Source organism: Streptomyces sp. NPDC049915, from assembly GCF_040656475.1.
GTDB lineage: Bacteria > Actinomycetota > Actinomycetes > Streptomycetales > Streptomycetaceae > Streptomyces.
The window spans coordinates 1-115,043 of the sequence record NZ_JBFAMH010000019.1 but is presented as its reverse complement, the minus strand read 5'-3'; the positions used below and the strand labels follow the sequence as shown (position 1 = coordinate 115,043).

The 115,043-nt window shown below is 71.6% G+C and carries 100 protein-coding genes, 3 pseudogenes and 2 riboswitches (1 of these 105 running past the window's edge); of the genes and pseudogenes, 34 read left to right on the top strand and 69 right to left on the bottom strand.

Annotated elements, in window-relative coordinates; translation table 11 throughout:
- From AB0J12_RS27875 to AB0J12_RS27865, 3 genes are all read left to right on the top strand, one after another.
- Positions 1-261, top strand: the 3' end of a protein-coding gene (locus tag AB0J12_RS27875) for a thioredoxin domain-containing protein (protein ID WP_363267202.1). 564 nt of this gene lie to the left of the window's left edge; only the last 261 of its 825 coding nucleotides appear in the window; its start codon lies off the left edge, out of view; it ends in the stop codon at positions 259-261.
- A gap of 118 nt (positions 262-379) precedes the next feature.
- Positions 380-2,053, top strand: coding sequence for an alkaline phosphatase D family protein (locus AB0J12_RS27870; RefSeq protein ID WP_363267200.1), 1,674 nt, complete (start codon positions 380-382; stop codon positions 2,051-2,053).
- A 259-nt stretch (positions 2,054-2,312) separates the two neighbouring features.
- Positions 2,313-3,296 (top strand): zinc metalloprotease, encoded by a 984-nt coding sequence (locus AB0J12_RS27865; protein ID WP_363267198.1) that lies wholly within the window; start codon positions 2,313-2,315, stop codon positions 3,294-3,296.
- 31 nt (positions 3,297-3,327) lie between these two features.
- Here AB0J12_RS27865 and AB0J12_RS27860 read toward each other — a convergent pair whose 3' ends face one another.
- Positions 3,328-3,897 carry a dienelactone hydrolase family protein gene (locus AB0J12_RS27860; protein ID WP_363267197.1) on the bottom strand — a complete coding sequence of 190 codons (570 nt, stop codon included), beginning with the start codon at positions 3,895-3,897 and terminating at the stop codon, positions 3,328-3,330.
- Positions 3,898-3,974: 77 nt separating this feature from the next.
- Between AB0J12_RS27860 and AB0J12_RS27855 the strand changes: the two genes are divergently transcribed.
- Complete coding sequence (locus tag AB0J12_RS27855) at positions 3,975-5,087, top strand: mechanosensitive ion channel domain-containing protein (RefSeq protein ID WP_363267195.1); 1,113 nt, start codon at positions 3,975-3,977, stop codon at positions 5,085-5,087.
- Between the two features lie 90 nt (positions 5,088-5,177).
- Here AB0J12_RS27855 and AB0J12_RS27850 read toward each other — a convergent pair whose 3' ends face one another.
- The 6 genes from AB0J12_RS27850 to AB0J12_RS27825 all read right to left on the bottom strand — a co-directional run bounded on the left by AB0J12_RS27850 (position 5,178) and on the right by AB0J12_RS27825 (position 11,165).
- On the bottom strand, positions 5,178-5,918 hold the full coding sequence (locus AB0J12_RS27850) for an SDR family oxidoreductase (protein WP_363267194.1): 741 nt from the start codon (positions 5,916-5,918) through the stop codon (positions 5,178-5,180).
- A 36-nt stretch (positions 5,919-5,954) separates the two neighbouring features.
- Positions 5,955-7,541 (bottom strand): Na+/H+ antiporter, encoded by a 1,587-nt coding sequence (locus AB0J12_RS27845; protein WP_363267193.1) that lies wholly within the window; start codon positions 7,539-7,541, stop codon positions 5,955-5,957.
- A gap of 142 nt (positions 7,542-7,683) precedes the next feature.
- Positions 7,684-8,154, bottom strand: a complete 471-nt coding sequence (locus AB0J12_RS27840) for a GNAT family N-acetyltransferase (RefSeq protein ID WP_363267192.1) — start codon at positions 8,152-8,154, stop codon at positions 7,684-7,686.
- Positions 8,151-9,095 carry an RluA family pseudouridine synthase gene (locus tag AB0J12_RS27835; RefSeq protein WP_363267191.1) on the bottom strand — a complete coding sequence of 315 codons (945 nt, stop codon included), beginning with the start codon at positions 9,093-9,095 and terminating at the stop codon, positions 8,151-8,153. The genes AB0J12_RS27840 and AB0J12_RS27835 overlap by 4 nt, the downstream gene beginning before the upstream one ends.
- Before the next feature lie 52 nt (positions 9,096-9,147).
- Complete coding sequence (lspA, locus tag AB0J12_RS27830; protein ID WP_363267190.1) at positions 9,148-9,747, bottom strand: signal peptidase II; 600 nt, start codon at positions 9,745-9,747, stop codon at positions 9,148-9,150.
- Positions 9,748-9,827: 80 nt separating this feature from the next.
- The gene (locus AB0J12_RS27825; protein ID WP_363267189.1) at positions 9,828-11,165 is read right to left on the bottom strand and encodes a TraR/DksA family transcriptional regulator; all 1,338 of its coding nucleotides are present in this window, start codon (positions 11,163-11,165) and stop codon (positions 9,828-9,830) included.
- A gap of 611 nt (positions 11,166-11,776) precedes the next feature.
- On the opposite strand from AB0J12_RS27825, the gene ileS reads away from it, so the two are divergent.
- Complete coding sequence (gene ileS / locus AB0J12_RS27820) at positions 11,777-14,920, top strand: isoleucine--tRNA ligase (RefSeq protein WP_363267188.1); 3,144 nt, start codon at positions 11,777-11,779, stop codon at positions 14,918-14,920.
- Positions 14,921-15,179: 259 nt separating this feature from the next.
- Here the strand turns inward: ileS and AB0J12_RS27815 are convergent, their stop codons facing one another.
- The 16 genes from AB0J12_RS27815 to rsmH all read right to left on the bottom strand — a co-directional run bounded on the left by AB0J12_RS27815 (position 15,180) and on the right by rsmH (position 33,346).
- Positions 15,180-16,304, bottom strand: a complete 1,125-nt coding sequence (locus AB0J12_RS27815) for a DivIVA domain-containing protein (RefSeq protein ID WP_363267187.1) — start codon at positions 16,302-16,304, stop codon at positions 15,180-15,182.
- 52 nt (positions 16,305-16,356) lie between these two features.
- Positions 16,357-16,647 carry a YggT family protein gene (locus tag AB0J12_RS27810; RefSeq protein WP_363267186.1) on the bottom strand — a complete coding sequence of 97 codons (291 nt, stop codon included), beginning with the start codon at positions 16,645-16,647 and terminating at the stop codon, positions 16,357-16,359.
- A 51-nt stretch (positions 16,648-16,698) separates the two neighbouring features.
- Positions 16,699-17,340, bottom strand: coding sequence for a cell division protein SepF (sepF, locus tag AB0J12_RS27805; protein ID WP_103782991.1), 642 nt, complete (start codon positions 17,338-17,340; stop codon positions 16,699-16,701).
- Between the two features lie 129 nt (positions 17,341-17,469).
- On the bottom strand, positions 17,470-18,189 hold the full coding sequence (locus AB0J12_RS27800) for a YggS family pyridoxal phosphate-dependent enzyme (protein WP_363267185.1): 720 nt from the start codon (positions 18,187-18,189) through the stop codon (positions 17,470-17,472).
- Positions 18,190-18,194: 5 nt separating this feature from the next.
- Positions 18,195-18,923 carry a peptidoglycan editing factor PgeF gene (gene pgeF / locus AB0J12_RS27795; RefSeq protein ID WP_363267184.1) on the bottom strand — a complete coding sequence of 243 codons (729 nt, stop codon included), beginning with the start codon at positions 18,921-18,923 and terminating at the stop codon, positions 18,195-18,197.
- Entirely contained in the window at positions 18,920-20,119 is a 1,200-nt protein-coding gene (gene ftsZ / locus AB0J12_RS27790) for a cell division protein FtsZ (protein ID WP_363267183.1), read from the bottom strand. Before ftsZ ends, pgeF begins: the two co-directional genes overlap by 4 nt.
- A 278-nt stretch (positions 20,120-20,397) precedes the next feature.
- On the bottom strand, positions 20,398-21,192 hold the full coding sequence (locus AB0J12_RS27785) for an FtsQ-type POTRA domain-containing protein (protein WP_363267223.1): 795 nt from the start codon (positions 21,190-21,192) through the stop codon (positions 20,398-20,400).
- 24 nt (positions 21,193-21,216) lie between these two features.
- Positions 21,217-22,314, bottom strand: a complete 1,098-nt coding sequence (gene murG / locus AB0J12_RS27780) for an undecaprenyldiphospho-muramoylpentapeptide beta-N-acetylglucosaminyltransferase (protein WP_363267182.1) — start codon at positions 22,312-22,314, stop codon at positions 21,217-21,219.
- Between the two features lie 6 nt (positions 22,315-22,320).
- Positions 22,321-23,679: a putative lipid II flippase FtsW gene (ftsW, locus tag AB0J12_RS27775; RefSeq protein ID WP_363267181.1), complete on the bottom strand. Its 1,359-nt coding sequence runs from the start codon at positions 23,677-23,679 to the stop codon at positions 22,321-22,323.
- A 68-nt stretch (positions 23,680-23,747) separates the two neighbouring features.
- The gene (gene murD / locus AB0J12_RS27770) at positions 23,748-25,181 is read right to left on the bottom strand and encodes a UDP-N-acetylmuramoyl-L-alanine--D-glutamate ligase (protein WP_363267180.1); all 1,434 of its coding nucleotides are present in this window, start codon (positions 25,179-25,181) and stop codon (positions 23,748-23,750) included.
- Positions 25,163-26,233: a phospho-N-acetylmuramoyl-pentapeptide-transferase gene (gene mraY / locus AB0J12_RS27765; protein ID WP_361632849.1), complete on the bottom strand. Its 1,071-nt coding sequence runs from the start codon at positions 26,231-26,233 to the stop codon at positions 25,163-25,165. Before mraY ends, murD begins: the two co-directional genes overlap by 19 nt.
- Positions 26,233-27,648 (bottom strand): UDP-N-acetylmuramoyl-tripeptide--D-alanyl-D-alanine ligase, encoded by a 1,416-nt coding sequence (gene murF, locus AB0J12_RS27760; protein WP_363267179.1) that lies wholly within the window; start codon positions 27,646-27,648, stop codon positions 26,233-26,235. The genes mraY and murF overlap by 1 nt, the downstream gene beginning before the upstream one ends.
- Positions 27,649-27,652: 4 nt before the next feature.
- On the bottom strand, positions 27,653-29,308 hold the full coding sequence (locus AB0J12_RS27755) for a UDP-N-acetylmuramoyl-L-alanyl-D-glutamate--2,6-diaminopimelate ligase (protein ID WP_363267178.1): 1,656 nt from the start codon (positions 29,306-29,308) through the stop codon (positions 27,653-27,655).
- Positions 29,309-29,404: 96 nt separating this feature from the next.
- Entirely contained in the window at positions 29,405-31,387 is a 1,983-nt protein-coding gene (locus AB0J12_RS27750) for a penicillin-binding protein 2 (protein WP_363267177.1), read from the bottom strand.
- A 5-nt stretch (positions 31,388-31,392) separates the two neighbouring features.
- A complete protein-coding gene (locus AB0J12_RS27745; protein WP_363267176.1) occupies positions 31,393-31,950 on the bottom strand; it encodes a septum formation initiator family protein in 558 nt (185 codons plus the stop codon).
- A 439-nt stretch (positions 31,951-32,389) separates the two neighbouring features.
- The gene (gene rsmH / locus AB0J12_RS27740) at positions 32,390-33,346 is read right to left on the bottom strand and encodes a 16S rRNA (cytosine(1402)-N(4))-methyltransferase RsmH (RefSeq protein WP_363267175.1); all 957 of its coding nucleotides are present in this window, start codon (positions 33,344-33,346) and stop codon (positions 32,390-32,392) included.
- Positions 33,347-34,032: 686 nt separating this feature from the next.
- Between rsmH and AB0J12_RS27735 the strand changes: the two genes are divergently transcribed.
- From AB0J12_RS27735 to AB0J12_RS27725, 3 genes are read left to right on the top strand one after another with little or no spacing between them, the layout of a single operon-like run.
- Positions 34,033-35,070, top strand: coding sequence for a MoxR family ATPase (locus tag AB0J12_RS27735; protein ID WP_363267174.1), 1,038 nt, complete (start codon positions 34,033-34,035; stop codon positions 35,068-35,070).
- Positions 35,070-36,446, top strand: coding sequence for a DUF58 domain-containing protein (locus AB0J12_RS27730; protein WP_363267173.1), 1,377 nt, complete (start codon positions 35,070-35,072; stop codon positions 36,444-36,446). Before AB0J12_RS27735 ends, AB0J12_RS27730 begins: the two co-directional genes overlap by 1 nt.
- Positions 36,446-38,926, top strand: coding sequence for a DUF3488 and transglutaminase-like domain-containing protein (locus AB0J12_RS27725; protein WP_363267222.1), 2,481 nt, complete (start codon positions 36,446-36,448; stop codon positions 38,924-38,926). The genes AB0J12_RS27730 and AB0J12_RS27725 overlap by 1 nt, the downstream gene beginning before the upstream one ends.
- A 718-nt stretch (positions 38,927-39,644) precedes the next feature.
- Here the strand turns inward: AB0J12_RS27725 and AB0J12_RS27720 are convergent.
- The 3 genes from AB0J12_RS27720 to AB0J12_RS27710 all read right to left on the bottom strand — a co-directional run bounded on the left by AB0J12_RS27720 (position 39,645) and on the right by AB0J12_RS27710 (position 41,795).
- A complete protein-coding gene (locus AB0J12_RS27720) occupies positions 39,645-40,037 on the bottom strand; it encodes a DUF3040 domain-containing protein (protein ID WP_363267172.1) in 393 nt (130 codons plus the stop codon).
- Between the two features lie 287 nt (positions 40,038-40,324).
- Complete coding sequence (locus tag AB0J12_RS27715; RefSeq protein WP_363267171.1) at positions 40,325-41,095, bottom strand: methyltransferase; 771 nt, start codon at positions 41,093-41,095, stop codon at positions 40,325-40,327.
- Between the two features lie 136 nt (positions 41,096-41,231).
- The gene (locus AB0J12_RS27710; protein ID WP_363267170.1) at positions 41,232-41,795 is read right to left on the bottom strand and encodes an SAV_6107 family HEPN domain-containing protein; all 564 of its coding nucleotides are present in this window, start codon (positions 41,793-41,795) and stop codon (positions 41,232-41,234) included.
- A gap of 166 nt (positions 41,796-41,961) precedes the next feature.
- On the opposite strand from AB0J12_RS27710, the gene AB0J12_RS27705 reads away from it, so the two are divergent.
- The 4 genes from AB0J12_RS27705 to AB0J12_RS27690 all read left to right on the top strand — a co-directional run bounded on the left by AB0J12_RS27705 (position 41,962) and on the right by AB0J12_RS27690 (position 47,535).
- A complete protein-coding gene (locus AB0J12_RS27705) occupies positions 41,962-42,807 on the top strand; it encodes an ATP-binding cassette domain-containing protein (protein ID WP_363267169.1) in 846 nt (281 codons plus the stop codon).
- Positions 42,779-44,863 (top strand): YhgE/Pip domain-containing protein, encoded by a 2,085-nt coding sequence (locus AB0J12_RS27700; protein ID WP_363267168.1) that lies wholly within the window; start codon positions 42,779-42,781, stop codon positions 44,861-44,863. Before AB0J12_RS27705 ends, AB0J12_RS27700 begins: the two co-directional genes overlap by 29 nt.
- Before the next feature lie 71 nt (positions 44,864-44,934).
- Positions 44,935-45,561: a TetR/AcrR family transcriptional regulator gene (locus tag AB0J12_RS27695; RefSeq protein ID WP_363267167.1), complete on the top strand. Its 627-nt coding sequence runs from the start codon at positions 44,935-44,937 to the stop codon at positions 45,559-45,561.
- Positions 45,562-45,996: 435 nt separating this feature from the next.
- Positions 45,997-47,535 carry an NAD(P)/FAD-dependent oxidoreductase gene (locus AB0J12_RS27690; protein ID WP_363267166.1) on the top strand — a complete coding sequence of 513 codons (1,539 nt, stop codon included), beginning with the start codon at positions 45,997-45,999 and terminating at the stop codon, positions 47,533-47,535.
- Between the two features lie 16 nt (positions 47,536-47,551).
- On the opposite strand, the gene AB0J12_RS27685 is transcribed toward AB0J12_RS27690, so the two are convergent.
- The 6 genes from AB0J12_RS27685 to AB0J12_RS27660 form a co-directional block, all read right to left on the bottom strand.
- Positions 47,552-48,490 carry a hypothetical protein gene (locus tag AB0J12_RS27685; protein WP_363267165.1) on the bottom strand — a complete coding sequence of 313 codons (939 nt, stop codon included), beginning with the start codon at positions 48,488-48,490 and terminating at the stop codon, positions 47,552-47,554.
- Positions 48,491-48,546: 56 nt separating this feature from the next.
- A complete protein-coding gene (gene metF / locus AB0J12_RS27680) occupies positions 48,547-49,470 on the bottom strand; it encodes a methylenetetrahydrofolate reductase [NAD(P)H] (protein WP_363267164.1) in 924 nt (307 codons plus the stop codon).
- A gap of 150 nt (positions 49,471-49,620) precedes the next feature.
- The gene (gene thiE, locus AB0J12_RS27675) at positions 49,621-50,274 is read right to left on the bottom strand and encodes a thiamine phosphate synthase (RefSeq protein WP_363267162.1); all 654 of its coding nucleotides are present in this window, start codon (positions 50,272-50,274) and stop codon (positions 49,621-49,623) included.
- 445 nt (positions 50,275-50,719) lie between these two features.
- On the bottom strand, positions 50,720-51,085 hold the full coding sequence (locus AB0J12_RS27670) for an Rv2175c family DNA-binding protein (protein WP_073936587.1): 366 nt from the start codon (positions 51,083-51,085) through the stop codon (positions 50,720-50,722).
- 96 nt (positions 51,086-51,181) lie between these two features.
- Positions 51,182-52,426, bottom strand: coding sequence for an FAD-dependent oxidoreductase (locus tag AB0J12_RS27665; RefSeq protein WP_363267161.1), 1,245 nt, complete (start codon positions 52,424-52,426; stop codon positions 51,182-51,184).
- Positions 52,427-52,458: 32 nt separating this feature from the next.
- The gene (locus AB0J12_RS27660) at positions 52,459-52,830 is read right to left on the bottom strand and encodes a hypothetical protein (protein ID WP_363267160.1); all 372 of its coding nucleotides are present in this window, start codon (positions 52,828-52,830) and stop codon (positions 52,459-52,461) included.
- Between the two features lie 52 nt (positions 52,831-52,882).
- Positions 52,883-52,996: riboswitch (TPP riboswitch) on the top strand.
- Between AB0J12_RS27660 and thiO the strand changes: the two genes are divergently transcribed.
- The 6 genes from thiO to AB0J12_RS27630 all read left to right on the top strand — a co-directional run bounded on the left by thiO (position 52,994) and on the right by AB0J12_RS27630 (position 58,805).
- Positions 52,994-54,181, top strand: coding sequence for a glycine oxidase ThiO (thiO, locus tag AB0J12_RS27655; RefSeq protein WP_363267159.1), 1,188 nt, complete (start codon positions 52,994-52,996; stop codon positions 54,179-54,181). It overlaps the preceding riboswitch by 3 nt.
- The gene (gene thiS, locus AB0J12_RS27650) at positions 54,178-54,378 is read left to right on the top strand and encodes a sulfur carrier protein ThiS (RefSeq protein WP_363267158.1); all 201 of its coding nucleotides are present in this window, start codon (positions 54,178-54,180) and stop codon (positions 54,376-54,378) included. The genes thiO and thiS overlap by 4 nt, the downstream gene beginning before the upstream one ends.
- 3 nt (positions 54,379-54,381) lie before the next feature.
- Positions 54,382-55,176, top strand: a complete 795-nt coding sequence (locus AB0J12_RS27645) for a thiazole synthase (protein WP_363267157.1) — start codon at positions 54,382-54,384, stop codon at positions 55,174-55,176.
- Positions 55,177-55,292: 116 nt separating this feature from the next.
- Positions 55,293-57,227, top strand: coding sequence for a Stk1 family PASTA domain-containing Ser/Thr kinase (gene pknB, locus AB0J12_RS27640; RefSeq protein WP_363267156.1), 1,935 nt, complete (start codon positions 55,293-55,295; stop codon positions 57,225-57,227).
- 81 nt (positions 57,228-57,308) lie between these two features.
- Entirely contained in the window at positions 57,309-58,181 is an 873-nt protein-coding gene (locus tag AB0J12_RS27635; RefSeq protein ID WP_363267155.1) for a deoxyribonuclease IV, read from the top strand.
- A gap of 75 nt (positions 58,182-58,256) precedes the next feature.
- On the top strand, positions 58,257-58,805 hold the full coding sequence (locus tag AB0J12_RS27630) for a DUF4396 domain-containing protein (RefSeq protein WP_363267154.1): 549 nt from the start codon (positions 58,257-58,259) through the stop codon (positions 58,803-58,805).
- A 21-nt stretch (positions 58,806-58,826) separates the two neighbouring features.
- Here AB0J12_RS27630 and AB0J12_RS27625 read toward each other — a convergent pair whose 3' ends face one another.
- A complete protein-coding gene (locus tag AB0J12_RS27625; protein WP_363267153.1) occupies positions 58,827-59,459 on the bottom strand; it encodes a sulfite oxidase-like oxidoreductase in 633 nt (210 codons plus the stop codon).
- Between the two features lie 185 nt (positions 59,460-59,644).
- Here AB0J12_RS27625 and bfr point away from each other — a divergent pair, with 185 nt between their 5' ends.
- Positions 59,645-60,124, top strand: coding sequence for a bacterioferritin (gene bfr / locus AB0J12_RS27620; protein ID WP_363267152.1), 480 nt, complete (start codon positions 59,645-59,647; stop codon positions 60,122-60,124).
- 38 nt (positions 60,125-60,162) lie between these two features.
- Here bfr and AB0J12_RS27615 read toward each other — a convergent pair whose 3' ends face one another.
- The 3 genes from AB0J12_RS27615 to AB0J12_RS27605 all read right to left on the bottom strand — a co-directional run bounded on the left by AB0J12_RS27615 (position 60,163) and on the right by AB0J12_RS27605 (position 63,527).
- Positions 60,163-60,396 carry a (2Fe-2S)-binding protein gene (locus tag AB0J12_RS27615; protein ID WP_363267150.1) on the bottom strand — a complete coding sequence of 78 codons (234 nt, stop codon included), beginning with the start codon at positions 60,394-60,396 and terminating at the stop codon, positions 60,163-60,165.
- 191 nt (positions 60,397-60,587) lie between these two features.
- Complete coding sequence (locus AB0J12_RS27610; RefSeq protein ID WP_363267149.1) at positions 60,588-61,937, bottom strand: class II 3-deoxy-7-phosphoheptulonate synthase; 1,350 nt, start codon at positions 61,935-61,937, stop codon at positions 60,588-60,590.
- 117 nt (positions 61,938-62,054) lie between these two features.
- Entirely contained in the window at positions 62,055-63,527 is a 1,473-nt protein-coding gene (locus AB0J12_RS27605; RefSeq protein ID WP_363267148.1) for a hypothetical protein, read from the bottom strand.
- A 12-nt stretch (positions 63,528-63,539) separates the two neighbouring features.
- On the opposite strand from AB0J12_RS27605, the gene AB0J12_RS27600 reads away from it, so the two are divergent.
- Both AB0J12_RS27600 and AB0J12_RS27595 read left to right on the top strand, forming a co-directional pair.
- Positions 63,540-63,671: a trp operon leader peptide gene (locus AB0J12_RS27600; protein ID WP_363267147.1), complete on the top strand. Its 132-nt coding sequence runs from the start codon at positions 63,540-63,542 to the stop codon at positions 63,669-63,671.
- 97 nt (positions 63,672-63,768) lie between these two features.
- Positions 63,769-65,691, top strand: coding sequence for an anthranilate synthase family protein (locus AB0J12_RS27595; RefSeq protein WP_363267146.1), 1,923 nt, complete (start codon positions 63,769-63,771; stop codon positions 65,689-65,691).
- On the opposite strand, the pseudogene AB0J12_RS27590 reads toward AB0J12_RS27595, so the two are convergent.
- The 5 genes and pseudogenes from AB0J12_RS27590 to AB0J12_RS27570 form a co-directional block, all read right to left on the bottom strand.
- Positions 65,643-66,067 (bottom strand): annotated as a pseudogene (locus tag AB0J12_RS27590) (NAD(P)-dependent oxidoreductase); the annotation flags it as partial. The gene AB0J12_RS27595 and the pseudogene AB0J12_RS27590 overlap by 49 nt on opposite strands.
- Before the next feature lie 65 nt (positions 66,068-66,132).
- Positions 66,133-67,161, bottom strand: coding sequence for a 6-phosphofructokinase (locus AB0J12_RS27585; protein WP_363267145.1), 1,029 nt, complete (start codon positions 67,159-67,161; stop codon positions 66,133-66,135).
- Positions 67,162-67,250: 89 nt separating this feature from the next.
- Positions 67,251-67,928: a response regulator transcription factor gene (locus tag AB0J12_RS27580; RefSeq protein ID WP_363267144.1), complete on the bottom strand. Its 678-nt coding sequence runs from the start codon at positions 67,926-67,928 to the stop codon at positions 67,251-67,253.
- Positions 67,925-69,148 carry a DUF5931 domain-containing protein gene (locus AB0J12_RS27575; RefSeq protein ID WP_363267143.1) on the bottom strand — a complete coding sequence of 408 codons (1,224 nt, stop codon included), beginning with the start codon at positions 69,146-69,148 and terminating at the stop codon, positions 67,925-67,927. Before AB0J12_RS27575 ends, AB0J12_RS27580 begins: the two co-directional genes overlap by 4 nt.
- A gap of 31 nt (positions 69,149-69,179) precedes the next feature.
- Positions 69,180-69,926: a lysophospholipid acyltransferase family protein gene (locus tag AB0J12_RS27570; RefSeq protein ID WP_363267142.1), complete on the bottom strand. Its 747-nt coding sequence runs from the start codon at positions 69,924-69,926 to the stop codon at positions 69,180-69,182.
- 169 nt (positions 69,927-70,095) lie between these two features.
- On the opposite strand from AB0J12_RS27570, the gene AB0J12_RS27565 reads away from it, so the two are divergent.
- A complete protein-coding gene (locus AB0J12_RS27565) occupies positions 70,096-70,875 on the top strand; it encodes an alpha/beta fold hydrolase (protein ID WP_363267141.1) in 780 nt (259 codons plus the stop codon).
- Positions 70,868-71,458 (top strand): hypothetical protein, encoded by a 591-nt coding sequence (locus AB0J12_RS27560; protein ID WP_363267140.1) that lies wholly within the window; start codon positions 70,868-70,870, stop codon positions 71,456-71,458. The genes AB0J12_RS27565 and AB0J12_RS27560 overlap by 8 nt, the downstream gene beginning before the upstream one ends.
- Positions 71,459-71,464: 6 nt before the next feature.
- Here the strand turns inward: AB0J12_RS27560 and AB0J12_RS27555 are convergent, their stop codons facing one another.
- From AB0J12_RS27555 to AB0J12_RS27530, 6 genes are all read right to left on the bottom strand, one after another.
- On the bottom strand, positions 71,465-72,211 hold the full coding sequence (locus AB0J12_RS27555; RefSeq protein ID WP_363267139.1) for an endonuclease/exonuclease/phosphatase family protein: 747 nt from the start codon (positions 72,209-72,211) through the stop codon (positions 71,465-71,467).
- A 129-nt stretch (positions 72,212-72,340) separates the two neighbouring features.
- Positions 72,341-73,294 (bottom strand): ROK family glucokinase, encoded by a 954-nt coding sequence (locus AB0J12_RS27550; protein WP_363267138.1) that lies wholly within the window; start codon positions 73,292-73,294, stop codon positions 72,341-72,343.
- 108 nt (positions 73,295-73,402) lie between these two features.
- A complete protein-coding gene (locus AB0J12_RS27545) occupies positions 73,403-73,894 on the bottom strand; it encodes a DUF5304 domain-containing protein (protein WP_363267137.1) in 492 nt (163 codons plus the stop codon).
- 57 nt (positions 73,895-73,951) lie between these two features.
- Positions 73,952-75,124, bottom strand: coding sequence for an ArsA-related P-loop ATPase (locus AB0J12_RS27540; protein ID WP_363267136.1), 1,173 nt, complete (start codon positions 75,122-75,124; stop codon positions 73,952-73,954).
- Positions 75,125-75,264: 140 nt separating this feature from the next.
- A complete protein-coding gene (locus AB0J12_RS27535; RefSeq protein ID WP_363267135.1) occupies positions 75,265-75,705 on the bottom strand; it encodes an SRPBCC family protein in 441 nt (146 codons plus the stop codon).
- 93 nt (positions 75,706-75,798) lie between these two features.
- Positions 75,799-76,596, bottom strand: a complete 798-nt coding sequence (locus AB0J12_RS27530) for a metallophosphoesterase (protein WP_363267134.1) — start codon at positions 76,594-76,596, stop codon at positions 75,799-75,801.
- A 317-nt stretch (positions 76,597-76,913) separates the two neighbouring features.
- On the opposite strand from AB0J12_RS27530, the gene AB0J12_RS27525 reads away from it, so the two are divergent.
- Positions 76,914-78,710 carry an AMP-binding protein gene (locus tag AB0J12_RS27525; RefSeq protein ID WP_363267133.1) on the top strand — a complete coding sequence of 599 codons (1,797 nt, stop codon included), beginning with the start codon at positions 76,914-76,916 and terminating at the stop codon, positions 78,708-78,710.
- 112 nt (positions 78,711-78,822) lie between these two features.
- Here AB0J12_RS27525 and AB0J12_RS27520 read toward each other — a convergent pair whose 3' ends face one another.
- The gene (locus tag AB0J12_RS27520; protein ID WP_363267131.1) at positions 78,823-79,965 is read right to left on the bottom strand and encodes a glycosyltransferase family 4 protein; all 1,143 of its coding nucleotides are present in this window, start codon (positions 79,963-79,965) and stop codon (positions 78,823-78,825) included.
- Positions 79,966-80,061: 96 nt separating this feature from the next.
- Here AB0J12_RS27520 and AB0J12_RS27515 point away from each other — a divergent pair, with 96 nt between their 5' ends.
- Positions 80,062-81,306 carry a glycosyltransferase 87 family protein gene (locus AB0J12_RS27515; RefSeq protein WP_363267128.1) on the top strand — a complete coding sequence of 415 codons (1,245 nt, stop codon included), beginning with the start codon at positions 80,062-80,064 and terminating at the stop codon, positions 81,304-81,306.
- 74 nt (positions 81,307-81,380) lie between these two features.
- Here the strand turns inward: AB0J12_RS27515 and AB0J12_RS27510 are convergent.
- A pseudogene (locus tag AB0J12_RS27510) lies at positions 81,381-82,324 on the bottom strand (MATE family efflux transporter).
- 85 nt (positions 82,325-82,409) lie between these two features.
- Between AB0J12_RS27510 and AB0J12_RS27505 the strand changes: the two are divergent.
- The gene (locus tag AB0J12_RS27505) at positions 82,410-82,940 is read left to right on the top strand and encodes a PadR family transcriptional regulator (protein WP_363267126.1); all 531 of its coding nucleotides are present in this window, start codon (positions 82,410-82,412) and stop codon (positions 82,938-82,940) included.
- A gap of 56 nt (positions 82,941-82,996) precedes the next feature.
- Here AB0J12_RS27505 and AB0J12_RS27500 read toward each other — a convergent pair whose 3' ends face one another.
- From AB0J12_RS27500 to AB0J12_RS27480, 5 genes are all read right to left on the bottom strand, one after another.
- Positions 82,997-84,190, bottom strand: a complete 1,194-nt coding sequence (locus AB0J12_RS27500; protein ID WP_363267125.1) for a hypothetical protein — start codon at positions 84,188-84,190, stop codon at positions 82,997-82,999.
- Between the two features lie 29 nt (positions 84,191-84,219).
- A complete protein-coding gene (locus AB0J12_RS27495; protein WP_363267124.1) occupies positions 84,220-85,245 on the bottom strand; it encodes an NlpC/P60 family protein in 1,026 nt (341 codons plus the stop codon).
- A gap of 275 nt (positions 85,246-85,520) precedes the next feature.
- Entirely contained in the window at positions 85,521-86,555 is a 1,035-nt protein-coding gene (locus tag AB0J12_RS27490) for an NlpC/P60 family protein (protein WP_363267123.1), read from the bottom strand.
- A 211-nt stretch (positions 86,556-86,766) separates the two neighbouring features.
- Complete coding sequence (locus AB0J12_RS27485) at positions 86,767-88,110, bottom strand: NYN domain-containing protein (RefSeq protein WP_363267121.1); 1,344 nt, start codon at positions 88,108-88,110, stop codon at positions 86,767-86,769.
- A 56-nt stretch (positions 88,111-88,166) separates the two neighbouring features.
- Positions 88,167-88,406 carry a hypothetical protein gene (locus AB0J12_RS27480; RefSeq protein ID WP_363267120.1) on the bottom strand — a complete coding sequence of 80 codons (240 nt, stop codon included), beginning with the start codon at positions 88,404-88,406 and terminating at the stop codon, positions 88,167-88,169.
- A gap of 156 nt (positions 88,407-88,562) precedes the next feature.
- Here AB0J12_RS27480 and AB0J12_RS27475 point away from each other — a divergent pair, with 156 nt between their 5' ends.
- Together AB0J12_RS27475 and AB0J12_RS27470 are read left to right on the top strand one after the other, a co-directional pair.
- The gene (locus AB0J12_RS27475; RefSeq protein WP_363267119.1) at positions 88,563-89,306 is read left to right on the top strand and encodes a rhomboid family intramembrane serine protease; all 744 of its coding nucleotides are present in this window, start codon (positions 88,563-88,565) and stop codon (positions 89,304-89,306) included.
- A complete protein-coding gene (locus AB0J12_RS27470; protein WP_100572304.1) occupies positions 89,303-89,584 on the top strand; it encodes an Lrp/AsnC ligand binding domain-containing protein in 282 nt (93 codons plus the stop codon). The genes AB0J12_RS27475 and AB0J12_RS27470 overlap by 4 nt, the downstream gene beginning before the upstream one ends.
- A gap of 48 nt (positions 89,585-89,632) precedes the next feature.
- Here the strand turns inward: AB0J12_RS27470 and AB0J12_RS27465 are convergent, their stop codons facing one another.
- From AB0J12_RS27465 to AB0J12_RS27440, 6 genes are all read right to left on the bottom strand, one after another.
- Entirely contained in the window at positions 89,633-90,994 is a 1,362-nt protein-coding gene (locus AB0J12_RS27465; protein ID WP_363267118.1) for an aminotransferase class V-fold PLP-dependent enzyme, read from the bottom strand.
- Positions 90,995-91,133: 139 nt separating this feature from the next.
- Positions 91,134-91,250: riboswitch (SAM riboswitch) on the bottom strand.
- 75 nt (positions 91,251-91,325) lie between these two features.
- On the bottom strand, positions 91,326-92,390 hold the full coding sequence (gene trpD, locus AB0J12_RS27460; protein ID WP_363267117.1) for an anthranilate phosphoribosyltransferase: 1,065 nt from the start codon (positions 92,388-92,390) through the stop codon (positions 91,326-91,328).
- A 333-nt stretch (positions 92,391-92,723) separates the two neighbouring features.
- Positions 92,724-94,361: a cytochrome bc complex cytochrome b subunit gene (locus AB0J12_RS27455; RefSeq protein WP_363267116.1), complete on the bottom strand. Its 1,638-nt coding sequence runs from the start codon at positions 94,359-94,361 to the stop codon at positions 92,724-92,726.
- Positions 94,358-95,413 (bottom strand): Rieske 2Fe-2S domain-containing protein, encoded by a 1,056-nt coding sequence (locus tag AB0J12_RS27450; protein WP_363267115.1) that lies wholly within the window; start codon positions 95,411-95,413, stop codon positions 94,358-94,360. Before AB0J12_RS27450 ends, AB0J12_RS27455 begins: the two co-directional genes overlap by 4 nt.
- Positions 95,410-96,222 (bottom strand): c-type cytochrome, encoded by an 813-nt coding sequence (locus AB0J12_RS27445; protein WP_363267114.1) that lies wholly within the window; start codon positions 96,220-96,222, stop codon positions 95,410-95,412. The genes AB0J12_RS27450 and AB0J12_RS27445 overlap by 4 nt, the downstream gene beginning before the upstream one ends.
- Before the next feature lie 78 nt (positions 96,223-96,300).
- A complete protein-coding gene (locus AB0J12_RS27440) occupies positions 96,301-96,921 on the bottom strand; it encodes a heme-copper oxidase subunit III (protein ID WP_363267112.1) in 621 nt (206 codons plus the stop codon).
- A 178-nt stretch (positions 96,922-97,099) separates the two neighbouring features.
- On the opposite strand from AB0J12_RS27440, the gene AB0J12_RS27435 reads away from it, so the two are divergent.
- Entirely contained in the window at positions 97,100-97,501 is a 402-nt protein-coding gene (locus AB0J12_RS27435; protein WP_363267111.1) for a hypothetical protein, read from the top strand.
- A gap of 101 nt (positions 97,502-97,602) precedes the next feature.
- Complete coding sequence (locus tag AB0J12_RS27430) at positions 97,603-98,559, top strand: IS481 family transposase (RefSeq protein WP_363267110.1); 957 nt, start codon at positions 97,603-97,605, stop codon at positions 98,557-98,559.
- 103 nt (positions 98,560-98,662) lie between these two features.
- Here AB0J12_RS27430 and AB0J12_RS27425 read toward each other — a convergent pair whose 3' ends face one another.
- The 4 genes from AB0J12_RS27425 to coxB all read right to left on the bottom strand — a co-directional run bounded on the left by AB0J12_RS27425 (position 98,663) and on the right by coxB (position 103,165).
- Positions 98,663-99,922, bottom strand: a complete 1,260-nt coding sequence (locus AB0J12_RS27425) for an Ig-like domain-containing protein (protein WP_363267109.1) — start codon at positions 99,920-99,922, stop codon at positions 98,663-98,665.
- A gap of 152 nt (positions 99,923-100,074) precedes the next feature.
- Positions 100,075-100,473 (bottom strand): cytochrome c oxidase subunit 4, encoded by a 399-nt coding sequence (locus AB0J12_RS27420; protein ID WP_363267108.1) that lies wholly within the window; start codon positions 100,471-100,473, stop codon positions 100,075-100,077.
- Positions 100,470-102,209, bottom strand: coding sequence for a cytochrome c oxidase subunit I (ctaD, locus tag AB0J12_RS27415; protein ID WP_363267107.1), 1,740 nt, complete (start codon positions 102,207-102,209; stop codon positions 100,470-100,472). Before ctaD ends, AB0J12_RS27420 begins: the two co-directional genes overlap by 4 nt.
- The gene (coxB, locus tag AB0J12_RS27410) at positions 102,206-103,165 is read right to left on the bottom strand and encodes a cytochrome c oxidase subunit II (RefSeq protein WP_363267106.1); all 960 of its coding nucleotides are present in this window, start codon (positions 103,163-103,165) and stop codon (positions 102,206-102,208) included. Before coxB ends, ctaD begins: the two co-directional genes overlap by 4 nt.
- 259 nt (positions 103,166-103,424) lie before the next feature.
- Between coxB and AB0J12_RS27405 the strand changes: the two genes are divergently transcribed.
- Positions 103,425-104,804, top strand: a complete 1,380-nt coding sequence (locus AB0J12_RS27405) for an aminotransferase class V-fold PLP-dependent enzyme (RefSeq protein WP_363267105.1) — start codon at positions 103,425-103,427, stop codon at positions 104,802-104,804.
- Between the two features lie 138 nt (positions 104,805-104,942).
- On the opposite strand, the gene AB0J12_RS27400 is transcribed toward AB0J12_RS27405, so the two are convergent.
- Entirely contained in the window at positions 104,943-105,917 is a 975-nt protein-coding gene (locus AB0J12_RS27400) for a carbohydrate kinase family protein (RefSeq protein WP_363267104.1), read from the bottom strand.
- Positions 105,918-106,047: 130 nt separating this feature from the next.
- On the opposite strand from AB0J12_RS27400, the gene AB0J12_RS27395 reads away from it, so the two are divergent.
- Together AB0J12_RS27395 and AB0J12_RS27390 are read left to right on the top strand one after the other, a co-directional pair.
- On the top strand, positions 106,048-106,257 hold the full coding sequence (locus AB0J12_RS27395) for a hypothetical protein (RefSeq protein WP_363267103.1): 210 nt from the start codon (positions 106,048-106,050) through the stop codon (positions 106,255-106,257).
- 195 nt (positions 106,258-106,452) lie between these two features.
- Complete coding sequence (locus AB0J12_RS27390) at positions 106,453-108,015, top strand: hypothetical protein (protein WP_363267102.1); 1,563 nt, start codon at positions 106,453-106,455, stop codon at positions 108,013-108,015.
- 81 nt (positions 108,016-108,096) lie between these two features.
- Here AB0J12_RS27390 and erpA read toward each other — a convergent pair whose 3' ends face one another.
- Entirely contained in the window at positions 108,097-108,453 is a 357-nt protein-coding gene (erpA, locus tag AB0J12_RS27385; protein WP_019756460.1) for an iron-sulfur cluster insertion protein ErpA, read from the bottom strand.
- Between the two features lie 268 nt (positions 108,454-108,721).
- Between erpA and nadA the strand changes: the two genes are divergently transcribed.
- Positions 108,722-109,906, top strand: a complete 1,185-nt coding sequence (nadA, locus tag AB0J12_RS27380; RefSeq protein WP_363267100.1) for a quinolinate synthase NadA — start codon at positions 108,722-108,724, stop codon at positions 109,904-109,906.
- Between the two features lie 19 nt (positions 109,907-109,925).
- Here the strand turns inward: nadA and AB0J12_RS27375 are convergent.
- From AB0J12_RS27375 to AB0J12_RS27365, 3 genes and pseudogenes are all read right to left on the bottom strand, one after another.
- A pseudogene (locus AB0J12_RS27375) lies at positions 109,926-110,513 on the bottom strand (PQQ-binding-like beta-propeller repeat protein); the annotation flags it as partial.
- Positions 110,514-110,788: 275 nt separating this feature from the next.
- Positions 110,789-113,890: an efflux RND transporter permease subunit gene (locus tag AB0J12_RS27370; protein ID WP_363267099.1), complete on the bottom strand. Its 3,102-nt coding sequence runs from the start codon at positions 113,888-113,890 to the stop codon at positions 110,789-110,791.
- A 139-nt stretch (positions 113,891-114,029) separates the two neighbouring features.
- Complete coding sequence (locus AB0J12_RS27365; RefSeq protein ID WP_363267098.1) at positions 114,030-114,719, bottom strand: response regulator transcription factor; 690 nt, start codon at positions 114,717-114,719, stop codon at positions 114,030-114,032.
- Positions 114,720-115,043: the final 324 nt, after the last annotated feature.

Sequence of the window (115,043 nt, the reverse complement as noted above, 5' to 3'; positions counted from 1 at the left end):
GCCTACCTGCTGAAGGTGGCGGACACGGTCGGCGCGCTGAAGAACAACGCCGCGTTCGAGAAGGCCGTCAAGGACGGGACCTACGACAAGTGGGCCCTGGTGATGAGCGAGAAGTTCGACACGGACGGCCAGAAGTACGGCTTCCAGGGCACCCCGACCCTCGTCATGGACGGCAAGAAGGTCACCGGCGCGGACGGCAAGAACGCGCCCATGTCGGTGGACGAGTTCAACACGGCGATCGACAAGGCGATCAAGGGCTGACCCGGTTCCCCGGGCGGGTCCGACGCCCTGGGCGCTGATCCGACCGCGCACCCAACAGCGGGCGAACTTTTGCCGGTTCGCCCGCTGACGCGCATACCGATCAGTAACCTGATCGGTCGTGACCAGTCGATACAGAGCCGATTCCGATCTCGCCCCCGAGGCGACCTCCTTCACCCCTCGCCGCCGTACGGTCGTCAAGGCCGCGGCGGCGACGGCTGTCCTGGCCGGCCCGCTCACCGCCGCCCTGCCCGCCCGGGCCGCGTCCGCCGCCCCCGCCTTCCTGCACGGCGTGGCCTCCGGCGACCCGCTGCCCGACGGCATCCTGCTGTGGACCCGGGTGACGCCCGTCCCGGAGGCGATACCGGGCTCGGGCGTGGGCCCGGACACCGAAGTGGCGTGGGTCGTCGCCACGGACCGGGCGCTGACCAACGTCGTCGCCCAGGGCTCGCTCACCGCGACCGCCGCCAGTGACCACACCGTCAAGGCCGACGTCCGCGGCCTGAAGCCGGCCACCGACTACTGGTTCCGCTTCTCCGCCGGCGGCACGGACTCCCCCGTGGCCCGCACCCGCACCACGCCGGCCGCCGACACCGCCGTGGCCAACCTGCGCTTCGGCGTGGTCTCCTGCGCCAACTGGGAGGCCGGTCACTTCGCGGCGTACCGCCATCTCGCGGCCCGCTCCGACCTGGACGCCTGGCTGCACCTGGGCGACTACATCTACGAGTACAGGTCGGGCGAGTACGCGGCCCGCGGCACCGTCGTGCGGCCGCACGCGCCCGCGCACGAGATCCTCACCCTCGCCGACTACCGGATCCGGCACGCGACGTACAAGACCGACCCCGATCTGCAGGCGCTGCATCTGCGGGCGCCGGTCGTGGCGATCTGGGACGACCACGAGTTCGCCGACAACGCCTGGTCGGGCGGCGCGGTCAACCACACCGAGGGTGCCGAGGGCACCTGGGCCGCGCGCCAGGCCGCCGCCAAGCAGGCGTACTTCGAGTGGATGCCGGTGCGTCCGGCGCTGGCCGGCACCACCTACCGCAGGCTGCGCTTCGGCAAGCTCGCCGACCTGTCCCTGCTGGACCTGCGCTCCTTCCGCTCCCAGCAGGCGTCCACGGCCTCCGGTTCGGTGGACGACCCGGACCGCACGCTCACCGGCCGCGCGCAACTGGACTGGCTCAAGGCCGGATTGAAGTCCTCGGACACCACCTGGCGGCTGGTCGGCAACTCGGTCATGATCTCGCCGTTCGCGATCGGCTCGCTCTCCGCGGATCTGCTGAAGCCGCTGGCCAAGCTGCTTGGGCTCCCGCAGGAGGGCATCGCCCTCAACACCGACCAGTGGGACGGCTACACCGACGACCGCCGTGAGCTGCTGGCCCATCTGCGCGCCAACGCCATCCGCAACACCGTCTTCCTGACCGGCGACATCCACATGGCGTGGGCCAACGACGTGCCGGTGGACGCCGGTACGTACCCGCTCTCCCCGTCGGCCGCCACGGAGTTCGTGGTCACCTCGGTGACGTCCGACAACCTCGACGACATCGTCAAGGCGCCCGAGGGCACGATCTCCGCGATCACCTCGCCGGTGATCCGGGCCGCGAACCGGCACGTCCACTGGGTCGACACCGACCGGCACGGCTACGGCGTACTGGACCTCACCGCCGACCGGGCGCAGATGGACTACTACGTGCTGTCCGACCGCACCGATCCGGACGCGACCTCCACCTGGGTGCGCTCGTACCGCACCCGCAGCGGCACGCAGAAGGTCGAGCGGACCTACAACCCCGTGTGACAGCTGTGAGCTAAGGGCGATTTTCAGCCACCGCAGCGGCTTCGTTGAATGGCTGACTTCTCGTCACGCCACGCCGGCGGGTGGTGCGATCCGCAGTCGAATCCGGACACACCACCCGCCCCGGTACAGGGGTATCCCTATGAGCCGATGTGGCTTGATCACTGCTCTTCGCGCTTGGTCATGGGCACGTAATCTCCGGGCCACGACACAGGAAACCCCCCTGCGTCGCATACCCCACCGCCTCCACCAGGAGACACCCATGCGTGCGCTCGCCCGGATATCCCCCTCCACGCGCAGACGCCTGCTCGGCACCGCAGCCGTGGCCGGAACCCTGCTGCTCTCCCCGCTGTCGGCCCCCACCACCGTCGCCGCGGCCGCCCCGGCGGCCACCGCCTGCGCCGACAGCGGCAACGCCGCCGCCCGCGAGGCCCGCCCCGCGGCCGGACAGCACATCGCCGAGCCCAACGAGGTCACCGACGCCAAGGCCAAGGCCATGGACACCGACCTGCACAAGAAGCTCGACCAGCTGCGCGCGAGCGGCCGCGGCTCACTGGCGGCCACCTCCGCCACCATCCCGGTGTACTTCCACGTCGTCCACGACGGCGCCGCCGGCAACCTGAGCGCCACGGACATCAGCGCCCAGATGAACGTGCTGAACGCGGCGTACGCCGGGCAGGGCACCGGCAACAACGCCTCCGGCTTCCAGTTCACCCTGGCCGGCACCGACTACACGGACAACGCCGCCTGGTACAACCTGACCGACGGCTCGGCCGAGGAGAAGGCGATGAAGACCGCCCTGCGCAAGGGCGGCGCGAACGCGCTCAACATCTACACCGCCAACCTCGGCGGCGGGCTGCTCGGCTGGGCCACCTTCCCCAGCTCCTACAAGTCCAGCCCGTCCATGGACGGCGTGGTCATCCTGGACGCCTCGCTGCCGGGCGGCTCCGCCGCCAACTACGACGAGGGCGACACCGCGACCCACGAGGTCGGCCACTGGATGGGCCTGTACCACACCTTCCAGGGCGGCTGCAGCGGCAACGGCGACTACGTCGACGACACCCCGGCCGAGAAAAGCGCCGCGTACCAGTGCCCGACGGGCCGGGACACCTGCACCAACAAGCCGGGCGCCGACCCGATCCACAACTTCATGGACTACACGTACGACGCGTGCATGTACCAGTTCACCGCCGGCCAGGTGACGCGCATGCAGCAGAGCTGGGCGGCCTACCGCGCGGCCGGCTGAGCCTGATCCAGAGGCTCCGGATGAGCCTGGCCTAGAGGCTGTCGAGGAAGCCGAGCGCCACCCGCCAGGTGGCCTCGGCGGCCTCCGCGTCGTGGTCCGGCAGACCGGGGTCGGTGTAGAGATGGCCGGCCCCGGCGTACCGGTACACCTCGACGTCCGCACCGGTACGGCCCATCTGCAGATACCAGGCGCTCAGCCAGTCGTCCGTCTCGAACGGGTCAGGCTCCGCCACGTGCAGCTGCACCGGCAACTCGCCCACCTGCGCGTTCGGCGCGATGTCCGACGTGCCGTGCAGAAGGAGCAGCCCGCGCGCCTTGTCGTCGCCGAGGGCGAGGGTCTGGGCGATGGACGCGCCGAGCGAGAAACCGGCGTAGACCAGGCCCCGCTCCGAGTAGGGCGCGGCGGCCAGCACGGCCCGCTTGAGCAGCTCGTCCTTGCCGATCTCCTCCTTGTACGCCATGCCCTCCTCGACCGTGTCGAAGGTCCGTCCTTCGAAGAGGTCCGGGGTCCACACCTCGTGCCCGGCTTCCCGCAGCCGGTCCGCGGCCTCGCGCACCGCGGGGCGCAGGCCGTAGGTCGAGTGAAAGAGCATGATGTTCATGACCCCATGGTGCCGTACCCAGCCGGCCCCGGAACTCACATGTTCATGAGCGGCCGGGCCCGGTTAGGAGCCCAGGCATGGAAGACGTACTCCGCCCGCTGACCGTCATCGGCGGCTCAGTCGTCCTCACCCTGGCCATCGGCTGGGCCACGGACCGGCTGCTGCAGAAGGCCGACACCCGCACCCCGCACACCCCGCTGTGGGGTCTGCTGCGCCGGGGCCGCATCCCCTACCAGGTCGTGCTGGGCGCGGCCCTGCTCAGAGGGTGCTACGTCCAGGCCGGGGTGCTGCCCCACCACCGGGTCGGCGTCGGACAGACCCTGACCCTGGTGCTGATCGGCTCCACCGCCTGGCTGGTGATCCGGATCGCCGCCGCGGTCGTGGAGACCTCCTACACCCGCTACGCCAGCGCCCGTATGCACCGCGATCCCGCCCGGGTCCGCCGGGTGCGCACCCAGGTGACGCTGATCATGCGGGTGGTGTCGGCGCTGGTGGGTGTGGTGGCGGTCTCCGCGATGCTGCTGACGTTCCCCGAGATGCGTGCGGCCGGCGCCTCGCTGCTGGCCTCCGCCGGCATCATCGGCGTGGTCGCCGGTGTCGCCGCCCAGTCCACGCTGAGCAACATGTTCGCCGGCTTCCAGATCGCCTTCGGGGACATGGTGCGCATCGGGGACACCGTCGTGGTCGACGGCGAGTGGGGCACGGTGGAGGAGATCACGCTGACCTTCCTGACCGTGCGGACCTGGGACGAGCGCCGGATCACCATGCCGGTGTCGTACTTCACGTCCACGCCGTTCGAGAACTGGTCGCGCGGCACCCCGCAGATGACCGGCACCGTCTTCTGGCATCTCGACCACTCCGCGCCGGTCGAGGCGATGCGCCAGAAGCTGCGGGACATCCTGCGCGAGTGCCCGGCCTGGGACGGCCGCGACTACAGCCTGGTCGTCACCGACTCCACGCCCAACACCCTCCAGGTACGGGCCCTGGTCACGGCCAAGGACGCCGACGACATCTTCACCGTGCGGGTCACCGTGCGCGAGCAGATGATCGCCTGGCTCTGCGACCAGCATCCCTACGCCCTGCCCCGCGTCAACACGGCGGACGCCGTACGCCCACCGGGCATACCCCCGGCCCGCACCGCACACCGCGCCTACGAGACGACTCCCCCCTCGGGCCGCGGCCGCGGCTGACGCGGCACCAGGGGGCGCGGGGAACTGCGCGAGCAACCACAACGCACGCGCACCCGGCACCCGACCTTGCGCCGCAGGCACCCGCAGGTCTCAGTGGCCGCGCTCCGCGCCCCCATTGACCTGAATGATCTGCGAGGTGATGTGCGCGGCGCCGGGAGAGGCCAGCCAGTGCAGCGTGGCCGCCACATCGCCGGGCGTGCCCGCGCGGCCGTTCGACGTCTCCGCGATCCGCAGCGCCCGCCGCTCCTCGGTCATCGTGCCCCCGAAGAACTCGGTGTCCTCGATGTACCCGGGCGCGACGACGTTCACGGTGACCCCGCGCGGCCCCAGCTGCCGGGCCAGGTCGTGGGCGTACGGGTGCAGCGCGGCCTTGGCCGCCGCGTACGCCCCGCTGCCGGAACCGCGGTAGGCGGCAATGGAGCTGAGGAAGAGCAGCCGGCCGCCGGGGTCGGCGAGCCGGTTCTTGAGCGCCTCGGTGAGCAGCGCCGCGGTGAGCGTGTTCTGCCGGAAGTTGAGGTTCCAGTCGTAGGCGACCCGTTCCAGCGGATCGTCGCTCTCGCTGGCGGGCTCCAGATAGCCGGCCCCGCCCGCGCTGTGGATCAGCACGTCCACGGTGCCGAACTCGTCGGCGACGAACCGCTCCACCCGTCGCACCTCGGCCGGCTCGCCGAGATCGGCCGCGAACGTCAGCGCCCCTGGCACCCCGGCCTTGCCGAGCACCTCGGCCCGGCGCCCGAGCAGCAGCACCCGGTCCCCGTCCGCGGCGAACACCCGCGCCGCGGCGAGTCCGATGCCCGTTCCTCCACCACTGATCACGACGTTGCGAGTCATGATCCGATCATAGGCACCGGGCTCGCTGAGGGTATGTCAGCGAAGTGAACGTACGTCCAGGTGCCGCAGCACCCGGTCCACGATCTCCGGATCCGCCCCCGGTTCGCTGCGCGCCGCCAGCACCTCGTGCCGCGCCGCGCTCAGCATCTCCTGCTGGATCCTGCGCACCCGCTTCAGCCGCCGCACCCGCTGCTCGTGCGCCTCGCGCCGCTCCTCCTCGCCGATGTCCGGGCTGATCCGCACGCCGATGTCGAAGGCCCGCCGCAGCATCTGCTCGGACAGCTCCTCCGGCAGCTCCTCCACCGTCTCGATCTCCCGCAGCCGTCGCTTGGCCGCCTTGGCCGCGCGGACGGCGAGCTCCTTCTCGAAGTCCTTCTCCCGCTCGGTGTCGGCCCGCACGCCGAGCCGCTTGACCAGCCACGGCAGCGTCAGCCCCTGCACCACCAGCGTCGCCATGATCACGCCGAAGGCGATGAACACGATCTCGTCGCGGTCCGGGAAGGGCCCGCCGTCGTCCGTCTTCAGCGGCACCGCCAGCGCCAGCGCCACGGAGGCCACGCCGCGCATCCCGGACCACCACATGACGACGGTCTCCCGCCAGCTCGTCGGGATGTCCTCGTCGTAGTCGCGCCTGGCGTGCAGCCGCTTGGTCAGCCAGGTCGCCGGCAGCAGCCACGCCAGCCGGACGAGGATCACCACACCGACCACGGTGCCGGCCCAGCCGAGCATCTCGCCCCAGCGCCCGGACGCGGTGCGGATCGCGTTGTGCAGCTCTAGGCCGATCAGCCCGAAGGCGACGCCGGTGACGAGCGTGTCGACGATGTCCCAGAAGGTGTGCCCGGCGAGCCGGGTCATCACGTCGTCGGCGTCCGTCGCGTACTCCGCGAGGAAGAGGGCCGTCATCAGCACGGCCAGCACCCCCGAGCCGTGCAGCTCCTCGGCGAGCACGTAGGAGGCGTACGGCACCAGCAGGGTCATCCCGATCTGCAGGGTGGCGTCGCCGAGCAGGTCCATCAGTTTGTTGGCGCTCCAGCCGAGCGCCAGGCCGATGGCGATCGCGACGACGGCGGAGAGCAGGAAGTCGAGACCGGCCCGCCAGGGCGAGAAGGTGCCGCTGACCGCGGCGGCGATGGCGACGTGGTAGAGCACGATGGCCGTCACGTCGTTGAACAAGCCCTCGCCCTCGAGGATCGACACCAGACGGCGCGGCAGCCCGAGCTGGCCCGCGACGGCGGTCGCCGCGACCGGGTCGGGCGGCGCGACCAGCGCGCCCAGTGCGACCGCGGCGGCGATCGGCAGCCCCGGCACGATGGAGTGGGCGACGGTGGCCACGCACAGCGTGGTGACGAACACCAGCGCGACCGCGAGCAGGAAGATGGGCCGTCTGTTGGCCGCGAACTGCCGCCAGGACGTCCGCCGCACGGCCGCGTACAGCAGCGGCGGCAGCAGCGTGGGCAGGATCAGATCCGGCGGGATGTCGACATTCGGCACGAAGTCCAGTACGGCGAGGACCACACCGAGGATCGTCATCAGCACCGGTGCCGGAAGCCCCCACCGGTCCCCGGCCGGGACGCTGATCACGGCCCCGAGCAACAGCACGAACAACAGGGCCAACTGATCCACGGTCAGCGCTCCGGGAGACGAGACGACGGGGCTACGCGAGCTGGACGATCAAGAGCGCCCAGACGTCCAGCCTGCCACGCCTGCCGCTTTTGTCGCCCTCAGCACACGGAGTACCCCGGCGGTCGACGAGCGCGCCCACCGCTCACAGCACGCGGCGCATGGCCCGGTGCGGGATGCCGGCGTCCGGGAACTCGGGGCCGTACACCTCGTAGCCGAGGCGCTCGTAGAAGCCCAGCGCGTGCGTCTGCGCGTGCAGGTCCACGGCCGTCAGGCCACGCGCGCGTGCCGCCTCCTCGATGGCCCGCACCAGCGCCGCACCGACGCCTAGCCCGCGGGCCGCCTGGGTCACGGCGAGCCGGCCGAGGGAGCCGACCGCCGGGTCGCCGCCGTTCTTGGCGGCGGCCGCCTCGCCGTACAGCAGGCGTCCGGTGCCGAGCGGCACGCCGTCCGCGCGGACCGCGAGGACGTGCACGGCACCGGCGTCGTAGGCGTCGTACTCGATGTCCTCGGGGACGCCCTGCTCGCGCACGAAGACGTCCTTGCGCACCGCGAAGCACGCCTCGCGGTCGGCCGGGTCCTCGGCGACCCGGACCTCGTACGCTTCCGCACTCATGCGTAGGTCTCCTCCCGGACCTGGTCCAGGGCGCGCTGCAGGTCCTCGGGGTAGTCGCTGGCGAACTCCACCCACTCGCCGCTGCCGGGGTGCTCGAAACCGAGCCGTACGGCGTGCAGCCACTGGCGGGTGAGGCGCAGCCGCTTGGCGAGGGTGGGGTCGGCGCCGTAGGTGAGGTCACCGACGCAGGGGTGGCGGTGGGCGGCCATGTGCACGCGGATCTGGTGCGTGCGGCCCGTCTCCAGCTTCACGTCGAGCAGGGAGGCCGCGCGGAACGCCTCGATGAGGTCGTAGTGCGTGACGGACGGCTTGCCCTCTGCCGTCACCGCCCACTTGTAGTCGTGGTTCGGGTGGCGGCCGATGGGCGCGTCGATGGTGCCGCTGGTCGGGTCCGGGTGGCCCTGGACGAGCGTGTGGTAGCGCTTGTCGACCGTGCGCTCCTTGAACTGGCGCTTGAGTGACGTGTATGCGTACTCGGACTTGGCGACCACCATCAGGCCGGACGTGCCGACGTCCAGGCGGTGCACGATGCCCTGACGCTCGGCGGCACCCGAGGTGGAGATCCGGTAGCCGGCCGCGGCGAGCCCGCCGATGACCGTGGGGCCGCTCCAGCCGGGGCTGGGATGGGCCGCGACGCCGACCGGCTTGACGATCACGACCACGTCGTCGTCGTCGTGCACGATCTCCATGCCCTCGACCGGCTCGGCGACGACCTGCACCGGCGCGGGCGCCTGCGGCATCTCGACCTCGAGCCAGGCCCCGCCGTGCACCCGCTCCGACTTTCCGACCACCGCCCCGTCGACCGCGACCTTCCCGGCCGCGGCCAGCTCGGCCGCCTTGGTGCGGGAGAAGCCGAACATGCGGGAGATGGCGGCGTCGACGCGCTCGCCCTCCAGGCCGTCGGGCACGGGCAGGGTACGGATCTCGGGAAGCGTGCTCACCCGTCGAGTATGCCGGACGGGGCCGACAGCCCCGAACGCCCGTCCCGGCGCCTCAGTCCTTGTGGACGGTGCCGTCCGGGTCGAGTCCCTTGAAGGAGAGCAGCACGATCAGGATGCCGCCGCACACGATCGCCGAGTCGGCGAGGTTGAACACGGCGAAGTGCTTGGGCGCGATGAAGTCCACGACGGCGCCCTCGAACACACCCGGCGTGCGGAAGATCCGGTCGGTGAGGTTGCCGAGCGCACCGCCGAGCAGCAGGCCCAGCGCGATCGCCCAGGGCAGGCTGTACAGCTTGCGCGCGAGCCGGGCGATGACGACGATCACGGCCGCCGCGATCACCGTGAAGATCACGGTGAAGGCCTCACCGAAGCCGAACGCGGCGCCCGCGTTGCGGATCGCGTCCAGCTTCAGCCAGTCACCGATGATCTCGATCGGGGCGTGGTGCTCCAGCTTCGCGACCACGAGCATCTTGCTGACCAGGTCGACCAGGTACGCGAAGGCGGCGACCGCGAACAGCACGGCGATCCGCCGCCCGCCCTTGGGCCGCACGTCGGCCCCGGCCCGCCCGTCCGAACCGGACGACTGGTCCGGTTCGGATCCCGGCGCCTCAGGAGTCTCCGGCGTACCGATGATGCGCTCCGCCTCTGCCACGTGAGTCCCTCAACCTAGGTACCTGACTGAGGACGAGGGTACGGCACGCCCACCGGCACCCCGATACCCATCAGTACCCATCAGTACCTGCGCTCCTGCTTCTGCTTGCACTCCACGCAGAGGGTGGCGCGCGGGAACGCCTGCATGCGGGCCTTGCCGATCGGGTTGCCGCAGTTCTCGCACAGGCCGTAGGTGCCCGCGTCGAGCCGTTCCATGGCGTGCTCGATCTGCGTGAGCATCTCGCGCGCGTTGGCGGCCAGCGCCAGCTCGTGCTCGCGGGTGATGTTCTTGGTGCCGGTGTCCGCCTGGTCGTCGCCGGCGCCGTCCCCCGAGTCCCGCATGAGCCCGGCCAGGGACTTCTCCGAGGAGTCCAGCTCTGCGCGCAGCCGGTCCCCCTCGGCCTGCAGCTCCGAGCGGGCCTCCTCGACCTCCTGAGGGGTCCAGGGGTCCTCGCCGGGGCGCACCGCCAGGTCGCCCGGTTCGGCCGCGGCGACGCGTGCCTTGGGAACGGCGGTCGTGGCCGCCGTGGCCGTGCCAGGAGTCTTCTTCGCAACCACCGTCGTGGCTCCCGTCTGCTCCGCGGCCGCAGCCGCGCCCACCTTCTTGGCCGTGCTCTTCTTACGGGTCGTGCTGTTGCCCGTGCTCTTCGCCCGGGCCGTGCCGGTCGCGCCGGTCGCGCCGCGGGGTGTGCCGGTCGCGTCGGCCGCAGCCTTGGGGACCGCGGTCTTCTCGGCCGCGGCCGCTTCGGCGCCGGCCATGTGAGCCGCGGTCTTCTCGGCAGCGTTCTTTTCGGCCGGGGCCGTCCCGACGCGGGTCTTCTTGGCCGCGGTCTTCTCGGCCGGGGCCGTCCCGGCCCGGGTCGTCTTGCGGACGGTCGTCTCCCCGGCTGTCTTCTTGGGCGGGGTCGTCTTGGCGGTCCCCTTCTTCGCGACACCCTCGGTCACCGCTGTGGTCTTCTTCGCTGTCGCCTTCCCCGCCGGTTCCTTCCCCTCCGTGGCCTTCCTCGCCTCGCTCTTCTTCCCGGCCGCCTTCTTCGACGCCGCCTTGTCGACCGCCGCCGTCCTCTCCACCGCCGCCTTCGGTGCCGCCGCCGTCTTGCGCGCCGTCGCCTTCTTGGTCGCCGTCTTCTCCGCCGCCGTCTTCTCTGCCCCGGCAGACCGCGCGGCAGACCTCGCCTGCGCCGACGTCTTCGTCAGGGGGGCCTTCTTCGCGGGCGTCTTCTGATCGGCGGCCTTCTTGCCGGCGGTCTCCTTCGCAGCCGTCTTCTTCACCGTGCCGGCTTTCCCCGCAGCCGTTTTCCCCGCGGCAGCGGTCCCGGCGGCCGTCTTCCGCCCGCTCACGTCCTTGGCCGCACCGCCGGAGGCCTGCGTGGGCCCGCGGGACGCCGACTGCTGTACGGCGGTCTTTTTAGCCACCATGGCCGCGGCCCCTTCACATATTGTGATCTTGCTCGCGAATCGTGCTGGGACGATAAATCGACTTGAGTCCCGCGGCAACGGGGCACGCCGCCCGATTCGCCCACCCCGCGCCCCCCGCGCGGCAGGTCTGCATGCGTTGTGCCCAGCTCTCCGCCGGGTATGCCGCGCAGCGGCAGGTACCGGTATCCGGCCACCCGGCGCCTGCCCATTCGGGTCACGGCCGCGGCCCCCGCCCCTGCGTCCCGCCCGCGCGGAACGGGGCCGCCGCGGGAAAACCGGTCGGCCGCTGTCCGAGCGGCGCCGTACACTGGGCGGAGCGAAAAGCGTGGATGGGGACGAGTAGCGGCGTACGCAGCCCAGAGCGACCCGGGGACGGTGTGAGCCCGGGGGCGAGCGCGACGTGAAGATCACCCCGGAGCCGCCGGAAGAACACCCCGTAGGGGTCAGTAGACCCGGCATCGCGACCCCAATGAGGGGGCTCATCGGTGCACACGACGCGCCGGGGGGCCAAGGAGGGTGGTACCGCGGGAGCGCGCCGACAGCGGCGTAAGGCACGACAGGCTCTCGTCCCTCCGACGGAAGGCAGAAAGTCCGTTGGAGGAAGCTCGCAGATGACAGCGCCGACGTACCGCCAGGTGCCCGCCCAGGTCGACCTGCCCGCGCTCGAGCACGCCGTGCTCGACTTCTGGCGCGAGCACAAGATCTTCGCCAAGAGCCTGGAGCAGTCCGAGGGCCGCCCCGAATGGGTGTTCTACGAGGGCCCGCCCACCGCCAACGGCATGCCCGGCGCGCACCACATCGAGGCGCGCGTCTTCAAGGACGTCTTCCCCCGTTTCCGCACCATGCGTGGCTACCACGTGGGCCGCAAGGCCGGCTGGGACTGCCACGGCCTGCCGGTGGAGCTGGCGGTGGAGAAGGAGCTGGGCTTCTCCGGCAAGCAGGACATCGAGGCGTACGGCATCGCCGCGTTCAACGACAAGTGCCGCGAGTCCGTGACCCGGCACACCGACGCGTTCGCCGAGCTGACGACGCGCATGGGCTACTGGGTCGACCTCGACGACGCCTACCGGACCATGGACCCCGAGTACGTGGAGTCCGTGTGGTGGTCGCTGAAGGAGATCTTCAACAAGGGCCTCCTCGTCCAGGACTACCGCGTCGCCCCCTGGTGCCCGCGCTGCGGCACCGGCCTGTCCGACCACGAGCTGGCCCAGGGCTACGAGACGGTCGTCGATCCGTCGGTGTACGTCCGCTTCCCGCTGACCTCCGGCCCGCTGGCCGGCGAGGCCGCGCTGCTGGTGTGGACGACGACCCCGTGGACCCTGGTGTCCAACACGGCCGTCGCCGCGCACCCCGAGGTCACGTACGTCGTCGCCACCGACGGCGAGGAGAAGCTCGTCGTCGCCGAGCCGCTGCTCGGCAAGGCCCTCGGCGAGGACTGGGAGAGCACCGGCCAGACCTTCACCGGCGCCGAGATGGAGCGCTGGGCCTACCAGCGTCCCTTCGAACTCGTCGCGTTCCCGGAGCCTGCGCACTTCGTGGTGAACGCCGAGTACGTGACCACCGAGGACGGCACGGGTCTGGTCCACCAGTCCCCCGCCTTCGGTGAGGACGACCTCAAGGTCTGCCGCTCCTACGGCCTGCCGGTGGTCAACCCGGTCCGCCCGGACGGCACCTTCGAGGAGGACGTCCCGCTGGTCGGCGGAATCTTCTTCAAGAAGGCCGACGAGAAGCTCACCGAGGACCTCGGCGAGCGCGGCCTGCTCTTCAAGCACCTGCCGTACGAGCACAGCTACCCGCACTGCTGGCGCTGCCACACCGCGCTGCTGTACTACGCGCAGCCGTCCTGGTACATCCGCACCACTGCGATCAAGGACCGCCTGATCGCGGAGAACGAGAAGACCAACTGGTTCCCGGAAACGGTCAAGCACGGCCGCTTCGGCGACTGGCTGAACAACAACATCGACTGGGCGCTCTCCCGCAACCGTTACTGGGGCACGCCGCTGCCGATCTGGCGCTGCGAGGACGACCACCTCACCTGCGTCGGCTCCCGCGCGGAGCTGACCCAGCTGTCCGGTGCCGACCAGTCCGAGCTGGACCCGCACCGCCCGTACATCGACGACGTGACCTTCGCCTGCCCGCACGAGGGCTGCGGCGCGACGGCCACGCGCGTGCCGGAGGTCATCGACGCCTGGTACGACTCGGGTTCGATGCCGTTCGCGCAGTGGGGCTACCCGTACAAGAACAAGGACCTGTTCGAGAGCCGGTACCCGGCGCAGTTCATCTCCGAGGCGATCGACCAGACCCGCGGCTGGTTCTACACGCTGATGGCCGTCGGCACGCTCGTCTTCGACAAGTCGTCGTACGAGAACGTCGTCTGCCTGGGCCACATCCTCGCCGAGGACGGCCGCAAGATGTCCAAGCACCTGGGCAACATCCTGCAGCCGATCCCGCTCATGGACCAGCACGGCGCGGACGCGGTCCGCTGGTTCATGGCGGCCGGCGGCTCCCCGTGGGCGGCGCGCCGCGTGGGCCACGGCACCATCCAGGAGGTCGTCCGCAAGACGCTCCTCACGTACTGGAACACGGTCGCCTTCCAGGCCCTGTACGCGCGCACGTCCGGCTGGGCGCCCAGCGAGGCCGACCCGGCGCCGGCCGAGCGCCCGCTGCTGGACCGCTGGCTGCTGAGCGAGCTGCACGCGCTGACCGACCAGGTCACCCAGGCGCTGGAGGCGTACGACACCCAGCGCGCCGGCAAGCTTCTGTCGGCGTTCGTCGACGACCTGTCGAACTGGTACGTGCGCCGCTCGCGCCGCCGGTTCTGGCAGGGCGACAAGGCGGCGCTGCGCACGCTGCACGAGGTGCTGGAGACGGTCACCAAGCTGATGGCGCCGATCACCCCGTTCATCACCGAGCGGGTGTGGCAGGACCTGATCGTCCCGGTCACCCCGGGTGCGCAGGAGTCCGTGCATCTGTCCGGCTGGCCCGAGGCGGACCTGTCGGCGATCGACCCGCGGCTGTCGCAGCAGATGGTCCTGGTCCGCCGGCTGGTGGAGCTGGGCCGCGCCACGCGCGCGGAGTCCGGGGTGAAGACGCGTCAGCCGCTGTCCCGCGCGCTGATCGCTGCGGCGGGCTTCGACGCGCTCGACCCGGAACTGCACACGCAGATCACCGAGGAGCTGAACGTCTCCGCCCTTGCCTCGCTGTCCGAAGTCGGTGGCTCGCTGGTCGACACCACGGCGAAGGCGAACTTCCGGGCGCTGGGCAAGCGGTTCGGCAAGCGGGTGCAGGACGTGGCGAAGGCGATCGCGAACGCCGACGCGGCGGCGCTGTCGCTGGCGCTGCGCGAGGGCAGGGCGTCGGTCGAGGTCGACGGCGAGACGGTCGAGCTGGCTCCGGACGAGGTGATCATCACGGAGACGCCGCGTGAGGGCTGGTCGGTGGCCTCCGACTCCGGCGCCACGGTGGCGCTGGACCTGGAGATCACGGAGGAGCTGCGGCAGGCGGGCCTGGCCCGTGACGCGATCCGCCTGATCCAGGAGGCCCGCAAGAACAGCGGCCTGGATGTCGCGGACCGGATCGCGCTGCGATGGGTCTCGACCGACCCGGCGGTGATCGCCGCACTGGCCGAGCATGCGGAACTGATCGCCGAGGAGGTCCTGTCGACCGACTTCGCCCAGGGCGAGGCGGACGACAGCTTCGGTGAGCCGTTCACCGACGAGGGGCTGTCGCTCACGTTCCGGCTGCGGAAGGCGTAAGCGCCGAGCGGATCGAGAAGGGCCCGGTCTCCAGGTGAGGGGATCGGGCCCTTCTTCGTCTGTGCCGTTGCCCTGACCACTGTGCGCCCGCGCGGCGGAGCCGCATGTCGATACAGCCCCGCGCCCCTCAGAGGCGGTCACCTGCGCCGGTACCCCGGACGCAACCCGCGTAAAAAGGGCGGGCCCCCAGGACCGAAGTCCGGGGGGCCCGCCCTAGTGACGTTGCCGACGCCGTTGTCGTACTCGCCTCAGCGGCCCGTCAGTTGTCGTCCTCGTCGATCAGGAAACCGCGCATCGGCGAGGGGGCCTGGCCCATCGGAGACGGGCCCTGCGGGCGGACCGGCGCCATCGGCTGGGTCATCGCCGGCGACATCTGCTGCTGGCCGCCGTAGGACGGGCCGGACGGGCCGGAGTTGCCGCCCATCGTCTGGTTGCCACCGTACGACGGGGCGCTCGCGCCGGCCGGAGCCATGGAGGGCGCCGGGGACGGCGGCAGCGACGCGGTCGCCGGGGTGCGCGGCGGGGCCAGCGAGTCGTCGGCCTGGGTCTCCAGCTGACGCAGCTGCGACTCCAGGTACGACTTCAGTCGCGTGCGGTACTCGCGCTCGAAGCCGCGCAGGTCCTCGACCTTGCGCTCCAGCGTGGCGCGCGCGGACTCCAGGGAGCCCATGGCGACACGGTGCTTCTCCTGCGCGTCCCGCTCCAGGGCGTCGGCCTTGGCACGGGCGTCACGCTCGAGACCCTCGGCACGCGAACGCGCCTCGCCGACGATCTTGTTGGCCTCCTGACGGGCCTCGGCGATCGCCTGGTCGGCGGTCTGCTGGGCCAGCGACAGGACACGGGCGGCGCTGTCGCCACCGGGGCCCTGACCCATTCCACCGGGACCCTGGCCCATCGGACCGGGGCCGCCCATGGGGCCGCCCATCGGGCCGCCGGGGCCCATCTGGCCCTGCATCGGACCCTGGCCCATCGGACCGGGACCCATCTGGCCGGGACCCTGGGGACCCTGACCGCCCGGACCGGCCGGCAGCTGCGGGGCACCGCTCGGCAGCTGGGGCGGGCCGCCCATGGGGCCGCCCATCTGCTGCTGCGGCGGGCCCGATATGCCGGCGGGCACCGGCTGGCCGGGACCTCGCATGCCCTGCGGCGGCTGCTGCTGCTGGTCCTGCTGGTCCTGAGGCTTGCGCATGTTCTGCTGGTTCTGCGCGGCCGCGCGCGTGGCGGCGGCCAGCTTGGCGCGCAGGTCCTCGTTCTCGCGGAGCAGGCGGGTCAGTTCGGCTTCGACCTCGTCGAGGAAGGCATCGACCTCGTCCTCGTCATAGCCTTCTCGGAGGCGGACGGTCGTGAACTGCTTGTTCCGCACGTCCTCGGGGGTCAACGGCATCTCTTCACCTCAACGTAGTCATCGGCAGTCGGCAAGACCGTATCGTCCACATTCACCTCGCGAAGCTGCCCACGATGGAGATCAGGATGTAGACGATGATCATCAGTACGAAGAAGGACAGGTCGAGCGCCACGCCCCCGAGACGCAGCGGCGGAATGAACCGCCGCAGAAGCTTCAACGGTGGATCGGTGACAGTGTAGGTGGCCTCCAGGACGACCACCATCGCCTTGCCGGGTTGCCACGAGCGGGCGAACTGGAAGACGTAGTCCATGACCAACCGGAAGATCAGCACGACGAGGAACACCATCAGCGCGATGTAGATCACCTGCGCGAACACGCTCATGGCTGGTGCTTCCCTCTCCCCTGTTTCGTACTGCGTTTCCGGTCGTGCGTCTCAGCTCTGGTTGAAGAACCCGCCTTCTGCGATGCGGGCCTTGTCCTCCGCCGTGACATCGACGTTAGCAGGCGACAACAGGAACACCTTCTGCGTCACCCGCTCGATGCTGCCGTGAAGACCAAACACCAGACCGGCCGCAAAGTCGACAAGTCGCTTCGCGTCTGTGTCATCCATCTCAGTCAGATTCATGATCACCGGGGTGCCCTCACGGAAGTGTTCCCCGATGGTACGGGCCTCGTTGTAGGTCCGCGGGTGAAGTGTGGTGATCCGGTACGGCTCTCGTTCCGACACGACCTTGGGCATGATCACCGGTGCGTTCTTCTCCAGGGACTGACGTTCTTGTGTGATGGATGACACGGGCGCGATGCGCGCCGGGCGGCTGGATTCCGCGGGGAGCGAAGCGGCGCGTGCCACCGGCTCACGCGGGGCGGGCGGTTGGACGATTCGCACCTCTTCGTCCCTTTGGGACTGATGCGCACCGTGAGACTGGTGGGACGGCTCGTGCCGTCGGTGATCCCGCTCGGGCTCCGGGTCCAGCTCGGGCTCGAAGTCGTCATCGGGGTCGAATCCCCGGCCGTCGTACCCATCGTCCTCCACGAGGCCGAGGTAGACCGCCATCTTGCGCATCGCGCCGGCCATACTCTGAGTCCTCCGCTCTGTGGTGGATCGGCTGACGCCTGCCGAGTGCCTGCGATCCACGTGGTCCTTCTGCCCGCCTTTCAGCGGAAATGACCATATTTTCTGCTGTGGTCCGACTTCTTGGCGACGTTACCGGAGCCTGGGGCGGACTCCGAGTACCGCCGTACCGACGCGCACATGTGTCGCCCCGGCCGCCACGGCCTCCTCGAGGTCCGCACTCATCCCTGCCGAGACCATGGTTGCAGTCGGATGGGTTCGGCGCAGGTCAGTCGACAAATCCATCAACCGCTCGAACGCAGCGCGTTGGCGACCGGCGTACTCCCCGGTGAGCGGGGCGACGGTCATCAGGCCCTCGAGCCGCAGCCCCGGCGAGGCGGCGACGAGGTCGGCCAACTCTTCGATTCCCGCGGGAGCCACGCCCCCGCGCTCCCCCCTCCCGCTCGCGCCCGCGTCGAGCGCGACCTGGAGGAGGCAGCCGATCTCCCGACCGGCCCGCACGGCCTCCTTCGACAGAGCCGTGACGAGCTTGACGCGGTCGACGGACTGCACGAGATCTGCGTAACCGATCACGGAACGCACCTTGTTGGTCTGCAACTGACCGACGAAGTGCCACGAGAGGGGCAGATCCGCGCACTCGGCAGCCTTGGGCGCCGCGTCCTGGTCGCGGTTCTCCGCGACATGGCGCACCCCGAGCTCCGCGAGAATCCGCACGTCACTCGCCGGATAGGTCTTGGTGACCACGATCAGGGTCACCTCGTCACGCGGGCGCCCGGCCGCCGCGCACGCGGCGGCGATGCGCTCCTCCACCTTCGCCAGGTTCCCGGCGAGTTCGTCCCTGCGGTCCGTCATGCCCATCAGTCCAGCCACACATAGCCCGCGAGCCGCCCGGTGGTGCGGTCGCGGCGGTACGAGAAGTGGTCGCGCGACTCGCGCGTGCACACCGGCGAGTGCTCCCGGTCGCGCACCCCGAGCCGCTCGAGCTGGGCATGCACGCCGGCGCTCACATCGAGCGCCGGTGTGCCCCAGCTCGTCTCGGCGTACGCCGCCGGTTCGACGGCGGCCACTTCGGCGCGCATCTCCTCGGGCACCTCGTAGCACCGGCCGCACACCGCGGGGCCGGTGCGGGCGACGATCCGGGACGGCTCGGCGCCCAGGTCCATCATCGCGCGTAGCGCCGCGGGCACGACTCCGGCGACCATGCCGGGCCGGCCGGCGTGGGCCGCGGCGACGACCCCGGCGACCGGGTCGGCGAGCAGGACCGGAGTGCAGTCGGCGGTGAGCACGGCGAGGGCGAGGCCGCGCCGGGTGGTGACGATCGCGTCCACCTCCGGCACGGGCCGCCCGCCCCACGGCCCGTCGACCACGGCGACGTCGTCGCCGTGCACCTGGTTCATCCACACCACCCGCGCCGCGTCCAGTCCGAGGGACTTCGCGGCCAGCTCACGGTTGGTGGTGACGGCGTCGGGGTCGTCGCCGACCGCGCCGCCGAGGTTGAGCTCCTCGTACGGAACGGCGCTCACCCCGCCCCACCGGTCGGTGAAGGCGAAGTGCGCGCCGTTCGCGGTGTCGCGCTGTCCTATCACTTCAGGAAGTCCGGGACGTCCAGTTCCTCGGCCGCACTGTCCGAGTAGCTCCGCGGCGCCGGGGTGATGGGCGGGGCGACCGGGATGTCGGGCGCGGGCTCGGGAGCGGGAGCGGGCTCCGGCTCCTCCTTGGGCTTGACGCTCCCGAGCGAGCCGAAGGACGGGCGGCTCTCGGGCTGCCGTACCGGAGCGGGCTCCTCGCGCTTGGCCGAGGAGGAGCCGAGGACGTTGTCCCGCTTGGCCGGGGGCTGGCCGCCGTCGAAGCCGGCCGCGATCACGGTGACCCGGACCTCGTCACCGAGGGCGTCGTCGATGACGGCACCGAAGATGATGTTGGCCTCGGGGTGGGCGGCCTCGCTGACCAGCTGGGCGGCCTCGTTGATCTCGAACAGGCCGAGGTCGGAGCCGCCGGAGATGGACAGCAGCACGCCGCGGGCGCCGTCGATGGACGCCTCCAGCAGCGGGGAGGAGATCGCCATCTCGGCCGCGGCCACCGCGCGGTCGTCGCCGCGGGCCGAGCCGATGCCCATCAGCGCCGAACCGGCCTCGGACATGACCGACTTGACGTCGGCGAAGTCGAGGTTGATCAGGCCGGGGGTGGTGATGAGGTCGGTGATGCCCTGGACACCGGAGAGCAGGACCTGGTCGGCCGACTTGAAGGCGTCCAGGACCGAGACCTGGCGGTCCGAGATGGACAGCAGCCGGTCGTTGGGGATGACGATGAGGGTGTCGACCTCTTCGCGGAGTTCGGCGATGCCGTCCTCGGCCTGGTTCGCGCGGCGCCGTCCCTCGAAGGTGAACGGGCGTGTGACCACGCCGATGGTGAGGGCGCCGAGCGAGCGTGCGATGTTGGCCACGACGGGTGCGCCGCCGGTGCCGGTGCCGCCGCCTTCACCGGCCGTCACGAAGACCATGTCGGCCCCCTTGAGGACCTCCTCGATCTCCTCGCGGTGATCCTCGGCGGCCTTGCGGCCGACGGCCGGATTGGCTCCGGCGCCGAGTCCCCGGGTGAGTTCACGGCCGACGTCGAGCTTGACGTCGGCGTCGCTCATCAACAGAGCTTGCGCGTCGGTGTTGATGGCGATGAACTCGACGCCCTTGAGACCGACCTCGATCATCCGGTTGATGGCATTGACACCACCGCCGCCGACACCGATGACTTTGATGACTGCGAGGTAGTTCTGCGGTGCTGCCACGTCGAAGGCCTCTCGCCTCGAGTTACGTGTCGCCGTCTCGCGTTGTGGCGCGCTCCGGCGACTGATGCCGAATGGGACGGTCCGAATCGCCGACCCGAACCCTAACCCTGAAGTTTAGGGTTACCAGTGTGTCTGTTCCTTGGAGTCTTCTGAACAGGACACTAAGTCGACAAGTGGCGCACGTTCAACGAACACGCCGAACCTCCCGTTTTTCTTTTCACCCTATGTGATCAGCCGTAGCGCTGCCCAACCAGGGTGCTGGCCTGCGCGGATGTGCGTCAACTCCCCGCTGACGCGGGGGCGGTGGGGACACTCACGTCGAAGTGCCGCGCACGCGGGGCGGCTTTCATCAGCGCGGTGAGGGTACGGGCCTTCAGGGACCCCTTCTCGGCACTCCCCCAGGCCACCGTGCGGTTGCCACCCAGCTCCAGCGAGATGTCGTCATAGGAACGGACCTTGACCACACGGGTCTCGTGCGCCACGGCGGCCGGGAGGGAGCCCGCCACGGACACCGCCGCGCGCACCAGCCGGCCCTCGCCGAAACGGCGCAGGCTCGCGGTGGCGGAACCCGGTTGAGCGGTCATCAATTGCAGCAGCGGAACGCCCTTAATCGGCTCGGAAATCACGGCAAAACGGACGCCTTCCGCGTCCACTTCCATGAAGTTTCTACCGTTTTGCACGAGAAGAACCGGAGTCCGCTCGGTCACTTTCAGCGTGATTCCGTGCGGCCAGGAACGCGCCACGTCCACCGTGTCGATCCGCAGCAGTTTCCGGCGCAGCCGCGCCTCGATCGCGTCGGTGTCGACCGACGCCAGGGGTTCCCCGAGCGGCACCCGCGCCACGTCACGCACCTGCCGCGGGGTCAGTTCCCGGGTGCCGGAGACGGTGACCCGGTCCACGCGCAGCCACTGGGAACCGTAGAGCGCCCACAGGGCGCCCGCCGCGACCAGGACGAACGCCAGCGCAAGGACGATGATCATACGAAGCCGGCGCCGCCCCAGCCTGCGGACCAGGGGCGGGCCGGACGACTCCTGCTGGCGTTCCCCGCGCTCGGCGGTCGTCGATCCGGCCACGCTCCTGCCCTTCGTCATACGTGCCTAACGGTGTGCACGATGGGCGGCGATCGCCTCGTACACCATGCCGACGAGGAGGTCGTCGGCGTCCCGGCGGCCGAACTCGGCGGCGGCGCGGGACATCTGGTACAGCCGGTGCGGGTCGGCGAGCACGGGCAGGACGTTGTGCTGCACCCACTCCGGGGTGAGGTCCGCGTCGTCGACCAGCAGACCACCGCCGGCCTTGACCACCGGCTGGGCGTTCAGCCGCTGCTCGCCGTTGCCGATGGGCAGCGGGACGTAGGCGGCCGGGAGTCCGACGGCGGAGAGTTCGGCGACGGTCATCGCGCCCGCGCGGCAGAGCATCATGTCGGCCGCGGCGTACGCGAGGTCCATCCTGTCCAGGTAACTTACCGGGATGTAGGGGGGCATTCCCGGCATCTGGTGGACCTGCGGCAGTTCGTTCTTCGGACCGACCGCGTGCAGGATCTGGATGCCGGCCTGCTGCAGCCAGGGCGCGACCTGCTGGACCACCTCGTTGAGGCGGCGGGCGCCCTGCGAACCGCCGGAGACCAGCAGAGTCGGCAGGTTGGGGTCGAGGCCGAACATCGCGCGCGCCTCGGGGCGGACGGCGGCCCGGTCCAGGGTGGCGATGGAGTGGCGCAGCGGGATGCCGATGTAGCGCGCGTTCCGCAGCTTGCTGTCCGGGGTGGCGACGGCGACCTGGGCGGCGTACCGCGAGCCGATCTTGTTGGCCAGCCCCGGGCGGGCGTTCGCCTCGTGGATCACGATCGGCACGCCGAGGCGCTTGGCGGCGAGGTAGCCGGGCAGGGCGACGTATCCGCCGAAGCCGACCACGGCGTCGGCCTTGGTGCGCTCCAGGATCTGCTCGGCCGCCTTGATCGTGCCGCGCAGCCGGCCCGGGACGGTGATCAGCTCGGGGGTGGGCTTGCGTGGCAGCGGTACCGCCGGGATCAGCGCCAGCTCATAGCCCCGCTGCGGCACGAGCGTGGTCTCCAGGCCGCGCTCCGTGCCCAGGGCCGTGATCCCCACGGTCGGGTCCTGCCTGCGCAGGGCGTCCGCGAGGGCGAGCGCGGGCTCGATGTGGCCCGCGGTACCCCCGCCGGCGAGTACGACATGCACCGAAATTCACCGCTCTCCGGACGAGCGCGCCGAGGCACGCCGTCGCATCGTGTTCCAACTCCGGGCACTCCGGGCGGACCCGGAGCCCCCGGCCCCCCGCTTTCTACCAAAACGGGGTTGCCGCATCGCAAGCGCCGCCCGCGCAGCGGGATCGTCACGCGCGAAGGCGATCAGCAACCCGATGGCGAACATGGTCGGCAGCAGGGCGGAACCCCCGTAGGAGAACAGCGGGAGCGGGACGCCGGCGATCGGCAGCAGGCCGAGCACCGCACCGATGTTGATCACCGCCTGGGCGGTGATCCAGGTGGTCACGCCTCCCGCGGCATACCTCACGAAGGGGTCCTCCGTGCGTCCGGCCACGCGGATACCCGCATAGCCTAGAGCCGCGAACAGGGCGAGGACCGACAGCGTCCCCGCCAGACCCAGTTCCTCACCGGTGACGGCGAAGATGAAGTCGGTGTGCGCTTCGGGGAGTTGGCCCCATTTTTCCACACTCGCACCGAGCCCGGAACCGAACAGTCCGCCCGAGGCGAGGGCGTAGATCCCGTGCACGGCCTGCCAGCAGCTGTCTCCCGCCCCCGGATCGGTGGCGCCGATGCAGGCCAGGCGGGCCATCCGGTTGGGGCTGGTCTTGATCAAGATCACACCGAGGGTGGCCGCCACGGACAGCACGCCGACGAACATCCGCGTCGGCGCCCCCGCGAGCCACAGCAGGCCGAACAGGATCGCCGTGAGGATGATCGCCGTGCCCATGTCGCCGCCGAGCATGATCAGCCCGAGCAGCAGGAACGCCATCGGCACGAGCGGGACCAGCATGTGCTTCCACTGGTTGAGCAGGTTCTTGTCCTGCTTGCGGGCCATGAGGTCGGCGCCCCACAGCACCAGCGCCAGCTTGCCGAACTCACTGGGCTGGATCTGGAAGGAGCCGCCGAGCGAGATCCAGTTCTGGTTGCCGTTGACCGCCATCCCTATCCCCGGCACCTGCACCAGGGCCATCAGGAACACCGCGCCCGCGAGGATCGGGTAGGCGAGCCCCCGGTGCAGCTTCACCGGCATCCGGGAGGCGGCGTACAGCAGCGCACCGCCGATCACCGCGGCCAGCAGCTGCTTGCGGAAGAAGTACGAGCCGGTCAGCCCCATCTGCAGCGCGGTGATCTGGGAGGCCGAGTAGACCATCACCAGGCCGAGCACGGTGATCAGCGCGCTGCCGCCGACGATCAGGTAGTAGGCGGTCAGCGGCCGGTCCCAGGCCCGCTGCGCCCGCGTGTACGCCCTGGTGAGGGCGTTGTCGCGCGGCGGGCGAGGGGCGGGGGGCCGGCGCACGGCCCGCTGCACGGGCGGCCGGCCGGTACGGCTACTGGGCATCAGCGCCTCCGCTGCGCATCGCGCGTCCCACGCGTCCCTCCGAGGTCGCCCGGCGCCAGGCGGCCGGGTCAGGCGCCGAGTTCGGACACGGCCTGAGCGAACGCGTCGCCGCGCTTGTTGTAGTTGGCGAACATGTCCATGGAGGCGCAGGCCGGGGCGAGCAGCACCGTGTCGCCGGGCTCGGCGAGCCGCTGGGCCTCCTGGACAGCCTGGAGCATCGCCCCAGTGTCGGTCCGGTCGAGGTCGACGACGGGTACTTCCGGGGCGTGTCGCGCGAGGGCCTCCCGGATGAGGGCCCGATCGGCGCCGATCAGGACGACACCGCGCAGCCGCTTCGCCGCGCCCGCGACCAGCTCGTCGAACGTCGCGCCCTTCGCCAGACCGCCGGCAATCCATACGATCGACTCATATGCCGCCAACGAGGCCTGCGCGGCGTGCGTGTTGGTGGCCTTGGAGTCGTCGACGTAGGCGACGCCGTCCACGTCCGCCACGTGCGCGATGCGGTGCGCGTCCGGGCGGAAGTTCCGCAGCCCGTCGCGTACGGCCCGGGGCTGAACGCCGAAGGCGCGGGCGAGGGCCGCCGCGGCAAGGGCGTTGGCGATGTTGTGCGGCGCGGGCGGGTTGACGTCGGAGACCTCGGCGAGCTCCTGGGCGTTCTTGTGCCGCATCTCCACGAAGGCGCGGTCGACCAGGATGCCGTCGACGACGCCGAGTTGCGAGGGCGCGGGCGCGCCGAGGGTGAACCCGATGGCGCGGCAGCCCTCTTCGACGTCCGCCTCGCGCACCAGGTCCTCGGTAGCCTTGTCGGCGACGTTGTAGACGCAGGCCACCCGGTTGCCCTCGTAGATGCGGCCCTTGTCGCGCGCGTACGCCTCCATGGAGCCGTGCCAGTCCAGGTGGTCCGGGGCGAGGTTCAGCACGGCCGCGGAGTGGGCGCGCAGCGAGGGCGCCCAGTGCAGCTGGTAGCTGGACAGCTCCACGGCGAGGACGTCGTAGGTCTCCTCGCCGAGGACGGCGTCCAGCAGGGAGACGCCGATGTTGCCGACGGCGGCGGTGCGCAGCCCCGCGGCCTTCAGGATGGAGGCCAGCATCTGCACGGTGGTGGTCTTGCCGTTGGTGCCGGTCACGCACAGCCAGGGCGCTGCGTCGGGCCCGCGCAGCCGCCAGGCCAGCTCGACGTCGCCCCAGACCTCGATGCCGGCCTTCTGCGCCGCCTGGAAGAGCGGCTTGGTGGGCTTCCAGCCCGGCGCGGTGACGATCAGCTCGGTGCCCTCGGGCAGGGTGTCGCCGTCGCCGAGGCGCACGGTGACACCGAGCGCCTGGAGTTCGGCGGCCTGCTCACGCGCGCGTGCGTCGTCGCCGTCGTTGACGACCGTGACGAGGGCCCCGCGCGCGTGCAGCACCTTGGCCGCCGGGACGCCGGAGACGCCCAGTCCGGCGACGGTGATGCGCTTGCCCTGGAAGTCCGGGGACACCGAGGAGGTCACTTGTCCGCTGCCCATCCCGCGTAGAAGAGGCCCAGTCCGACGATCACACAGATGCCCTGGATGATCCAGAAGCGGACCACCACAAGTACCTCGGACCAGCCCTTGAGTTCGAAGTGGTGCTGCAGTGGCGCCATCCGGAAGACGCGCTTCCCGGTGAGCCGGAAGGAGCCGACCTGGATGACGACCGACATGGTGATGAGGACGAACAGGCCGCCCATGATGGCCACCAGCAGCTCCGTGCGGGAGAGGATGGCCAGACCGGTGAGCACACCGCCGAGGGCGAGCGAACCCGTGTCACCCATGAAGATCTTGGCGGGCGACGTGTTCCACCACAGGAAGCCCAGGCAGGCACCCATCAGCGCGGAGGACACCACCGCGAGGTCCAGCGGGTCGCGCACCTCGTAGCAGGCGCCCGGGTTGGTGAGGGTGAGCGCGTTGGCGCAGGACTCCTGGAACTGCCAGACGCCGATGAAGGTGTAGGCGCCGAAGACCAGCACGGAGGCGCCGGTGGCCAGACCGTCCAGACCGTCGGTGAGGTTCACGCCGTTGGACATCGCCAGGATCATGAACAGCGCCCACACGACGAAGAGCACCGGACCGATCGTCCAGCCGAAGTCGGTGATGAAGGACAGCTTGGTGGACGCCGGGGTGTTGCCGCGGGCGTCGGCGAACTGCAGCGAGAGCACGGCGAAGGCGATGCCGACGATCAGCTGGCCGGCCATCTTGGCCTTGGCCCGCAGGCCGAGCGAGCGCCGCTTGACGATCTTGATGTAGTCGTCGAGGAAGCCGACCAGGCCCATGCCCACCATCAGGCCGAGGACCAGCACACCCGAGTACGTCGGCGCGTAGCCGGTGATGACCTTCGCCAGGAAGTAGGCGGCGACCGTCGCCAGTATGAACGCGATACCGCCCATGGTCGGCGTGCCGCGCTTGCTGGCGTGCTCGCGCGGACCGTCGTCGCGGATGTACTGGCCGTATCCCTTGCGGGCGAGCAGTTTGATCAGCAGCGGGGTGCCGACCAGGGTGAGGAAGAGGCCAATGACTCCTGCGAACAGGATCTGCTTCATCATCGGGCGGCACCCTCACCCTCGGCACCGGTCTCGAGCAGCGCCTGCGCGACTGCTTCCAGACCGACCGAACGCGACGCCTTCACGAGTACGACGTCCCCCGGGCGCAACTCGCTGCGCAACAGGTCGACCGCCGCCTGTGCGTCGGACACGTGCACCGACTCCTCACCCCACGAACCCTCGTTATATGCGCCCAGTTGCAGCCAGGCGGCTTCCCTGCCCCCGACCGCGACGAGCTTGCTGACGTTGAGCCGGACGGCGAGCCGCCCGACCGCGTCGTGCTCGGCGAGCGCCTCGTCCCCGAGCTCGGCCATCTTGCCGAGCACCGCCCAGGTCCGCCGCCCCTTTCCCATGGCCACCAGCGCGCGCAGGGCGGCCTTCATGGACTCGGGGTTGGCGTTGTAGGCGTCGTTGACGATGGTCACGCCGTCCGGGCGCTCGGTGACCTCCATACGCCACCGGGAGAGGGAGCCTGCCTCGGAGAGCGCGGTGGCGATCTCTTCCGCGGACATGCCCAGCTCATGGGCGACGGCGGCCGCGGCGAGCGCGTTCGACACGTGGTGCTCACCGTACAGGCGCATGGTCACATCGCTTGCACCGGAGGGTGTGTGAAGCCTGAAGGAAGGCTGTCCGCTGTCCGTGAGTCGCACGTTCTCGGCGCGTACGTCCGCTTCGTCGGACTCACCGAAGAAGAGCACCTTCGCCTTGGTTCGGGAGGCCATGGCGCGGACGTACGGGTCGTCGGCGTTCAGGACCGCGACGCCGCCCTCCGCCTCGGGCGGCAGGGACTCCACCAGTTCGCCCTTGGCCTGGGCGATCTGCTCGCGGCCGCCGAACTCGCCGATGTGTGCTGAGCCGACGTTGAGCACGAGGCCGATCCGCGGCGGGGTCAGTTCGGTGAGATAGCGGATGTGCCCGATGCCGCGGGCGCCCATCTCCAGCACGAGGAACCGCGTTTCCTCGGTGGCGGACAGGGCGGTCAGCGGCAGCCCGATCTCGTTGTTGAGCGAGCCGGGTGTGAACACCGTCGGCGCCTTGCGCTGGAGCACCTGCGCGATGAGGTCCTTGGTGCTGGTCTTGCCCGCCGAGCCGGTCAGCGCGACGAGGGTTGCGCCGAGGCGTTGTACGACATGGCGGGCGAGGGCGCCGAGGGCGCGCTGGACGTCGTCCACGACGATCGCGGGCACGCCGACGGGGCGCGAGCCGAGCACCGCGGCCGCGCCCGCCCGGGCGACCTGTTCGGCGAAGTCGTGGCCGTCCACGCGCTCGCCGACGAAGGCGACGAAGAGGCTGCCGGGCTCCACCTCGCGGGAGTCCCGGACCACCGGCCCGGTCACCTGCACCGACGGATCCGGTATGTCGTACGTCTGCCCGCCGACGACGCTTGCGATCTCGGCGAGGGAGAGGGCGATCACTGGTTCATCCCTGGGTCTTCTGGATTGCTTCGCGAAGCACCTGGCGGTCGTCGAAGGGACGGACCACCCCGGCGATGTCCTGCCCCTGCTCGTGCCCCTTGCCCGCGACCAGCACGGTGTCGCCGGGCTGCGCGCGGTCGACGGCCGCGGCGATGGCGGCGGCGCGGTCCTCGAAGAGGACCACTTCGCCGCGCTCGTGCGCGGGCACCGAGGCCGCGCCCTGGAGCATGGTCGCGAGGATCGCGAGCGGGTCCTCGGAGCGGGGGTTGTCGGAGGTCAGTACGGCGGTGTCGGCGAGCCGCGCCATGGCGGCGCCCATCGGCGCGCGCTTGGTCCTGTCCCGGTCGCCGCCGCAGCCGAGCACGACGTGCAGCCGGCCCTTGGTGACCTTGCGCAGCGCCTTGAGCACGGACTCGACGGCGTCGGTCTTGTGGGCGTAGTCGACGACCGCGAGGTAGGGCTGCCCGGCGTCGACGCGCTCCAGGCGGCCCGGCACACCGGGTACGGCGGCGATGCCGTCGGCGGCGGCCTGCGGATCGAGGCCGGCCGTGGCGAGGGCGACGAGCGCGGCGAGGGTGTTCGCCACGTTGAAGGGGCCCGGCAGCGGCGACTTGGCCCGGACGCGCTGTCCGTCGGGCCCGACGACGGTGAACGTCGAGTCCATGGTGCCGACCTCGACGTCCTCGGCGCGCCAGTCGGCGTCCGGGTGGCCCTCGGCGGAGTAGGTGACGACCGGGACGGTCGCCTCCTCGGCGAGCCGGCGGCCGTAGTCGTCGTCGAGGTTGACCACGCCGCGCTTGCTGCGTTTCGGCGTGAACAGCTGCGCCTTGGCCCGGAAGTAGTCCTCCATGTCGGAGTGGAACTCCATGTGTTCCGGGCTGAGGTTGGTGAAGACGGCGACGTCGAAGACACAGCCGTCGACCCGGCCGAGCACCAGCGCGTGGCTGGAGACCTCCATGGCGACCGCCTCGACGCCGCGCTCGCGCATGACCGCGAACAGCGCCTGCAGGTCGGTGGCTTCGGGGGTGGTGCGCTCGGACTTGATGCGCTCGTCGCCGATCCGCATCTCGACGGTGCCGATGAGGCCGGTGGCGCGGGCGGTCTTCAGACCGCCCTCGACGAGGTAGGCGGTGGTGGTCTTGCCGGAGGTGCCGGTGATGCCGATCTGCAGCAGGTCCCGGCCCGGGTGGCCGTAGAGCGTGGCCGCCAGTTCGCCCATCCGTCCGCGCGGGTCGTCGACCACGAGGACCGGCAGGCCGGTGGCCGCGGCGCGCTCGGCGCCGGTCGGGTCGGTCAGCACCGCGGCCGCGCCCAGGCTCGCGGCCTGGCTGACGAAGTCGGCGCCGTGCGCGCGGGCGCCCGGCAGTGCGGCGTACAGGTCGCCGGGGCGGACCGCGCGCGAGTCGTGGGTGATGCCCGTGACCGCCGCGGCGCTCTCCGGCTGCTGGATCCCCAGCTGGTCGGCGAGGTCCGCGAGGGGTGTGGCGGAGACCTCGGCCGGCCGGGGCGGTCCCGGATAGGTCACGGAAGCGCCCTTCTGGGTGGTTTGGGACTGATCAGCGTGTGGCACGGCGGTGAGCGTACCGGGCGCACCCGCCCCTGAGCGAAGTGAGGGGCCGGAGGCGCTCTGGTTCCCGGGCTGGGGGGTGATCATGGTCACGGCTCGTTCCTGGCTGGTCGCGCTGATCGGCAGGGGTCGGGTCCGGGGTCTGGCGGGGGTCTGGGCTGTGGGTGACCGGGCCGGGGGCCGGCCCGGTCACGGCTGGTAGGAGACGGGCAGGTTCGCGGGGTGCGCGCCGGTCGGCGGGACCTGGAGGGTCTTGAGCGCGAACTCCATCACCTGCTTGTAGATGGGGCCGCAGATCTGGCCGCCGAAGTAGCTGCCCGCGGTGGCGTTCTGGATCGCGCAGTAGACGGTGACGCGCGGCTTGTCGGCGGGCGCGAACCCGGCGAAGGACGAGGTGTAGCCCTTGTAGCGGCCGGTGGCCGGATCCACGCGGTTGGCGGTGCCGGTCTTGCCCGCCACTCGGTACCCGGGAATGCGCGCCTTGATGCCGGTGCCCTGCTCGTCGTCCACGACCGATTCCAGCATCTGGGCGAGCGTCTTGGCGGTCTTGGCGCTCACCACCCTTGTCGCCTGGGGCTTCGGGGCCGGGGCGAAACGCCCGTCGGGTCCCTTGGTGCCGCGGACGAGGGTGGGTTCGACGCGTACTCCGCCGTTGGCGATGGTCGAGTAGACGGACGCCGCCTGGATGGCGTTGATGGAGAAGCCCTGGCCGAAAGGGATCGTGTACTGCTGCGAGGTCGACCACTGGGCGGGCGGCGCGAGGATGCCCTTGGTCTCGCCGGGGAAGTCGAGGCCGCTGTAGCTGCCGATGCCGAACCGGCGCAGGTAGGAGTAGAGCACCCGGTTCGCCTGCGGCTGGGTCTTGCCGAGCTGGCCGGTGGCGAGGATGGTGCCGATGTTGGAGGACTTGGCGAGCACGCCGTTGAGCGTGAGATACCAGGTGGCGTGGTCGATGTCGTCCTGGAAGAGCCGGTCGCCGCGGTGCAGCCGGTTCGGTACGACGACGTGCGTGAGCGGCGTGGCGACGTTCTCCTCCAGTACGGCGGCCATCGACATCACCTTGGCGGTGGAGCCCGGCTCGTAGGCGTCCTGCACGGCCGCATTGCCGAGCGCGGCGGGGTTGGCGTGCCGCAGGTCGCCCGGGTCGAAGCCGGGCGAGTTGGCCATGGCGAGGATCTGGCCGGTGCGGGTGTCCTGGACGATGACGTAGCCGCGGTCGGCCTTGGACTTCTTCACCTGCTCGGTGATGGCGTTCTGCGCCGCCCACTGGATGTCGCGGTCGATGGTCAGCTCGACCTGGGAGCCGGGCACGGCGGGCGTCTCCGTGGAACCCGCGGTCGGCACCTGACGGCCGCCGGACTGGGCGTAGCGGATCTTTCCTTCCTTGCCCGAGAGCATCTTGTTCAGCTGCTGCTCGACGCCTCCGCCGCCCCGGCCGTCGGCGTTGACCCAGCCCAGTATCCCGGCGGCTAGGTCGCCGTTGGGGTAGATCCGCTTGCTGCTGGGGTCGGCGAAGACGCCGGCCAGGACGTTGACGGTGGACTTGTCCGTCTCGGCCTTCTTGGCGAGGGCGAGCCTGAGGTCCTTGATCTGCGTCCACACCTGCGGGGTGCGGCTCAGGGCGAGCCGTACGTAGCGCAGGTCCTTGTCCTTCGGCCGCAGCTTCTTGACCAGGGCCGCCTGGTCCTGGCCGAGGATCGGGGCGAGCAGCGCGGCCGCCTGCTCGGGACCGTCGTCGATCTTGAGCTGCTTGCGGGTGAACATCGTGGGGTCGGCCGTGATGTCGTACGCGTCGACGCTCGCGGCCAGGGCCACGCCGTTGCGGTCGGTGATGCCGCCGCGCTCGGCCGCGAGGGTGTGCACGACGTACCGGTTCTGCTCGGCCTTGGCCGCGTAGGTGCTGGCGTCGACCGCCTGCACCTGCAGCAGGCGGAAGACGAAGGCCGCCATGACCAGGGTCAGGCCGAGGCCGACCAGGCGCAGCCGGGGACGCGCGCTGGCGAGGCGGAGCGTGCGCGGGGGCGCGGACTGGCGGGGCGGGGCCGGGCGGCGCGCCGGACGTCCGCCGGGGCCGGGCTGCCGTCGGCCCGCCCCGGATCGGGCGGGCCGGGTGGGCCGGGCGGGGCCGGGCACGCGGCGGCGCGGCGGTTTCCTGCCGAAGTCATCGACCACTTCCGTCACCTGCCGGGGGGCGTCGTCTGGGATGTCTGGGGCGGGGTGGCGGCCGCCGGGGAGGCGGGGGCCACGGTCGCCGTCGCTGTCGCTGTCGCTGTCGGGGAGGGGGAACCCGAGGAGGACGCCGGGGGTGTCGGTGCCTGGCCGGTGGGCGCGGCCTCCGGGGCGATGACGAGCGGGGCGTCCTCGAGGTCGGCGGCGGGCGAGGGGAAGCCCTTGACGGTGCCGTCCAGGCCGAGGAAGGCGGGGTCGCCGCCCGGCACCATGCCCAGCTCGCGGGCGCGGCGCTGCAGGGCCTCGGGGGCGGAGTAGGCGTCCACGTCGCGTTGCAGGGCCTGCTCCTCGTCGGTGAGCGACTTGGTGTCCTTCTGCAGATCGTCCTGCTGGAACGAGCCTTCGCTGAGCGCGGAGTTCAGCACGAGGAGCCCGATGAGCCCGCCGCCCAGCAGCAGGACGACGAGCAGGACGAACGGCGTACGGGCCGCCTGCCCCCGCCCGGCCCCCGGAAACAACCGAGCAAGCCGCGCGGCCCGCCCCTTCAGCTGGGGTTTCCTACTCATCGCCCCTCCCCCGGGTTCGCTCGTCGCTGTGCCACGTGGTCGCTGCCGCGCCGTACCGAGGACGCGGGCGGGTGCCGGTCCGACGGGGCTGACGGCATGCACGGCTGCCGCACCGCTCGCGGGTGGTGCGGTCGGCGCGGACCGTACGGCAGGCGCGGCCGCCGCACCGCTCGCGGATGGTGCGGTCGGCGCGGACCGGGCGCCGGCAGTCGCCCTCCCGGTAGGCCGGGCCGCGCAAGGCCGCCGGGTGATGCGGACGCGCGCGTGGGCGACGTGCCGCGGGTGGCCCAGGACAGCCCGGCCAGGTGGCGGGACCCGGGTGCCCAGGCCGTGGCCGGGCGTGAGCGGCGGAGCCTGACGCCCCCGCCGGGTGTCGCGGCCGTCGTCGGCCCCGGCCGCCGGGGGGTGATCCCCGCGCGGGCCCGCCCCGTCGCCTGGCTCACTCCACGTCCTCCCTGATGCGCTCGGCGCCGCGCAGCCGCGCGGGGGCCGCCCGGCGGTTCTCGACGACCTCTTCCTCGGTGGGAAGTTCGGCACCACGGGTGAGCAGCTTGAGCCGCGGCTGGTAACGCTCCGGCACAACGGGCAGCCCGGGCGGCGCGGTGGTGGCGGCGCCGGCCGCGAAGACCTGCTTGACCAGCCGGTCCTCCAGGGAGTGGTAGGACAGGACGGCGATGCGTCCGCCCACAGCGAGCGTCTTGACCGCGGCCGGGATCGCCCGCTCCAGTACGGACAGCTCCCCGTTGACCTCGATGCGCAGCGCCTGGAAGGTGCGCTTGGCCGGGTTGCCGCCGGTGCGCTTGGCGGCCTGCGGCAGCGCGTCCCGGATCAGCTCCACCAGCCGTGCGCTGTTGCTGAACGGCTCCTTCTCCCGCTCGCGCACGATCGCGGACACGATCCGCTTGGCCTGCTTCTCCTCGCCGTACGCGCGCAGGATGCGGACGAGTTCGCCGGGCGGATAGGTGTTGAGCACCTCGGCGGCGCTGACCCCTGTGGTCTGGTCCATGCGCATGTCGAGCGGCGCGTCCTGCGCGTAGGCGAACCCGCGATCGGCCTCGTCCAGCTGCATGGAGGAGACGCCCAGGTCGAACAGCACGCCCTGCACGCGCGCGATGCCGAGCCGGTCGAGGACCTCGGGCAGCTCGTCGTAGACGGCGTGCACGAGCGTGGCGCGTTCCTCGTAGGGCGCGAGCCGCTCGCCGGAGAGCCGCAGCGCCTCCTTGTCGCGGTCGAGGCCGATCAGCCGGGCCTCGGGGAAGCGGGTCAGCAGCGCCTCGCTGTGGCCGCCCAGGCCCAGGGTGCAGTCGACGACGACCGCCCCCGGCTCCTGCAGGGCGGGCGCCAGCAGGTCCAGACACCGCTGGAGCATCACCGGGACGTGTCGACTCTGACTCAAGGGGCCCTCTCAGGTCCGGCGCGAACGCTCCGCACCGCCGGGTCCCCGCCCGCTCCCGGAAGGGGAGGCCGACCGGCGCCTCACGGCGGCGGCCGGCCGGGAGCGGGAGGAGGCCGAGCCGTACGTACGCGCCGCGCACGTGGGAGATCTCCGGACAGCACGCCGGGGGTCTTGCAGCGTTCTTACGGGGGACGGGACGTCCCGTGGGGAGGGCCTCGCCTCCCGCTTCGCGTCACTTTAGTCCACCCTGTCTCGCGGTCAATCAACCGGCCTGCGCGTCGTGCACCGGCAGGCGCGCGTAGCGCCGGATCCGGGAAATTCACCCGTTCGGCACCGCCTGCGTCACCCATGTGGGTCACGGCAGTGGAGTGACGTGCTGACCGGTGCCGGCCGCGCCCGAACAGCGCGGCCAGGACGATCGCGGATACCCGTTCCGGAGCCCGGTCCTCGCGTTCCTCTCACGCATCGTTCGCGAAATCCGGCGTTTCCAGGGCCGAAAGGCCGCAAGGGCTGACATATCGCAGCCAGTTGTCCACAGGCGAGTGACACGAACCGGTAACGGCAACAAGAATGCGGTTGTGACGTCGCGTGGAACCTTTTCCGCGGGGTGTCCGTGATTCGGGGTGGGCCGGTTTCGCATCACAGAGCGGCGGCCCGAAAGCAAGAAACGGGCCGAGGAGGGCCGGGTGACGACCTATGACGAGCGAGCGAGCCTTACAGATCTGACCGCCACCGCGGAGCGTGTGCGCAGCTCCGTGGAGGGAGTGATCGAGGGCAAGCCCGAGGTCGTTCGGCTGGCACTGACCGTGCTGCTCGCCGAGGGACACCTCTTGATCGAGGACGTCCCCGGTGTCGGCAAGACGATGCTCGCCAAGACGCTGGCGCGTTCGATCGACTGCTCGGTGCGGCGGATCCAGTTCACCCCGGACCTGCTGCCCTCGGACATCACCGGTGTGTCCATCTGGGACCAGCAGCGCCGGGACTTCGAGTTCAAGCCGGGCGCGATCTTCGCGCAGATCGTGATCGGCGACGAGATCAACCGGGCCTCGCCCAAGACGCAGTCGGCGCTGCTGGAGTCGATGGAGGAGCGCCAGGTCACCATCGACGGGCAGACCTACGAGCTGCCCAGCCCCTTCATGGTGGTGGCCACGCAGAACCCGGTCGAGATGGAGGGCACCTACCCGCTGCCCGAGGCGCAGCGCGACCGCTTCATGGCCCGTGTCTCCATCGGCTACCCCAGCCCGGAGGCCGAACTGCAGATGCTGGACGTGCACGGCGGCGTCAGCCCCCTGGACGACCTCCAGCCGGTGGCGCACGCGCACGACGTGGTGAAGCTGATCGATGCCGTCCGCGGTGTCCACGTCGCCGACACGGTCCGGCGCTACGCGGTGGACCTGGTCGCCGCCACCCGCACCCACCCGGACCTCAGACTGGGCGCCTCCCCCCGCGCGACGCTCCACCTGCTGCGCGCGGCGAAGGCGTCCGCGGCCCTCAGCGGCCGGGAGTACGCGCTGCCGGACGACGTGCAGGCGCTCGCCGTGGCCGTCCTCGCGCACCGTCTGCTGCCCACCGCCCAGGCCCAGCTCAACCGCCGTACGGCCGAGCAGGTCGTGCTGGAGATCCTGCAGCACACCCCGGTCCCGGCCGCCTCGCAGCAGCACGGCTTCGGCCTGGGCGCCACCGCCGCCCCGGCCTACCCGCAGCAGCCGCCGCGGAGGCTGTGATGGCCTACGACGGGGGGACGGGACGTCCGCAGGCCGGCCGCGGGGAGCAGGGCGGCATGCGGACGGCCCTGGCCGGGCTGACCACGCGCGGCCGCTCCTTCCTGGCCGCCGGCATCGCCGCCGCGATCTGTGCCTACGTCCTCGGCCAGGAGGGGCTGCTGCGCGTCGGACTGCTGCTGGCGGCGCTGCCACTGCTGTGCGCGGCCGTGCTCTACCGCACCCGCTACCGGGTCGCCGGCAGCCGCCGGCTGAGCCCCGCACGGGTGCCCGCGGGCAGCGAGGCCCGGGTCCATCTGCGGGTGGACAACGTCTCGCGGCTGCCCACGGGACTGCTGATGCTCCAGGACCGGGTGCCCTACGTGCTGGGTCCGCGCCCGCGCTTCGTGCTGGACAGGGTGGAGGCCGGCGGGCGCCGCGAGGTGTCCTACCGGGTCCGCTCCGACCTGCGCGGCCGCTTCCCGCTGGGCCCGCTCCAGCTGCGGCTGTCGGACCCGTTCGGCATGTGCGAACTGACGCGGTCCTTCTCCTCGTACGACACCCTGACGGTGATCCCGCGGGTGGAGCCGCTGCCGCCGGTGAGACTGACCGGCGAGGCGAAGGGGTACGGCGACGGGCGGCTGCGTTCGCTGGCCCTGGCCGGCGAGGACGACGTCATCCCGCGCGGTTACCGCTACGGCGACGATCTGCGCCGGGTGCACTGGCGGTCCACCGCCCGCTACGGCGAGCTGATGGTGCGGCGCGAGGAGCAGCCGCAGCGCTCGCGCTGCACCGTGCTGCTGGACACCCGGGGCGTGGCCTTCCGCGGCGCGGGCCCGGACTCCGCGTTCGAGTGGGCGGTGTCGGGGTGCGCCTCGGTGCTGACGCACATGCTGGAGCGGGGCTTCTCGGTGCGGCTGCTCACCGACACCGGCAGTTCCGTGCCCGGCGAGGGTGCCGACGGGTTCGCGGGCGCCAGCCAGCAGTCCGCGGACGCGGCCGGGATGATGATGGACACCCTCGCGGTGATCGACCACTCCGACGGCGCGGGTCTGTCCCGGGCCTACGACGTGCTGCGCGGCGGCAACGAGGGGCTGCTGGTGGCCTTCTTCGGTGACCTGGACGAGCAGCAGGCCGCGGTGGCCGCCCGGATGCGGCAGCGCAGCGCGGGCGCGATCGCGTTCGTGCTCGACAGCGAGGTGTGGCTGCGTGAACCGATCGACGCCCCTCGTCCGATGAACAGGACACAGGAGCGGTTGCGGCTGCTGCGGGAGGCGGGCTGGACGGCGCTGAGCGTCCCGCGGGGTGCGACGCCGGCCGATCTGTGGCGCCAGGCGGACCGGGAGCGCACGGCTCTCGCGGCCGCGGGCGGGCAGGGCCGTACGGGGGAGGCACGATGATGAGCGGACGGGCACGGCTGGCGCTGTTCGCCTGGGCGGCCACGGTGATGGCGTCCTGCGCGCTGCTGCCCCTGGTCGACCCGGCCACCTGGATCCTCCAGGCGGCGATCCTGCTGGCGATCCAGTCCGGCGTGGGCGCGGCGGCCCGGCGGGTGCCGCTGGCCCGGCCGCTGACCGTGGCCGCGCAGGCGCTGGTCACCCTGCTGCTGCTCACCCTGGTCTTCGCCGGCCGGCAGGCGGTGGCCGGGTTCGTCCCCGGCCCGCAGGCCTTGCAGCACTTCTCCGACCTGCTGCGGCAGGGCTCGGACGACATAGCGCGATATGCGATCCCTGCGCCGCTGGAGTCCGACGGCATCCGGCTGATGCTCGTCGGCGGCGTGATGGTGATCGGGCTGCTGGTGGACACGCTCGCCGTGACCTACCGCAGCGCGGCCCCGGCGGGGCTGCCGCTGCTCGCGCTGTACTCGGTCGCGGCGGGGCTGTCCGACGGCGGCATGAGCTGGCTGTGGTTCCTGGTGGCGGCCGCCGGGTATCTGATGCTGCTGCTCGCCGAGGGCCGGGAGCGGCTGTCGCAGTGGGGCCGTGTCTTCGGCGGCACCCCGCACGTCCCCGGAGCGCCGGACGGCCCGCTGGCCCCGGTGCGCACGGGCCGGCGCATCGGCGCCGTCGCGCTGGGCATCGCCCTGGTGGTGCCGCTGCTTCCGCTGCCGGCGATCCAGGGCGGATTGCTGGCCGACGCCCGGGCGGGCGTGGGCTCGGGCAGTGGCGGCGGGGGCACGATCTCCGCGGTCAACCCGCTGGTCTCGCTGCGCGACAGCCTGAACCAGGACGAGGACCGCACGGCCATGGTCCTGCGCACCAACAGCGACGACATCAGCGGCCTGTACCTGCGGATCGTGTCGCTGGACGACTTCGACGGCACCACCTGGAAGCCCGCCAAGCGGCACATCACCGAGGTGCCGGAGGAGTTCCCCAGCCCGGCCGGCCTGGGCGCGGACGTCAGGCGCGCGCAGATCACCACCCGCGTCTCCGCCGCCGACTGGTACGCCCAGGACTGGCTGCCGATGCCGTACCCGCCGAGCGGTGTGACCGTGGGCGGCAAGTGGCGCTACGAGCCGGTGGGCATGACGCTGGTCGGCGACCACGGCCAGACCACGCGCGGTGAGACGTACGAGGTGCGCAGCCTCGATGTGCGGCCGACTGCCCAGCAGCTGGCGTCGGCTCCACAGGCGCCGGAGCGGATCCGCCAGGAGTACACCAGGGTGCCGGGCTCGGTGCCGTCCGTGGTGGCGCGCACGGCCCGCCGGATCACCCGGAACGCGACGAGCGACTACGACAAGGCGGTCGCGCTGCAGGACTACTTCGCGCTGACCGGCGGCTTCCAGTACGACACGCAGGTGGAGGTGGGCAGCGGGCCCGACGCGATCGCCAAGTTCCTCAAGGACAAGGAGGGCTTCTGCGTCCACTTCTCCTTCGCCATGGCGGCGATGGCCCGGACGCTGGGCATACCCGCCCGGGTCGCGGTCGGTTTCGCGCCGGGGACGGTGCAGTCGGACGGCTCGGTCGCGGTGGGGGTGAAGGACGCGCACGCCTGGCCGGAGCTGTACTTCGAGGGCGTGGGCTGGACCCGCTTCGAGCCGACGCCGACCCGCGGGACGACGCCGTCCTACACCCAGCCGGACAGCCCCGGCAACAACGTCCCCGAGGCTCCGCAGGCCACGCGTTCGGCGGGCACCGCCCCGTCGGCGGCGCCCTCGGCGAGCACGAGCTGCTCGGCGCAGGCCAAGAAGCTCGACGAGTGCGCCGGTGCGCTGCCGCTGAACCCGACGCAGGGCAGCGGCGGCTCCACACCCTGGTGGGCGATCACCACCTGGACGCTGCTGGGCCTGGCGGCGTTGAGCGTGCTGCTGCTGCCCATGCTGTGGCGGGTGCGGCGGCGCGCGCTGCGGCTGGCGTCGGCGCAGCACGCGGCGGGCGCACCGGCCGCGTCCGGCCCGGGCCGCAAGGGCGGCGCCGAGGACCTGGAGGTGACCGCGGAGCCGGCGCGGCTCGCCGCGCAGCAGGCGGCGGCCGGGCATGTCCTGGCGGTGTGGCGCGAGCTGATCGACACGGCGTGGGACTACGGCATCCCGCCGGACGACGCGCTCACCCCGCGCAAGGCGGCGGCGCGGATCGTGCGGCTGGGTGAGCTGGAGGGACCGGCGGCCGCGTCGGTGCACCGGGTGGCGGGCGCCGTGGAACAGGTGCTGTACGCGCCGCGTCCGCGGGCGGAGGCCGGGCTGGCCGACGATGTGCGCCGGATGCGGGCCGCGCTCCGAGCGAAGGCCGACCGCCGCACCCGCCTGCGAGCCCTCGTCGCCCCCCGCTCAGCGGTCCGCGCACTGTGGGACCTCTCGGCCCGCTGGACAGCACTCACATCCCGCTGGTCCCAGCGCTGGACCCACCTGCTCCACCGCCCCTCGGGCCAGCGCACCGGCTGACACAGCGAGAGGCGACGCCCGGCCGACGGGGCTCCCTGGGCCGGCCGAGGGGGCTCCCCTGGGACGGCCGACGGGGGCTCCGCTAGTCGGCCCGGGTGTCCCCGGCCGATCCGCGGTTTCCTCGGCGGCCCAGGGTTTCGCGGCTGGCCGACGCCCGGCTGGCCGACGGGCCCCCGGCCGACCGACAGGGGCTCGCCGGCCCGGGGCTCCACGACCGACCTGCGGTTTCCCCGGCGGCCCCGGGATTCTCGCGGCTGGCCGACCGGGCCCCCGGCCGACCGACGCGGGATCCCCCTAGCCGGCCCGGGCTCCGCGACCGACCCGCGGTTTCCCCGGCGGCCCCGGGATTCTCGCGGCTGGCCGACCGGGCCCCCGGCCGACCGACGCGGGAATCCCCCTAGCCGGCCCGGGCTCCACGACCGACCCGCGGTTTCCCCGGCGGCCCCGGGGCGCTGGCGGGTGGAGCTCCCACGGCGGAAGCCGCCTCCGGCCGGACCTGGCGCTGCGGCGCGGGACTCCCTCCGCCTGGCCAACCGGGTCGCCCGCCCCTCAGGCCCACCGAGCCCACGCGGCGGCGGGGTCGTCCTGACCCCCGCCGCGCAGTGTGCGCCTCGCGCCGCGCACCCCCACCGGACTGCCGGGGCCCGTAGGCGCAGACGCGCGAGGGGTGACCACCTTCTGGTGGTCACCCCTCGGGATGTCGTCGAGAACCTGGCCCTCAGTGCCCCTGTTCGTCGCGGCGGCGCTGCCAGCGCTGTTCGATGCGGTCCATCATGGAGCGCTTCGGACCGCGCTGCCGCCGCGCGTGCGGACCGGCCGCGGCCGGTTGCTCTCCCGGCTTGGGCGCCTTGCGCCAGCCGGTCACCGCGAGGACGGCACACCCCAGCATCACGAGGAAGCCCACGACACTGAGCCAGACCTGCTTGGCGACCATTCCGGCCATGAGGAGCGCGATACCCACGAGGAAGCCCGCGACCGCCTGGTAGACCCGCCGCCGGGTGTACGTACGCAGCCCGCTTCCCTCGAGCGCCGACGCGAACTTGGGATCTTCGGCGTACAGCGCTCGCTCCATCTGCTCGAGCATGCGCTGCTCGTGCTCCGAGAGCGGCACGGAGTCCTCCTCATCGTGCAGTCGCCGGGGCGACCCGGGGGGTCCCTTCAGGATAGGCAGGGAATCGCCCCCGTGAAACCCGCCCCTCTGCGCCAATTGGCCAACCGGAATCCGTCATGGGCGTCCCGGCTCGCTGAGGCTTCCATTCCCCGGCGGCCGACCCGTCATGCCGGGCGGTCTCCTTAGATCATACGGCGACACGCACCCGAACGGGGGGTCTGTGGCGGACTCCATCCGCCGCCAACGCGCTGATCAACGGCGCGCCACGGATCGCCTCGGGGGCCGGTTCAGCCCTGCGCCGTCGCCCGCGTCTCACCCAGGATGTGCAGCTGGGTCGCCACGGAGTGGAACGCGGGGAGTTCGGCGGCGGCCTCCTCCAGCTTCAGCAGCGCCTCCAGCGCACCGGGCTCGGTGTCGACGAGCACCCCGGGGACGAGGTCGGCGAAGACCCGCACGCCGTGCACCGCGGCGACCCGCAGTCCCGCGCTCTCCACCAGCCCGGTGAGCTGCTCGGTGGTGAAGCGGCGCGGCACCGGGTCGCCGGTGCCCCAGCGGCCGTCGGGGTCGGCGAGGGCCTGCCGGGCCTCCTTGAAGTGCCCGGCGAGCGCCCGGGCGAGCACGGCTCCGCCGAGGCCGGCGGCGAGCAGGCTCAGCACGCCTTCGGAGCGCAGTGCGGCGACCGCGTTGCGCACGCCCTCGGCCGGGTCGTCCACGTACTCCAGGACGCCGTGGCACAGGACCACGTCGTAGCCGCCGCGCTCCGCCACGTCGAACAGGCCGTGGGCGTCGCCCTGCACGCCCTGCACCCGGTCGGCCACGCCCGCCTCGGCGGCGCGGCGCTCCAGGGCGAACAGCGCGTTGGGGCTGGGGTCGACGACGGTGACCTTGTGGCCGAGGCGGGCGACGGGCACCGCGAAGTTGCCGCTGCCGCCCCCGGTGTCGAGGACGTCCAGCACCTGCCGGCCCGTGGCCTTCACCCGCCGGTCGAGGGCGTCCTGGAGGACCTCCCAGACGACGGCGGTACGAAGAGAGGCTCGGGGTCGCATCGGGTCCGACACGTTGGTTGACTCCTCGGCGCGGCACCGCCACGTCCCGGCGGCGCGATACGGGCTGCCCTCCGGGCCCGGGTGCGGGACGGAAGGCTTCAGGCGTGCTCCACCCTATTGCCTCCGCGGTCGCCCCAGGCCACCGCGGTCAGCCCGCGTCCGGCATGTCCGCGCCCCTCACCTCCCGGCGGCCCGCCTCGTCCGTCTCCTGGCGTGGTTGCGGCAGGACCGGCTGGAGGACCAGCATCCGCTCGACGAGGCGGAGGAACATCGCCACGTCGCGTATCAGGTCGTCGGCGTCGCGGTGGCCGGCCGCGCCCTGGATGCCCGCCTCGGCCAGGGCACGGCGCCGGGCGCCGGAGGCGAACAGGGCGCTCCACTCGGTCAGTTCGGGCGCGATCTCGGGGAGCACTTCCCAGGCACTCCGGATCCTGGCCCGCTTCCTGGGACTGGTCTCGGGGCGGCCGCGGGCGGCGAGCACGGCGGCGGCGGTGCGCAGCGCGGCGAGGTGGGCCGTGGCGTAGCGCTCGTTGGGGGTCTCGAGGACGGTGGCCTCCTCGAGGCCGGCGCGGGCCTGGGCGAGCAGGTCGAGTGCGGCGGGCGGGGCAGAGGCCCGGCGCAGCACCGGGTGCACGTCGCTTGCCGGGCCGTTCAGTGAGGGGGCAGGGCCGGTGGCGCGGCGCCGGTGGGCGGCTGCGGAGTAGGTGGCCATGACGAACCTCCTGTCGTCTGCGTGACGGCACTGCCCGATGGGGTGCCGTATGTGCCCATCGTGAGGTATGCCACTGACAATCCGTTCTGACCTGGGCTTTTGCCTCGATCGAAGGTTCGGGCTAGTTTTTGCACTGACCAGTCAGTTCAAAAACTCAGGGGGTCACGTGGACGACGACTCGCCCGGGCTCGCCATAGCCGCCCGCGGCCTCGGACTCAAGGGGCCGCGGGGCTGGGCGTTCCGCGGCATCGACATCGACGCGGAGCCGGGTGCGCTGATCGCGGTCACCGGACCGTCCGGTTCGGGCCGTACCTGTCTCCTGCTCGCACTCACCGGACGTATGCGTCCCACCGAGGGGACGGTCACGGTCGGCGGCCACCGGCTGCCGAAGCGGATGGCCGCCCTGCGCCGGGTCAGCGCGCTCGCCCACGTCCCCGGCGTGACCGACCTGGATCCGGCCCTGACCGTCGGCGAGCACCTGCGCGAACGGGCCCTGCTCCAGCGGCGTTTCGGTGACGGGGTGCGCGCCCTGCTCCGGCCGCGCACGCGGTCCGCGACCGCCGCCCGGCGCATCGACGCCGCCCTGGCGGCCGCCGGGCTCGACCCGGAGACCCTGCCCAAGGGTCCCCGCACCGCCGTACGGGATCTGGAGCGGCTGGAGGCGCTGCGGCTGTCGGTCGCGCTCGCCCTGATCGGGCGGCCCGGGCTGCTCGGCGTGGACGACGCGGATCTGAAGCTGGCGGACGCCGGGCGTGCCGAGATGTGGGAGCTGCTCAGGTCCCTGACCGGGGCCGGCATCACCGTCGTCGCGGTGTGCAGCGAGGCACCCGAGGGCGCCGTCACCGTCACCACCGGCGGCGAGCGCGCAACCGGCGCGGACGGCACCACCCCCGACGACGCGGACGAGGACGAGGCCGGCACGGCCGAAGAGACCCCCGAGGGCGACGAGAGCCCCGAGGACGACGCGAAGGAGGCGGCGGCCGATGCGCTCGCCGAAACTGGCCGCTCTTGAGCTGCGGCGCTTCGGCCGGGGCAAGCTGCCGCGCGCCGCCCTGGTCGCGCTGCTGCTGCTCCCCCTGCTGTACGGCGCGCTGTACCTCTGGTCCTTCTGGGACCCCTACGGCCGCCTCGACCGCATCCCCGTCGCCCTGGTGAACGCGGACAAGGGCGCCACCGTCGGGGGGAAGAAGCTCACCGCCGGCGACGACATCACGCAGCGCCTGCTGGAGAGCCGCACGTTCGCATGGCATCAGGTGAGCCCAGAGCAGGCCCACCGGGGCGTCGAGGACGGCACGTACTACCTGTCGCTGACCATGCCCGCCGACTTCAGCGAGCGGATCGCCTCCAGCGCGGGTGACCACCCCGAGACCGGCGCCCTTCAGGTGCGCACCAACGACGCCAACAACTACATCGTCGGGCAGATCTCCCGGACGGTGTTCAGCGAGGTGCGCACGGCGGCCTCCACCAAGGCGTCGCGCTCCTTCCTGGACAAGATCTTCATCTCGTTCTCCGACATCCACGACAAGACCGTCCAGGCAGCGGGCGGCGCCGACCGGCTCAGCACCGGCATCGGCAAGGCGGAGAAGGGCTCCAAGGACCTCGCCGACGGACTGAAGGAAGCCAAGGCCGGCAGCGGCAAGCTGAACACCGGGCTCACCAAGCTGAACCAGGGCGCCGGTGATCTGGAGGACGGCTCGCAGCAGGTGGCCGACGGCACCCGGACGCTCGCCGGCAAGGTCAACGGCACCGCCGACCAGGTGCGCCCGTTCCTGAAGGCCAACCAGAAGACCATCGGGGACACCGCCCGGCTCGTCGCCGACTCCGCGGCCGCCGTCCAGCACAACCTCGACGACCTGGTGAAGCGGGCGCCGCAGGCCGCCAAGGGCGCCCATCTGGCCTCCGACGCGCTGAACTCCTTCTACCGGGAGCACTGCGAGAAGTCCCTGCTGCCGGACTCCGGCTGCGCCAAGCTGAAGGACGCCAAGCAGGCGGCCGCCGACGTGGCGGGTATCGCGGACGACCTCAACACCCTGATCGCCGACCAGAACGGCGATCTCACGACCATCCGCGCCAACCTCGCCACCCTGCAGAAGCAGGCGCAGGCCCTCGCCCAGCGCGCCCCGCACCTGACCGAGGACCTCGACGACGCCGTATCGAAGATCAACAAGCTCAACGACGGCGCGGCCAAGGTCGCCGCGGGTGCCAAGAAGCTGCACAGCGGGCTCGGCACCGCCTCGACCGGGGCCGGCACCCTCGACCAGGGCGTCGGCAAGCTGAAGACCGGCGCCGAGACCCTGAACGGCGGCATGTACAAGCTGGTCGACGGCTCCGGAAAGCTCGCCGGCGGGCTGCACGACGGCGCCGGGAAGATCCCCGACTACGACCGGCAGGACCGTGACCAGCGCACCGGTGTCATGGCCGACCCGGTCCGGCTCGCCTCCCACGACCTGCACGACGCGCCGAACTACGGCACCGGCTTCGCCCCGTACTTCATCCCGCTGTCGCTGTGGGTGGGCGCGATGGTGGCGTACATGCTGATCCCGCCGATGAACCGGCGCGCGCTCGCCGCGGGCGCCCCGGCGTGGCGGATCGCGCTGGCGGGCTGGCTGCCGGTGGTGGCCGTCGGCGTCCTGCAGACGGCGGCGCTCATGGCGGTCCTGCACTGGGCGATCGGTCTGCAGATGGCCCGCGCGGCCGGCACGGTCGGCTTCCTGTTCCTGGTGGCGGCGTGTTTCGCGGGGATCGTGCAGTGGCTCAACGCCCGCTTCGGCGCGGCCGGCCGCATCCTCGTCCTCGCCCTGCTGATGCTCCAGCTGACCTCGGCGGGCGGCACCTATCCGGTGCAGACCTCGCCGGGCTTCTTCAACGCGATCCACCCGTTCCTGCCGATGAGCTACGTGGTCGAGGCCCTGCGCCGGCTCATCACTGGCGGCGGGCTGCAACCGGTGTGGACGGCGTGCGCGGTCCTGGCGGCGTTCACGGCCGGGGCGCTCGCCCTGACCGCCCTGTCGGCGCGACGCCGGCAGGTGTGGACCCTGGACCGGCTGCACCCGGAGCTGAGCCTGTGACCGCCGCACCCGGGGCCGAGCCGGTGACCACGCGCACGTACCGCCGCGCGGGACCTGTGAGAATCAGCGCCATGGACAGCAGCACCACGCCGGGCGGCAGCTCCCGCCGCGAGGCCACCCGGCAGAAGCTCTACGAGGCCGCCGTCACGCTCATCGCCGAGCAGGGGTTCTCCGCCACCACGGTGGACGAGATCGCCGAACGGGCGGGCGTCGCGAAGGGCACGGTCTACTACAACTTCGCGAGCAAGTCGGTCCTGTTCGAGGAGTTGCTGCGGCACGGCGTGGGCCTGCTGACCGCCTCCCTGCGCCAGGCCGCCGAGTCCACCGCGAGCGGGGGCGGCTCCCGGGTGGACGCCTTGGACGCGATGATCCGCGCGGGGCTCGTGTTCATCGACCGCTACCCGGCCTTCACCCAGCTGTACGTGGCGGAGCTGTGGCGCACCAACCGGGCCTGGCAGTCCACCTTGATGGTGGTCCGGCAGGAGGCGGTCGCGGTCGTCGAAGGCGTCCTGCGCGAGGGCGTGGAGAACGGCGAGTTCAGCGAGGAGATCGATGTCCCGCTGACCGCCGCGGCCCTGGTCGGCATGGTGCTGGTGGCCGCCCTGGACTGGAAGTCCTTCCAGCCGGAGCGCTCCCTGGACGACGTCCACGCGGCGCTGTCGCGGCTGCTGCAGGGCCGAGTGAGCGGCCGCGGCTGACCGCCGAGCGCTGACCGGTGGGCCGGTGGACGCCGGCCGATGGGCGCTGACCGCTGCGCGCACGGGAAAGCGCCGGTCCGAAGTGGCCGCGTCCCCCGCGGGCCACGCCGGAACCGGCGCTTCCTGTTGCTCCCCCGTACGTCCCCCCGTGAGACCCCCGTGGTGCGGTCGTCCCCCGGATCTCCCCCGTGTCTCGCTCCCGCCGGCGTCCGCCGGCGGAAGGAGCGGATCGAGGGCCGCCGAGGTTCCGGCGCCCCGTGTCGCCGGTACTTCGGCCGTGCCCCTTCTCCGTGCCTCCACTCTCTCGTTCATGCAGGTCCGGGCCCATCCGCACAGCTACTCATCTCACCGGCTGAGTACGGATACTCAGACCTGCGCGCTCATGCCCAGGGCACTCGGTCGGCGGTGTCGGTGGGGGCGGATAAAGTCGCATGCATGGCACGGATTGCGGTGATCGGCGCCGGGATGGGCGCGATGGCGGCCGCCGCCCGGCTGGCCGTCGCGGGCCACCGGGTGGTGGTGTACGAGCGGTCGGACACGTACGGCGGAGCGGTGCGCCGCTTCGAGCGGGACGGGTTCCGCTTCGACACGGGCCCGGGGCTGCTGCCGCTGCCCGCGGTGTGGCGGGATCTGTTCGTCAAGACCGGCAAGGAGCCGCTGGAGAGCTGCGTCGATCTGATGCAGGTCGACCCGGCCTCGCACCACGTCTTCCCGGACGGCACGCGCGTGTCCCTGCCGAACGCCTCCCGCGCGGGCGTGGTCGCCGCCCTGGACGAGGCGCTCGGCAAGGGCGCCGGTGAGCGCTGGGGCGACTTCCTGGTCCGGGCCCGCGAGACATGGGACCGCACCCGCCGGCCCCTGCTGGAGGAGCCCCTGTGGCCGAACTGGCGGGTGCTGGCGGACAAGGAGCCCTACCCGGCGCTGGAGCGCAAGCGGCTGCTGCGGACCCGGAAGGCGGCGACGCTGGAGCAGATCGGGGCGTGGGAGCTGGGCGACGAGCGCCTGTCGGCCCTGCTCGACAGCCACGCCCTCGCCTACGGCCTCGACCCGCGCCGTACGCCCGCGAGCGCGGCGGTGCTGCCGTACATGGAGCACGCCTTCGGCCTCTGGTACGTCCGCGGCGGCATCCGTGAGCTGGCGCGGGCCGTGTACGAGCGGTGCCTCGCACGCAAGGTCGAGTTCGTCTTCGGCGCCGAGGTCACGGGCATCGCGGAGAAGGACGGCCGGGCCGCGGGGGTGGAGCTGGCTGGGGGCACCTCCCGGGCTTTCGGCTCCGGGTCAGGCACGGTGGCGGAGGCCGATCATGTGGTGGCCGGGGTGGACCCCGTGCGGCTCAACAGGCTGACCGAGCATCTGCTCGACGCGGACGGCGACGTCCGGGCGGACACGGTGACCGCCCGCCCGGGCCGGTTCACGGTGCTGCTGGCCCTGCGAGGGGCGCGCGAGGCCGGTGCGCCCCACCGGACGGTCGTGCACGCCCCCGACAGAACCGCCGAGCTGGAGTTCCTCACCGCCCGCCCCAGCGAGCCGGTGCGCCCCACGGTGACGGTGCTGCGGCCCGACGACCCTGCCCTGTGCCCGGACGCGGATCACGAGTCCGTCGTGCTGTCGGCCGTCGCGCCGACCGAGGCCGACTGGGATGTCGACGGCAACGCCGAGCGGTTCGCGGATCTCGTCGTGGACGCTGCCGAAGCGGCCGTTCCGGGATTGCGCAAGCGTGTCCTGTGGCGCGAGGTGTGCAGCCCGGACCGCACCGAGGACGAGACGGGCACCCACTTCGGCGCCATACCCGCCCCCTCGCTGGCCGCCGCCCACGGCGCCTTCCTGCACCCGGCCAACACCACCCGCCTGCCCGGCCTCTACCGGGTCGGTGGCTGGTCGCACCCCGGTGGTGGGCTCCCCCACGCCGGCATGTCGGGCGCCCTCGTCGCCGGGCTCATCGTCGAGGGGCCGCAGTTCCGCGGCTCCCAGTGACAGACGCGGAGCGGCGTCAGAAGCGGTACTGCTCGTCGAAGCCGTGGCCGGCCTGCTGCTGGCCGGTCCCGGTGCCCTGCTGGTAGGGGTAGGGCTGCTCCTGCGGGAACTCCCCGCCGTAGGAGTCGTCGGTGCGCTGCTGCGGGACCCAGACCCCGTCCGGCGGTGTCGTCTGGTCGTAGCCGCCCAGGTACGGGTCCTGCCCGTAGCCCTGCTGGTCGTACGAACCGCCGTAGGTGGCGTCGTACGAGGCGCCGCCGTAGGTCTGGTTGCCGATGTACGGGTCGGAGTATGCGGCGTACTGCTGCTGGCCGGTGGTGTCGTAGCCGTACTGGCCGTAGCCGGAGTAGTCGTAGCCGTAGGCCGACTGGTCCTCGGCGGCGGTCTGGGCCGTCGACGCGTACGCGGTGGAGGACGCGGGGTCGCCGTAGACGCCGTAGGAGCCGGTGTCGTCGGGCAACGGCTGCGGCTCGTAGACCGTGGTCGGCTCGGCGGCCATGGCGGCGGGCGTGCGGGCCGGGGTGAAGACGTCGTCGTGGTCGTCGTCGGGGCCGTAGGACATGGTCTCGGCGGCGAAGGAGCCGCCGTGGGCCGCGTCCGCGTCGTGGTGTCCCGCGGCGGACGTCTCCAGGTCGGAGACCTCCGACGAGGGGTCCCGGCGCCCGGCCCGGCCGCGGCGCCCCTTCACGGGCTCGTCGTCATGGCGGCGCACCGCCCAGCCCGCGGCGAAGCCACGCCGGAACGACAGCGTGACGTAGGTCTGCCCGATCGCGAACGCCGCAGCGCCCACTCCGATGACGACGACCGACGGGATCAGCACGCCGAGCACGACGACGAGGAAGCCGACGAACGCGAGCAGCCGCCAGCGAAGCCGCGCCTTGTACTGCAGCAGCACTTCACCGAGCAGCCACAGCGCGACGCCGCCGAATGCGATGTAGAGGACCGTCCAGCCCATGTACGCCCCTCTCCCAGTGGCCGCTCCGCAGTGTGTCGTACGGCGGTGCGGCCGGTCTAGGCCTGCGGAGGGTGGTGCAGGCCCAGGTTCTCGTAGATTTCCAGCGTCGCCGTGGAGTTGTTGAGCGTGATGAAGTGCAGACCCGGCACTCCCTCGGCCAGCAGCCGCGCGCAGAACTCCGTGGCGAAGTCGATGCCAATGGAGCGTACAGCGGCCGGATCGTCCTGTGCTGTGAGGATCCGCTCTTTCAGCTCGTCCGGGAAGGCGGCGGTGCTCAGCTTGGGGAGGCGCTCCAGCATCTTCATGCTGGTCACCGGCAGGACTTCCGGGATCACCGGGGTGTCGCAGCCGGCCGCGGCGACGCGGTCGCGCAGGCGCAGATAGGACTCGGGATGGAAGAACATCTGCGTGATGGCGTAGTCCGCCCCGGCCCGGCACTTGTCGACGAAGTGCCGGATGTCGCTGTCCCAGTCGGTGGAGCGCGGGTGCATCTCCGGGAAGGCGGCGACGCCCACACAGAAGTCGCCCGACTCCTTGATGAGCCGGACGAGGTCGGCGGCGTACGTCAGACCCTGCGGGTGCGGCACCCATTCGCCCATCGGGTCGCCGGGCGGGTCGCCGCGCACGGCGAGCATGTTGCGGATACCGGCGTCGGCGTACTGGCCGATGATGTTGCGCAGTTCCGCGAGGGAGTGGTCGACCGCGGTGAGGTGGGCGACCGGCGTGAGCGTGGTGTCGACGACGATCTGCTGGGTCTCCTTCACCGTGGTGGTGCGGGTGGTGCCGCCCGCGCCGTAGGTGACGGAGACGAAGTCGGGGGCCATGGCCTCGACCCTGCGCAGGGCGTTCCACAGGTTCCGCTCGCCGGCCGGCGTCTTGGGCGCGTAGAACTCGAACGAGTACGTCGTCTTGCCGGTGGCGAGGATGTCGCGCACGGTACGGGCGCGATCAGTCCTGGTGGATGCGGTTCCTAGGGCCATACGGGCAGGTTAGCCAGGGGTGGACGATCCCCCAACCGAAAGTGGGAGATTTGCCGGAATTGCCGGGCTGTTGTCCACCCCTTGGACATTCATGAGACGCGGGCGGGTGAGCTGCGGGCACCGGTGGGTCCGCGACGGCCGCCTCCGCGCTCAGAGCCGGCGCAGCCGCTTGGCGAACTCCGCCGCCGCGGCACCCGGGTCCTGCGCCTCGGTGATCGCCCGGACGACGACGACACGGCGGGCGCCCGCCTCGAGCACCTCGTCGAGGTTGCCGAGGTCGATGCCGCCGATGGCGAACCAGGGGCGGTCGGTGCCGAGCGCGGCGGTGTGCCGGACCAGGTCGAGGCCGGGGGCGTGCCGTCCCGGCTTGGTGGGGGTCGGCCAGCACGGGCCGGTGCAGAAGTAGTCCACGCCTTCCTGGACGGCGGCGGCCTTCGCCTCCGCCTCGGCGTGGGTGGAGCGGCCGATCAGCACGTCGTCGCCGAGGATCGCACGGGCCGCCGGAACCGGGAGGTCGCCCTGCCCGAGGTGCAGGACGTCGGCCCGGGCCGCGTGGGCGACGTCGGCGCGGTCGTTGACCGAGAGGAGCTTGCCGTGGCGGGCGCAGGCGTCGGCGAAGACGCTCAGGTGCTCCAGCTCCTCGGCGGCCTCCATGCCCTTGTCGCGCAGCTGCACGATGTCGACGCCGCCGGCGAGGACCGCGTCGAGGAACTCGGGCAGGTCGCCCTGGCGCCTGCGGGCGTCGGTGCACAGGTACAGCCGGGCGTCGGCGAGGTGGGCACGAGCGGTGGCGGCGGTGGTCATATGGGTCCCCCCGGGGGTGGGTGCGGTGTGCCGGATCGTAGGAGCCGCGGCGTGCGGGCTGCGGCGGCGCGCTCCGCGGACCGGCCCACGGACGCACCCCAGGAACGTATCCCGCGAACCGTCACGACCGGGAGCCCGGCCCCGGCCGGGGGCGCGACACGCGCCCGGCTCACGGCTCACGGCTGGAGCGGCCTTCTGCCTTCTCGCAGGCCCGGGCCGCGACGCGCGCGCCAAATCCCCACGGCAGCCCACGCAGCCCACACCAGGCGGGCCGCAGCCGTCGGGCCACGGAGCCGAAGAGTTCCGCGGACGCGCGGCGCCGCGGACGCAAAGCGCCGTGACGGCGGGCGCCGCGGCCCGGGCGGCGTGTCCGAGGCCGTGCGCGGCCCCGGCCGTGGCCACCCGGACCACGGCCCCTGTGTCGGCGGTGTTCAGTGCGGGTGCGTCAGACGGCGAGCGCCTGGGCGCGGCGCTTCACCTCCGTGCCGCGATTCTCGCTCAGCGCCTGCGCGGGCGTGCCGGGCAGGCTCGGGTCCGGCGTGAAGAGCCACTCCAGCATCTCCTCGTCCGTGAACCCGTCGTCCCGCAGGAGCGTCAGGGTGCCGGTCAGGCCCTTGACGACCTTGTCCCCGTCGATGAAGGCGGCGGGGACGTGCAGTGCGCGGTTCTCACCGCGGCGTACGGCGATGAGCTGGCCCTCCTTGACCAGCTGCCGGACACGCGTCACCTCGACGCCGAGCATCTCGGCGATGTCGGGAAGGGTGAGCCAGGCGGGGACGAGAGCATCGATCTTTGCGTCAATCTCGGTCACGGAACCAAGCGTAGGCGCTCCACCGACCCTGCCGCGATGCCAGGGCCGCGACGTGGCGTGGTCGACCGCGGTCACGTCATGGCTGGTCGAGCACCGTCAAGCCGCCGCGGTCGCGGCCTTCAAGGGGCGTGCCGGGTCCGCCAGCAGCTCCGGATCCATGGCCGTGCCCGCCTCGATCAGCCGCCGCCCCTGGGCCAGGTCGCGGGGGCGGCCCACCGCCAGCAGGGCGATGAGCCGGCCCTCCCGCAGCCAGCACACCGTCCAGGCCGGGCCGGAGGTGTCACCGCGCCACACGGTGCGGTCGGCCGCGGTGTGATGGCCGGCGTACTGGACGAAGCGGCCGAACTGCTCGGACCAGAAGTACGGCACCGGGTCGTACTCCGCGAGAGTGTCGCCGACGATGTTCGCGGCGACCGTGCGAGGCCCCTGGAGGGCGTTGTCCCAGTGGTGGACGAGCAGGCGTTCGCCGTAGCGGGCGGAGGGGAAGGAGGCGCAGTCGCCGACCGCGTACACGTCCGGCAGCGACGTGCGCAGCTGCGCGTCGGCCACCACCTCGCCCCGCGGTCCCAGCTCGACGCCGGAGCCGGCCAGCCAGCCGGTGGCGGGCCGTGCGCCGATGCCGACGACGACCGCGCCGGCGGGCAGCCGGGTGCCGTCGTCGAGGACCACCACGCCCGGCTCGACGCCCGCCACGCGCGCGTGCGTGCGCAACGCGACACCGGCGTCGGCGTACCACTCGGTCATCGGCGCGGCGACCTCGGCGGGCAGCGCCCCGGCGAGCGGGCGGTCGGCGGCCTCCACGACGGTGACCGCGCAGCCCGCCTCGCGCGCGGCCGTGGCGAACTCGGCGCCGATCCAGCCCGCGCCGACGACGACGATGTCGTGCTGCCGGGCGAGCACCGGGCGCAGCCGCTCGGCGTCGTCCAGGGTGCGCAGCAGGTGCACCCCGGGCACGCCCTCGGCGCCGGGCAGGGTGATCGGTTCGGCGCCGGTGGCGAGCACGAGGACGTCGTAGCCGACCGGGCCGGCCTCGGTGTCCAGTTCGTGGTCGGCGGGGCGCACGCCCAGCACCTCGCAGCCGAGGCGCAGCTCGATGCCCAGCGCCTCGAAGTCCACGTCGAAGGCGGAGCCCTCGGCCGTGCCGAGCAGGACGGCCTTGGACAGCGGCGGCCGGTCGTAGGGCTGGTGGGGTTCGGCGCCGATCAGCGTGACGCTGCCGGTGAAGCCCTGGTCGCGCAGGGCCACCGCGGTCTGCACCCCGGCCATGCCCGCGCCCGCGACGACCACGCGCCGCGCCGGCGCCGCCGCCGAGGTGTCCCGTTGCCGCGTCTGCTCGCTCACCTGATCACCATAGACACCTGACACATCGTCAGTCAGCGGTCCTGTGCCGTGACCTGCTCCACACGCGCGGGCAGCTCCTCCACCACGCTGGTGCCGCTGCCCTCCTGGGACTCCCACTCCCAGGTCTCCTCCAGCCGCAGCCGCCCGTCCGGCAGCTCAACGACCGTGGACACGCAGTGCCCGCCGGAGGTCGTCCCGTCCTGCTTGAGCTGCACGTACCGGAAGTCCAGCCGGTCCCCCTGCCGGGTGCCCACGAGATGCCCGCGCACCACGTCGCCGCCGGTGTACTCGGCCCAGATCTCGCCGCCGCGCTCGTGGTACGTGAAGCGGGTGCGCGTGCCCACCTGACCGGGCGCCTGATCGGTGACGGGGGCGAGGACGAGACCGTCGAGGGACCGGGTCATGACGGAAGGCTCCCTTACAGACACACAGCGGCACGGGCTAGGGTGGCCACCGTAAAGCACTCGCGGGAGCCCGGACGCACCGGGCTGAGAGGGAGGCTGGGACGGCCTCCGACCGTACGAACCTGATCCGGGTCATGCCGGCGAAGGGAGGGGCTGGACGCCCATGTCGCCTACGCGTACGTCAGACGTCCTCGTCATCGGGGGCGGGATCATCGGGCTGGTCACGGCCTGGCGGGCCGCGCAGAGGGGGTTCGCCACCGCGGTCGTGGACCCCGAGCCCGGCGGCGGAGCCGCGCAGGTGGCGGCCGGGATGCTGGCCGCCGTCACGGAACTGCACTACGGCGAGCAGACCCTGCTCGGCCTCAACCTGGCCTCGGCGCGCCGCTATCCGGACTTCGCGGCCGAACTCACCGAGGCCACCGGCCACGACCTCGGCTACCGCCGCAGCGGGACGCTCGCCGTCGCCCTGGACGCCGACGACCGCGCCCACCTCAAGGAACTGCACGCCCTGCAGCGGCAGTCGGGCCTTGCGTCGGAGTGGCTGTCGGGCCGGGACTGCCGGCGCCTGGAGCCGATGCTCGCGCCGGGCGTGCGCGGTGGGCTGCGGGTCGACGGCGACCACCAGGTGGACCCGCGACGGCTCGCGGCCGCGCTGGTCACCGCCTGCGAGCGGGCCGGGGTGGTGTTCCACCGGACCCGGGCCGAGCGGCTCACGGTCGCGCGGGAGCGCGCGGGAGGCGTCGTCACGAGCGAGGGCGAGGAGCTGGGCGCGGGACAGGTCGTGCTCGCCGCCGGCAGCCTGAGCGGGCGCCTCGCGGGCGTGCCGGAGGCCGTGCTGCCGCCGGTGCGGCCGGTGAAGGGGCAGGTCCTCAGGCTGACCATGCCGAACCACCGGACGCCGTTTTTGAGCCGGACCGTGCGCGCCGTGGTGCGCGGCGGCGCGCTGTATCTGGTGCCCCGCGAGAACGGTGAGCTGGTCGTCGGCGCGACCAGCGAGGAGATGGGCTGGGACACGACCGTCACCGCGGGCGGCGTCTACGAGCTGCTGCGCGACGCGCACGAGCTGGTGCCCGGCATCACCGAGCTGCCGCTGACGGAGACCCGGGCCGGACTGCGCCCCGGCTCCCCCGACAACGCGCCGCTGCTCGGCCCGACCGCGCTGGACGGGCTGCTGCTGGCCACCGGCCACCACCGCAACGGCGTCCTGCTCACCCCGGTCACCGGGGACGTGCTGGCCCACGCCCTGGTCACCGGCGAGCTGCCGGAGGAGGCCCGCCCCTTCACCCCGAAGCGCTTTTCTCACGCCGCCGCGCAGCAGCCCGCACGCACCCTCACGGAGCAGCCCGCATGAACATCTCGGTCAACGGCGAGCCCCGCCGTGTCGAGCCCGGCACGGCTCTCGACGCCGTCGTGCAGTCCCTGACCGCTGCCCCCTCCGGGGTGGCCGCCGCCCTCAACGAGACCGTCGTCCCGCGCACCCGGTGGTCCACGACGGCCCTCGCCGACGGTGACCGCGTCGAGGTCCTGACCGCCGTCCAGGGAGGCTGAACCATGGCTGACGACCCCCTCGTCCTCGGCGGTACGCCGTTCACCTCCCGTCTGATCATGGGCACCGGCGGTGCGCCCAGCCTGGAGGTGCTCGAGCGGGCGCTGGTCGCCTCCGGCACCGAGCTGACGACCGTCGCGATGCGGCGGGTCAACCCCGAGGTGCACGGCTCGGTGCTGTCGGTGCTGGACCGTCTGGGCATCCGGGTGCTGCCGAACACCGCCGGCTGCTTCACCGCCGGGGAGGCGGTGCTCACGGCCCGGCTGGCGCGGGAGGCGCTGGGCACGGACCTGGTCAAGCTGGAAGTGATCGCCGACGAGCGCACGCTGCTGCCGGACCCGATCGAGCTGCTGGACGCGGCGGAGACGCTGGTCGACGACGGGTTCACGGTGCTGCCGTACACCAACGACGACCCGGTGCTCGCGCGGAAGCTTCAGGACGTCGGCTGTGCGGCGATCATGCCGCTGGGCTCGCCCATCGGTTCCGGTCTCGGTATCCGCAATCCGCACAACTTCCAGCTGATCGTCGAGGACGCGCGCGTGCCGGTGATCCTGGACGCGGGGGCGGGCACGGCGTCGGACGTGGCGATGGCGATGGAGCTGGGGTGCGCGGGTGTGATGCTCGCCTCGGCGGTGACCCGGGCGCAGGAGCCGGTGGTGATGGCGGAGGCCATGCGCCACGCGGTGGAGGCGGGACGGCTGGCGTACCGGGCGGGGCGGATTCCCAAGCGGCACTTCGCCGAGGCGTCCTCACCCACGGAGGGCGTCGCCCGGCTGGACCCGGAGCGGCCGGCTTTCTGAAGCCCGCGGCCCGTGCGTCATACCGGTGCGCGCGACACGTCACAGGTCGGCTGCAGTCACCCCCCTGGCTGGGTGAAAGGGCTGGGGTGCCGGTGACGGCTCGTACACTCGCCTGCGTGGATACGACCCTCTCGGACCCCCTCGTCGGGCAGGTGCTCGACGGCCGGTATCGCGTCGACGCGCGGATCGCGGCCGGCGGGATGGCCACGGTCTACCGGGCCCTGGACACCCGTCTGGACCGCGTGCTCGCGCTGAAGGTGATGCACCCGGCGCTCGCGGCCGACGCCACGTTCGTCGAGCGCTTCATCCGGGAGGCGAAGTCCGTCGCCAGGCTGGCCCACCCCAACGTGGTCCAGGTCTTCGACCAGGGCGCCGACGGCCGGTACGTCTATCTGGCGATGGAGTACATCGCCGGCTGCACCCTGCGCGACGTACTGCGCGAGCGCGGGGCGCTGCAGCCGCGTGCCGCCCTGGACATCCTGGAGCCGGTGCTGGCCGCTCTGGGCTCCGCGCACCGGGCCGGGTTCGTGCACCGGGACATGAAGCCGGAGAACGTCCTGATAGGGGACGACGGCCGGGTCAAGGTCGCCGACTTCGGGCTGGTGCGCTCGGTGGACACCGTCACCAGCACCACCGGTGAGGTGCTCGGCACCGTCTCCTATCTGGCGCCGGAGCAGATCGAGCAGGGCACGGCCGACCCGCGCGTGGACGTGTACGCGTGTGGTGTCGTGCTCTACGAGATGCTCACCGGAGGGAAGCCGCACGACGGCGACTCCCCGGCCGCCGTGCTCTACAAGCATCTGCACGAGGACGTCCCGGCGCCCTCCACGCTGGTGCCGGGGCTGCCGTACGCCCTGGACGGGCTGGTGGCGGCGGCCACCGCCCGCGCGCCCGAGGCGCGGCCGCACGACGCGGTGGCCCTGCTGGCGCTGGCGCGCGAGGCGCGGGCCGGCCTGAGCGAGGAACAGCTGGACGCGGTGCCGCCGCAGGCGCTGGCCGCGGACCACGACAACGCCGACGACCGCACGAGCGTGATCCCGCGCGCGCTGACCGTGCCCCGCCCGCTGCCGGTCAACGAGGACGACGAGGGCGACGCGGCCGCGCTGAATCGCACCAGCCGCTTGCAGACCCCGCCGCCGGCTCCCCCGCGGCCGGGGCCCTCGCGCTCCCGCCGGCGGCTGATCACCCTGATCGCCGCCGTGCTGCTGGTGTTCGGTGTCGGCGCGGGCGTCTGGTACATCAACTCCGGGCAGTTCACCAAGGTGCCGCCGCTGCTGGCGCAGTCCGAGGCGCAGGCGAAGCAGCGGCTGGAGCGGGCCGGTCTGGAGGCCGGCAAGGTGACCTACGCCTACAGCGACACGGTCGCGCGGGGCAAGGTCATCAGCACCGACCCGGATCCGGGTGCCCGCATCCGCGACCACGACGCGGTGAAGCTGACCGTCTCCAAGGGCCCGGAGACCGTGAAGGTGCCCGATCTGCAGGGCTACAAGCTGGACAAGGCCCGGTCCGTGCTGAGGGACAGCGGGCTGGAGCCGGGCATGATCAACCGGGAGTTCAGCGACGAGGTGACGCGGGGCTCGGTGATCGGCACCGATCCGGAGGCGGGCACCGAGCGGCATGCGGGCTCGGCGGTCGCGCTCACCGTCAGCAAGGGCAGCGCGGTCGACATCCCGGACGTCACCGGCTCCGACCTGGCGGACGCCCGCTCCGAGCTGGAGGACGCCGGCCTGAAGGTGAAGGTCGCCCCGGAGCGGGTGAACTCCGAGCTCGACGCCGGACAGGTCGCCGCGCAGTCGCCGGACTCCGGTGGCCAGGCCGCCGAGGGCGACACGGTGACGCTGACCCTGTCCAAGGGGCCGCAGATGATCGAGGTCCCTGACGTGGTGGGCGACAGCGTCGACGACGCCAAGCAGGCCCTGAAGGACGCCGGGTTCCAGGTCAAGGAGGACCGCGGGCTGCTCGGGCTGTTCGGCGACACGGTGAAGAAGCAGTCCGTGAAGGGCGGCCAGAAGGCGCCGCAGGGATCGACGATCACGATCACCATCCGGTGAGGTCGGTCACGCGCCCGGCGGTGACCGAGGCCACCGCGGCCGCGTGACCGGGCACGCCCGGGCGCATGGCAGGCTGAACGGGTGACACCTCGATCCCCCTTGCGCAATCCCGTCGGCTCGCACGTCCCGGTGGCCGGCGGTCTGCACTCCGTCGGTCTGTCGTACGCCCGTGACCTGGGCGCCGAGACCGTGCAGGTCTTCGTCGCCAACCCGCGCGGCTGGGCCACGCCCGCCGGCAATCCGCGGCAGGACGAGGCGTTCCGCGCGGCGTGCGAGGCTCAGTCGATCCCGGCGTACGTGCACGCGCCGTATCTGATCAACTTCGGCTCCCACACGGAGGCGACGGTCGAGAGGTCGGTGGAGTCACTGCGGCACTCCCTGCGGCGGGGGCGTGAGATCGGGGCGCTCGGCGTGGTCGTGCACACCGGCAGCGCGACCGGCGGCCGGCACCGGGAGGTGGCGCTGAAGCAGGTGCGCGCGCACCTGCTGCCGCTGCTGGAGGAGCTGACCCACGACGACGACCCGTTGCTGCTGCTGGAGTCCACGGCCGGGCAGGGTGCCTCGCTGTGCTCACGGACCTGGGACTTCGGGCCGTACTTCGACGCGCTGGACCGTCACCCGAAGCTGGGCGTGTGCCTGGACACCTGCCACATCTTCGCGGCCGGGCACGACCTGACGGGGCCGGACGGCGCGCACCAGACGCTGGACCTGCTGGTCGACACGGTCGGTGAGGGGCGGCTGAAGCTGATCCACGCCAACGACTCCAAGGACGTGGTGGGCGCGCACAAGGACCGGCACGCGAACATCGGCGCCGGTCACATCGGCGAGGACGCGTTCAGCGCCCTGCTCACGCATCCCGCGACCGACGGCGTGCCGCTGGTCATCGAGACGCCCGGCGGCAAGGAGGGGCACGCGGCGGACGTGGAGCGGCTCAAGAAACTCCGGGATTCGTAAAGCGTTGAGGAATACCCCAGGGGGGTATACGGTTCCTGTCATCGCAGGAGCCGTTACCTGACGTTGGGGGCAGTCATGCAGCACGAGGCGCACACCGACCACGCGCACCACCACACCGACCACGGCGGGCACACCGACCACGCGGACCACGCGGACCACGGCCACGCCGGTCACCACCGCGCCCCCTCCGCCAGTTGGGCCATGGCCGCGCAGGCCACCCTGCACTGCCTCACCGGGTGCGCCATCGGCGAGGTGCTGGGCATGGTGATCGGCACCTGGCTGGGCTGGGGCAACGTGGCCACGATGGTGCTGGCGATCGCGCTGGCCTTCGTCTTCGGCTACTCCCTCACGCTGCGCGGCGTGCTGAAGGCCGGCGTGGACTTCCGTACCGCGTTCCGGGTGGCGCTGGCCGCGGACACCCTGTCGATCGCCGTGATGGAGCTGATCGACAACGGTGTGATCGCGCTGTGGCCGGCCGCGATGGACGCCCACCTGGACGACCTGTTGTTCTGGGGAGCGCTGGCGATCTCGCTGGCCCTGGCGTTCGTCGTGACGACCCCGGTGAACAAGTGGATGATCGGCCGCGGCAAGGGCCACGCGGTGGTGCACCAGTACCACCACTGACCGGCGCGACACCGCCAGGACTCAGAGCTCGGGGCCGTCCCCGGGCTCTTCCTGGTAGGAGTAGCGCTGTTCCTTCCAGGGGTCGCCGACGTTGTGATAGCCGCGCTCCTCCCAGAAGCCGCGGCGGTCGGCGGTCATGTACTCCACGCCGCGCACCCACTTGGGGCCCTTCCAGGCGTACAGATGGGGCACGACCAGGCGGAGCGGGAACCCGTGCTCGGCGGTCAGCAGCTCGCCGTCCTTGTGGGTGGCGAAGAGCGTGCGCTCGGCGGCGAAGTCGGCGAGGCGCAGATTGGAGCTGAAGCCGTACTCCGCCCACACCATCACATGGGTGACCTCGGGCGCGGGCGGCGCGATGTCCAGGATGACCCGGGCGGGGATGCCGCCCCACTCCGCGCCCATCATGCTGAACTTCGTCACGCAGTGCAGATCGGCGACGACCGTGGTGTACGGCAGAGCCGTGAACTCCTCGTGGGTCCAGCAGTGCTTCGCGCCGTCGGCGGTGGCGCCGAACACCCGGAACTCCCAGCGTTCGGGCCGGAACTTGGGCACCGGCCCGTAGTGCGTGACCGGCCAGCCCTTCTGCACTCGCTGTCCCGGCGGAAGCTCGGACCGTGCTGCTTCTCCAGATTCTCGCTCCACCGGATGACCCATGTATCCATCCTGACAGACCGGGAGCGGTGCACAGGACCAGGCAACCCCCGAACCGGACAACCAGCCACCAAATCCGCCAAGCATGCACTTATTTACTAAGTGCGCACTTACTGGACGATCCACGAGGCCGGTGCAATCATGCCGCCGCAACCTCCCGATCCCCCAGGTGGAAGGAGCCCGCCGCGATGCAGGGCGACCCCGAGGTCATCGAGTTCCTCAACGAGCAGCTGACCGGTGAGCTGACCGCGATCAACCAGTACTTCCTGCACGCGAAGATGCAGGAGAACTTCGGCTGGACCAAGCTCGCCAAGTACACGCGGCACGAGTCGTTCGACGAGATGAAGCACGCCGAGGTACTCACCGACCGGATCCTGTTCCTGGACGGGCTGCCGAACTACCAGCGGCTGTTCCATGTGCGGGTCGGACAGACGGTCACGGAGATGTTCCAGGCCGACCGCCAGATCGAGGTGGAGGCGATCGACCGGCTCCGGCGCGGCATCAAGGTGATGCGCGAAAAGGGTGACATCACGTCCGCGAACATTTTCGAGGACATCCTCGCCGACGAGGAGCACCACATCGACTACCTCGACACCCAACTGGAGCTGATCGAGAAGCTCGGCGAGGCGCTGTACCTCGCGCAGCTCATCGAGCAGCCGGAGAGCTAGGCCGCCAGAGCCAGGCTGCCAGAGCCGGGCAGCTGGAGCTAGGCGGCCTCGTCCAGGCCCGGCAGCTCGGCCAGTACCGGGCTGCCCTGGTCGGCGAGCTCGCGGCGGGGGCAGGACCCCCGGCCCAGCAGCGCCTGGATGCGGCGGACGCAGGAGCCGCAGTCCGTGCCGGCCTTGCAGGCGGAGGCGATCTGGCGGGGGGTGCAGGCGCCGTTCTCCGCGTGCTGCTTGACCTGGGCCTCGGTCACACCGAAGCAGCTGCAGACGAACACGCGGGTCACCTCCCGGTCGGTCGGGGTCGTGCCACTCCGACCCTTGATCGGTGAGGCTAACCTAACCTTACCTGCCGTGCGGGGGTCGTAAAAGAGCCATGGGGCGCGGATCGTATGTGATCCGCGCCCCACTTCTTGGCCGAAAACAACCCGTACCGAGCGGCCCCGTCACTGGCCGCCGTACAGGCCGCTCACTGGTCCCGGTACATCTCCGCGACCAGGAACGCCAGGTCCAGCGACTGGCTGCGGTTCAGCCGCGGGTCGCAGGCCGTCTCGTAGCGCTGGTGCAGGTCGTCGACGAAGATCTCGTCGCCGCCGCCCACGCACTCCGTGACGTCGTCGCCGGTCAGCTCCACGTGGATGCCGCCCGGGTGGGTGCCGAGCGCCTTGTGCACCTCGAAGAAGCCCTTGACCTCGTCGAGCACGTCGTCGAAGCGGCGGGTCTTGTGCCCCGAGGCCGCCTCGAAGGTGTTGCCGTGCATCGGGTCGGTCACCCAGGCCACGGTGGCGCCGGAGGCGGTGACCTTCTCGACCAGCTCGGGGAGCTTGTCGCGGATCTTGTCGGCGCCCATGCGGACGATGAACGTGAGCCGGCCCGGCTCGCGCTCGGGGTCGAGGCGGTCGATGTACTGCAGCGCCTCCTCGGCCGTCGTGGACGGGCCGAGCTTGATCCCGATCGGGTTGCGGATCTTCGAGGCGAACTCGATGTGCGCGTGGTCCAGCTGCCGGGTGCGCTCACCGATCCACACCATGTGCGCCGAGACGTCGTACAGCTTCCCGGTGCGCGAGTCGACACGGGTGAGCGCCGTCTCGTAGTCGAGCAGCAGTGCCTCGTGCGAGGCGTAGAACTCGACCGTCTTGAACTCCTCCGGGTCCGTCCCGCAGGCGTGCATGAAGTTCAGCGCGTTGTCGATCTCGCGCGCCAGCTGCTCGTAGCGCTGCCCGGACGGCGAGGACCTCACGAAGTCCTGGTTCCAGGCGTGCACCTGGCGCAGGTCGGCGTAGCCGCCCGTGGTGAAGGCGCGCACCAGGTTCAGCGTCGAGGCCGACGCGTGGTACATGCGCTTCAGACGCTCCGGGTCCGGCACGCGCTGGGCCTCGGTGAACTCGAAGCCGTTGACGGAGTCGCCGCGGTAGGTCGGCAGCGTCACCCCGTCGCGGGTCTCGGTGGGCTTCGAGCGCGGCTTGGAGTACTGGCCGGCGATCCGGCCCACCTTCACCACCGGGACGGACGCGGCGTACGTCAGTACGGCACCCATCTGGAGCAGCGTCTTGAGCTTGTTGCGGATGTGGTCGGCGGACACCGCGTCGAAAGCCTCGGCGCAGTCGCCGCCCTGGAGGAGGAACGCCTCTCCCTTGGCGACGGCCGCCATCCGGGCGCGCAGCTGGTCGCACTCGCCCGCGAAGACGAGCGGCGGATACGACTCGAGGTCCGCGATCACTGCGCGCAGAGCCTCGGGGTCGGGGTACTCGGGCTGCTGCGCCGCGGGCAGGTTTCGCCAGGTGTTGCCAGCGCCAGGGCTGGTTGCGTTCACGGTCACGCCCCCAACATTACGGGGTCACCTGATGCCTCCATGCCCTGGCTCACAGGATGAGACGGACGGGTCCGCCGCGCGGTCGGCGCCCGGCGGACCCGTCCGGGCCTTCTCCGGGGGCCGTCAGTGCCGGTCCTGCACCGCCGGATCGGTGAACCCGACGGAGAACACCGTGCGCAGGGAGAGATCGCCCGCGCCCTGGTAGCCGAGGCACGCGTCACCCTCTTCGGTGGCGGCCGTGAACTCGGGATGCGCCGCCCGCAGGGTGCTGCCCGCGCAGATGCCCTCGGTCAGCCCCCACACCTCGTCGACCGGGTCGGCGTCGAGTTTCGGCCAATAGCTGAGGGCCTGCGGCGGGCCCGCTGCCCAGTTGCCGCCCGCGGCGCAGCTGGTGCCGGTCCGGGTGTCACCCACCCAGGTGTGCGAGTACACGCCCGGCTTGGTGCCGCAGCCCTTGTGGAAGGCGAAGTTCAGCACGCCCCCGCCGTCGGTCCAGGTCATGCCGCCCTGCAGGCCCCGGTAGCGGGAGGCGGCCCAGGCGTCCTCGATCACCGTCCTGCCGCCGGACATGTTGAGCAGGCCCGGGTAGGTGCCGGCACCGGCCGGGTTCAGCTGGTACCGCACGACACGGCCGCCGTCGGTGTACCCCTGCCACTCGCCGGCGACCAGCTTGTAGGGCGCCCCTCCGGTCTTGTCCAGGGACAGCCAGGAGAAGCACAGCTGCTCGGGGTCGATGCTGTGGCCCGAGCAGTCCGAGGGGGTGCCCGCCTGCTTGTAGTAGTGCACCTGCGGCAGCGCGTACGGGTAACCGCAGGCGCTGGAGCGGCCGGCGCCGTCGATGCCGTAGGTGCTCACGCCGGCGCCGTAGGTGTCGACCTTGGCGAGCTTGTTGAGGTCGAAGACCCGGATGCCGTTCGCGGTGTCCGTGACGTACAGGTAGTTGGCGTACCAGACGATGCCGCCGCCGTGCCCGGTGACGAACCGGAAGTTCGTGCCCGAGCCGGTGGGCTCGGCGAGCAGGACGTGGCGGTACTTGCCGGTGTCGCGGTCGAGCAGGGAGAGCTTGAGCAGGTTGTCGGTGCGGCAGCCGGTGGACGTCTCGTCGCTGAGCGTGCGGTAGTGCCAGGCGACGGCCAGGACGTGGCGGCCCTGGACGGTGCCGTCGGCGCCGTCGGCGGTGCCGGTGCTGCTCATGCCCTGCGGCCACCAGTGCGGGTTGGTGTCGTCGCCGTGGGCCTGCGACCAGCACCAGGCCGTCTTGGTGCCCACCGGGGGCAGGGCCTTGGTCTCGGTGCCGGCGCAGGAGCGCATCGAGCGCAGGTTCAGCCAGGGGTCGCTCGCACCGGCGGAGTTCCTGGTGAGGTCGGTGGTGACCACGTCGGAGAGAGAGGCGTGGCTGGTGAGGTGATTGGTGTAGAGGGTGTTCGCGGCCGACACCGAGCTGGTGTCGGTCAGCTTGAACTGGTCGGCGCCGAGCGAGAGTTTCGTCATCGTCGGCGCGTCCGCGGCCACGGCCGGCCGGACGGTCAGAGCCGTCAGCAGCGCCGCGGTGGCCGCGAGCCAGGCGAGCAGCCTGGATCCCCGTATGAGTCCCAATGCACACCTTCCATGGAGTCGATAGGGACATGCCAAAGAGCAGGCGGGGATCGTAACCCCGGCGCGGCATCGGGTAGGGTGCCGGGCATGTTCGCGCAACTCGTCAAGAACTGGTGGTGGACCGCTTCTCCGGCGGCCCACTGACTGCGCGTACGCAAGACTTCGCGAAGGCCGCCCGAGGGGCGGCCTTCGGTGTGTCCGGGGTCGTTCCTCTCCCTCTTCAGATCGAGAAGGACCGCCCATGAACCTCACGGACCTGCTGTCCGACCCCCGCCCCTTCGCCCTGCTGCGCCGCCGCACCCCGGGCCACCGTCCGGACGTGGTCGAGCTGCTGATCGGCCCCGTCACGCACCACGACCGCCTCGCCGACCTGCCCGACGAGTGCCTGGCGCTGGTGCCGTTCCGGCAGATCCGCGAGCGCGGCTTCGACGTCCGCGACGACGGCACGCCGCTCGCGGTACTCGTCCCCGAGGAGCGGCACACGCTGCCCCTGGACACCGCACTGACCGAACTGCCCGGGCACGCGGTGCGGGTCGAGGGCGGCGGCTTCGACGTCGACGACGAGACGTACGGCGCGATCGTCGCCCGGGTGCTGCGCGAGGAGATCGGCCGGGGCGAGGGCGCGAACTTCGTCATCCGGCGCACCTACGAGGGTGACATCCCGGGGTTCGGCAGGGCCGACGCGCTCGCCCTGTTCCGGCGGCTGCTGGAGGGCGAGCGGGGCGCGTACTGGACGTTCGTCGTGCACACCGGGGACCGCACGCTCGTCGGCGCGAGTCCCGAGGTGCATGTGCGGATGTCCGGGGGGACGGTCGTGATGAACCCGATCAGCGGGACGTACCGCTATCCCGCCGACGGACCGACGCCGGAGCACCTGCTCGGCTTCCTCGCCGACGGCAAGGAGATCGAGGAGCTGTCGATGGTCGTCGACGAGGAGCTGAAGATGATGTGCACCGTCGGCGACATGGGCGGTGTCGTCGTCGGCCCGCGGCTGAAGGAGATGGCCCACCTCGCGCACACCGAGTACGAGTTGCGCGGCAGGTCGACGCTGGACGCGCGGGAGGTGCTGCGCGAGACGATGTTCGCGGCGACCGTGACCGGCTCGCCGGTGCAGAACGCCTGCCGGGTCATCGAGCGCCATGAGCCCGTCGGGCGGGACGGTGCGGGGCGCGGCTACTACTCCGGCGCCCTGGCGCTGCTCGGCCGGGACTCCGGCGGCGCCCAGACCCTCGACTCCCCCATCCTCATCCGCACCGCCGACATCGCCGCCGACGGGACGCTGCGCGTCGCGGTCGGCGCGACCCTGGTGCGCGGCTCGGACCCGGCCGGTGAGGTCGCCGAGACGCACGCGAAGGCGGCGGGTGTGCTTGCCGCGCTGGGCGTGCGCCCGTCCCGCCCGCGTGAGGAGCACACGCGCGTGCGCCTCGCCGACGACCCCCGCGTGCGTGCCGCGCTCGACGGGCGCCGCGCCTCGCTCGCGCCGTTCTGGCTGCGGATGCAGGAGCCGTCGGCGGAGCTGACCGGGCACGCCCTGGTGGTGGACGGCGAGGACACCTTCACGGCGATGCTCGCGCACATGCTGCGGGCCTCCGGGCTCACCGTCACCGTCCGGCGCTACGACGAGCCGGACCTGCGCCGCGCGGTCCTCGCGCACGAGGGCCCGGTGGTGCTGGGCCCCGGCCCCGGCGACCCGTCCGACCTGGACGACCCCAAGATGCGCGTGCTGCGGGAGCTGACCGCGGCCGTCCTCGCCGAGCACCGGCACGGCGTCCTCGGTGTCTGCCTCGGCCACGAGCTGATCGCGGCCGAGCTGGGCCTGGAACTGGTGCGCAAGGAGGTGCCGTACCAGGGGGCGCAGACGGTGATCGACCTGTTCGGGCGCAAGGAGACGGTCGGTTTCTACAACAGCTTCGTCGCCCGCTGCGACGACGAGACGGCCGCGGGACTGGCCGCGCACGGCATCGAGGTGAGCCGGGGCCCGTCGCACGAGGTGCACGCGCTGCGGGGGCCGCGTCGTGCCGGTGGCGCGCCGAGGAACGCGGTCGCGGGCGTCCAGTTCCACCCGGAGTCCGTGCTGTCCCTGAACGGCGCCGAGGTGGTGCGGGAGCTGCTGGGTCAGCTGCGCGGCACCAGCACGTTCTCCGAACGGCGGCCCGCGATGTAGTCCAGGTTGCGCACCGTGGTGTCGGCGATCTGCCCGACGGCGTCCTCGGTGCAGTACGCCTGGTGGGAGGTGACCAGCACGTTCGGGAAGGTGACCAGGCGGGCCAGGATGTCGTCCTCGATGGCCTGAAGGGACTTGTCGAGGATGAGAGGAAGAACAGGCCCGCCTCCGACTCGTGGACGTCCAGTCCCACGCCGGTGAAGCGGTTGGCGCGCAGTTCGTCGACGAGGGCCGCGGTGTCGATGAGGCCGCCGCGGCTGGAGTTGACCAGGATCGCGTCGTCCTTCATCGCCTTCAGCGCGGCGGCGTCCAGGAGGTGCTGGGTCTCGGGCATCAGCGGCACGTGCAGGGTGACCAGGTGGGACTCGGCGAGCCTGTCCCCTTCCGGTCGGTCATGGGCCGGACACGCCGAATCTACGGCCCTGGACCGCCGGCCACCGCTCAGCCGAAGAACACCCCGACCTCCTCGTAGAGCCGCGGCTCCACCCGCTTGATCCGGGCCGTCGCCTCGGAGATCGGCACCCGGACCACGTCCGTGCCGTGCAGCGCGACCATCCTGCCGAAGTCGCCCTCGTGTACGGCGTCGATGGCGTGCAGGCCGAAGCGGGTGGCCAGCCAGCGGTCGAAGGGACTGGGCGAGCCGCCGCGCTGGATGTGGCCGAGGACCGTCGTGCGGGCCTCCTTGCCGGAGCGGTGCTCGATCTCCCGGGCGAGCCACTCGCCCACCCCGGACAGCCGCACCTGTCCGAGGCCGCCCTCCGCCGTGTGCTGCAGCACCATCGAGCCGTCCTTGGGCCGGGCCCCGTCGCCGACGACCACGATCGGCGCGTAGGACGCCCGGAAGCGGGAGGTGACCCACGCGCACACCTCGTCGACGTCGAAGGGCTGCTCCGGGATGAGGATGACGTTCGCGCCGCCGGCCAGGCCCGAGCGCAGCGCGATCCAGCCCGAGTCGCCGCCCATCACCTCGACCACGAGCACCCGTTTGTGGGACTCGGCGGTGGTGTGCAGCCGGTCGATCGCCGCGGTGGCGACGGAGACGGCCGTGTCGTACCCCACCGTGTAGTCGGTGCCGGACAGGTCGTTGTCTATGGTCTTCGGTACGCCGACCAGGGGCAGCCCGTACTCGTCCGCGAGGCGTGCCGCGGTGCCGAGCGTGTCCCGGCCGCCGATCGTGATCAGCGCCTCCACGTCGTGCTTGGCGAGGTTCTCCCGGATCCGGCGCACTCCGTCCGGGTGGTCGAGCGGGTGGGTGCGCGAGGTGCCGAGGATGGTGCCGCCGCGCGGGAGGGTGCCGCGCACCTGGGGGATGCCGAGCGGGACGGTCTCCCCGTCGAGGGGGCCGCGCCAGCCGTCCGCGAAGCCGACGAACTCGTCGCCGTACTCCTGGACGCCCTTGCGGACGACGGCGCGCACCACGGCGTTGAGGCCCGGGCAGTCACGGCCTCCGGTCAGTACTCCGACGCGCATGGGATGTCCCTTCGCGGACCTCAAGCTGCTGCTCCCCACGAGCTGCTGCTGTCCACGCTAGCGGTGTGACGGGGCCGTGCGCGGGCGACTCACTCGTCGTCGAGACCGCGCTCTATCGCGTACCGCACCAGCTCCACCCGGTTGTGCAGCTGGAGCTTGCCGAGGGTGTTCTGCACATGGTTCTGCACGGTGCGGTGGGAGATGACGAGGCGTTCGGCGATCTGCTTGTAGCTCAGCCCCTTGGCGACGAGCCGCAGCACCTCGGTCTCGCGCTCGGTGAGCCGGGGCGCGCGCGGCTCGTCGGTGTCCTGTGCGGGCGCGGGCTCGGAGGCCAGGCGGCGGTACTCGCCGAGGACCAGCCCGGCCAGGCCCGGCGTGAAGACGGGGTCGCCGGCCGCGGTGCGGCGCACGGCGTCGAGCAGTTCCTCGGTGGAGGCCGACTTCAGCAGATAGCCGGTGGCGCCGGACTTCACCGCCTCCAGTACGTCGGCGTGCTCGCCGCTCGCGGACAGCACCAGCACGCGCAGCGCCGGGTCGGCGGCGACGACCTCCTTGCAGACCTGGACGCCGGGCTTGGCGGGCAGGTTGAGGTCGAGGACGAGCACGTCGGGGGCGGCCGCCCTGGCGCGGCGTACGGCCTGCTCGCCGTCACCGGCGGTGGCGACCACCTGGAAGCCGGACTCCCCCAGGTCGCGGGCGACCGCGTCGCGCCACATCGGGTGGTCGTCGACCACCATGACCCTGATCGGGTCCTGCTGCTCACTCATCGCTGTTCCGCCTTCCCCCGTGCGGCCTTCGCCTTCGGTACCTTCAGTTCCACTTCGGTGCCCTGCCCGGGCGTCGAGATCAGTTCGGCGCTGCCGCCGAGGTCGCGCAGCCGGCCGCGGATCGACAGGGCGACCCCGAGCCGCCCCTCCCCCTCGGCCTGCGCGAGCCGTCCCTCGGGGATGCCGGGGCCGTCGTCGCGCACGGTCAGGACGATCTCGTCGGGCTCGTCCTCCAGCAGGATCCAGGCCCGCGCGCCGGCACCCGCGTGCCTGCGGACGTTGTCCAGCGCCGCCCCGACCGCCGCGGCCAGCTCCCGCGCGGCGGCCGGCGGCAGCGGCACGGGCGCGCCGGGCTCGGCGAAGGAGACCCGGTCCGCGGCGTACGGCGCGAGCAGCGTGCGCAGGTCGACCTGGCCGGTGTCGTCGTCCGGTTCCTCAACGGCCCGCACGAACGCCCCCTCGGCGGCGTCCTCGGACACCCGGGAGACGGGCACCAGACCTCCGGAGACCAGGGTGCGCAGCGCCACCTCCTGCTCGCCGGCCAGCCGGCCCAGTTCGCCGGCCTCACCGCCGAGCGCGGCGCCGCGCCGCTTCACCATCGCCAGCACCTGGAGCACGCTGTCGTGGATGTCCCGGGCGAGCCGCTCCCGTTCCCTGGTCGCGGCCTCGATCTCCAGCGCGCGGGCCAGGGTGCGTTCGGAGGCGCGGGCCACCTCGACGACGTAGCCGATGGCGATGGAGGCCACCCAGACGAGGATCACGTTGTGGACGGTGTCGCGGGCCGGGGCGCCGCGTTCGAGAAGGTTCGCGACGGCGACGAGGGTGGAGGCGTACGCCGCCCAGCGCCAGCCGCCCTTGATGGCGAAGGCCAGCACGGCACCGGCGGTCCATATCGACGGCAGCGTGGGGCCGCCGTCCATGATCCGCTGGTGGGCGTCGGCGAGCGGGGTGAGCAGGATGCCGGCGAGCGCCACGGCCAGGTCGGCGGCGAGGAAACGCCGGGTGCAGGCCCCCGCGTTCGCGACCCTGGGCAGGGTGGCGAGGGTCCACACGCACAGCACCGCGTAGTAGGCGATGGCCAGCCAGGGGCGGGTGAAGCGGTCGTAGGCGGTGGCGAACAGGCCGACGGCGTACAGCATGGTCAGCACCCGGTAGGCGGTCAGCGCACGCCACAGCGGCAGCTCGACCGACATGCGCATGACTCTCTCGCGTCCGGCCACGTCCCCCACCCCCCGTCGGCCCGCAGGCGTCCTAAGCGTCCTGCTCCTTCTTGGCCTGTTCCTTCTCGGCCTTCGCCAGCGCGGCCTCGGCCTCCTTCTGCGCCTTCGCCGCCTCCGCGATCTGCCGCTTGGCGGCGGTCGCGTACATGTCGACGTACTCCTGGCCGGAGAGCTTCATGATCTCGTACATGACCTCGTCGGTCACCGCGCGCAGTACGAAGCGGTCGTGCTCCATGCCCTGGTAGCGGGAGAAGTCGAGCGGCTTGCCGATGCGGATGCCCGGCCGCATGACCTTCGGGACGATCTTCCCGGGCGGCTGGATCTTCTCCGTGTCGATCATGGCGACGGGGATCACGGGGGCGCCGGTGGCCAGCGCCACGCGTGCGAGGCCGCCCGGCTTGCCGCGGTAGAGGCGGCCGTCGGGCGAGCGGGTGCCCTCGGGGTAGATCCCGAACAGCTCGCCGCGCTCCAGCACCTCGATACCGCTCTTGATCGCGGCCTCACCGGCGCCGCGCGCCCCGGAGCGGTCCACCGGGAGCTGCCCGACGCCCTTGAAGAACGCGGCCGTCAACCGGCCCTTGACCCCGGGGGTGGTGAAGTACTCGGCCTTCGCGATGAACGTGACCTTGCGGTCGAGCACCGCGGGCAGGAAGAACGAGTCGGAGAAGGAGAGGTGGTTGCTCGCCAGGATCGCCGGGCCGTCGGCCGGGACGTTCTCCAGGCCTTCCACCCAGGGCCGGAAGACAAGCTTCAGCGACCCTCCGACGGAAACCTTCATCGCGCCGTACAACAACCGAGTGCCTCCTGTATGTGTCGAACAGACCATAACCCGGAGGGCCGCGAAGAGCCCGACGCCCCTGGTCGGTGTCAGTGCCGTCGCGTACGGTGAAGCTCACCTGGAAGTCTCGGGAGTCGTGCACACCCTTCTCACGAACAGGAGACCGACCGTGCCGGTCCTTCCTGGAGCCGAGCCGTACCGCCACGAGGGCGGGGAGGTGGGGGTCCTCCTCTGCCACGGCTTCACCGGTTCCCCCCAGTCGCTGCGCCCCTGGGCGGAGTACCTCGCCGAGCACGGGCTGACCGTCTCGCTGCCGCTGCTGCCGGGGCACGGCACCCGCTGGGAGGACATGCAGGTCACCGGCTGGCCGGACTGGTACGCGGAGGTGGACCGCGAGCTGCGCGCCCTGCGCGAGCGGTGCGCGCGCGTCTTCGTGGCCGGCCTTTCCATGGGCGGCGCGCTCGCCCTGCGCCTCGCGGCGCGGCACGGGGACGCGGTGGAGGGCATCGTCGTCGTCAACCCGGGGAACAAGGTGCACGGCGTCGCCGCGCACGCCCTGCCCGTCGTACGCCACCTGGTGCCGGCGACGAAGGGCATCGCCAGCGACATCGCCAGGCCCGACAGCACCGAGCTGGGCTACGACCGGGTGCCGCTGCACGCGGCGCACTCGCTGCGGAATTTCTTCCGGCTGGTCGACGGCGAGCTGCCGCAGGTCACCCAGCCGCTGCTGCTCCTGCGCAGCCCGCAGGACCATGTGGTCCCGCCGGCCGACTCGGCGCGCATCCTCAGCCGGGTGTCGTCCACGGACGTCACGGAGATCCTGCTGGAACAGAGCTACCACGTGGCGACGTTGGACCACGACGCGGACCGCATCTTCGCCGAGAGCCTCGCGTTCATCGGCCGGCTCGCACCCAGCTTCGGCAAGGAAGGGACGGCGGCAGGTGGCTGAGCACGACTCGGAGCGCGAGGAGCGCGAGGGCCGCGACGAGCGCGACGCGCGCGAGCCTCAGGAGCAGAGCGTCCCCTTCGACGAGGAGGCCGCCTGGAAGGCGATCGTCGCCGCCTACGGCGAGGAGCCGCCGGACCCTCCGGGCAGCAGGCCGTTCCGGTCGGTGGAGGATCTGGCACTGCCGGAACCCGCCACGGACGACGAGCCCGAGGAGGAGCGCAAGCCGGCGAAGCCGGCCCGGCCGCTGGGCAGCTCGATCTCCTTCGCTCCCGGCGTCGGCCCGCGCGACCACAGCGTGCCCGAACCCTCCGACGACGACTTCGACGAGGACGACGACGGCCACTTCGTCCCGCCGGAGCCGCCGCCGCTGCCCGACGCGGACGCCACGGCGAAGTTCGCCTGGCTCGGCGTGGTCGGAGGCCCGCTGCTGCTCCTGCTGGCGGTCCTCCTGCGCTGGGACATGACCTGGTGGCTGACGACCCTGTCGGTCGGCGGCTTCCTCGGCGGCTGCGCGACGCTGGTGATGCGGATGCGGACGGACGAGGACGACGACGGGGACCCCGGACGCGGGGCCGTCGTCTGACGCTCCCTACCGCGCGGGGATCTTGAGGGCGGCCAGGACCGGCAGATGGTCGGTGGCCGCCCTCAGGTCTGCCTCCGTGACGCCCGGGGCGCCGAGCGGCACCCCGCAGCCGAGCACCTCGACGCCCTGCGTGACGAAGACCGCGTCGATGCGCTGGTAGGGGTCGGCGGAGGTCCAGGTGTCCGTACCGCCCCAGCGCGCGGCGGTGTGACAGTCCTGGAGGTTCCCGGCGAGGCGGCGGAAGGTGGGCCCTTCGGGCCGCTCGTTGACGTCGCCGCCGACGACCGTGTGCGTGACGCCCATCGCCGCGAGCCGGTCCAGGAGCATGCCGCCCTGCGCGTCCCGCTCGTCCTTGTCGAGGGACAGATGGCAGCTGATCACACCGAGCCGGGCCCCGCCGAAGCGGACCACGGCCGTGGCCAGACCGCGGCGGTGCAGGCCGGGGGTGGGGGGCAGCAGAACGTCCTCGGTGCGTTCCACGGTGGCGCGCAGGTTGCTCAGGATCGCCGGTCCCGTGGTCGTGGCGCCGCCGGTGACCATGACCAGGTCCGCCGCGTGGGCGAGCCGGGCGAGCTTCTTGCGCCAGCGGAAGAAGCGGGGGGCCTCCTGGATGAGGACCAGGTCGGGGGCGCAGGAGCGGATGACGCGGGCGAGGGCGTCGGTGTCGTCGCGCATCGAGCGGATGTTGTAGCTCAGGACGCGGATGGTCGCAGAACCGTCGGGCTCTGTGCGGGAGTTGGGGAGCGGCTCCATGTGGATCAATCTACGCCCAACGGCTCGGGGCGCGGGGACCGAGCGCGACTGCCGGTTCGTGGTGGCTGGTCGCGCAGTTCCCCGCGCCCCTTCAGGTCGGCACGGTGGCCGCCGGATGAAGCGTGGACGTCACATGATCGGGTCGGGCTCGCGGGCGAGGTCCGCCGCGCCCACCATCCCCGCCTTGTTGCCCAGTTCCGCGGCCCGCACCTCGGCCACCGGACGCCAGTTGCCGCCGACCAGCCAGCGCTTGTACGACTTGCGGATCGGGTCGAGGACCAGCTCGCCCTCGTCCGACAGGCCGCCGCCGACGATGAAGGCGGACGGGTCGAAGAGGGAGGCGAGGTCGGCCAGGCCCGCGCCGACCCAGCGGGCCAGCTCGCGGTAGGAGTCGACGGCGACCTTGTCGCCCTGGCGGGCGGCCACGGAGATGTGCTTGCCCTCGATGCCGTCGGGGCTGCCGTCGCCGAGGCCGAGCAGGATCTCGGCGCGCTCCGGGGTGGCGTTGGCGCGCTGCCGGGCGTAGCGCACGAGGGCGCGGCCGGAGGCGTACTGCTCCCAGCAGCCCTGCGAGCCGCAGCCGCACAGCAGGCCGTCCGGCACCATCCGGATGTGGCCGAACTCGGCGGCCACGCCGAAGTGGCCGCGGCGCAGCTTGTTGCCGATGATGATGCCGCCGCCGAGACCGGTGCCGAGCGTGATGCAGATGACGTTGCGGTGGCCCTTGCCCGCGCCGAACTTGTACTCGCCCCACGCGGCGGCGTTGGCGTCGTTCTCCACGACGACCGGGAGGCCGGTGCGCGCCTCGACCTTCTCCTTCAGCGGCTCGTTGCGCCAGTCGATGTTGGGCGCGAAGTAGACCGTGGACCGCTGCCGGTTGACGTATCCGGCGGCGCCGATGCCCACACCGACGATCTCGTGCCCCGCGCGTGCGCCCTCCACCGCCGAGGCGATGGCGTCGATGATGGCCTCGGGCGTGGTGGGGGTCGGCACCTTGAAGGTCGAGAGGATGTTGCCTTCCTCGTCGACCACGCCGGCCGCGATCTTCGTGCCGCCGATGTCGACGCCGATGGTGAGTCCCATGAATCCCTCAGTTTCGGTCGAGCCCCGCTACGGCCCACGGTACCCGAGCCGTTTGCCCTCGGGTTGCCGTCGTCCGCCCGGTGGACCCGGCGCCGACACGGGCGGGGCTCAGTCGAGGTCGATGCGCTGCCCGGGACCGTCGTCGTCGCCGCGCCCCCGCAGGTCGTCGTCCAGGTCGCTCGCGCCGGCCGTCCAGCGCTTCTCCTGGGCCTGGACGGCGGAGCGGTAGGCGGCGAGCAGCTCGCTGCCGGCGGCGGCGAGGTGATCGAAGACGTCCGGGTTGCGTTCGATGACCGGCTCGACGGCGGCCTTGGCCTGCTGCACGACCTGCCGCACCACCTGCTGGGCGGCCGGCCCGGCGACCGAGCCGAGCAGCGGTGACTGGATACCGGTGAGCTTTTCGGCGACCGAGTCGACCAGCTTCTTCAGCTCCTCGGCGGCCGAGCCGGGGGGCGGGCCGTGCTGTGTGCGACGGCGGGCCTTCTCCGCCGCCAGGTCCTCCGCGCAGGCGGAGGCCCAGGCGTCGGCGTCGGTGGCGCGGAACTCCTCGCCGGCGCTCTCCTGCTCACCGGCACCGGACGGGGGGCGCTCTTCGCTCATGACGCACTCCTGACTACGGCTGGTCCTTACGACGTTACCCGAACGGTGGTACGCCGTTCACCGCTCGCGGGGCCACAGTGCGGGGTCGGGCACGAACCGGACGCGCAGCTCGCCGTCGCGCAGGGCGGCGCCGTCGACGGTGCAGCGGCGCAGGGCCGAGGGCAGCGGGACGATACGGCGGAAGGGGCCCGCGTTGACGACGAGTTCGTCGCCGCGCCGCACGAGGTCGAGTTCCTCCCGTACGGCGCCGGGCAGGGGGAGGTGCCAGACGAGGACGCCGTCGTCGGCGATGTGGTCGGTGAGGGGCCACTCGACGGGGGCGGGCTCCGCGCCGGCGCCCGGTACGGCCAGGGCGGTGAGGTCGTCGGTGCCACGCGGGTCGCGGCCCAGGTGGGCGGTCTCCCGCACCGGTCCGTACGCCTCCCGCCACTCCTCCAGTGCCTTGCGCTGCTGGGCGACGGGACCGGCCAGCCAGGAGGCGGCGGCGTCCTCCGGCAGGACCCGTGCCGCGAGGACGGACTCCACGGGCAGGGCGCGCAGGGCGAGGCCGAGGGCGGCGGTGCGCAGGGCGTCGGTGCCGGCCGGGCCGGGTTCGGCGACGAGGCGGACGGCGGTGTGCCGGTCGGCGAGGACGGCCTCGACCGCCGCCAGCTCGGTGTCCCAGCGGCCGGCGGTGTCGTACAGCCACTCGGCCGGCATGGGGACGCCGGCCAGGCGGCCGAGGACCGGGCGCAGCGCGCGGGCGGCCTGCCGCTCCGGCGGGAGCAGGCGGCGCAGGTAGCGGCGCAGCTCCTCGGGGAGGGAGAGCAGGGCGAGGGCCTGCGGCGTGGGCGGCAGGTCGACGACGAGGAGGTCGTGGGTCTCGGCGAGGGCGGCGTCGCGCAGGGCGCGCAGCAGGGTGAGTTCCTCGGCGCCGGGCAGCGGGGTGACTTCTTCGGGGTCCAGACGGGAGGCGCCGAGCAGATCGAGGACGTTCGCGGCGCGGTTCTGGAAGCCGGTGAGGTCGTCTCGGAAGCCGGCGGTGGCGTCGGGACGCCAGGCGGTGAGCTGCGGGGCCACCTGGCGGGGGGCCGGTCCGGTGGGGGTGCCGAGGGCGGCGCCGAGGGTGTCGGTGCGGTCGGCGCTCAGGACGAGCGTGCGGGTGCCCTCCCGGGCGGCGGTGAGTGCGGTGGCAGCGGCGACCGTCGTACGGCCGCTGCCACCGGGACCGGTGATCAAGAGGGTGCGCATGGGGGTGAACGGTACCGAAGCCGACGTCGGCCGTGCGCTCGCCGGTGCTGCAACCCCCCTGGGGGCGCGGGGAACTGCGCGACCGGCCACCCACGACCCGCGCGGTCGGCGTGCGACAGGAGCGAGCCTCTCAGGGGCCGCTACTGCCCCGACTCGACCCGCTTCTTCAGCCCCGCCAGGGCCCGGTCGATGATGACCTTCTCGGCCTTGCGCTTGATCATGCCCAGCATGGGGATCTTGACGTCGACCGTCAGCGAGTAGGTGACCTCGGTCGACCCCGTACCCACCGGCTTGAGCAGGTACGAGCCGTCCAGCGACCGCAGCATCTGCGACTTCACCAGCGTCCAGGAGACCTCGTCGCCCCCGGTCCAGGTGTAGGCCAGCGTCTGGTCGTCCTTGATCGCACCCGCGTCCATCACGAGCCGCACCTGCTCCGCGCGGCCCGCCTCGTCGGTCTTGAGGACCTCCGCCTCCTTCACCTCACCGGTCCAGTCGGGATAGCGCGCGAAGTCGGCGATGACCGCCATGACGTCGGCCGGTGCCGCCTCGATCACGATGCTCGAGCTGGTGTGTTCCGCCATCGCCGTGGCTCCTCCAGATGCGGGCCGGTTGGGACAGGTAACAGGTGCGGTGTGAAGGCTACCGCGCCCGCGACCAGCCGCCTTCACCGCCGGTCACCACTGAAGCGCCCACGGCTTTCCGGTCCCCGCGAAGTGCCCGACGTTCACACACTCGGTGGCCCCGATCCGCATCCGCTTCACCAGCGGCTGGTGCACGTGCCCGAACAGGGCGTACCGCGGCCGGGTGCGCCGGATCGCGTCCAGCAGCGCGCGGCTGCCCCGCTCGAAACGGCGCGCGACGGTGTCGTAGACCAACTCCGGTACCTCCGGAGGGATGTGCGTGCACAACACGTCGACCTCGCCGACCGCCTCGATCTTCGCGGCGTACTCCTCGTCGGAGATCTCGTACGGCGTGCGCATCGGCGTGCGCAGGCCGCCGCCGACGAAACCGAAGGTCCAGCCGCCGATCTCGACGCGTTCGCCGTCGAGGACGGTGGTGCCGGGGCCGGCGTACTCCTTCCACAGCGTCGGCATGTCGACGTTGCCGTAGGTGGCGTACGTCGGCGTGGGGAACGCCGCGAACAGCTCCGCGTACTGCCGCCGCACCGCCTGCTCGATCACCGCGGCGCGCTCGCCCTCGATGCCCGCCCACAGCCGGGCGCCCAGCTCGCGTGCCTCCTCGAACCGGCGGGCGGTGCGCAGGGAGACGAGGCGGCCGGCGTTCTCGGTGCCGAACAGGTCGGGGAAGATGCCGCGGGAGTGGTCGGCGTAGTCGAGGAAGAGAATGAGATCACCCAGGCAGACCAGGGCGTCGGCACCGTCGCCGGCCCGGGCCAGGTCACGGGCGTTGCCGTGCACGTCACTGACCACATGAACACGTGTCCTGCGCCTGCCGGCCGGTGGGGATGACATGGCGATCAAGCGTAGGCGCAGCGATGCACCTGTGAACAGTGACAGCCGGACCTGCGGTTACTGGCTAGTCAGGAAAGCCGTGGACTACTGTGCGCAAAGGAACACCAATCTGTGTGACGCAGCGAACATCTCGCCGGGACCCCCTGTCGAAGAAGCCATACCGGCGGGTAACGTCCGGGCCGTCCAGTCGTGCTCCGGATGTCAACCAGTGGGCTCCCCATCCTCCTGGCGTCCTCCCGAGCATCTGACCGAGCCTTGGACCGGACCGTCGCATCACACAACGTCGTGGCGCCGGCGCCCTATGAGGAGCAGCAGTCTTGCGCGAGTTCAGCCTTCCGGCTTTGTACGAGGTCCCTGCGGACGGCAACCTGACCGACATCGTCCGCAGAAACGCCGCGCAGCACCCGGACGTCGCCGTCATCGCCCGTAAGGCCGAAGGGGCCTGGCAGGACGTGACGGCCACGGCGTTCCTGGCCGAGGTGCACGCCGCCGCCAAGGGCCTGATCGCCTCCGGTGTCCAGCCGGGCGACCGGGTGGGCCTGATGTCCCGCACCCGCTACGAGTGGACGTTGCTGGACTTCGCGATCTGGAGCGCCGGCGCGATCACCGTGCCGGTGTACGAGACCAGCTCCCCGGAGCAGGTGCAGTGGATCCTGTCCGACTCGGGCGCCACCGCCTGCATCACCGAGCTGGACACCCACACCGCCGCCGTGGAGTCGGTGCGCGAGCAGCTGCCCGCGCTCAAGCACGTCTGGCAGATCGAGGCCGGCGCCCTCGAAGAGCTGGGCCGGGTCGGGCGGGACGTCTCCGACGAGACGGTGGAGGAGCGCGGCTCGCTCGCCAAGGCCGACGATCCGGCGACGATCGTCTACACCTCCGGCACCACCGGCCGCCCCAAAGGCTGTGTGCTCACCCACCGCAGCTTCTTCGCCGAGTGCGGCAACATCGTCGAACGGCTGCGCCCGCTGTTCCGCACCGGCGAGTGTTCGGTCCTGCTCTTCCTGCCGCTCGCGCACGTCTTCGGCCGGCTGGTGCAGATCGCGCCGATGATGGCGCCCATCAAGCTGGGCTGCGTCCCGGACATCAAGCACCTCACCGACGAGCTGGCCGCCTTCCGGCCGACGCTGGTCCTCGGCGTGCCGCGCGTGTTCGAGAAGGTGTACAACTCCGCGCGCGCCAAGGCGCAGGCCGACGGCAAGGGCGCGATCTTCGACAAGGCGGCCGACACCGCGATCGCCTACAGCAAGGCCCTGGACACCCCGTCGGGTCCGTCCCTCGGCCTGAAGGTCAAGCACAAGGTCTTCGACAAGCTGGTCTACAGCAAGCTGCGCGCGGTCCTCGGCGGCCGCGGCGAGTACGCCATCTCCGGTGGCGCCCCCCTCGGTGAGCGCCTCGGCCACTTCTTCCGCGGCATCGGCTTCACGGTACTGGAGGGCTACGGCCTGACCGAGTCCTGCGCGGCGACCGCGTTCAACCCGTGGGACCGGCAGAAGATCGGCACGGTCGGCCAGCCGCTGCCCGGCTCGGTGGTCCGCATCGCCGACGACGGCGAGGTGCTGCTGCACGGCGAGCACCTGTTCAAGGAGTACTGGAACAACCCGGGTGCGACCGCCGAGGCGCTGGCCGACGGCTGGTTCCACACCGGTGACATCGGCACCCTCGACGAGGACGGCTACCTGCGGATCACCGGCCGCAAGAAGGAGATCATCGTCACGGCGGGCGGCAAGAACGTCGCGCCGGCCGTGATCGAGGACCGGATCCGGGCGCACGCGCTGGTCGCGGAGTGCATGGTGGTGGGCGACGGGCGGCCGTTCGTGGGCGCGCTGGTCACCGTCGACGAGGAGTTCCTCGGCCGCTGGGCCGCCGAGCACGGCAAGCCCGCCGGTGCCACGGCGGCGTCCCTGAAGGACGACCCGGATCTGCTGGCGGCGGTCCAGGCGGCGGTCGACGACGGCAACGCGGCCGTGTCGAAGGCGGAGTCGGTGCGGAAGTTCCGGATCCTGTCCCACCAGTTCACCGAGGAGTCCGGCCATCTGACTCCGTCGCTGAAGCTGAAGCGGAACGTGGTGGCGAAGGACTACGCGGACGAGATCGAGGCCCTTTACGCGAAGTAGGGGCGCCTTCCGGGGTGCCGGGTTCTGTGCGCCGGCGGCTTCCGGTCGTCCGTGGCTGGTCGCGCCCGCGCGGCGGAGCCGTATGCAGCCCCGCGCCCCTGGGTGGGCTGCACTACAGCAGCGTTTTCAAGTTCTCCGCCAGCAGGTCCCAGCGCCACTTCTCCTCGACCCACTGACGGCCCCGCTCCCCCATCCGCCGGCGCAGTTCCGCGTCGGCGAGGAGGGCGACGATGCGCTCGGCGGCCTCGTCGGGGGAGCCGCCGCGCACAACCCAGCCGGTCTCCCCGTCGAGGACGGCGTCGGGCGCCCCGCCGGAGTCCCCGGCGACCACGGGCAGTCCGGTCGCGGAGGCCTCCAGGTAGACGATCCCGAGGCCCTCGACGTCGAGCCCCCCGCGGCGCGTCCGGCACGGCATGGCGAACACGTCCCCGGCGCCGAAGTGGGCGGGCAGGTCCGACCAGGGCACGGCGCCGGTGAAGACCACCGAGTCCGCGACCCCCGTCTGCGCGGCCAGGCGGCGCAGGTCCTTCTCGTACGGCCCGCCGCCGACGATCAGCAGCACCGCGTCCGGCTCGGCGGCCAGGATGCGCGGCATGGCCTGGATGAGCGTGTCCTGCCCCTTGCGCGGCACCAGCCGTGAGACGCACACGACGACGGGCCGGTCGGTGAGCCCGAGCCGGGCCCGCACCTGGTCGCCCCCCGACGCCGGGTGGAAGGTCTTCTCGTCGACGCCGGGCGGCAGTTGCACCATCCGCGCGGCCGCCTCGGGAGTCAGCGCGCCGGCGATCCGGGCACGCGTGTACTCGCCGAGGTAGGTGATCGTGTCGGTGCTCTCGCCGATCCGGCGCAGCAGCTGCCGGGCGGCGGGCAGCTGGGCCCAGCCGGCCTCGTGCCCGTGGGTGGTGGCGACCAGCCGCCGCGCGCCGGCCCTGCGCAGCGCCGGCGCCATCAGCCCGAGCGGCGCGGCCGCCCCGAACCACACCGATGTGCACCCGTGCTCGCGCAGCAGCCCGACCGCCCGCCGGGTCGCCCCGGGCGTCGGCAGCAGCATCGTCGTGGAGTCGCGTACGACGGTGAAGGGCTGCTCGGCGTCGAAGGCGGCGGTCGCCTCGGCGCCCTCACGGCCGCGCTTCCAGGTGGAGGCGTAGACGACGACCCGCTCGGGGTCCAGCCGGAGCGCCATGTTGTGCAGGAAGGCCTGGATGCCGCCCGGCCGGGGCGGGAAGTCGTTCGTCACGATCAGGGTCTTGTGCATCGCCGCCGACCCTACAAGAGCCCCCGTATGTGGCAGGCACACAGCCGGGCACGCCATCATGTTCTGCAAGCTGGTATTCGAACGGACGGGGATCACGTGAAGACGACGGCCACCAGGTGGTCCCTGACCGGGCTGCTCGGCGTGTGGGCGGTGACCCGGCTGTTGCTGCTGCTGTTCGTCTTCCGGGTGTACGTCTTCCCCGGCCCGGACGTGACCAGCGACGTGTGGGTGATCTACCAGGGCTGGTACGACGTCCTGCGCGGCGGAACGTTCCCGCAGCAGGACGTCACCTGGCAGTACCCGCCCGCGGCCGCGCTGGCGATCCTCTCCCCCGCCACGCTGCCCTTCCTCGGCTACGCGCACGGCTTCTTCGTCCTCGCCTTCGTCGCCGACCTGGTGACGCTCGCGCTGCTCGTGTACGCGGGCCTGCGCCCCGGCAAGTCGCTGTGGGGCCCCTGGGTGTGGGTGGTCGGCGTCCCGCTGCTCGGCCCGACGGTGTACGCCCGCTACGACGTGATGGTGACCGCGGTGGCCGTGGCCGCGCTGCTCGCCGGTGTGCGCCGGCCACGGCTGATGGGGGCGCTGGCCGCCTTCGGGGCGATGCTGAAGGTCTGGCCGGCGCTGCTCCTGGTCGGCGTGTGGGGCGCGGCCCGCCGACGGGCGTGGACGACGGCCGCGGTGACCGCGGCGGTGCTGGCGGCCCTCCTCGCCGTCTGGATGCCCGGCGCCTTCGCCTTCCTCACCGCCCAGCGGGACCGGGGCACCGAGGTGGAGTCCCTCGGCTCGACGGTCTTCCACGTGGCCCGGCACTTCGGCTGGAGCGGGCAGGTGCTGCTGAACTACGGCTCGGTGGAGTTCCTCGGCCCCTACGTCCAGGTCGTGAGCACGGCGGCGCTGGCGCTGACCGGGGCGGTGTTCGCCTGGCTGCTGCTGTGGCGGGTGCTGGCGTCCGAGTTCTCGCCGCACTCCCTGGCGGACGCGGCGTTCACCGCCGTGCTGCTGTTCACCACGACCAGCCGGGTGATCAGCCCGCAGTATCTGGTGTGGCTGGTGGGTCTGGCGGCGGTGTGCCTGTGCTTCCGCTCGACCCGGATGCGATGGCCGGCGGCGCTTGTGCTGGCGGCGACGCTGTTCACGGTGCTGGAGTTCCCGGTGCACTTCGGCAACGTGGTCGCGAGCGACGACCTGGGCATGACGCTGCTGTTCGCCCGCAACGGCCTGCTGGTCGCCGCCACGGCCACCGCCGCCGTCCTGCTGTGGCGCTCGACGGTCCCGCCCGCGCCCCGCAAGACGGTCCCCGCGCAGGCCGCCGACCCGAACAGGACCCCGGTCGCCTCCTGAGCCGGGCCCCTGGCACCCTCCGGGCCGGACCCGGTCGGCTCCTCGAGCCCACGCCGGTCGCCGCCGAGCCGGCCTCAGGTGGCCCGTACCAGGGAGGCCGTCTCCTCCTGCGGTGCCGGAGAGCGCCGGAGCAGCAGCGCCACCGCCGCACACTGCACGGCCATCGCCGGCGCGAGCGCCAGGCACACCCCCGGCAGGCCGAGCCCGGCCAGCGCCAGGGCGAGCGGCAGTTGGGCGGCCGTGCCGGCGAGGGTGATCCGCAGCAGCGCGGGCGCTCCGCCGCTGCCCTCGAAGACCCCGCCGAGCGCGATGAAGCAGGCCATCAGCAACAGGTAGGGGCCGACGCAGCGCAGGAAGAGCACGCCGTCGTGGGCCACCGCGGGCCCGGCGCCGAAGGCGGCCATGATCCGGGGGGCGGCGAGGGCGAACAGCGCGGAGGCGGCGAGGCCCACCGTGCCGGAGACCAGCACGGCCTGCCGGCCGATCGCCCGCCGCGCGTCGCGGCCCTCGCAGGCCATTGGCGAGCAGGGCGAGGCGCATCGGGGTGCGGGTGTCGCCGGTGCCCTTGAGGACGGCGTCGAGCAGCTGCTGGGCGAAGAAGACGGCGACGCCGGGCAGGGAGACCGCGAGGTAGGCCGTGGCGAGCGGGACCGCGGCCCCGTCCCCGCCGCCGAGCACCAGCCGGGCCAGCGGCTCGCGCAGCAGGAACCCGCCCACCACGACCACCGGTGTGACGACCCCGAACAGCGCCCACCCGCCCCGTACTGCCGAGCGCACCGCCCCCGGATTCTTGCGCGCCCCGGGCGTGGGCGACCAGCACGGTCGTCCCGGAGGCGAAGCCGAGGGCCACCCCCAGCAGCACGTTCTCGGTGTTGGTGGCCACGGCCGCGGCGGCCACGGCGGGTCCGCCGAGCCGGGAGACCCAGACGGTGTTGATGATCCCGGCGGCGACCGAGGCCGGCAGGGAGAGGTAGACCGGGTGGGCCAGTGCGATCAGTTGCCTGCGATGTGCGTCCAAGACGTCCCCCTCGACCCTGGTACCTCGAATCGAGATAGCTCGACCAGAGGTAGCATGGCGCGGAGGCCACCCGCAAGGAGGATGCGTGCTGGAGCTGTCGATCCTGGGCTTTCTCGCCGAGGAGCCGTTGCACGGCTACGAGCTGAAGGAGCGCATCAAGGCGCTTCAAGGTCACGTCCGCCCGGTGAGCGACGGCGCGCTGTATCCGGCGATCACCCGCCTGGTCGCCGCCGGCAAGCTCGGCCAGCACACCGAGGAGGGCGCGAGCGCGGCCCCCCGGCGGGTGCTCTCCCTCACCGAGGCCGGCCGGGCGGACCTGCTGGAGCGCCTGCGGCGGCCGAAGCAGGTGGAGATCACCGACCAGGTCCGCTTCCACGTGGTCCTGGCGTTCCTGCGCCACCTGCCGGACCGCGCGGAGCAGGCGGCCGTCCTGCGCCGCCGGCTCGAGTTCCTGCAGACCCCGTCGAGCTTCTTCTACCGGGACGGCAGCCCGGTGCGCGCGGAGGAGGCCGGCGACCTGTTCCGCCAGGGCATGCTGCGCGTGGCCCGGGCGACCGGCGAGGCGGAGCGGGCGTGGCTCAGGGAGGCGATCGACCTGCTGGAGCGGCCCGGCTGACCGCCCGACCGACCTCCTGGAGCAACCCGCCGGCCGCCCGGCCCGGGGCGCAGCGCTCAGCCCAGCTGCACCCGCAGGTAGTCCCGCCACTGTGCGGTGAAGTCCGGCAGGGTCACGCCGAGCGTCGTCCGCATCGCGTCCTCCACCGCCCCGGCCCGCACCCGGTGCTCGCCCACCGCGCGGTAGAACGCGCGCAGCTGCGCCTCCCCCCACCGCTCGGCGATCATCCGGCAGGCCAGCCAGCCGCTCTCGTACGCCCGCGCCAGCCGCCCGGCGTCCCCGGCGAAGCCGAAGTCGCGGTCGCCGGGCAGCGCGGCCGGCACCTCGCCGTCGGCCACCGCCCGCTGGAGCTCCGGCGCGGCCTGCGCGGCGGTGCGTCCGCTGCCGCGGTAGCCGACCCAGTCGGCGTACCCCTCCGACAGCCACAGCGGCGTCGCGGCGTCGGTGGCGCGCCGGGTGGCCACGTGCGTGGTCTCGTGTGTGAGGACCACCTGCCGGCCGAGCGTGCCGAGCATGCCGTACGCGTCGGGGTTGACGATGACCCGGTCGGCGGCCGCCTTGGCCGGCGCCCCGGTCTCGCCGGTGGTGACGGCGGCGATGCCGCGGTAGGAGGAGGCGGGCGAGCCGAGCAGCCGCGCCATCCCGTCCAGCGACTTCGGCACCAGCACCACGATCCGGCCGGGCCAGTTCGCTCCCCAGGCGTCGGTCACGGCGGGCACCGCCCGGTCGGCGAGCGAGACGTAGGCGCGCAGTTGCCCGTCGGGCCGGCCGACGCCCAGCACGAGACTGTGCCGCCCGCGCACGACCCGTACCGTGCCCTGGTCCCACAACTGGTCGGCGGAGTTCGGCGCGGGCCGCTCGGCGGCGACCGACCACCGGCCGTCTTGGGAACGGGTGAGCGTGAGCGTGCGTCCCGCCGTCACCGGCGCCTGGTCGTAGTCCCGCACCCGGTAGCGCAGCTCGGCGTCCACGGTCGCGGTGGCACCGCTGCGGCGCACCCCGGTGACCCGGTACGACCACGAGGTGAGCGGCACCTCCCGCACCGCGGCGAACCCGGCCCGCGTGCCCGTGGCGCCGTAACCCGCCGCGTCGTGGTGCAGCACCGCCTCGGCCCGCCGGTCGAGCAGACGCTGCACCTCGGCCCGCACACCGTCGGCGCCGGGCCGCCCGCCGCACCCCACGAGGGACACGAGCAGCAGGCACACCGAGACGAGAACCGACACCCCCGACGCACGCCCTCGACCAGCCACCTTCCCGAGGGTACGGGGCCAGGGCCCGGTCAGACCCTGGTCACCGACGAGATCGGCATCATGCCGACCGGGTCGTAGCGCACCGGGGCACCCGGATAGGGGGCGTGGATGACCCGGCCGTTCCCGACGTACATCCCGACGTGGCTGGCGTCGGAGCGGTAGACGACCAGGTCGCCGGGGCGGGCCTGAGAGAGCGGCACCTGATGGCCGGCGAAGCGCTGTTCCTGCGAGGTGCGCGGCAGATGCACCCCGGCCCGCGCGTACGCCCACTGCATCAGGCCCGAGCAGTCGAACCCGGAGGGCCCGTTGCCGCCCCACACGTACGGCCTGCCGAGGGCCGCGCGGGCGGCGGCGACCGCGGCGGCGGCCCTCCCGGAGGCCGGCACGGCCCCGCCGAGGTCGGGCAGGTAGGTGCGGCCGGAGCGCGAGATGCGCTCATAGGCGGCGCGTTCGGTGTCCGGCAGGGAGTTGAGCAACCGGCGCGCCTTGGCGAGCTTGTGCTCGACGGTCTTCTTGTGGCGCGTGACGGCCGCGCGGCTGCGCTCGAGTTCGGCCAGCTGCCGGGTGGCCTCGGCGCGTTCCTGGGCGAGTTCGCGCAGGGCGCCCTGCAGCTCGTGCAGTTGCCCGGCCTGGTGGGCGGTGATCCGGTCGAGCACGGAGGCCTTGTCGAGGTAGTCGTCGGGGTCGGCGGAGAACAGCAGCGCGACGGCCGGGGCGATGCCACCGGAGCGGTACTGGGCTCCGGCCAGCGAACCCAGCGCGTCCCGCATGGTGTTGACCCGCTCCTGCTGACGGGCGATCAGATCCTGGCTGTCGCTGACCTGCCGGTGCAGCGCGTCGGCCCGCTCGTCGGCCTTGTTGTACGCCTCGGTGGCCTTCTCGGCCTCCTCGTAGAGGCGGTCGACCTCGGCCCGGGCATCGCCCTGCGGCGCGGCCACGGCGGAGCCGGCCGGTACGGCGCCGAGGGCCGCGGCCGCGACGGACAGCGCACTGAGGGCGGCGCACGCGCCCCGGTCGAACCCGGAGTGCGCAAGGCGACGGCGATGGGAACCCACGGGAGGCCGCGCTCCTTCCACTGGGGAACAGGACTGCTCCCCGCGGAACCGAAAACGCCGTGGACGGCGCAGGCCGGGGGAAACGCGGCAGACAGTAGCCCCGTCACGGGCCGGCGGCCAAAGACCGCCGCGGGCACACACGGTGACGCCCCGCCGCTGACGCAGGTCATCGGCGGGGCGTGGGGTCATTTCCCGTAGTCACGATTCGCCCGTTCGGGCGGCACGGCGCGTTGATCTTGTCGAGGGCCGGGATGTCCTGGCGCGAGTCCCGAGGGTCAGATCCGCACGCCGAACTGGAACGGCATGTTGTTGATCGACTCGTAGCGCACGACGGTGCCGGTGCGCGGGGCGTGCAGCACCTGGCCGTTGCCCGCGTACAGGCCGACGTGGTGCAGGTCGCCGTAGAAGAGCACCAGGTCGCCGACCTGGAGGTCGCTCATGGAGTAGATGCGCGTGCCGGCGTTCGCCTGGGCCTGCGAGGTGCGGGGGATGGAGACGCCGGCCTGGGCGTAGGCCCAGGAGGTCAGACCCGAGCAGTCGAAGGAGGACGGGCCGGTGGCGCCGTAGACGTACGGCGAGCCGATCCGGCTCTGGGCGGCGGAGAAGGCGGCGGCGGCGCGGCCGGAGGCGGCCTTGGAGTTGCCGAGGTCGACGCGGCTGCTCGCGGAGCGGCTGGCGCGGGCGTCCTCCGCGGCCATGGCGGCCTTCTCGGCGGCGGTCAGGGAGTTGAGCAGCCGCTGCGCCTCGGCGAGCTTGCCCTGGACTTCCTTCTTCTTCTTGCCCAGCTCGGTGCGGGTGGCGGAGAGGTCCTTGAGCTTCGCCGCGGCCTCGGAGCGCTCCTGGGCGAGCTGACGCTGCTTCTCCTGGATCTTCCTCAGCGCCTCGACCTGCTGGCCGCTCAACTGGTCGAGCGTGGAGGCCTTGTCGAGGTACGAATCCGGGTCGGAGGAGAGGAACAGCTGCACGGAGGAGTCGATGGTGCCGGTGCGGTACTGGGCGGCGGCCGCCAGGCCTATGCCGTCGCGCAGCTCGTTGAGCTCCTCCTGGCCGCGCGCCACGTTGTCCTGGATGGTGGAGATCTCCTTCTGGAGCGTCTCCTGCTTCTCCTTGGCGCCGTTGTACTTCTCGGTGGCCTGCTCGGCCTCCTCGTAGAGCTTGTCGACCTTGGCCTTGACCTCGTCCTTGCTCGGCTTCTCACTGGGCGCGGCGTTGGCCGCCTGCGCGCTGATGGCGACGGCAGCGGCGGCTGCGGTGGTCAGCACGGTCACACGTGCACGGCTCGGCTGCTTGGGTCGACGGTGGGACGCCACGGAGGCGAACTCCTTCTTGTGAGTAATCACCCGTTCGGAGGTTCGAAGGCAGACCCTAGTGACCTCGCTGTGATGAGTTCAAATCCTCACAGCAAAAAAACCCGTCACGCCATGCATTCTTTGCACACAACTCACCAGCAGTGACATGGGATTGACCGTCTGTGGATCGTCGCGGGCGCCAATTCGGGCATTGGGCCCGTGCGTTCACCTTCTAGGACAGTCGCTTGAGGAGTACCGCAGAAGCCACCGGTCGGGCACCGGCCCGGGCGACGCCGTCGGCCACCTCGCGATCGGTGGAGGCGACGATGACCGGGCGGCCCGGCGGCTCGGCGCGCACCAGCTGGCGGATCAGCTCGTCCGCCGTGACACCCGGCTTGGAGAACAGCACCCGCACCCCGCGCGGCGGAGCCAGCAGCACCGGCGCGACCAGTTCGGCCCCGTCGAAGACACAGGTGACCTCGGCGCCGGTCTGCGCGGCGAGCGCGGACAGCTGCCCGAGGAGCCTCAGGCGCTGCTTCTCCAGCGGCATCTGGGGATAGCCGGTCTTGGTGACGTTGTAGCCGTCGACGACCAGATGCGCCTGCGGCAGCGCGAGCAACTGGTCGAGGATCGCAGGGTCGTTCTCGGACAGCGCGCGCGCCGCGATGTCCTTCGGCGTCATCCGCCCCGGCTCGACGGCGTCCACGGTCTCGGCCGGGCGCACGGACACCGGGGGAAGGGCGAGTTCGCGCCGCAGTCCCTGGGTGGCGTCCAGCAGGGTGTCCAGCAGCAGCCGGACCCGCATGTCCTCCACGCTGCGTCCCTCGCGCGCCGCGCGGCGGGTGGCCTCCAGGGCGGCCTCCGCCTCGCTCAGACGCGTCTTGAGCCGCCGTGACTCGCTCTCCGCCGCGGACACCTGCGCCTGCGCTTCGGCGCGTACGCCCTCGGTCTCGGCCTGCGCCTTGCGCAGTGCCGCCTCGCCGCGCTTGACGTCACTGAGGGCGGCGCGCAGCTTGCGGTGCAGCGATTCCGCTTCCTTCTTGACCTGGTCCAGCTCCGCGCGCAGCCGCTCGGTCTCGGCGCGGGTGTGCTCCTTGGTCTGCGCGAGCAGTTCGCGCAGCCGCTCCAGCTCGGCGCGGCTCTCCTCGTCGGCGCGCTCGGCGTGGGCGCGCTGCGCCTCCTCGCCGGCCGCGGTGACCAGCTTCACCCAGCCCGCGGGGCGCAGAACATAGGCCGCGGCCGCCACGTCGAGCGGGTCCGCGGCCGGGGGCGGCGAGCCGGAGTCCAGGGCGCCGGCCAGTTCCGGCTGCGCTTCTCTGAACTTCTCGCCGATCCGCTGCCGGAACAGCGGATCGGTCTCCAGCGCGGCCGCCATCGCGTTCCCGGCGAACTTGGCCCGCCGGTTCGGTGCGAACCGGGCGTACTGCCGAAGCTGTGCGGGCAGTTCGCCGACGGTCAGCCCGCCGAAGCCGTCCGCGACGATCTGGACGACCCTGCGGCGCACGCCGTCGGGCAGCGGACGGTCGAGCACCTCAGCGGCGCCGTCGCCCGGCCCCCCGCCTGTGGTCTCCACCATCCGTCACTCCTGTACCTGTCGTACGTGTTTCCTGTCGGCCGTGAGGGGGCGCCGGCTCAGGCCTCGGCCGCGGGCCGGTCCACGAGCTCCACCTGGTCCACGGCGTTGCACCAGCGGCAGCGCACCGACTCGATGGTCTCACTGAGCACGTCGCGCTCCTCGACCTTGGGCTCGCCGGCGAGATCGAGGTGGACGTACTCGACGACCTTCGACGAGCGGGTCACGTCGAAGCGGGTGAGGTTGCCGCAGAGCGTGCAGCGCCACCGCGTCGTGGCGGTCGGCAGGGGAACCGTCATCGTGACTGTTCGCTTTCTTCCAGTGTCCGTGACGCACCGGCCTCCCCGGTGCGTGTGGCTCGTAACCCTACGGCCTGGCGGTCACTCGCCGCTGGTCCGTCCACGGCGGCGAGGCGGCCTCGTCCGATGCGTCCGGTTACGTCATGCTCTGTAGGCATGATCGGCAACTGGACGACCGCGGTCGGCAAGGCGACCAGGACCCTGTCGCGCACCTCGGCCCCGGTGACGTACGCACTGATCGCCGTGTGCTGCCTGATCTTCCTGCTGGGGCCGGCGGCGGGCGTGAACCCGGCCTACGGCCACGGCGACGAACTGCTCACCGCCCAGCGGGCGTACTTCCGGCGCTGGGGCGTGGTCCCGGGCGAGCTCTTCCAGGGCTCCCCGCGGGCCGTGCTGACGCCCATGACGGCCCTGTTCGTGCACGGCAGCTGGGTGCATCTGCTCGGCAACATGCTCTTCCTCTACGTCTTCGGAGCGATGACCGAGGAACGGATGGGCCGCGGCCGGTTCGTCGTGTTCTACGTCGGCTGCGGTTACCTGGCCCTGCTGGGATACGCCGCCGTCCACGCCGCGTCCGAGCAGTCGCTGGTCGGCGCCTCGGGGGCGATCTCGGCGGTCCTCGGCGCGTTTCTCTCCCTCTTTCCCCGCGCCCGGGTGACCAGTCTCCTGCCGTTCCTGTTCTTTGTGCCGCTGCGCTTCCCGGCGTGGGTCGTCCTGCCGTTCTGGGCGGTGCTGCAGTGGCTGGCGGCGGGGCGTGCCACCCAGGGGCCGGGGGTGGCGTACCTGGCCCATCTGATCGGCTTCGGGCTGGGCTTCCTGGTCGCGTGGGTGGCCGTCCGCCGTAGGACTAGAGTGAAGGCCGCCCCTGCTCCGGCCCCCGAGGGAGAGAACCAGCCGTGATCACCGCGATCGTCCTCATCAAGACCAGCGTGGACCGGATCCCCGAGATCGCCGAGCAGATCGCTTCGCTGGATTCGGTGAGCGAGGTCTTCTCCGTCACCGGGACGTACGACCTGATCGCCATGGTGCGGGTGCGGCAGCACGAGGACCTGGCGGAGGTCATCCCGGGGCGGATCAGCAAGATCCCGGGCGTCGAGGGCACGGACACGCACGTGGCTTTTCGGACGTACTCCCAGCACGACCTGGAGGCGGCGTTCGCGATCGGTCTGGACTCCTGACCGGGGGAACACCGCCTCACCGGGCGTTCGACTGCCTCGGACCGCGCCTCAGACAGCGGGAACGCAGCGGCCGTCTTCCGTCCTGTACGTCCACTGCGCGCCCTGGGTGACCAGTTCCTTGACCGCCGTGACGAAGCGCTCCACATGCTCGTCCGGGGTGCCGGCGCCGAAGCTCACGCGGATCGCGTTGAGGGACTTCTCGCCGGGGGCCGCCTCGGGGGCGCCGCACTCGCCCTGGCTCTGAGGGTCGCTGCCGAGCAGGGTGCGCACCAGCGGGTGGGCGCAGAAGAGGCCGTCGCGGACGCCGATGCCGTACTCGGCGGACAGGGCCGCGGCGAAGTGGGAGCTGTTCCAGCCCTCGACGACGAACGAGATCACGCCGACCCGGGGGGCGTCGTCGCCGAAGAGGGAGAGGATCCTCACCTCGGGCACGTCGGCCAGGCCCTCGCGGACCGCGGCGATGAGCTGCTGCTCGCGGGCGACCAGGGTGTCCCAGCCGGCCTCGGTCAGCGCCTTGCAGGCGGAGGCGATGGAGTAGGCGCCGATCACGTTCGGGGAGCCGGCCTCGTGGCGGGCGGCGCTGTCGTGCCACTCCACGTCCACTCCCCCGTCCTCGCGCCGGGCGACCTTGCGGCTGGCGCCGCCGCCGGCGAGGTAGGGGTCGGCGGCCTGGAGCCAGTCGGCGCGGCCGGCGAGGACGCCGGAGCCGAAGGGGGCGTACAGCTTGTGGCCGGAGAAGGCGACCCAGTCGACGTCGAGGTCGCGCACGCTCACCGGGTGGTGCGGGGCCAGCTGGGCGGCGTCCAGGACGATCCGGGCACCGTGGGCGTGCGCGGCGGCCGCCAGCTCGCGCACCGGCCACAGTTCGCCGGTGACGTTGGAGGCGCCGGTGACGCAGACCAGAGCGGGGCCGTGGGGGTCGCGGTCGGCGAGCGCACGCTCCAGGGTCTCGACGGCCTGCCGCGGGGTGCGCGGGGCGTTGAGGTAGGTGACCTTCGCGTGCTGCCAGGGCAGCAGCGAGGCGTGGTGCTCGGTCTCGAAGACGAAGACCTGGCAGTCGGCCGGGAGCGCCCGGGCCAGCAGGTTGAGCGAGTCCGTCGTGGAGCGGGTGAAGACGACCTGGTCGCCCTCGCGGCAGTCGAGGAACTCTGCGACCGTCTTCCGGGCGTTCTCGAACAGGTCGGTGGACAGCTGCGAGAGGTAACCGGCACCGCGGTGCACGCTGCCGTAGTACGGCGCGTACGCCGCCACGTCGTCCCAGACGCGCTGCAGGGCGGGAGCGCTGGCGGCGTAGTCGAGGGCGGCGTAGGTGACCTCGCCTCCGGTGACGAGCGGGACGGTGACATCTCGACCCAGAACGGGCAGCGGGGCACAAACGGACCGGTCGGCGGCAGCGGTGGAGACAGACATGGCGGAACTCCCGTGAGGATGCGCGAGAAGGCGCGGGAAAGGATGAAAAAGGGTGTGCGGAGGCGGGGCTCTGCGGCCCTATCGCATTCGCTTGCTCACGGAAGACTCCTCGACGACCAGGACCCCTGGGTTCGCGAGGGGTCCGCGCTTGCCGCAGACCTTGCTGCCTGCGGCCTGGTCTTCACCCGGGGCACCCCGCCACGGACGGAGGGTTGCCGGACAGTCGGCCGGGGCCTCATGACTGTCACTCATGACCTGGTACGGGAACGTAACGGAAGTGATCGGCGTCCCGCAACCCGAGTCCGGATCGCGGGACGGCCGTGGGTCGGCGCTAGGCGTTGCTGGCCGCCACCCAGCGCTCCAGTGTGCGCTTGGCCGAACCCGAGTCGATGGACCGGGCCGCCTTCGCCATGGCGGCCCGGATCTGCTCGGCCAGCGGTGCGCCGGTCGGCTCCAGAGCGACCAGCGCGGCCGCCGAGTTGAGCACGACGGCGTCCCGGACGGGCCCGGGCTCACCGTCCAGCAGGCGCCGGGCCACCTCGGCGTTGTAGGAGGCGTCGGCGCCGCGCAGGGCCTCCACGGGGGCCAGGCCGATGCCGACCTCCCGCGGGTCGAAGGTCTCCTCGGTGACCTTGCCGTCACGGACGATCCAGACCCGGGACGTGGAGGTGATCGTCAGCTCGTCCAGGCCGTCGTCGCCCCGGAAGACCAGGGAGGAGTTGCCGCGTTCGGCGAAGACGCCGGCGACGATGGGCGCCATCCTGGCGTCGGCGACGCCGACGGCCTGCGCCCGTACCTTCGCCGGGTTGGTCAGCGGGCCCAGTACGTTGAAGGTGGTGCGGATGCCCAACTGGCCGCGCGCGGCGGCCACATGGCGCAGCGCCGGGTGGAACTTCACCGCGAAGCAGAAGGTGATCCCGGCCTCCTCGGCGACCTGGGGCACCCGGTGCAGCGGCAGGTTGAGGTTGACGCCGAGCTTCTCCAGCACGTCGGAGGCGCCGGAGGCCGAGGAGGCGGCCCGGTTGCCGTGCTTGACGACCTTCGCGCCCGTGCCGGCCACGACGATCGAGGACATGGTGGAGATGTTCACCGTCTTCGCGCCGTCGCCGCCCGTGCCGACGATGTCGACGGTGGGGCCGGGGACCTCGATGACGTTGGCGTGGTCGTACATCGCCCGGACCAGACCGGTGATCTCCTCGACCGTCTCGCCCTTGGCGCGCAGCGCGACCGCGAACCCGGCGATCTGCGCGTCGGTGGCCTCGCCGCGCATGATCTGGTCCATCGCCCAGGCGGTGTCCTCGGCGCTCTGGTCGCGGCCTTCCAGCAGGCTGTTCAGCACGCGCGGCCAGGAACGGCCCGCCGCGGTGTCGCCTCCAGCGGGGGTCACAGCGCTCATCAGCCGCTCCTGGTCGTCGTACGCATCGAATGACGTCTCCACCCTATCCAGCCCGGCGCACGGCGAAGGGCCCCGTCCGCACACCGGACGGGGCCCCGCCCACGCACGGCAAGCCCGCCCGCGTCACCCGCCGCCGCAGCCCCCGGCCCCCGGCCGGCTTATTGGCCCGCGGCCACACGCTCGGCCTCCGTCGCCGGACCAGCGCCTCTCACCACGGCCCTCGCCGGACCACCGCTCCTCACGACGGCCGGCCGAAGACCGCCCGCGCACGGCGAAGGGCCCCGTCCGAACACCGGACGGGGCCCTTCGACCGTGGCGTGGCTGACGCAGCGATCAGTGGTGGCCGTGGCCGCTCGTGATCTCCCTGTACTCCTCGGTGGTGGGCTTCGGAATCTGCGACTCCTCGCCGAAGTACGCCTCGCTGAGCTTGGCGCGCAGCTTCTCGGCGCCCTTCACCTTGCGCTCGACACCGTTCTCGTCGACCGTCGGGCCGATCTCGAGCGGCTGGTACTGCTCGTGCGCGGTGAGGGTGTGCAGCGCCTCCTGGCTGAGCGGCTCGTGGACCTCGATGAACTCACCGTGCGGCAGGCGCTTGATGGTGCCGGTCTCGCGACCGTGCAGCACCTTCTCCTTGTCCCGGCGCTGCAGGCCGAGGCAGATCCGCTTGGTGATCAGGAACGCGAGGACCGGTCCGACGAAGACGAAGACCCGCACGAACCAGGTGACCGCGTTGATCGACAGGTGGAAGTGCGTGGCCCACAGGTCGTTGCCGCCACCGATCAGCAGGGTCAGGTACACCGTCATCCAGGCGACGCCGAGACCCGTGCGCGTCGGGGCGTTGCGCGGGCGGTCCAGGATGTGGTGCTCGCGCTTGTCGCCGGTGACCCAGGACTCGATGAACGGGTAGACCGCGATCGCCACCAGGACCAGCGGGAAGATCACCAGCGGGATGAACACACCGAGAACCAGCGTGTGACCCCAGAAGTTGATCTCCCAGCCCGGCATGAAGCGGATCAGACCCTCGGAGAAGCCCATGTACCAGTCGGGCTGGGCGCCCGTGGACACCTGGTCCGGCCGGTAGGGGCCCATGGCCCAGATCGGGTTGATCTGCGCGACCGCGGAGATGACCGCGATGACACCGAAGACCAGGAAGAAGAAGCCGCCCGCCTTCGCCATGTACACCGGAAGCAGCGGCATGCCGACGACGTTCTTGTTCGACTTGCCGGGACCCGCGAACTGGGTGTGCTTGTGGTAGAAGACCAGGATCAGGTGGCCCACCACCAGGCCCAGCATGATGCCCGGCAGCAGCAGGATGTGGATCGAGTAGAAGCGGGCCACGAAGTCGCCGCCCGGGAACTCGCCGCCGAAGAGGAAGAACGACAGGTACGTGCCGACGATCGGCACGGACAGGATCGCGCCCTCCATGAAGCGGACACCGGTGCCGGAGAGCAGGTCGTCCGGGAGCGAGTAACCGGTGAAGCCGGTGAACATGCCCAGGACGAACAGCAGGAAGCCGAACAGCCAGTTGATCTCACGCGGCTTGCGGAACGCGCCCGTGAAGAACACGCGCATCATGTGCACGAACATGCCCGCGAGGAAGATCAGCGCGGCCCAGTGGTGGATCTGCCGGATCAGCAGACCACCGCGCACGTCGAAGGAGATGTGCAGGGTCGACCTGAACGCCTCGGACATCATCTGCCCCTGGAGCGGGACATACGTGCCGTGGTACTCGACCTCGTTCATCGACGGGTGGAAGAAGAGCGTCAGATAGACACCCGTCAGAATGATGATGAGGAAGCTGTACAAGCACACTTCGCCCAACATGAACGACCAGTGGTCGGGGAAGATCTTGCGCATGTTCGACTTGGCGAGGGAGTAGATCCCCAGCCGGCCGTCGGCCCAGTCGGCGACGCGTTCGCCGGCCGGTGCCTTCCCGCGAGAGCGGGGTGCTTCGTTCGCTGCAGTACTCATCCGCGCTCCCAGAAAGCAGGACCGACGGGCTCTTCGAAGTCGCCGAGCGCCTCGAGGTAGCCCTCGTCGTTCACACCGATGCGCAGCTGCGGCAGGGCGTGACCGGCGGGACCGAAGATCACACGGGCACCGTCGGACAGGTCGAAGGTGGACTGGTGGCAGGGGCACAGCACGTGGTGCGTCTGCTGCTCGTACAGCGAGATCGGGCAACCGACGTGGGTGCAGATCTTGGAGTACGCCACGATGCCCTCGTGCGACCACTGGAGCTCGCGCTTGTCCTTGATGTTCTCCGGCTGGAGCCGGACGATCATCAGGGCCGCCTTGGCGATCTCGGTCTGGAAGTCCTCGTCGTGCTCCTCCAGGCCCTCGGGCTTGGCGAAGGTGAGCGAGCCGACCGCGACGTCCTCGGGACGCAGCGGCTCGTTCGTGTTCATGTTGACGAGGAGCTTGCCCTTGGACCACAGCGTGTGCCGCAGGCTCGTCCCGGGCAGCGGACCGAGGTCGCGCAGCAGGAACAGACCCGACAGCGGGACCAGGGTCAGCGCACCGAACATCGTGTTGCGGATCAGCTTGCGCCGGCCGATCGCCGACTCCTTGGCGCCCTGGCGGAAGTCCGCGTGGACCTTCGCCCGGACTTCCGGGGAGGCCTCGATCGGGTGACGCTCGTCGGCCACCTCCACGTCGGACATCAGGGTGCGGGCCCAGTGGACCGCGCCCGCGCCGATGCAGAACAGCGCCGTGCCGAGGGTCAGACCCAGCGCGAAGTTCATCGCGCTGAGGTGGCCGATCGGGAAGACGAAGATCGACTTGTGGTGCGGGATCGTCACGTACGAGGCGATGAAGCCGAGGGTGGCCAGCATCGACACCGTGAACAGCAGGGCCACCATCCGCTCGGACCGCTTGGCGGCCCGCTCGTCGATGTCCTGGATCCGGTGCTCGTGGGGCGGCAGGCCGGGGTCGGCGAACGGGTTCCCGTCCGCGACGCCCACCGCGCCGTGCGCGTGGTCCTGCTCTGCGGGCAGGTTCTCTTCTGGAATGTCTTGGCTACTCATGACTTCTTGGCCTTTGCGGTCCGAGCGGCGACCCAGACGGCGACCGCGATCAGGGCGCCGAGGCCGAAGATCCAGGCGAACAGACCCTCGGTGACCGGCCCGAGGCCGCCCAGCTCGAGACCGCCCGGGTTCTCCGTCTCATCGCCGTTGACCGCGTGCAGGTACGCGATGATGTCCTTCTTGTTCTGCTCCGACATGGTGGTGTCGGGGAACGACGGCATGTTCTGCGGGCCGGTCTGCATGGCCTCGTAGATGTGCTTGGGGTCCACACCCTCGAGCGTCGGGGCGTACTTGCCGTTCGTCAGCGCGCCGCCCTTGCCGGTGAAGTTGTGGCACTGCGCGCAGTTGGTACGGAACAGCTCGCCACCCTTGGCGATGTCCGCGCCCTCCGGGCCGTACTGCTGCTTCGTCGGGACGGCCGGGCCGGCGCCGAGCGAGGCCACGTAGGCCGCGAGCTGGTCGATCTGGGCCTGCGTGTAGATGTTCTTCTTGCTCGGGATCTGGGCCATCTGCGAGGTGGAGGCCGGCATACGGCCGGTGCCCACCTGGAAGTCGACCGCGGCGGCGCCCACGCCGACCAGGCTCGGACCGTCGGAGGTGCCCTGACCGCCGGTGCCGTGGCAGCTGGCGCAGCCCACGGTGTAGAGCTTCTTGCCCTCGTCGATGGCGAGGGACTGGGAGGAGTCGTCGGCCTGCGCCTTGCCCGCGGGCGCGAACGCGGCGTACAGACCCCCCGTGGCCGCCAGCGCGAGGAGTAGGACGACGACCGCCGCCAGCGGATGGCGTCGTCGTGCGGAAAGCTTTTTCACGGATTACCCCGGTGTCAGGATCTTCAGCGTCGATGCTTCTGGGTGGTGCGTTGCGAGAACGCGCGTGGGATCTTCTCGCTACTTGATCAGGTAGATCGTGGCGAAGAGGCCGATCCAGACGACATCGACGAAGTGCCAGTAGTAGGACACGACGATGGCGGCGGTCGCCTGCTCGTGCGTGAACCTCTTGGCCGCGTAGGTACGGCCGAGGACCAGCAGGAAGGCGATGAGACCGCCCGTCACGTGCAGGCCGTGGAAGCCGGTGGTCAGGTAGAACACCGAACCGTACGGGTCCGAGGACAGCGAGATGCCGTCCCTCTTCACCAGCTCGGTGTACTCGTAGATCTGACCGCCGATGAAGATCGCACCCATGATGAAGGTGACGATGAACCAGCCCCGGAGCTTCTTCACATCACCGCGCTCGGCCGCGAACACGCCGAGCTGGCAGGTGAGGGAGGAGAGCACCAGGATCGTGGTGTTCGTCGCGGAGAAGGGCACGTTCAGGGCATGCGCCATCTCCTTCCAATGATCGGCACCCGTCACCGAACGCAGGGTGAAGTACATCGCGAAGAGGGCCGCGAAGAACATCAGCTCGGAACTCAGCCAGATGATGGTTCCGACACTGGTGAGGTTCGGCCGATTGACCGACGGGTGCGCGTGCCCGGTATCTACTGTCGTTGCTGTCGCCACGACCGACATTATGTCGGTCGCTTATCCCGCCCTCACTCCGGGGGGTGCCGTTCGGAGTGTTCCCCGTGTGTGTACTGCCCGTATGGCCCATCGCAGAGGTGTTCCCACAGGTGTTGACGGGCTGCGTGAGGGAGTAGCATCCGCCGCAACGGGCTTGTCTCTACGACGCTGACGTCTCGGAGGAACCATGCGGCCGACCGCCACGGTGCTGGTCTACAGCGACGACTCCAACACACGGGAGCAGGTACGGCTCGCGACCGGGCGGCGCCCGGCGCCGGACGCCCCGGTGGTGGAGTTCATCGAGTGCGCGACGCCCGAGGCGGTCCTGCGGGAGATGGACAAGGGCGGCATCGACGCCTGTGTGCTGGACGGTGAGGCCGTGCCGATGGGCGGCATGGGGATGTGCCGGCAGCTCAAGGACGAGATCTTCCAGTGCCCGCCGGTGCTGGTGCTGATCGCCCGGCCCCAGGACGCGTGGCTGGCGACGTGGAGCCGGGCGGACGCGGCGGTGGCGCTGCCGGTGGAGCCGGTGGAGTTCGCGTCGGCGTTGGCCTCTTTGCTGCGGCAGGAGCGGTTGCAGAGCGCCTAGGTGTATTGATCACGAGCGTTGTTGACAGCGGCGGGGCTTGATCATGGCGAAGACCTCCGGTGTGGTGGAGCTGTCTAGGACTGCACCACACGGAGGTCTTCGTGTCCCACCGTAATGCCCGGCTGACCGTTCACGGCAGGCGGCTGTTGATCGAGCGTGTCTGCTCGGGCCGGCCCGTCGCACATGTCGCAGCCGAGATGGGCATCTCGCGGCCCACCGCCCACAAGTGGCTGCGCCGCTGGAGGCAGGAGGGAGAAGCCGGCCTGCACGACCGTTCCAGCCGGCCCCACACGACGCCGCACCGCACTCCGGCAGCGGTGGAGGCCCGGGTCTGCCGCCTGCGGCAAGAACGCAAGCTGGGCCCGGCCCGCATCGGTCCGATCCTGGGCCTGCCCGCCTCCACCGTCCACCGGGTCCTGGCACGGCACGGCCTGAACCGCCTGGCCTTCCTCGACCGGCCCACCGGTCAGGTCATCCGCCGCTACGAACGCAGCCGGCCCGGCGAACTGATCCACGTGGACGTCAAGAAGCTCGGCCGCATCCCCGACGGCGGCGGCTGGCGCGTCCACGGCCGTGCCGCCCGCCCCGACCGCCGCCGCACCACCGGCTTCGACTACATCCACTCCGCCGTGGACGACCACAGCCGCCTGGCCTACAGCGAAGTCCACCCGGACGAGAAGGCGGTCACCTGCGCCGCCTTCCTGACCCGGGCCGCGGCCTTCTTCGCCACCTGCGGCATCGGCCGCATCGAACGCGTCCTGACCGACAACGCCTGGCCCTACCGCAAGAGCTTCGCCTGGCGGCAGGCCCTCGCCGACCTCAACGCAACCGGCAAACTCACCCGCGCCTACCGGCCGCAGACCAATGGCAAGGTCGAACGCTTCAACCGCACCCTGCTCGATGAGTGGGCCTACCTGCGGCCCTACACCAGCAACGACGAGCGCACCGAAGCCCTGGCAGACTTCCTCCACACCTACAACCACCACCGCTGCCACACCGCACTCGGCGGCCACCCACCGATCACCCGCGTTAACAACGCTTCAGGTCAATACACCTAGGAGGTCGGGGCGCGAGGTGGTTGCGCGGGTGCGGGCCGTTCGTGGCCGGTCGCGCCCACGCGGCGGAGCCGCATGTCGATGCAGCTCCGCGCCCTTGGGTCGGTCAGAGTGCCCTGGGCTGGAGCCTTGCCGCATCCTGCGTCACCGTCGTGTTGGTCTTGGCGCCGGTGACGGCGCTGCCTGTGCGCCATTTCTTCCAGTCCAGGTTCCAGTCGCCGAAGCCGTTGCCGAAGGATTCCATCGTCTCGCCGCCCGAGTTCACGACCTGGACGACGTCGCCCTCGCGGACGTGGTCGAAGAACCACTCGGCGTTGGCGGTGCTCATGCCGGTGCAGCCGTGGGAGACGTTGGCGTAGCCCTGGGAGCCGACGGACCAGGGCGCGGCGTGGACGTACTCGCCGCTCCAGGTCACCCGGGTGGCGTAGTAGACCGGCAGGTCGTAGGAGTCCGCGCTGCCCTCGGCGATGCCGATGGTGGTGCCGCGCATCCGTACGAAGTACTCCTTGCCGAGGACGACCTTGACGCCGTTACGGGTGTCGAAGCCGGGCTTGCCGGTGGTGACGGGGAATTGTTCGACCTCCTCACCGTTCTTGTAGTACGTCAGCGTGTGGGCCGCGGCGTCCGTGACCGCGATGACCCGGTCGCCCGTGGAGAGCTTCACGGAGGCGGACTTGCCGCCCCAGAGCCGGTCGCCGATCTTGATGCCGTCCAGGTTGCTGCGCACCTCGATGGTGGCGTGGGTGGGCCAGTACTCCTGGGGCCGGTAGTGGAGCTGCTTGTCGTCGACCCAGTACCAGGAGCCCTGCACCGTGGGGGTGGAGGTCACCTTCAGGGCGCGTTCGACGACGGCGCGCTGGTTCTTGTCCTTGATGGGCTGGCTCAGCTCGGCGGTGATGGGCTGTCCGACGCCGTAGGTGCCGGACTTGGGGCCGAACTTCACCGTGAGTGTCTTCTTGGAGGTGGGCTTGCCGGTGTCGAAGGTGAGGACCTTGCGCCCGGGGGCGCCGTCGTCGTCCTCGGTGCTCACCCGGACCGTGTAGTGGGCGCCTGCGGCCAGCGGCTCGGTGCTGTGCCAGCGGGTGCCGTCGGCGGAGAGTTCGCCCGCCACGAAGCGTCCTGTGGCGTCCACGGCGGTGACGTCCGTGATCCGGTCGTCGTCCTCGGCGGTGACTTCCAGTGGTTTGTCGGGGTCGGCCTTCTTCCCGTCCCCTGAGGGGCCGTTGAAGGCGATCTGGTCGGCCGCGTCGTAGGGGCGGTCGGCGAGCGGGTTGCCGTCCGAGCCGCAGGCGGTGGCGGCCGCGCTCAGGGCGATCACCAGCAGCGTGCAGCCGACGGCTGTGCGGGGGCGGGAAGGCTTGCTCATGACTTCACGCTAGGAAGCTTCGTCAATGACGGCGCGCGGGGTCACTCCCCCGAGTGAAAAGGATTACGGCGAACGGACACTGGAACCGCTCCGAACGCGTGAGCCCGGACGCTCCGTGAGGAGTGTCCGGGCTCAGCGGCGTCCGGCGCGTGTTACTGGGTGCGGCTCTCACCGCGGTAGTACTCGAAGACCCAGCCCCAGATGCCGATCAGGATGATCGGGGCGGAGAAGTAGAGCAGCCACCAGCCGACAGCGACACCGAGGAAGGCGATCGCACCGCCGATGCCGAGGGCGAGCGGCTGCCAGCTGTGCGGGCTGAAGAAGCCCAGCTCGCCGGCGTCGTCCGCGACGTCGGCCTCCTTGTTGTCCTGCGCACCGGTGTCGACCCGCTTGGCCGTGAAGCCGAGGTAGAAGCCGATCATGATGGACAGGCCGAAGGCCAGGAAGAGCGCCGTGGTACCGGCCGGCTCCTTCGACCACACGCCATAGACACACGCCATGACGAGGATGAAGACGGCCAGCCAGATGAACATCTTGCCCTGGATCTTCACTTGCCGGCCTCCTTGCCGCCCGCGATGGCCTTCTCACCGTGGCCGGCGTGCGCCAGCTGGTCGAGCTCGGCGATCTCCGGGTGGTGCAGGTCGAACGCCGGGGATTCGCTGCGGATCCGCGGCAGGGTGAGGAAGTTGTGGCGCGGCGGCGGGCAGGAGGTGGCCCACTCCAGGGAGCGGCCGTAGCCCCACGGGTCGTCGACGCCGACCGGCTTGCCGTACTTGGCCGTCTTCCACACGTTGTAGAGGAACGGCAGGATCGACAGGCCGAGCACGAAGGAGGCGATCGTCGAGATCGTGTTCAGGGCCGTGAAGCCGTCCGCGGCCAGGTAGTCGGCGTAACGACGCGGCATGCCCTCGGCGCCCAGCCAGTGCTGGATCAGGAAGGTGCCGTGGAAGCCGACGAACAGCAGCCAGAACGTGATCTTGCCGAGGCGCTCGTCGAGCATCTTGCCGGTCATCTTCGGCCACCAGAAGTGGAAGCCGGAGAACATCGCGAAGACGACGGTGCCGAACACGACGTAGTGGAAGTGCGCCACCACGAAGTACGAGTCCGAGATGTGGAAGTCCATCGGCGGCGAGGCCAGGATGACACCGGTCAGACCACCGAAGGTGAAGGTGATCAGGAAGCCGGTCGCCCACAGCATCGGCGTCTCGAAGGACAGGCTGCCCTTCCACATCGTGCCGATCCAGTTGAAGAACTTCACACCGGTCGGGACGGCGATCAGGAAGGTCATGAAGGAGAAGAACGGCAGCAGCACACCGCCGGTGACGTACATGTGGTGCGCCCACACCGTCACGGACAGACCGGCGATCGCGATGGTGGCCGCGATCAGACCCATGTAGCCGAACATCGGCTTACGCGAGAAGACCGGGATGACCTCGGAGATGATGCCGAAGAACGGCAAGGCGATGATGTACACCTCTGGGTGTCCGAAGAACCAGAAGAGGTGTTGCCACAGCAGTGCGCCGCCGTTCGTGGCGTCGAAGACATGGGCGCCGAACTTGCGGTCCGCCTCCAGGGCGAACAGCGCGGCCGCCAGGACCGGGAAGGCCAGCAGCACCAGGACACCGGTCAGCAGCACGTTCCACACGAAGATCGGCATGCGGAACATGGTCATGCCCGGCGCGCGCATGCAGATGATCGTGGTGATGAAGTTGACCGAGCCGAGGATGGTGCCGAAGCCGGAGAAGGCCAGACCCATGATCCACATGTCGGCGCCGATGCCCGGCGAGCGGACCGCGTCCGACAGCGGGGAGTAGGCGAACCAGCCGAAGTCGGCCGCACCCTGCGGGGTGAGGAAGCCGCCCACCGCGATCGTCGAGCCGAACAGGTACAGCCAGTAGGCGAACATGTTCAGCCGCGGGAAGGCGACGTCGGGCGCACCGATCTGGAGCGGCATGATCCAGTTGGCGAAGCCCGCGAACAGCGGCGTCGCGAACATCAGCAGCATGATCGTGCCGTGCATCGTGAACGCCTGGTTGAACTGCTCGTTCGACATGATCTGCAGACCCGGACGGGCCAGCTCGGCGCGCATGAGCAGCGCCATGACGCCACCGATGCAGAAGAACACGAACGACGTGACCAGGTACAGCGTTCCGATGGTCTTGTGGTCGGTGGTGGTGAGCCACTTGACCACGACGTTGCCGGGCTGCTTGCGCCGCACCGGCAGCTCGTCCTCGTAATACGGCTTGTCGGCCGCCGAGGAACCCTGGGGTTCGTTGACGATGCTCACAGGACGTTCGACTCCCGGTTCTTCTCGTGCCCCGTCTGCGCGATGCCGGCGGGAACGTAACCGGTCTGCCCCTTCTTGACGAGGTCCTTCAGGTGCTGCTCGTAGCGCTCGGGCGAGACGACCTTCACGTTGAACAGCATCCGGGAGTGGTCGACGCCGCAGAGCTCGGCGCACTTGCCCCGGAAGGTGCCCTCCGCGTTGGGGGTCACCTGGAACGCGTTGGTGTGGCCCGGGATGACGTCCTGCTTCATCAGGAACGGCAGCACCCAGAACGAGTGGATGACGTCCCGCGAGGTGAGGACGAACCGGACCGTCTTGCCCTTGGGCAGCCACAGGGTCGGGCCGGGGTTGTTGTTCTGCGGGTTCCGGGTGCCCGGCGTGCCGCAGTCGTAGACGCCGCCGGCGTTGGCCGGGAACGCCTTGGTGAACCGCTCCGGGATCGCGTTCAGTTCCGGGGCGGTCTTGGCGTCACCGGAGGAACCGTTGACGCTCTCGATGTAGTTGAAGCACCAGCTCCACTGGAAGCCGACCACGTTGACCGTGACGTCGGGCTTCTTGTCGAGGCTGAGCAGCTTCGACTCGTCGCGGGCCGTGAAGTAGAACAGCACCGAGACGATGAGGATCGGAACGACCGTGTACAGGGCCTCGATGGGGAGGTTGTACCGGGTCTGCGGAGGAACCTCGATCTTGGTCCGGCTGCGCCGGTGGAAGAAAGCACTCCACAGAATCAGACCCCACACCAGCACGCCAACGGCGAGCGCGGCAGCCCAGGAGCCCTGCCACAGAGAGAGGATCCGCGGAGCCTCTTCCGTGGTCGGGGTGGGCATACCAAGGCGGGGGAAGTCCTTGTATGTGCAACCGGTTGCGGTCGCCAGGACCAGGCCCGCGGTCAGTGCCTGCAGCAGCTTCCGCCGCATCGGGCGCCGCGGCGAGCGGTCGGAGCCGTTGGGACTCACGTAGCGCCTTCCCGAGAGTCTCGCCCGCGCTGTTCGGCTGCGGCCTTCTCGCTGGTCGGTCGCCGCCCTGCGTCGGGCAGGGGTTTGGATGTTTATGCGGACCAAACCCTAGCCGACGCTCTCCGGGGGTTCGCGGGGAGGGGTGCCTACTGACTCGGGTGGTTCGCTGGATTGGCGGCTGCGACGCCGTCGTGGCTTGTCGCGCAGTTCCCCGCGCCCCTTATGTCGGTCGGCCCGCCCGGGGTTTTACCGTTGCCCTGTGCCCTACTTCGATGCTGCTTCCGCTGCTCCTCTTCACCCCGTTGCGCGTCAGGCGCTGTTGGCCTCTTTGGATGAGGGGTGGGCCGATCCTGCGCGGTTGTACCGGGAGGGGCGCAGGGCGCGGATGCTGCTGGACGCCTCGCGGGAGGCGGCTGCCGAGGTCGTGGGGTGCCGGGGAGACGAGCTGGTGTTCACCTCGTCGGGAACCCGGGCCGTCCACGCGGGTGTCGCGGGAGCCCTGGCCGGGCGGCGGCGAGTCGGACGTCACCTGATCGTGTCCGCCGTCGAACACTCCTCCGTCCTCCATTCGGCCGAGGCGCACCAGGCGGACGGGGGCACGGTGACCGAGGTGCCCGTGAACCGGGGCGGGCGGGTGGACGCTTCTGCGTACGCCGCTGCCCTGCGGGAGGACACCGCGCTGGCCTGTCTGCAGACGGCGAACCACGAGGTGGGGACCGCGCAGCCGGTCGCCGAGGTGGCCGGGGCGTGCCGGGCGGCCGGGGTGCCGTTGCTGGTGGACGCGGCCCAGTCACTGGCGTGGGGGCCCGTCGAGGGCGGCTGGTCCCTGCTGGCGGCGAGCGCGCACAAGTGGGGCGGGCCGTCCGGGGTGGGGCTGCTCGCGGTGCGCAAGGGGGTGCGGTTCGCGGCGCAAGGGCCGGTGGACGAACGGGAGTCGGGGCGGGCCGCCGGCTTCGAGAACATTCCGGCGATCGTGGCGGCGGCGGCCTCCCTGCGGGCCGTGCGCGCCGAGGCGGCCCAGGAGGCGGTACGGCTGCAGGAGCTGACGGAGCGGATCCGGGCGGCGGTGCCGCGGCTGGTTCCGGACGTCGAGGTGGTCGGCGACGGGGAGCGGCGGCTGCCGCACATCGTCACCTTCTCCTGTCTCTATGTCGACGGGGAGGCGCTGCTGCACGCACTGGACCGGGCCGGCTTCTCCGTCTCGTCCGGTTCGTCCTGTACGTCGAGCACGCTGACGCCGAGCCATGTCCTGAAGGCGATGGGCGTCCTCAGCGAGGGCAACGTCCGGGTGTCGCTGCCGCCGGGGACGCGGGAGGAGGACGTGGAGCGGTTCCTTCAGGTGCTGCCGGAGGCGGTGGCGGGGGTACGGGAGCAGCTCGGGGCGCCGGCGCCGGCCGCGGCGGCGGTGGCCGGGGACGAACTGGTCGTCGACGCCCTCGGCAAGCGCTGCCCCATCCCGGTGATCGAGCTGGCCAAGGTCATCGGCACGGTGCCGGTGGGCGGCACGGTTCGCGTCCTGTCCGACGACGAGGCGGCCCGCCTGGACATCCCGGCCTGGTGCGAGATGCGGGGTCAGGAGTACGTGGGCGAGGAGCCGGCGGAGAAGGGGACGGCATACCTGGTGCGCCGGGTGACCTGAAGGGGTCCGGGGGCGCGGCCCCCGAAGGGGCGCGGGGCTGTGCCGATCTGCGGCTCCGCCGCGCGGGCGCGGCCGGCCCCCGCAAACCCGCACCCGGCGACGACGGAACCTGGGCGGACGAGGTGCCGCCCACCCAGGTCACCCCAGGTGCTTCTGGACCTCCGCGGCCGCCTCGTCGCCGTACGCCTTGGTGAACCGCTCCATGAAGTGCCCGCGCCGCAGCTGGTACTCCTGCGTACCGACCGTCTCGATGACGAGGGTCGCCAGCATGCAGCCCACCTGCGCGGCCCGCTCCAGGGACACGCCCCACACCAGTCCCGACAGGAAGCCCGCCCGGAACGCGTCGCCGACACCGGTCGGGTCGGCCTTGCGGTCCTCCTCCGGGCAGCCGACCTCGATCGCGTCCTCGCCGGCCTTCTCGATGCGCACGCCGCGCGCGCCGAGCGTGGTGACGCGGTGGCCGACGCGGGAGAGGATCTCCTCGTCGCTCCAGCCGGTCTTGCTCTCGATGAGGCCCTTCTCGTACTCGTTGGAGAACAGGTACGTCGCGCCGTCCAGCAGTATCCGGATCTCGTCGCCGCTCATCCGGGCGATCTGCTGCGAGAAGTCGGCCGCGAAGGGGATCGCGCGGGAGCGGCACTCCTCCGTGTGGCGCAGCATCGCCTCGGGGTCGTCGGCGCCGATGAGGACGAGGTCGAGGCCGCCGACGCGGTCGGCGACGGTCTTGAGCTCGATGAGGCGGGCCTCGCTCATGGCGCCGGTGTAGAAGGAGCCGATCTGGTTGTGGTCGGCGTCGGTGGTGCACACGAAGCGGGCGGTGTGCAGGGTCTCGGAGATGCGGACGGAGCCGGTGTCGACGCCGTGCCGGTCCAGCCAGGCACGGTACTCGTCGAAGTCGGCGCCGGCGGCACCGACGAGGACGGGCCGGGTGCCGAGCTGGCCCATGCCGAAGGCGATGTTCGCGCCGACCCCTCCGCGCCGTACGTCCAGCTGGTCGACCAGGAAGGAGAGGGAGACCGTGTGCAGCTGGTCCGCGACCAACTGGTCGGCGAAGCGGCCGGGGAAGGTCATGAGGTGGTCGGTGGCGATGGAGCCGGTGACTGCGATGCGCACGGCGTGGACGCTCCTGTGTGGAGGGGGATTGACAGTTCACGCTACCCGCTGGAGGGCCGCCTGCGCAGCGGACGAAACTACCCGATAGTAGATCTTTCCCGGCGGCGCGGCCGGTGCCTACGGTTCCGCTATGGCGAACCTCGAGTTCTCGCGGACCGCGCCGGCCGACCCGGAGGGCGGCCTGGCCTCGCTGATCGGTGAAAGCGCCCGGATGGCTCCGCACTGGACGGCCCCCGAGCGGGCCGCGTCCCGTCCCGTACCGCCGTCGCACATCCACGGCGTGCGGGTTCCGGACACCTCCGCCAGGCTGCTGGAAGCGATGTCGGACTACGGCGACTGACCGCGCGGGAGCCCGCGCGACCGGTGCGGCGTACGGCCGCGACCCGTACGGCGTACGGAAGGGAACCGTACGCTCCCCCGCTGCGTCCCATCGCTGTCCCCCAGGAAGGGGACGAGCGGTACGACCCCGGAGCAGGCGGCTTTGACAGGGCCTGGTCAGGGTTGAGGGACAGCTTGCAGCCGAAGGAGCGATGCGGTGAACACCGAGCGACCCGACAACGACGACGCGCCGGCCGGGCCCGAGGAGCACGGGGCTGCCGGAGAGCGGGGCGCCGCGCGGCGGCGGTCCCCGCTGGCCGTCGCCTCCGTGGCGGCCGCCGTGCTGCTGGTCGGGGGCGGCGGAGCGTACATGGCGGCGAACGCCGCCGGTGGCTCGCACGGGGCCGGCGCGCCCGGCAAGAACGGCTCGCCGACGCCCCTGGCGCTCGACGACTACGCGGCCGGTACGGGTCCGGGGTCCACGGGGCCCGGCGGGACGAACGGGATCGCGCCCGGGGAGCCCAATCCGTACGGCGTGACCTATCGGGCCGGCGGCAAGCTGCCGGCCGGGCCCGGTTCGGCTCCGGCGTACCGGGCGACGGGCGAGGTGTCCCGCCAGGACGTGGCCCGGCTGGCGAAGGCGCTCGGCGTGGACGGGGCGCCGGTGGCCGAGGGGCAGACCTGGCGGGTCGGCACCGGCCAGGACGGCGCCGGACCGATGCTCCAGGTGAACCGGCAGGCGCCGGGGACATGGACGTTCACCCGGTTCGCGCCGGGCACCGACAACTGCAAGGGCGCGGTGTGCGCCCCGGGTCCGGCCGAGACCTCCGGGGACCCGGTGAGCGTGGCGGCGGCCGAGAAAGCGGCCGCGCCCGTGCTGAAGGCGGTCGGCCAGGACGACGCGAAGCTGGACGCGAGCCAGGTGATGGGCGTCCGCCGGGTGGTGAACGCCGATCCGGAGATCGGCGGGCTGCCCACTTACGGCTGGACGACCGGGGTGATCGTCGACGCGCAGGGGCAGGTGGTCGGCGGCAGCGGGATGCTGCGGACGCCGGTCAAGGCCGACACGTATCCCGTGCTGAGCGCGGAGCGGACGCTGGCGCTGATGAACGCGGCGCCGGGCACGAGCACCGAGCACCGGATGGGCATCGGCGGCTGCGCCAGTCCCATGCCGCTGAAGGACCGGCTGGAGACGCCTTGCGGGCGGTCCTCCGGCGCGGGGCAGCGGGAGGTGGTCACCGTGCGCAGGGCGGTGTTCGGGCTGGCCACGCACTACTCCGCCGGACGGCAGGTGCTGGTGCCGTCCTGGCTGTTCGAGGTGCGACCGCCGGGCGCCAAGGAGGACTTCACGGTGACGTATCCGGCGCTCGACCCGAAGTACCTGACCTCGGCCCGGCCGTCGACGCCACCGTCGGCGCCGCCCGGTGAGCCGACCGGGCGGCCGAGCCCCCGGCCGACGGGTCCCGCGAGCGGCCCGGCTCCGGCGCCGTACGGCGTGCGGGCCGACGGCTACACGGCCGAGGGCAGGGAGCTGACCGTGACGTTCACGGGCGGGGTGTGCGCGTCGTACGACGTGAAGGCGCAGGAGAGTGCCGACCGGGTCACGGTGACGGTGACCGCGCATCCGGGCAAGGACAAGATCTGCCCGATGATCGCGAAGTTCTACCACCGCACGGTGCAGCTGAAGGAGCCGCTGGGTGATCGCAGGGTGGTCGGGCCGGACGGCCGGGGGATTGCGCTGGTCAAGCCCGGTGCGCGGCTGCCGGCCGACCCGCGGTAGCCGGTCAGCGGTACAGCGGAAGGCGGCGACCCCCTGCCCGGGGGGCGCCGCCTTCCGCTGTGTCAGCTGTGCGGGTGTGGCTCAGCTGAAGGAGTCACCGCAGGCGCAGGAGCCGGTGGCGTTCGGGTTGTCGATCGTGAAGCCCTGCTTCTCGATGGTGTCCACGAAGTCGATGGTGGCGCCGCCGAGGTACGGAGCGCTCATCCGGTCGGTGACGACCTTGACCCCGTCGAAGTCCTTCTCCACGTCGCCGTCGAGGGACCGCTCGTCGAAGAAGAGCTGGTAGCGCAGGCCGGAGCAGCCGCCGGGCTGGACGGCGACGCGCAGCGCGAGGTCGTCGCGGCCTTCCTGGTCGAGCAGGGCCTTGACCTTGGACGCGGCGGCGTCGGTCAGGACGATGCCGTCGGTCACGGTGCTGGTCTCGTCCGATACGGACATCTACATCTCTCCCGGGTTGTACGGAGACTGCTTGCCGACGTGTGCAACCGGCAGCGCCGCGGATTCATTCCGGGTGCCCCCGGTGCTTTCGTCCTCGGCTCTTTTCATGCTCGCACACGCGCCGGTGAGCGCACAGCGGCGCGGGGCGGGAGAGGACAGCCGGGCACCGGGATTCATGTCACATCGACACGATGGCCGTCGTCAAAGTGACGTGAAGCCGTTATGATATATAGCGTCAGTTCGACGAAAAGTAGAAAGGGTGCGTGTCGTGACCACCGCCCAGACCCCGGAGCTCGACGTGCAGCCGACTCCCCTCGCCCTGCTGCTGCTCGGCCGCGAGGCCGACCCGAAGAGCGAGCGGGGCGTCGAGTGCCCCGGCGACCTGCCGTCTCCCTCCGACCCCGACCTGGTCGAACGGGCCCGTGCCGCCAAGGCCCGGCTCGGTGACAAGGTCTTCGTGCTCGGTCACCACTACCAGCGTGACGAGGTGATCCAGTTCGCGGACGTCACGGGCGACTCCTTCAAGCTGGCCCGCGACGCCGCCGCCCGGCCGGAGGCCGAGTACATCGTGTTCTGCGGTGTGCACTTCATGGCGGAGTCCGCGGACATCCTCACCTCCGACGACCAGAAGGTGGTCCTGCCCGACCTCGCCGCCGGCTGTTCGATGGCCGACATGGCGACGGCCGAGCAGGTGGCCGAGTGCTGGGACGTGCTGACCGGGGCCGGGATCGCCGAGCAGGTGGTGCCCGTCTCGTACATGAACTCCTCCGCCGACATCAAGGCCTTCACCGGCAAGCACGGCGGCACCATCTGCACCTCGTCGAACGCGCAGCGGGCCCTGGAGTGGGCCTTCGAGCAGGGGGAGAAGGTCCTCTTCCTGCCGGACCAGCACCTGGGCCGCAACACCGCGGTGCGGGACATGGGCATGTCGCTGGACGACTGCGTGGTCTACAACCCGCACAAGCCGAACGGCGGGCTGACCGCCGACGAGCTGCGCGCGGCGAAGATGATCCTGTGGCGCGGCCACTGCTCGGTGCACGGCCGCTTCAGCCTGGACTCGGTCAACGACGTACGCGAGCGTGTCCCCGGCGTGAACGTGCTCGTCCACCCCGAGTGCCGGCACGAGGTCGTCGCCGCCGCCGACTACGTCGGCTCGACCGAGTACATCATCAAGACGCTGGAGGCCGCCCCGGCCGGCTCCAAGTGGGCCATCGGCACGGAGCTGAACCTGGTCCGCCGCCTGGCGAACCGTTTCGCCTCCGAGGGCAAGGAGATCGTCTTCCTCGACCGCACGGTCTGCTTCTGCTCCACGATGAACCGCATCGACCTGCCCCACCTCGTGTGGGCGCTGGAGTCCCTCGCCGACGGCAAGCTCGTCAACCGCATCGAGGTCGACAAGGAGACCGAGGCGTTCGCGAAGCTGGCGCTGGAGCGGATGCTGGCGCTGCCGTAGCGGCTGCCGCCGGACCGGGTCACTTCGCCGCACCGGTGCGGTCGGGGTGGCCCGGGTCGAGGGAGAAGACGGTGCCGTCCGGGGTGTCGACGACCAGGGCGCCGTCGTTCACCACCACCTCGGGCTCGCTCCAGCCCTCACTGACGACATGGTCCGCCTGCGCCGCGGACTCCCACAGCAAGGCGCCACTGCGCCTGTCCAGGGCGGCCACCCGCCCATTCGCGCCGGCCCGGTACAGGGTGCCGGTCCGCTCGTCGGCGATGGCGTCCCCGGGTTGTTGCAGCGTCGTCGTGGTCTGCCACAGGCTCCGGCCGGTCTCGCGCGACACGGCGGTGACCCTGCCGGTGGATCCGGCGACATAGAGCCTGCCGTCCGCCGGCGCCAGCCCGCCCCGGTATTCCTCCGCCGCCTTGACGGAGGTACGCGCCCCGGTGGCCGGATCCACCAGCGGGAAGCCGGTGCAGGACACGTCGGAGGTGGGACCGGCGGCCACGTCCTCCTCGTACTCGGCGAAGACCAGTCGCCCCGAGGCCGTGCCCATCAGGGTCGCCTCGCCGGAGGTCGTCCGCAGGCGGCGTGCCGAGCCGTCGGACGGATCGACGACGAGGACCTGCCCTTCCCCGGACCGGGACTTCGGGCCCGGAACACGCCGTCCGCGGCGTACTGGACGTGCACCACCTCGACGGCGGCCTCACGGACCGAACGCGACCGGCCGCGGCAGACGACCCCCATGCCCCCCGCCCCGAGCCGGTCGACGATCCGGTACCCGGCGACCGACCTGGGGTCGTCCTTGCGCAGCGGCACCGCTCCCGCACTCCCCTTCCCCCGTGGAGCAGTTCAGGGTCACAGGACAGGCAGCGGTGCCGCGGCGACGGCCGGGGGTCAGACCCCGGCCGTCGCCAGCGTCTCCTGCGCCTTCGCCTCCCGCTTGGCCGCGCGCTTCTTCGCGCGGCGCTCCTTGCGCAGTTCCAGCATCGCGTAGAGCGTCGGGACGAGGAGAAGGGTCAGCAGGGTGGAGGTGATCAGGCCGCCGATGACGACCACGGCGAGCGGCTGGGCGATGAAACCGCCCTCGCCGGTGACGCCGAGGGCCATCGGGAGCAGGGCGAAGATCGTCGCCAGTGCCGTCATCAGGATGGGGCGCAGGCGGTGGCGGCCACCCTCGATCACGGCCTCGACGACGCCGTATCCCTGACCGCGGTACTGGTTGATCAGGTCGATCAGGACGATCGCGTTCGTCACCACGATGCCGATCAGCATCAGCATGCCGATCATCGCGGGGACGCCCATCGGGGTGCCGGTGACGATCAGCAGGCCGAGCGCGCCCGTGGCCGCGAACGGGATGGACACCAGCAGGATCAGCGGCTGAGCCAGCGAACGGAACGTCGCGACCAGCAGCATGAACACGATCGCGATCGCCGCGAGCATGGCCAGGCCGAGGTTCTTGAACGCGTCGTCCTGGTCCTGCGTCACGCCGCCGATCTCGGCCTTCGCCCCCGCCGGGAGCTTCAGCGCCTTGATCTTCGACTGCAGGTCCGCGCTGACCGCGCCGGTGTTGTCGGCGGTCGGCTTGGCGGTGACGGTCGCCGCGCGCTGCCCGTCGATCCGGGTCATGGAGACCGGTCCGTCCACCAGCTTCACCTCGGCGATGTCACCGAGCCTCACCGGGCCGAGGCGCAGGTTCCGCAGCTCGTCGAGGGTCCGCGCCGGCTTGACGGACGTGATGACGACGTCCCGCTCGGTGTCGTCCAGGACCGCCTTGGCCGCCGGGGTGCCGCGTACGGCCTGCCCGACCGCCGCGCCGAGCGTCTGGTCGTCGAAGCCGGCCGCGGCCGCCTTGGCGTTCGCCTTCACCGAGATGCGCGGCACGCTCTGCGAGAGGTCGCTGGTGACGTCGGTGACGTCGTCCAGGTCGGCGACGGTCCTGCGGACCTGCTCCGCCGCGGTGCGCAGCGCACCGGCGTCGGCGGCCTTCACGACCACGCTGAGGTCCTGGCTGCCGAAGCCGTCGCCGGCGGAGACGGTGGTCGTGCCGATGCCGTGGAGCTTCTTCAGGCCGACCTCGATGCGGTCCTGTACGTCGTCGTACGTCGCGGAGTCCTCCAGCATGACCTGGTACGAGGCCTGGTTGCTGTCGGTGCTGCCGCCGAAGGCCGCCATGAAGCCGGAGGAGCCGACGGTGACCTGGTAGTCCTTGACGCCCTCGGTGGAGCCGAGCAGTCGCTCGACCTTCTTCGCCTGCGCGTCGGTGGCGGCCAGGCTGGTGCCCGGCTGCAGCTTCTGCTTGAGGGTGAGGACCTTCTGGTCGCCGGAGTCGAAGAAGTTCGTCTTCAGCAGCGGCGCCATGCCGAAGGTGGCGACGAGGACGACGACGGCGATGGCCACGCTGGTGAGGCGGCGGCGGGTGGCGAAGCGCAGGACGGGGACGTAGAAGCGCTGGAGGCGGCTGTTCGCCTCCTTCTCCTCGGCCTTGCGGCGGGCCTCCTCGGCGTCCTCCGGCGTGCCCTTCGGAGGGCGCAGGAACCAGTACGACAGCACCGGTACGACCGTCAGCGAGACCACGAGCGAGGCCAGCAGAGCCGCCGTCACCGTGATGCTGAACGAGCCGAACAGCGCGCCCACCATGCCGCCGACCAGGCCGATCGGCAGGAACACCGCGACCGTGGTGAGCGTCGAGGAGGTGACCGCGCCGGCGACTTCGCGCACCGCGTTCAGGATCGCGTCCTGGCGCTCCTCGCCGTAGCCGAGGTGGCGCTTGATGTTCTCCAGGACCACGATCGAGTCGTCGACGACCCGGCCGATGGCGATGGTCAGCGCACCCAGGGTGAGCATGTTCAGGGACAGGTCGCGCGTCCACAGCACGATCAGGGCCAGGACGACGGAGAGCGGGATGCTGACCGCCGTGACCAGGGTGGAGCGGATCGACGCCAGGAAGACCAGGATCACGAGGACCGCGAAGAGCAGGCCGAGCGCGCCTTCGGTGGTCAGGCCGGAGATGGACTTGGACACCGCCGGGCCCTGGTCGCTGACGACGGTGATCTTCGCGTCCTTGCCGAGGTTCTCGCGGAGTTGCGGGAGCTTGCCGGCCACGGCGTCGGAGATCGCCACCGCGCTGCCGTCGTGGTCCATGGTGGCCATCACGGCGAGGCTGGGCTTGCCGTCGGTGCGGGTGATGGAGTCCGCGGGGGCCTCCTGCTGCCGCACGGTCGCCACGTCGCCGAGCCGGGCCGGCCGATGGCCGTCCCGGGCGGGGATCGTCAGGTTCTGGATCTGCTCGACGGACGTGAAGCCGCCGCCGACCTGGACGGTGCGGTTGTGGCCGCCCTCGTCGAAGGCACCGGCCGGCATGGTGGCGCCGCCCGCCTGGAGGGCCTGCGCGAGGGACTGCACGGTCAGACCCGCCGCGGCCAGCTCGGCGTCGTCCGGGGTGACGGCGACCCGGAGGTCGCGCACGCCGCTGACGGTGACCTGGCCGACGCCGTCGATGTCCTTCAGCGCCGGTACGACCGTCTTGTCGAGCTGGTCGGCGAGGGCCTGCTGGTCCTTGCCGGAGGTGACGGCGAGGACGACGGTCGGCATGTCGTCGGTGGAACCGGCGACGACCTGCGGGTCGACGGCGTCCGGGAGCTGGACGCGGGCGCGGTTCACGGCCTGCTGGACGTCGGCGACGATCCGCTTGGTGTCGTTGCCGTAGTCGAAGGACGCCATGATCACGGCGTTGCCCTCGCCTGCCTTGGAGGTGACGCCGGTGATGCCGTCGACGGCGTTCAGGCGGTCCTCGATCGGCTCGACGACCTGCTTCTCGACGACGTCCGGGGAGGCGCCCTGGTAGGGAGCGATGATGGAGACCATCGGCAGTTCGATGGTGGGCAGCAGCTGCTGTTTCAGCTGCGGGATGGCGATCGCGCCGAACACGAGCGCGATGAGGGATATCAGGCCTGTCAGGGCACGTTGTGCCAGGCTGAATCGGGACAGCCAGGACATGGGCGTCAGGGTCTTCCTTCTGTGAGCCGGCAGAAGCGTGGCCCTTTCACCCTGTGTCATGCCGGGTGCCGTTCCGTAGGCCCCAGGTCCCGTTTCCTTATCCGGGACATACTCCGGGTGCAGTACGAGCGGGTTGAGCTCACTCCACCCTCGGACGGACCAGGCCGGACTCGTAGGCGATCACCACGAGCTGGGCGCGGTCGCGGGCGCCGAGCTTGGCCATGGCACGGTTGACGTGCGTCTTCACGGTGAGCGGGCTGACCTCGAGGCGCTCGGCGATCTCGTCGTTGGTGTGGCCTCCGGCGACCTGCACCAGCACCTCGCGCTCGCGGACCGTGAGGGCGGCGAGGCGGTCGGCGCGGAGGGGGTCGCGGTCGCCGTCGTCCGGGTCGCCCTGGGCGAGGAAGCGGGCGATGAGGCCGCGGGTGGCGGCCGGGGAGAGCAGGGCCTCGCCGGCGGCGGCGACGCGGATGGCGTTGAGCAGTTCGTCGGGTTCGGAGCCCTTGCCCAGGAAGCCGGAGGCTCCGGCGCGCAGGGACTGCACGACGTAGTCGTCGACCTCGAAGGTCGTGAGGATCACGACGCGGACGCCGGCCAGGTCGGGGTCGGCGCTGATCAGGCGGGTGGCGGCGAGGCCGTCGGTGCCGGGCATGCGGATGTCCATGAGGACGACGTCGGCGCGGTGCTGCTTGGCGAGGGTCACGGCTTCGGCGCCGTCGGATGCCTCGCCGACGACCTCCATGTCGGGCTCGGAGTCGACGAGCACGCGGAAGGCGCTGCGGAGCAGGGCCTGGTCGTCGGCGAGGAGGACGCGGATGGGGGTCGTCATGGGGGAAGGATCGCATGGGGCTGCTGTGCTTCGTCCGCGGGTCCGTTGTGGCTGGTCGCGGTTGCCTGCGGCGGCCTGTGCGGGGTGCGTTGTGGCTGGTCGCGGTGCCTGCGGCGGCCTGTGCGGGTGCGTTGTGGCTGGTCGCGCCGTTCCCCGCGCCCCTTTTTGTGCCTGCGGCGGCCCGTTGCGGTGCGTGGTGGGCTGGTGTTTCGCCTGCGGCGCGTTGTGGGCGTTCCGGGCCGGCGGCCCACCCGTCTGGCTCGGCGGCGCAGCCCCCGCGGCGCTGGCCCGTACCGGCCGGATGTACGACGGCTGGCTGCCCTA

Coding starts and splice junctions, on each gene's coding strand:
- AB0J12_RS27865 (WP_363267198.1), top strand. CDS start 2,313: ATGCGTGCGCTCGCCCGGATATCCCCCTCCACGCGCAGACGCCTGCTC.
- AB0J12_RS27860 (WP_363267197.1), bottom strand. CDS start 3,897: ATGAACATCATGCTCTTTCACTCGACCTACGGCCTGCGCCCCGCGGTG.
- AB0J12_RS27855 (WP_363267195.1), top strand. CDS start 3,975: ATGGAAGACGTACTCCGCCCGCTGACCGTCATCGGCGGCTCAGTCGTC.
- AB0J12_RS27850 (WP_363267194.1), bottom strand. CDS start 5,918: ATGACTCGCAACGTCGTGATCAGTGGTGGAGGAACGGGCATCGGACTC.
- AB0J12_RS27840 (WP_363267192.1), bottom strand. CDS start 8,154: ATGAGTGCGGAAGCGTACGAGGTCCGGGTCGCCGAGGACCCGGCCGAC.
- AB0J12_RS27825 (WP_363267189.1), bottom strand. CDS start 11,165: ATGGTGGCTAAAAAGACCGCCGTACAGCAGTCGGCGTCCCGCGGGCCC.
- ileS (WP_363267188.1), top strand. CDS start 11,777: ATGACAGCGCCGACGTACCGCCAGGTGCCCGCCCAGGTCGACCTGCCC.
- AB0J12_RS27815 (WP_363267187.1), bottom strand. CDS start 16,304: ATGCCGTTGACCCCCGAGGACGTGCGGAACAAGCAGTTCACGACCGTC.
- AB0J12_RS27810 (WP_363267186.1), bottom strand. CDS start 16,647: ATGAGCGTGTTCGCGCAGGTGATCTACATCGCGCTGATGGTGTTCCTC.
- sepF (WP_103782991.1), bottom strand. CDS start 17,340: ATGGCCGGCGCGATGCGCAAGATGGCGGTCTACCTCGGCCTCGTGGAG.
- AB0J12_RS27800 (WP_363267185.1), bottom strand. CDS start 18,189: ATGACGGACCGCAGGGACGAACTCGCCGGGAACCTGGCGAAGGTGGAG.
- ftsW (WP_363267181.1), bottom strand. CDS start 23,679: ATGCCCAGTAGCCGTACCGGCCGGCCGCCCGTGCAGCGGGCCGTGCGC.
- murD (WP_363267180.1), bottom strand. CDS start 25,181: ATGGGCAGCGGACAAGTGACCTCCTCGGTGTCCCCGGACTTCCAGGGC.
- mraY (WP_361632849.1), bottom strand. CDS start 26,233: ATGAAGCAGATCCTGTTCGCAGGAGTCATTGGCCTCTTCCTCACCCTG.
- AB0J12_RS27745 (WP_363267176.1), bottom strand. CDS start 31,950: ATGAGTAGGAAACCCCAGCTGAAGGGGCGGGCCGCGCGGCTTGCTCGG.
- AB0J12_RS27730 (WP_363267173.1), top strand. CDS start 35,070: ATGGCCTACGACGGGGGGACGGGACGTCCGCAGGCCGGCCGCGGGGAG.
- AB0J12_RS27725 (WP_363267222.1), top strand. CDS start 36,446: ATGAGCGGACGGGCACGGCTGGCGCTGTTCGCCTGGGCGGCCACGGTG.
- AB0J12_RS27710 (WP_363267170.1), bottom strand. CDS start 41,795: ATGGCCACCTACTCCGCAGCCGCCCACCGGCGCCGCGCCACCGGCCCT.
- AB0J12_RS27700 (WP_363267168.1), top strand. CDS start 42,779: ATGCGCTCGCCGAAACTGGCCGCTCTTGAGCTGCGGCGCTTCGGCCGG.
- AB0J12_RS27695 (WP_363267167.1), top strand. CDS start 44,935: ATGGACAGCAGCACCACGCCGGGCGGCAGCTCCCGCCGCGAGGCCACC.
- AB0J12_RS27690 (WP_363267166.1), top strand. CDS start 45,997: ATGGCACGGATTGCGGTGATCGGCGCCGGGATGGGCGCGATGGCGGCC.
- AB0J12_RS27685 (WP_363267165.1), bottom strand. CDS start 48,490: ATGGGCTGGACGGTCCTCTACATCGCATTCGGCGGCGTCGCGCTGTGG.
- metF (WP_363267164.1), bottom strand. CDS start 49,470: ATGGCCCTAGGAACCGCATCCACCAGGACTGATCGCGCCCGTACCGTG.
- thiE (WP_363267162.1), bottom strand. CDS start 50,274: ATGACCACCGCCGCCACCGCTCGTGCCCACCTCGCCGACGCCCGGCTG.
- AB0J12_RS27660 (WP_363267160.1), bottom strand. CDS start 52,830: ATGACCCGGTCCCTCGACGGTCTCGTCCTCGCCCCCGTCACCGATCAG.
- thiO (WP_363267159.1), top strand. CDS start 52,994: ATGTCGCCTACGCGTACGTCAGACGTCCTCGTCATCGGGGGCGGGATC.
- thiS (WP_363267158.1), top strand. CDS start 54,178: ATGAACATCTCGGTCAACGGCGAGCCCCGCCGTGTCGAGCCCGGCACG.
- AB0J12_RS27645 (WP_363267157.1), top strand. CDS start 54,382: ATGGCTGACGACCCCCTCGTCCTCGGCGGTACGCCGTTCACCTCCCGT.
- AB0J12_RS27630 (WP_363267154.1), top strand. CDS start 58,257: ATGCAGCACGAGGCGCACACCGACCACGCGCACCACCACACCGACCAC.
- AB0J12_RS27625 (WP_363267153.1), bottom strand. CDS start 59,459: ATGGGTCATCCGGTGGAGCGAGAATCTGGAGAAGCAGCACGGTCCGAG.
- bfr (WP_363267152.1), top strand. CDS start 59,645: ATGCAGGGCGACCCCGAGGTCATCGAGTTCCTCAACGAGCAGCTGACC.
- AB0J12_RS27600 (WP_363267147.1), top strand. CDS start 63,540: ATGGAGTCGATAGGGACATGCCAAAGAGCAGGCGGGGATCGTAACCCC.
- AB0J12_RS27595 (WP_363267146.1), top strand. CDS start 63,769: ATGAACCTCACGGACCTGCTGTCCGACCCCCGCCCCTTCGCCCTGCTG.
- AB0J12_RS27585 (WP_363267145.1), bottom strand. CDS start 67,161: ATGCGCGTCGGAGTACTGACCGGAGGCCGTGACTGCCCGGGCCTCAAC.
- AB0J12_RS27580 (WP_363267144.1), bottom strand. CDS start 67,928: ATGAGTGAGCAGCAGGACCCGATCAGGGTCATGGTGGTCGACGACCAC.
- AB0J12_RS27570 (WP_363267142.1), bottom strand. CDS start 69,926: ATGAAGGTTTCCGTCGGAGGGTCGCTGAAGCTTGTCTTCCGGCCCTGG.
- AB0J12_RS27555 (WP_363267139.1), bottom strand. CDS start 72,211: ATGGAGCCGCTCCCCAACTCCCGCACAGAGCCCGACGGTTCTGCGACC.
- AB0J12_RS27550 (WP_363267138.1), bottom strand. CDS start 73,294: ATGGGACTCACCATCGGCGTCGACATCGGCGGCACGAAGATCGCGGCC.
- AB0J12_RS27545 (WP_363267137.1), bottom strand. CDS start 73,894: ATGAGCGAAGAGCGCCCCCCGTCCGGTGCCGGTGAGCAGGAGAGCGCC.
- AB0J12_RS27540 (WP_363267136.1), bottom strand. CDS start 75,124: ATGCGCACCCTCTTGATCACCGGTCCCGGTGGCAGCGGCCGTACGACG.
- AB0J12_RS27535 (WP_363267135.1), bottom strand. CDS start 75,705: ATGGCGGAACACACCAGCTCGAGCATCGTGATCGAGGCGGCACCGGCC.
- AB0J12_RS27530 (WP_363267134.1), bottom strand. CDS start 76,596: ATGTCATCCCCACCGGCCGGCAGGCGCAGGACACGTGTTCATGTGGTC.
- AB0J12_RS27520 (WP_363267131.1), bottom strand. CDS start 79,965: ATGCACAAGACCCTGATCGTGACGAACGACTTCCCGCCCCGGCCGGGC.
- AB0J12_RS27485 (WP_363267121.1), bottom strand. CDS start 88,110: ATGGTGGAGACCACAGGCGGGGGGCCGGGCGACGGCGCCGCTGAGGTG.
- AB0J12_RS27480 (WP_363267120.1), bottom strand. CDS start 88,406: ATGACGGTTCCCCTGCCGACCGCCACGACGCGGTGGCGCTGCACGCTC.
- AB0J12_RS27475 (WP_363267119.1), top strand. CDS start 88,563: ATGATCGGCAACTGGACGACCGCGGTCGGCAAGGCGACCAGGACCCTG.
- AB0J12_RS27465 (WP_363267118.1), bottom strand. CDS start 90,994: ATGTCTGTCTCCACCGCTGCCGCCGACCGGTCCGTTTGTGCCCCGCTG.
- trpD (WP_363267117.1), bottom strand. CDS start 92,390: ATGAGCGCTGTGACCCCCGCTGGAGGCGACACCGCGGCGGGCCGTTCC.
- AB0J12_RS27455 (WP_363267116.1), bottom strand. CDS start 94,361: ATGAGTACTGCAGCGAACGAAGCACCCCGCTCTCGCGGGAAGGCACCG.
- AB0J12_RS27450 (WP_363267115.1), bottom strand. CDS start 95,413: ATGAGTAGCCAAGACATTCCAGAAGAGAACCTGCCCGCAGAGCAGGAC.
- AB0J12_RS27440 (WP_363267112.1), bottom strand. CDS start 96,921: ATGTCGGTCGTGGCGACAGCAACGACAGTAGATACCGGGCACGCGCAC.
- AB0J12_RS27435 (WP_363267111.1), top strand. CDS start 97,100: ATGCGGCCGACCGCCACGGTGCTGGTCTACAGCGACGACTCCAACACA.
- AB0J12_RS27425 (WP_363267109.1), bottom strand. CDS start 99,922: ATGAGCAAGCCTTCCCGCCCCCGCACAGCCGTCGGCTGCACGCTGCTG.
- AB0J12_RS27395 (WP_363267103.1), top strand. CDS start 106,048: ATGGCGAACCTCGAGTTCTCGCGGACCGCGCCGGCCGACCCGGAGGGC.
- erpA (WP_019756460.1), bottom strand. CDS start 108,453: ATGTCCGTATCGGACGAGACCAGCACCGTGACCGACGGCATCGTCCTG.
- AB0J12_RS27370 (WP_363267099.1), bottom strand. CDS start 113,890: ATGTCCTGGCTGTCCCGATTCAGCCTGGCACAACGTGCCCTGACAGGC.
- AB0J12_RS27365 (WP_363267098.1), bottom strand. CDS start 114,719: ATGACGACCCCCATCCGCGTCCTCCTCGCCGACGACCAGGCCCTGCTC.